This window comes from Pseudaquabacterium pictum (assembly GCF_005403045.1).
GTDB lineage: Bacteria > Pseudomonadota > Gammaproteobacteria > Burkholderiales > Burkholderiaceae_C > Pseudaquabacterium > Pseudaquabacterium pictum.
In genome coordinates this window covers 110,122-224,377 of the sequence record NZ_BJCL01000009.1, presented here as the reverse complement: position 1 = coordinate 224,377, position 114,256 = coordinate 110,122, and the positions used below count along the sequence as shown (strand labels likewise).

Below are 114,256 nucleotides of genomic sequence, written 5' to 3'. Positions count from 1 at the left end.
AGAGACCTTTTTCCTGGGATCGAGAAAATGTAGAAGAGTTCTGGGGCGATAGTACTTCGGACGTAAAGAAAGACTATTTCATCGGCGCCTTCGTCACATATAATATATCGAGCTCTTCCTACGGGATAGTCGACGGCCAACAGCGACTCACAACCATTACCATTACTCTCTGCGCCATTCGCGACAAGTACTTGGAACTTGGGCACACAGCAGCGGCAAAAGGCGTTCATCGACTAATCGAGACCAGAGACCTAAACGATCAAGCGCAATTCGTTCTTCGCGCTGAAACCTCATATCCGTTTTTGCAGGCAAAGATCCAAAGCTTCGAAAAGGAGGAGGAGGTTATTAATGCGGGCGATGAGGAGCGCGCAATCGGAGCGGCGTACGAGACAATAAATGGATTTATCAAGTCTGGAGTTGATCGCATAGCCAGCCTTGACGCAGCCAAAGCGAAGGCTGCAACAAAGAGGTGGTTGGATCAGATACGAGACAAGATTCTCGCATTGAAGGTAATATCAATCACGCTAGATAATCAAGATGACGCCTATACGATTTTCGAGACACTCAATACCCGGGGCAAAGACCTAACGGCAGCGGACTTGGCGAAGAACCACTTCCTACGTCTGCTCCCGGCCAAGGGAAAGGCAATCGATAGGCCGAAGGACCACTGGCTCGAAATGCAGACGGAACTGGAGCACGCGCAGAAGCCAATTCAACTAAGAACCTTTCTTCACCACTACTGGCTTTCAAAGCACCCGTTCACTACGGAGAAGCAACTTTTCCGAGCGATCCGAGACACTGTGAATGCGTTAAATGTCAAAGATATCGTTGCGGAACTGCGCTCGGACAGCACTCTCTACCGCGGAATATCGGAGCCAGAAGTACTAGATTTCTGGACTCGAACAACAGCAGATGTTAAGGACTCACTCTACTGCATTTCGAACATACTGAATATTCAAATTGCGAATCCACTGCTGCTGTCGGTACTGCGACTTTATAACGCCAAGAAGTTGAAGGACGGACAGGTCCGCGAAGTCTTTAGCCTAGTGGAGAGATACCACTACACCTACACAACTATTTGCGCTCTTCCCTCTTCAGGAGGCGTGAGTCTCATGTATGCCGCACACGCGAGAGATTTCGCGAATGCAGCAGATTCGAACGCGCTGGGAATCTGCATCACTGACTTCAAGAAAAAGGTCAAAGACAAAGTTCCCGCGAGAGACGTCTTCATAAGTAAGTTCAAGCAACTCAACTATCTAAACACTCGCCAACGAGATGTACTGAGGTACACGTTGTGGAACATTGATAAGTCACGAAACGCTGCTGTAGACATTGATCGGGCTTCAAGTTCCTTGGAGCATCTTTCACCGCAAGCAAATCACAACTATTGGACTCATTATATTGGCAACCTCCTCTTGGTACCAATAAAGTTCAATGGCGACAAGCTTGGGTCAAAATCGTTCGTCGACAAGAAGGTCCTGCTGACCGCTGGCGGTTACGCCCTTGACTCGCATGTTCTCGCTGCCACGGCATGGACACACGCAGAAGTTGAGAAACGTACGCAAGAACTCGCGGAGTACGCCTACGACACAGTGTGGGCCATCAAATAGCATGCATCCATTTCGAGCGAGCGATGACGAACCCCACACTCAGGCGGTGCGCCAACGGCAGGCGGATTTGCCGCGGTTTTCGAGGCGGGTCAAACTGATTGGAAGACGGGACCTTGGGCAAGTCGAGCGAATTGCCTTAAATCTCCTCGATGCTCGCTCGCCAGCTGCCCTGTCGCTGTGAGCATGCAGCGCACGATAGCCGCGAGTTTGCCGCCAGTATCAAGGCAGCCGGGGGCGGCTGGCACCGCGTAGCGCATAGTGCTTGCCGCGTAGTGTTAGGCCGAAAGCCAGCCTTACCTACATGGTCAGACGACGGTGCCTAGGTTACCGATTTCGCCGCCAGGTCGACGTGCCAGCAGCGTAGCCAGCAGGGCGCCCCGCGCGTCATGCTGCAGCAGGCGCAACTCGTCGGCAGTGTCTACGGTGGTCTGCCAAGTGCCGGCGCCGCTGCCGTGCCACTTCAGCGTGATCGGCAGCGCCGAGGTCTTGACACGGAGCAGCGGCATCGGCGGCGGGGCACCGTCCGGCAGCGGCAGTCCCAGGATATGCGCCGAGATGGCGGCGGCCTGCCGCGCAATAGGCTCGATGTACCGGCTGGCGCGCCCATCCACCACCGCGCAATCCCCCAGCGCATAGATGCCCGGCTGGCTGGTGGCGCCACTGCGGCCATCCACGGTGATGCCGCCGGCGGCCGTGTCGAAGGCCAGGCCGGCGCTGGCGGCCAGCCGGCCGGGTGTGCGCAGGCCGGTGGCGCACAGCACCTGGTCCACGCGCAGCACCTGGCCGGTCTGCAGCGGCTCGGCCTGGCCGGCCAGCGTCAGCTGCCAGCGCGGGCCGGGGCCGTCGGCGGCGGCCATGCCGGTCACCCGCGCGCCGCCGATGAACTGGATCGGCAGCCCGGCCCAGGCGGCCAGCAGGCGCTGGCCGGCGGCCGGTGGCAGCTGCGCCGCCAGCGGCTGGGCCTGCACATCCAGCAGGTGGATCTGGTGGCCGGCCAGCGCCAGGTCATTGGCCAGCTCGCAGCCCACCAGGCCGGCGCCGACGATGGCCAGGCGCTGCGGGCCGCCGTCCAGCGCGGCGCGCAGCCGGCGGTAGGCCGCCAGGTCGTTCACCCGCCACACCTGGGCGGCGGGCAGTTCGGGTGGCAGCGCCGGTGCCGCGCCGTGGGCCAGCACCAGGGCCTGCCAGCGCAGAGTGCCGCGGGTGGTGCGCAGGCGGCGGCCGGGCAGGTCCACCGCCACCGCATGGGTGTCGGCCAACAGGTGCACGCCCAGGCGCCGGGCGGCGGCGGCGGCCGTCTCACGCACCAGGCCGGCCAGCGGCAGCGCCCGGGCCATGGCCACGCTGAGCTGCGGCTTGTCGTACACATCGCCGCTGCAGGCGGCCACCATGCTGATGGGGGCGGTGCAGCCCTGCGCCCGCAGCGCCTGCACCACCTGCCAGCCGGCGCGGCCGGCGCCCACCACCACGATGCCGGCCTGGCGCGGGGCGATGGCCACCGCCGGCGCGCTGGCGGCACGGGCCATGGCCACGGGCTCGTGCGGCTCGAAATCCGCCTTGCCCACGCCGCAGATCGGGCAGGCCCAGTCGTCGGGGATGTCGTTGAAGCGGGTGCCGGCGGCCAGGCCGCTGTCGGCATCACCCAGCCGCTCGTCGTAGATCAATCCACACACGCGGCAGATGAACTGCCGCCACGGCAGGGCCTGCAGCGCGTCCGTCATGCCGGCATCTCCGCGGCCGACAAGCGCGCAATCTCCTTGCGCAGGTGCTTGATGGCCGGCGAGACGATGGCGACGAAGTGCGATTCCCGCACCCGGCGCTGCACGCCGTTGGACAGCAGGTAGCCCCGCGCGCCTGAATGCAGCAGGCTGGATTGCGCGGCGCGCAGCGCCAGCTCGCTGGCATGGGCGCGGGCGTCGAGCACGTTGATGAAGTAGTCGGTGCTGGTGTCGAAGGGCGTGGCGGCCAGGGTCTCCACCCGGGCCCACAGCGCGTCCAGCTCGGTCTGCAGGCTGTCGGGCCGGTCTTCCAGGAAGCAGTTCACATGGCCCAGCGCGGGCTCCACCTGCCACATCGCGTCGATGGCGCCCTGGGTCACGCCCAGGCCAAAGCCGCACTGCAGCAGGATGAAGCCGGCGCGGATGCGGCCGATCAGCGGCTTGGCCGGGTGGGCGATCACATCCGCATCGGGCACGAACAGGTCGGTGCAGCGCAGCGCCCAGGTGTTGGTGCCCTCCATCGCGCTGAAGCTGGGGCAGGTGCGCAGCTCCACGCCGGGCGCGTCGCAGCGCAGCAGGAACATCACCTCGGTGGGCGCGGCGCCCGCCTCGCCATCCACCCCCGCCAGCACGCCGGCATAGTGGTCGGGCCCCAGGTTGCTGACCCAGGGCAGGGTGCCGTTGATGCACCAGCCGCCGTCCACCCGGCGGGCCTTCAGCAGCAGCGGCTCGATGCCGGCATAGGCCTTCATCGGGTTGCTCATGCCGGTGCCGCCCAGGCGGGCGCCGGTGGCATGCAGCGGCAGCAGCTCACGCTGCAGCGTGGGGCTGGCGGCCTGCTGCAGATAGAAGCCGCAGACTTGCTGGCACCACACCATGAAGCCGGTGGCGCCGCACACCTGCGACACCGCCGCACTGGCGCGGATGGCGGCGGCAAAGTCGCCCGCCGCCATGCCCGGCCCCAGGTGGGCGCTGAAGGCCCCGGCCGCGCCCAGCGCCTGCAGGATGTGGCGCGGGTAGCTGCCGCGGTCGATGGCTTCGGCAGCGTCGGCCAGCGGGCCCTGCGCGATGACGCGCACGGCCTCCACCAGCGGCAGCGGCAGTTGTTCAGGCGCGCCCATGGTGCCGTCTCCCTGTCAGGCCAGGCCGATGTCGAAGGCGATCGGGTTGCGCATGCTGTTGGCCACCGGCGAATAGAAGTTGGCGTGCTTCACGATCTCGTCCAGCACCTCGCGCGGCGCGTCACCCTCGATCACCACCTTCACCCGGATGGCCTGGAAGCCCATCTGCGGCGGCAGCATCTCGGCACCACCCGCGCCCCAGGCCGCGGGGTTGCCGATGTCGCCTTCCAAGAACAGCTCCAGCTTCGACAGCGGCACCTGCTTCCAGGTGGCCACCGCGGTGATGCCCACCGCCAGGCAGCCGCCCAGCGCCGACAGCACGATCTCGCCGGGCGCGGGCGCGGTGTTCTCGCCGAACAGGTGCAGCGGCTCGTCCACCACCACCGGCGCGTGGTCGCCCACGTAGCTGAGTGAGCGGTACTGGCCTTCCATCACCGTCTTGACCTTGTTGGTGCCGCGCTTGGCGGGGTTGCCGCGGCCGGCGGCGGCAAAGGCCATCAGGCCGTCACGGTCGATGGGGCGCAGGTGGGTCTTCACGGTGGTGGGTTCGATCACGGCGGACATCAGGCAGGTCTCCAGGGGGTGTTGGAATGGATTGGGTGGCGGCTCAGGCGGCCTTCTTCAGCGCGCTGCCGGCCAGCGGCAGGCTGTCGTCGATCGGCAGCGCGGGGTCACGCGACCACTCGTTCCACGAGCCGAAGTACATGCGCACGTCGCTGAAGCCGGCCTGCTTCAGCGCCAGGAAGGTGTTGGACGCGCGGGCGCCCTTGAAGCAGTAGAGGTAGACGGTGTCAGTGGGCGCGATGCCGGCGGTGGCGCATTCGGCCTGCACCTCCAGCGGGCTCTTCATCACCGGGCCGGCGCCGGTGGGCTTCATGAAGCGGTACCACTCGATCCACTTGGCGCCCGGCAGGCGGCCCTTGCGCGGCGCAAAGTCCTTGCCGTAGGGGCTGCTGCTCTCGCCGGTCCATTCATCGATGTCGCGCACGTCGAGCAGGGTGATGTCGGGCCGGCCCAGGGCGGCCAGCATCTGGTCCTTGGTCAGCATCACGTCGGCGGTCGGCATGCTGGGGAACGTGGCGGCCACCGGCGTGGCGGGGGCCGTACTCACCTCGCCGCCCGCGGCCTTCCAGCCCGGGAAGCCGCCGGCCAGCACCTTGACCTTGGGGTAGCCCAGCCAGGTCAGCAGGTAGTAGCCGCGGCAGCTCTGGCCGTAGCCGGTGTTCAGCGCGTCTTCGTAGAACACCGCGGTCTCTGCGCCGCTCAGGCCGGCAGCGCCGAAGGCCTGGACGAAGCTGGACTTCAGCGCCTCCAGTCCCTCGGCGGTGCTGCTGGCCAGGAAGGTGAAGATCTCGCGCATGTTGACGGCGCCCGGCAGGTGGCCGGCGGCGTAGGTGTCGGCATCGCGGGTGTCGATGAGCACCGTGGGCTCGGCGGCCATCAGGCTCTGCAGGTCGGCGGGGCTGATCAGGACGGGAGAGGGGGTCATCGCAGCAAGCTCCTGGGTGGGGGTGGGTGCTTGATGCAGCGCAATGGCTGTGCCAGGGTGCAGCGGCGGGCTGGTGCGCAGCCAAGTGCTTGTCGTGGTTGGGGTTTTGGCGGAAGGCGGATACGACTGACGCCTGGATGGGCTTTCAGAATGTCAACAATCTGTCGATCAATGTCGACAAAGCTTGGCGGCTTGCGCGGCGGTGCGGGCCTTGCCTTGCGCGCCGGAGCATTGACGATTGGTGTCAATAGTGACACCATTTCAGCCATGGCGAACATCGTCAAGGTCCTCGCGCAGATGGAGTCGTCGCCGGGCGGTGTGCGCTTTGCTGACCTTGTCAGCGTGTGTGAACACTTCTTTGGCGCAGCCAGGCAGTCCGGCTCCAGCCACGCGGTCTTCAAGACACCATGGGCCGGCGACCCCCGGGTCAACATCCAGAACGACAAGGGGAAGGCCAAGGCCTACCAGGTGCGGCAAGTGCTGCAGGCGATCGCCAAGTTGAAAGGGCAAGGCAATGAACTCTGACCACTACACCTACCGCGTCACCTGGTCTGCCGAGGATGCCGAGCATGTGGGCCTGTGCGCCGAGTTCCCGTCGCTGTCCTGGCTGGCCGCCACACCCGCTGAAGCCCTGGCCGGCATTCGCAGCGTCGTGGCCGACTGCGTGCGCGACATGTCCGCCCATGGCGAGCCGGTGCCCGTGCCTTTGGCGGACCGCCGCTACAGCGGCGAGTTCAAGGTGCGCATCCCGCCGGAGCAGCACCGCCGCCTGGCCATCGAAGCCAGCGAGCAGGGCGTCAGCCTGAACCGCCTGGTCAGCGCCAAGCTCGCCAGTGGAGCTTGACCCTCTGTCCAACAGCCGCCCTGCCTGGCACTGCTTTGGCTCCGCGTCTCACAACCCCAGCTTGCGGCACCGGTAGCTGAACTGCCGCAGCGTCAGCCCCAGCGCCGCCGCAGCGCGGGTGCGGTTGCCGCCATGGCGGGCCAGGGCATCGGCCAGGGTGCGGGCCGTGTGGGAATCGGCCGGGCGGTAGTCGCGCACCAGCGGGATGGCCTCCACCGGCGCGGCACCCGCCGCAGCCAGCGGCAGGGCCTCTGGCGCGTCCGCAGCATCGTCGCCCTGCAGCAGCCGGGTGACGGCGGCCACGCCGGCCAGCGGCACCTCGCTCAGCAGCACCAGGCGCTCCACCAGGTTGCCCAGCTCGCGGATGTTGCCGGGCCAGGGGTGGGCGGCCAGCAGCGCCACCGCCTCGGGCGTGAGGATCACGTTGCGCTGGTGCGCCTGGTTGGCGCGGTGCAGGAAGTGCGCCACCAGCAGCGGGATGTCCTGCGGCCGCTCGCGCAGCGTGGGCAGGCGGATCGGGATCACATTGAGGCGGTAATACAGATCCCGGCGGAAGCGGCCGGCGGCCACCTCCTGCGCCAGCTCGCGGTGGGTGGCCACCACCAGGCGGGCATCCACCCGGCGTTCGCGCTTGGCGCCCAGGCGCAGCACCGTGCCCTCCTGCAGCGTGCGCAGCAGCTTGGTCTGCAGCGGCAGCGGCAGCTCGCCGATCTCGTCGAGGAAGATGGTGCCGCCATGCGCCAGCTCGAACCAGCCGGCACGCTCGGCCTGGGCGCCGGTGAAGGCGCCGCGCTCATGGCCGAACAGCTCGCTCTCGAACAGCGTTTCGGGGATGGCGGCGCAGTTCATCTTGATGAACGGCCCATCCCGCCGCGGGCTGGCCAGGTGCAGGGCGCGGGCGAACAGCTCCTTGCCGGTGCCCGATTCGCCCAGCAGCAGCACGCTGGCGCTGGCCGACGACACCCGCTCCAGCGCGCCGATGGCGCGCAGCAGTGGCGGCGCACTGCCCACGATGCCGTAGCGCGCCGCACTGCTGTGCAGCGCCTCGGTGAGCTGGGCGTTGCGCTCCTCCAGCCCGCGGGTGGTGGCGGCCACCAGCTGCTCCAGCTGCAGCAGCCGCCCGGCCAGTGACGCCAGAATGCCCAGCACCGCCACATCGTCGGCCAGCTGCCGGCCACGGCTGCGGATGCGGTGGCAGGCCAGCACGCCGATGGTCACCCGGTCCACCTCGATCGGCAGCGCGATGAAGGCGACCGTCTCGGGCGGCAGCCGCTCGCGCGGCACGCAGCGGAACAGGAAGGCCGGCTCTGCATCCACGTCCTGCACCAGCGCCGGCTGGCCGGTGCCCAGCACCCGGCCGGTGACACCTTCGCCCGGGCCGTAGGTGCCGCGGGCCACTTCCTCGCGTGTCAGCCCGTAGGCATGGCGGATGCGGCTGGCCACCGGCTGGCCGCGCGGCACCGCCTCGTCGGCCAGCACGATGCGGCCGCGGTTCAGGCCCAGCAGCTCGCTCATCAGGTGCAGCATCTCGCGCAGCACCGCCTGGCTGTCCACGCTGCGGCCTACACCCCGCATCACCTGGCTGAGCAGCAGCATCTCCTGGGCGCGCCAGTCCACCCGCTCTTCGCGCGGCGGGGTGGCGGGGGCGTGGTGGGTGGTGGTGGACATGGCGCTGGGGCAGGCAGCAAGAAGCCGGCCATCCGGTGCCACCCGCATCCCTTGTAGGGCCAGCCCTACACGCCGCCACGCCGGCCCCACAACAGAACCACCGGGCCCGCGATGGTGCGCATGCTTCCTGCTTCCTAGCATGGTCACCAGATCCAGGAGCCTGCCCATGCGCGACGACACCACCCCGCCCGCCACCGCTGCCAGCGCCTACGACCCCTACGACGCCGACCGCCCGCTGATGCTGCGCTGCAGCTGCGGCGCCGACCACGCGCCCACCGAGCACGGCGCCGCCACGCTGCCCGACACCGAGACCATGGGCCGCCAGTTCATGGAGGCCAGCCTGATCAAGGCCATCTTCCCGCAGGAGCCGGTGCGCCGTGCCTTCCTGAAGGCGGTGGGCCGCCGTAGCGCGATGGCCGCCATCGCCGCCGCCCTGCCTGCCGGTGCACTCACCAGCCTGCAGGCCATGGCCCAGGAGAAGGGCGCGCTGGAGAAGAAGGACCTGAAGATCGGCTTCATCCCCATCACCTGCGCCAGCCCGCTGATCATGGCCGACCCGCTGGGCTTCTACCGCCAGCAGGGGCTGACCGTGTCGCTGCAGAAGACGGCGGGCTGGGCGCTGATCCGCGACAAGATCATGAACAAGGAGTACGACGCCACGCACTTCCTGAGCCCGATGCCGGTGGCCATCAGCCTGGGTCTGGGCTCGGCCGCGATGCCGATGAATGTGGCGACGATCCAGAACATCAACGGCCAGGCCATCGTGCTGGCCAACAAGCACAAGACCAACCGGGATCCGAAGAACTGGAAGGGCTTCAAGTTCGCCATCCCGTTCGACTACAGCATCCACAACTTCCTGCTGCGCTACTACCTGGCCGAGGCCGGCATCAACCCCGACACCGATGTGCAGCTGCGGGTGACGCCGCCGGCCGAGATGGTGGCCAACCTGCGCGCCGGCAACATCGACGGCTTCCTCGGCCCCGATCCGTTCAACCAGCGCGCGGTGTTCGAGGAGGTGGGCTTCATCCACATCTTGAGCCGCGAGATCTGGGACGGCCACCCCTGCTGCGCCTTCGGCGTGCCCACCGCCTTCATCGAGCAGAACCCCAACACCTTCGCCGCGCTGTTCCGCAGCGTGCTCACCGCCGCGGCCATGGCCCGCGAGGCCAAGAACCGCGAGCTGATCGCCAAGGTGATCAGCCCGGCGCAGTACCTCAACCAGCCCGAGGCGGTGCTCACCCAGGTGCTGACCGGCAAGTTCGCCGACGGCCTGGGCAATGTGCGCAACGTGCCCGAGCGTGCCGATTTCGACCCCGTGCCCTGGCAGAGCATGGCCGTGTGGATGCTCACCCAGATGAAGCGCTGGGGCTACCTCAAGGGCGACGTCAACTACAAGCAGGTGGCCGAGAAGGTGTTCCTGCTGACCGACGCCAAGAAGCAGATGAAGGCCCTGGGCCAGGCGGTGCCCGACGGCGCCTACAAGAAGTTCAAGGTGATGGGCAAGGAGTTCGACCCGGCGCAGCCCGATGCCTACCTGAAGAGCTTCCCGATCAGCAAGGCGGCCTGACATGGCAGCCACCCGCGCCACCGGCCTGGGCGACCGGGCCAAGGCCAGCCTGCTGTCGCTGCTGATCCTGGGCCTGCTGCTGGGCATCTGGCACCTGGCCACGCTGCGTCCGGCGGCGGTGGCCGGCCCGGCCACCACGCTGACGCCCGAGCAGATCGAGTACGCCAAGCTGATGGGCAAGGACCCGACGGCCGGCGCCGCCCCAGCAGCCAGCAAGAGCGGCTTCCCCACGCTGGGCCAGATGGCCGACGCGGCGGTGGCCAACCTGTCGCGCCCGTTCTACGACAACGGCCCCAACGACAAGGGCCTGGGCGTGCAGCTGGCCCACAGCCTGGGCCGGGTGGGCCTGGGCTTCCTGCTCGCGATGGCGGTGGCCATCCCGCTGGGCTTCCTGATCGGCATGAGCCCGCTGGCCTACAAGGCGCTGGACCCGTTCATCCAGGTGCTGAAGCCCATCAGCCCGCTGGCCTGGATGCCGCTGGCGCTGTACACGATCAAGGACTCGGCCATCAGCGGCATCTTCGTGATCTTCATCTGCAGCGTGTGGCCGATGCTGATCAACACCGCCTTCGGCGTGGCCGGTGTGCGGCGCGAGTGGTTGAACGTGGCGCGCACCCTGGAGGTCAAGCCGATCCGCCGCGCCTTCGAGGTGATCCTGCCCGCCGCGGCGCCCACCATCCTGACCGGCATGCGCATCAGCATGGGCATCGCCTGGCTGGTGATCGTGGCCGCCGAGATGCTGGTGGGCGGCACCGGCATCGGCTACTTCGTGTGGAACGAGTGGAACAACCTGAGCCTGCCCAACGTGATCTTCGCGATCCTGGTGATCGGTGTGGTGGGCATGCTGCTGGACCTGATGTTCGCGCGGCTGCAGAAGGCGGTGACCTATGCGGACTGATGATGTCTTCCTGACCGTCGAAGGTCTCGCCAAGACCTACCCCGGCGCCAGCGAGCCGGTGTTCGACAGTGTCAACTTCGGCATGCACGAGGGCGAGTTCGTCTGCATCATCGGCCACAGCGGCTGCGGCAAGACCACCATCCTGAACGTGCTGGCCGGGCTGGAGACAGCCAGCGAAGGCCATGTGTTCATGGACCGCCGCGAGGTGGCCGGCCCCGGGCTGGAGCGCGGCGTGGTGTTCCAGGGCCATGCGCTGATGCCCTGGCTGACGGTGCGCAAGAACATCGCCTTCGCGGTGCGCAGCAAGTGGCCCGACTGGCCGGCCGACCGGGTGGATGCCCATGTCGAGAAGTACGTGGCCATGGTCGGGCTGCAAGGCGCCATCGACAAGAAGCCCAGCGCACTGAGCGGTGGCATGAAGCAGCGGGTGGGCATCGCCCGCGCCTTCGCCATCCAGCCGCGCATGCTGCTGCTGGACGAGCCCTTCGGCGCGCTGGATGCGCTCACGCGCGGCACCATCCAGGACGAGCTGCTGCGCATCTGCGCCGAGACGCGGCAGACGGTGTTCATGATCACCCACGACGTGGATGAATCCATCCTGCTGGCCGACCGCATCCTGCTGATGAGCAACGGCCCGCAGGCGCGCGTGGCCGAGATCGTGCGCAACACCATGCCGCGCGACCGCCAACGCGCCACGCTGCACCACGATCCGCAGTACTACCGCATCCGCAACCACCTGGTCGACTTCCTGGTGGCGCGCTCCAAGGACCTGAGCCACGGCCGCGCCCCGGCCCACCCGCCCGAGGTGTGCCCCGGCCTGGACGGCGCCACCGAGCCGCCCGACTTCTCCCCCACCGCACCCAACGTGCTGCCCATGCAACGAAAGGCCTGAACCATGTCCCGTCTCGACGTCACCGAAAAGATCATCACCACCAAGGTCGCCAAGGGCCTGAAGTGGTCCGACATCGCCGCCAAGGTCGGCCTCAGCAAGGAGTGGGTCACCGCCGGCTGCCTGGGCCAGATGACCTTCAATGCCGAGCAGGCCGGCGTGCTGGCCGAGATCTTCAGCCTGACCGACGACGAGAAGAAGTGGCTGATGGTGGTGCCCTACAAGGGCAGCCTGCCCACCAGCGTGCCCACCGATCCGCTGATCTACCGCTTCTACGAGCTGATCAGCGTCTACGGCACCACCTTCAAGGAACTGATCCATGAAGAGTTCGGCGACGGGATCATGAGCGCCATCGACTTCAAGATGGACCTGCAGCGCGAGGCCAACCCGATGGGCGACCGCGTGGCCATCACGATGAGCGGCAAGTTCCTGCCCTACAAGACGTACTGAGCCAGCGCCATGCACAACACCCGCCGCACTGCACTGAAGGCCGGCATCGCCGGTGCCGCCCTGGCCGCCCCGGCCATCGTCTCGGCCCAGACCACCTTCAACTGGAAGATGACCTCGGCCTATGGCAAGGGCTCGCCGTTCTACATGGATGGCCCCGGTTCGGCCACCGACCTGGCCAAGCGCATCCGCGAGATGTCCAACGGCCGGCTGAACATCCAGGTCTTCGGCGCGGGTGAGTTGATCCCCGCCTTCGAGGGCTTCGACGCGGTGCGTGCCGGCACGGTGGAGATGAACCATGCCAACAGCTACTTCTGGACCGGCAAGAGCGCGGCGGCGCAGTACTTCACCGCCGTGCCCTTCGGCCTGAACTTCCAGGGCATCAACGGCTGGCTGTACGACGGCGGCGGCCAGGAGCTGTGGAACGAGGTCTACGCGCCCTTCGGCATGGTGGCCATGGCCTGCGGCAACACCGGCGTGCAGATGACCGGCTGGTTCAAGAAGGAGATCAAGGATGTCGCCGATCTCAAGGGCCTGAAGATGCGCATCCCCGGCCTGGCCGGCAAGGTGTACGCCAGCCTGGGCGTGGACGTGAAGGTGCTGCCGGGCGGCGAGATCTTCCCGGCGCTGGAGCGCGGCGTGATCGACGCGGCCGAGTTCGTCGGCCCCTTCCAGGACCGGCGCCTGGGCCTGCACAAGGCGGCCAAGTACTACTACACCACCGGCTGGCACGAGTCGGCCACGGTGAGCGAGCTGCTGATCAACAAGGCCGCCTGGGACAAGCTGCCCGCCGACCTGAAGGCCATCGTGCAGAACGCCGCCGCGGCCTGCAACGTGATCGGCGAGGCCTGGTGCCAGAAGCACAACAGCGAGGCCATGGACGACCTGATCAAGAACCAGGGCGTGATCGCCCGGCCGCTGCCCGATTCGGTGATCAAGGCCCTGCGCACCGAGACCGACAAGGTGCTGGCCGAGGCCGCCGCCAAGGACCCGCTGACCAAGAAGGTGCACGACTCCTACATGGCCTTCAAGGCCAAGTACGACCGCTGGAGCGAGGTGAGCGAAGAGGCGTACCACATCAAGGTGCGCGGCTGAACCCGGCGGACTGTCCATGAACACCGCGGCTGCCGCCGTGGTCCGCCGCATCGAGGGTTTGATCGATGCGGTGGGCCGCGCCACCCTGTACCTCTGTCTGGCCATGATCGGCCTGGTGGCCGTCAACGTGCTGCTGCGCTACAGCCTGAGCTTCGGCTCGGTGTGGTCGCAGGAGCTGGAATGGCACCTGCTGGCCGCCGTCATCCTGCTGGGCATGAGCCATGCCATCCAGCGCGGCGACAACGTGCGGGTCGATGTGTTCTACGCCGACTTTTCACCGCGCGCCAAGTTCGTCGTCAACCTCGTGTCCCTGGGGCTGTTGCTGTTGATTGCGCTGCTGTTCATCAAGCTGTCGCTGGGTTACGTGGCGCAGTCGTACGCCATCAACGAGACATCGGCCGACCCTGGCGGCATCCCGTTCCGCTGGGCGGTGAAGGGCTTGATCCCGGTCGGCTTCGGCCTGCTGGCGCTGCAGACGGTGGGCGCCTTGCTGAAGCTGGTGCTGGTCGAGAAGCAGCGCCTGGGGGCGGGCCATGTTTGAGCCGCAGACCTACGCCATCCTGATGCTGGTCGGCTTCTTCGTGCTGCTGATGCTGGGGGTGCCGGTGGCCACCACGCTGGCCACGGTGGGCTTCCTGTTCGGCTATCTGGGCTTCGGCGACAGCCTGTTCAACCTGCTGCCTGCGCGCATCTACGGCGTGGTGGCGGGCTACCAGTGGATGGCCATCCCGCTGTTCGTCTTCATGGGCGTGATGCTGGAGAAATCCCGCCTGGCCGACGACCTGCTGGACGTGATGGGCCACATCGCCGGCGGCGTGCGCGGCGGCATGGGCGTGGGCATCATCCTGTTCGGCGTGCTGATGGGCGCCACCACCGGCATCGTCGGCGCCACCATCATCACCCTGGGCCTGCTGACCCTGCCCACGCTGATCCGCCGCGGCTACGACAAGTCCATCGCCTGCGGTGCGATCTGCGCCAGCGGCACGCTGGGCCAGATCATCCCGCCCAGCCTGATCCTGATCCTGCTGTCCGACATCATGCAGCTGTCGGTGGGGACGCTGTTCGCCGCCGCCGTCGGCCCAGGGCTGCTGCTGGCCGGTGTCTACATCATCTTCCTGCTGGTGCTGGGCATGCTCAAGCCCGACCTGATGCCGCCGCTGCCGCAGGCCGAGCGCGATGCCGTCAGCCGCAAGCAGCTGTGGGTGCGCTTCTGGAAGGTGGTGGTGCCGCCGATCATGCTGGTGGTGGCGGTGCTGGGCAGCATCGTGGGCGGCATCGCCGCGCCGACGGAAGCCGCGTCGATGGGCGCGGTGGGCGCCATCCTGATCACCATCGGCGCGGGCCGCTTCAAGTGGCAGGTGCTGAAGGAGGTGGCGCTGGAGACCAGCAAGATCACCGCCATCATGATGTTCATCCTGATGATGGCGCAGGTGTTTGCGCTGGCCTTCCGCGGCCTGCATGGCGAAGACCTGATCGTGCGGATGTTCGAGTGGCTGCCCGGCGGCGTGAACAGCGACATCTGGTTCATGATGGCGCTGATCTTCGTGCTCGGCTTCTTCATCGAGTGGATCGAGATCAGCTACATCGCGGTGCCGCTGTTCCTGCCGGTGCTGATCAACCAGGGCGTGGATCCGGTGTGGCTGGCGATGCTGATCACCGTCAACCTGCAGAGCAGCTTTCTCACGCCGCCGTTCGGCTGGGCGCTGTTCTACCTGAAGGGCGTGGCGCCGCCGGAGGTGACCATCCGCGACATCTACAAGGGCGTGGTGCCGTTCATCGCGATGCAGGCGCTGACGCTGGCCCTGGTGTTCTTCTACCCGCAGATCGCGCTGTGGCTGCCCAAGGCCATCGGCTGGTGACGGCGCCCGCGGTCAGATGAACGGCGCCTGCAGCCCCTCGGCCGCCCAGGTGCGCTGCACTTCGGGCCGCGCCAGCAGGCGCTGCAACCAGGGCGCCAGCCCCGGCCGGGTGCGCGCCGGCGGCGAGGCATCGCCTTGGAAGCCGCGGGTCCAGCGGCAGAGCATCAGGCCGTAGTAGTCGGGCACGGTGGGGCCGGCGCCAGGCAGCAGCCAGTCGCCGCCGTGGCGCGCCAGCTGCGCCTCGATCTGGCCCAGCAGCATGCCCACCTGCTGCTGCGCGTGGGCCGACACATGCGCGGTCACGTCGGGGTGGTCGGCCAGGTAGGCGTCGCCCAGCACCCGCGCCGGGTAGAAGTGGTGCATCAGGGTGGTCTGCAGCGTGGTGGCCATCCACACCAGCCACTTCACGGCCTCGCCGCGGGCGGCGGTGCCCGGCGCGGGCAGCAGGCCATGCCCGGGCCGCTGGTCGGCCAGGTGCAGGCAGATGGCCGCCGTCTCGTACAGCACCAGGTCGCCGTCCACCAGCACCGGGATCAGGCCGTTGGGGTTCAGTGCCAGGTAGGCCGGGCCCTTGTGGGCATCGCTGCCGCGGTCCACCAGCACCAGTCGGTGCGGCAGGTCCAGCGCGTGCAGCAGCATGTGGGGCGCCAGGTTGGCGTTGCCGGGGGCGTAGTGCAGGTCGAGCATCGGTCGTCCGGTTGGGTGGTGGATGCCCGCCATCATGCCGTGCGCCCCGGTCTGCCGCGGTGGATATGCAGGTGCATGCATATCGCGGCCCGTGCCGGTAGCGGCAAGAATCGCGGCCGGCCACCCGCACCCGAGCTTCCCTTCCTGATGAATGCGTTTTCCGACAGCTTCAGCGTTGCGCTGGGGCTCATCACCCAGGCCGACGCCACGCTGTGGCAGATCGTCGCCTTGTCGTTGCGTGTCAGCGCCACCGCCTGCGCCCTGGGCGCGGGCTTCGGCCTGCTGCTGGGGGCCTGGCTGGCGGTGGCCCGTTTCCCCGGCCATGCGGCGGTGGTGGGGGTGTTGAACACGCTGCTGGCGCTGCCGTCGGTGGTGGTCGGGCTGGTCGTCTACCTGCTGCTGTCGCGCTCGGGCCCGCTGGGCAGCTGGGGCATCCTGTTCACCCCCACCGCCATGGTCATCGCGCAGAGCATCCTGGTGGTGCCGCTGATCGCCGCGCTGGCCCGTCAGCTGGTGGCCGATGCGCTGCGCGAAGGCGGCGACGAACTGGCTGCCATGGGCGCCGGCAAGCTGCTGTCGGCCCTGCTGCTGCTGGCCCATGCGCGGCTGGCGGTGGGCACCGTGCTGCTGACCGCCTTCGGCCGTGCGGTGGCCGAGGTGGGCGCGGTGATGATCGTCGGCGGCAACATCGCCGGTGTCACCCGGGTGATGACCACCGCCATCGCGCTGGAGACCAGCAAGGGCGATCTGCCGCTGGCCCTGGCCCTGGGCCTGGTGCTGCTGGGCGTGGTGGCGGTGATCAACCTGGCCGCCGGGCTGCTGCAGCGGCGCGGCGCGGCGGCGCTGCCGGTGGCCGCCGGGGCGCCGGCGTGACCGGCCTGCCACCGCGCATGGCGCCGGGCCTGTCCGGCGCCGCCGCGCCAGCGCCTGCCGCTCCGCTGCTGCTGGCGCTGCGCCAGGCTGGCGTCTGCTTCGGTGCGCAGGTGGCCCTGCGCGACATCACGCTGCAGGTGCACCGCGGCGACCGCATCGCCCTGGTGGGCGCCAACGGCTCGGGCAAGACCACGCTGCTGCGCCTGCTCAACGGCCTGCTGCCGCCCAGCAGCGGGCAACGCCAGCTCGGCGATGGTGGCCGTGTCGGCGGGCGGCCGCCGGTCACCGCCATGCTGTTCCAGCGGCCCTTCCTGCTGCACTTCAGCGTGCGGCGCAACCTGCAGCTGGCGCTGTGGCTGGCCGGCGTGCCGGCGGCCGAGCGGGCGGCGCGGGTGGACGGCGCGCTGCAGCGCGTGGGCCTGCAGGCCAAAGCCGACCAGCCGGCGCGCAGCCTGTCGGGCGGCCAGCAGCAGCGCCTGGCGCTGGCGCGGGCCTGGGCGGTGCAGCCCGACATCCTGTTCCTCGACGAGCCCACCGCCAGCCTGGACCCGTCGGCCAAGCGCGAGGTGGAGCAGCTGATCGACGCCTTCGGCCAGGCCGGCATGGCCCTGGTGATGAGCACCCACAACCTGGGTCAGGCCAAGCGCCTGGCCAACCGCATGCTGTACCTGGACGCCGGCCGCCTGCTGGCCGACCTGCCGGTGGACGACTTCTTCCACCGCACCGATCTGCCGCCCGAGGCGGCGCAATTCCTCAAGGGAGAACTGCCATGGACCTGATGACCAACCCCGCCCGCCTGCTGCGCCGCACTGCCCTGGCCCTGCTGGTGAATGCCACGCTGGCCGCGCTGGCCGGCCCGGCGCTGGCGCAGGGCAACTTCATCGTGATGGCCTCGACCACCAGCACCGAGCAGTCGGGCCTGTTCGCCCACCTGCTGCCGGCCTTCAAGGCCGCCACTGGCACCGATGTGCGGGTGGTGGCCCTGGGCACCGGCCAGGCGCTGGACACCGCCCGCCGCGGCGATGCCGACATCGTCTTCGTGCACGACCAGGCCGCCGAGGAGAAGTTTGTCGCCGATGGCTTCGGCCTGAAGCGCCTGCCGGTGATGTACAACGATTTCGTGCTGATCGGCCCGGCCGCCGACCCGGCCAAGACGCGCGGCAAGGACATCACCGCCGCGCTGCAGAAGGTGGGCACCAGCGGCGCGGCGTTTGTCAGCCGTGGCGACAAGAGCGGCACCCACGCCGCCGAGCTGCGTTACTGGAAGGCTGCCGGCACCGACATCGCCGCCACCAAGCCCGCAGGCTACAAGGAATGCGGCTGCGGCATGGGCCCGGCGCTGAACATCGCCGCCTCCACCGGCGCCTATGTGCTGGCCGACCGCGGCACCTGGCTGAACTTCAAGAACCGCGCCGACCTGGCCATCCTGGTCGAGGGCGACACCCGGCTGTTCAACCAGTACGGTGTGATGGTGGTCAACCCGGCGAAGCACCCGCATGTGAAGCAGGCGCTGGCCCAGGGCTTTGCCGACTGGGTGGTGTCGCCGGCCGGCCAGGCCAGCATCGCCGGCTACAAGATCGGCGGCGAGCAGCTGTTCTTTCCCAACGCGGGCAAGTGACGGTTGATGGTTGACGGTTGACGGTTGACGCGTGGCGGGCCGGCGTATCCTGGGTCACCTGTCTGGAGACCTGCCATGCCCCAAGCCCGCTCCGCAAACGCTGTCCGCCTGGAGTTCGCGGCCGATTCCCTGGTGCAGTCCAACCTCTCCGGGGCGGCCTTCACCGGCGACTGGCTCTGGGTGGCCGGCGATGAAGCCTGCGGCCTGGACCGCCTGCGCCGGCTCGACCCCGTCGGCGCGGAAACACTGCGCTTCGGCGAGGTGCGCGACTTCCCGCTGCACGGTCTGCTGGACCTGCCGGGCGAGGACGGCGAGGAAGCCGATCTGGAAGGCATGGCCGTGGCCGACGGGTACCTGTGGGTGGTCGGCTCCCACGGGCTGAAGCGCAAGAACGCCAAGCCCGACCGCAGCCATGCCGACAACGCCAAGCGGCTGGCCAAGACAGCGCTGGACAGCAACCGCCGCCTGCTGGCCTGCCTGCCGATCGAGCTGGACGCCCAGGGCCAACCCTGCCTGGTGCGGCGCGCCCAGGACGGCCGCCAGGCGCTGCGCCTGGCGGGCGACGCCCGCCACAACCTGCTGACCCGCGCCCTGGCGGACGATCCCCACATCGGCCCCTACATGGCGATCCCGGGCAAGGACAACGGCTTCGACATCGAGGGCCTGGCCGTCGATGGCCGCCGGCTGCTGCTGGGCCTGCGCGGCCCGGTGCTGCGGGGCTGGTCCGCGGTGCTCGAGATCGAAGTCGAGGCGCATGACGGTGGCTTGCGCCTGGTGCCGCTGGACGGCAAGGGCACGCTGGTGCGCAAGCACTTCCTGCAGCTCGATGGCCTGGGCGTGCGTGACCTGCACTTTGCCGGCGACGACCTGTTCATCCTGGCCGGCCCGACGATGGTGCTCAACGGCGACATCCGGCTCTTCAAGTGGCCGGCCGCCCGGCAGGCCCTGGCCGCCAACCTCGAGCCGGTGCGCTTCGAGGACGCCCTGGTCACCTCGGTGCCCCTGCCGCACGGGCGCGGCACCAACCGGGCGGAAGCCATCTGCCAGCTGCCGCCCGGCCTGCCCGGCGGCAAGACGCAATGGCTGGTGCTCTACGACGCACCGGGCGCCGACCGCCGGGACGGCGCGCACGCCGTCTTCGGCGACCTGCTGCGGCGCGACTGAACGCTTCGGCTTTCCGGAAGTGTCCGTCTTGAAACGGCAGCTTCTTCCGATGGCGAGGCGGCGGCACAGTCGTTGGTTTTGCCGCCCTCCTCAACCCCTCGCCACCCGCACCCCACCATGCGCAGCTACCCCCGCAACAGCCCGGAAGCGGCCGCACGCATCGTCGCGCTGGTCCTCATCGCCGACGGCCAGATGTGCAGTGCCGAGGTCGCCGTGCTGCGGGCGCTGGGCGCCGAACGAGCCCTCGGGCTGGAGCCGCACCTGCTGCCGCACATCGTCTACACGCTGAGCGAGGAACTGCTGGCGGGCGGCGCGCAGGTCGGCGCCTACCTGGACCACATCGATGACGGCGCCCTGGCCCGGCTGATGGCGGAGGTCTCCGACCCCGCGCTCCAGCAGACGGTGTTGCGGCTGGCGCTGGCCACCGCACGTGCCGATGGCCGCCTGGCCGACGGCGAGACCCTGGTCATGCGTGCCGCGCGCCAGCACTGGAACCTGCCCGACGGCGAGGCGCCAGGCGCCCCGAAGCCGGCCCGCCGCCGCACGGGATGACGGTTCGCACAGGCCGCCCAGGCCGGCGAACGCAAACCATTCTCATCGCCACCGGTCGGACGTCTCAGGCTGGGACAGCCGGCCGGTTTTCCGCGGCTGAACTAGGGTTTCGCCCAGGTACCTGCCGCAGCCGGCTATGCAGATCATTGCATAAGCCGACGTCTGCGCATGGCGCGCGGGCGGGCGCCTCAACCTCCACCCAGCCCCTGCGGAGAAGAACACCATGCAGAAGAGCCTGCACATCAACCCGGAGAAATGCACCGGTTGCCTGCAATGCGAGATGGCCTGTTCCTACGAGAACTACGGCACCTACGCGCCGGCCAAGTCGCGCATCAAGGTGTTCGACTTCCACCACACCGGCCGCAAGGTGCCCTACACCTGCACCCAGTGCGACGAGGCCTGGTGCCTGCACGCCTGCCCGGTGGAGGCCATCACGGTCGACAAGGCCACCGGCGCCAAGGTGGTCAGTGAATCCACCTGCGTGGGCTGCAAGGTCTGCACCATCGCCTGCCCGTTCGGCACGGTGAACTATGTGCAGGAAACCGGCAAGGTGCAGAAGTGCGACCTCTGCGGCGGCGAGCCCGCCTGCGCCGAGGCCTGCCCCACCGGCGCCATCACCTACATCGACGCCAACTGGACCGGCCTGAACAAGATGGCCGCCTGGGCCGACAAGCTCGGCAACCAGCCCGGCGTCTGATCTTCAAGCTTCAAGGAGCACACACATGTCCTGGGCAGGAAAAATCCTCCGCGTCAACCTCAGCGCCGGCACCGTCACGTCCGAGCCGCTCAACATGACCTGGGCCAAGCAGTACCTCGGCTCGCGTGGTCTGGCCACCAAGTACCTGGTGGAAGAGATGGACGCCAAGACCGACCCGCTGTCGGCCGACAACAAGATCATCTGGGCCACCGGCCCGCTGACCGGCACCATGGCCTCCACCGGCGGCCGCTACACCGTCGTCACCAAGGGCCCGCTGACCGGGGCGATCGCCTGCAGCAACTCGGGCGGCTACTGGGGCGCCGAGCTGAAGATGGCCGGCTGGGACATGGTCATCTTCGAAGGCAAGTCGCCCAAGCCGGTCTACCTGAGCATCCAGGACGACCACGCCGAGCTGAAGGACGCCAGCCACCTGTGGGGCAAGAGCGTCTGGGAGACCGAAGAGATCCTGAAGAAGGCCGCGCAAGACCCGCAGGTGCGCGTCAGCTCCATCGGCCTGGCCGGTGAGAACCAGGTGCTGTACGCCGCCGTGGTGAACGACCTGCACCGCGCGGCCGGCCGCTCGGGCGTGGGCGCGGTGATGGGCAGCAAGAACCTGAAGGCCATCGCGGTGCGCGGCACCAAGGGCGTGGGCAACATCGCCAACCCCAAGGAGTTCATGAAGGTCACCTTCGAGAAGAAGAAGATCCTCGCCGACAACGCCGTCACCGGCCAGGGCCTGCCGACTTACGGCACCCAGGTGCTGATGAACGTGATCAACGAGATCGGCGCGCTGCCCACCCGCAACCACCGCGACAGCCAGTTCGAAGGCGCCAAGGACATCTCCGCCGAAGCCATGGCCACCCCGCGCGAGAGCGACGGCAAGAAGCAGCTGGTCACCAACCAGGCCTGCTTCGGCTGCACCATCGCCTGTGGCCGGATCTCCAAGATCGACCCCACGCACTTCAGCGTGGTCAACAAGCCGCAGTACTGGGGCGCCACCGGCGGCCTGGAATACGAGGCGGCCTGGGCCCTGGGTGCCGCCAACGGCGTCAACGACCTGGAAGCGCTGCAGTACGCCAACACCATCTGCAACGAGCAGGGCATGGACCCGATCACCTTCGGTGCCACCATCGGCGCGGTGATGGAGCTCTACGAGATGGGCGTGATCACCAAGGACATGCTGGGCTTGGACGCCCCGTTCGGCAGCGCCAAGGCGCTGTGCGAGCTGGCCGACATGACCGCCAACGGCGTGGGCTTCGGCAAGGAGATCGCCCAGGGCAGCAAGCGGCTGACCGCGAAGTACGGCCACCCCGACCTGAGCATGAGCGTCAAGGGCCAGGAATTTCCGGCCTACGACGGCCGTGGCATCCAGGGCATGGGCCTGGCCTACGCCACCAGCAACCGTGGCGCCTGCCACCTGCGCGGCTACACCGTCGCGTCTGAAGTGCTGGGCATCCCGGTCAAGACCGATCCGCTGGTGTCCGAAGGCAAGCCCGAGCTGGTGATGGCCTTCCAGGACGCCACCGCCGCGTTCGACTCCGCCGGCATCTGCATCTTCACCAGCTTCGCCTGGGGCCTGGCCGACGTGCAGCCGCAAGTGGCCGCCGCCTGCGGCGACGAGTTCACGCTGGAGAACCTGTCGCTGATCGGCGAGCGCATCTGGAACATGGAGCGCGACTTCAACAACCGCGCCGGCTTCACTGCCGCCGACGACAACCTGCCCAAGCGCCTGATGAACGAGGCGGTGAAGACCGGCCCGGCCAAGGGCCTGGTGAGCAAGCTGCCCGAGATGCTGCCCAAGTACTACGAGATCCGTGGCTGGGATGCCGGTGGCAACCTGAAGGCCGAGACCCGCGCCAAGCTCGGTCTCTGATCCAGCCCGGCTGGTGCTGACAGCAAGGCGGTTCTCGGACCGCCTTGTTCATTTCCGAAGAGAGTTTCCCCATGAAGCACGTGATCTTGGGCGCGGGCCCGGCCGGCGTGATCGCCGCCGAGACCCTGCGCAAGCATGCCCCGCACGACGACATCACCCTGATCGGTGACGAGCCCGAGGCGCCGTACTCCCGCATGGCCATCCCCTACCTGCTGATCGGCAAGGTGGGCGAGGAGGGCACCCACCTGCGCCACACGCCAGGCCATTTCGCGGCCCTGCGCATCGACGTGCGCCAGGCGCGGGCGCAGACGGTGGATGTGGACAAGCGCTGCGTGGTGCTGCAGGGCGGCGAGTCGGTGCCGTTCGACAAGCTGCTGATCGCCACCGGCTCCTCGCCCGCCTCGCCGCCGATCCCGGGCATCGACGGCCCGGGCGTGCATCCCTGCTGGACCCTGGCCGACGCCCGCGCCATCATGGCCCTGGCCAAGCCGGGCGCGAAGGTGCTGCAGATGGGCGCCGGCTTCATCGGCTGCATCATCATGGAAGCCCTGGCGATGCGCGGCGTGAAGCTCAGCGTGGTGGAGATGGGCGACCGCATGGTGCCGCGCATGATGGGCCCCACGGCCGGCGGCATGATCAAGGCTTGGTGCGAGCGCAAGGGCGTGGCGGTGTACACCGGCGCCCGGGTCGAGGCCATCGAGCGGCCCGCACCGGCACCGGCCGCGCCGCGGCCGTCGATGCGCCCGTCGCCCGAGCCGGCCGTCAAGCCCACGCTGCTGCAGAAGCTGGGCAATGCCATCGGCGTGGTGCACATCCCCGCGCCACCGCCGCCGGCGCCCTGGCCCAAGCCCGAACCCGCAACGCCTGCCGCCGGCCCGATGCAGGTGCGCCTGTCCACCGGCCAGGTGCTGGAGGCCGATCTGGTCATCAGCGCCACCGGCGTGCGGCCCAACATCGGCTTCCTCGAGCACTCCGGCGTGCGCTGCCTGGTCGGCGTGCTGACCGACGAGCACCTGCAGACCAACGTGCCCGGCATCTACGCGGCGGGCGACTGTGCCGAGGCCTTCGACAAGGTCAGCGGCCAGACCATCGTCAGCGCCATCCAGCCCAATGCGGCCGAGCAGGCGCGGGTGGCCGCCCTCAACATGGCGCACCGCGGCCCCACGCCGCTGGCCGAGCTGAAGGGCGTGACCCAGATCAACGTGCTCGACACCCTGGGCATGATCTCCGCCAGCTTCGGCAAGTGGGATGGCGTGCCTGGCGGCGAGCAGGTGGAGCTGACCGACCGCGAGGCCGGCAAGCTGCTGAGCCTGCAGTTCAGCGGCAACCAGCTGATCGGCTGCAACTCGGTCGGCTGGACCGAGCATGTGGGCGTGATGCGCGGTCTGGTCGAAGGCCAGGTGCAGCTGACCGACGAGTGGAAGCAGCGCCTGATGCACGACCCCACGCTGTTGATGGAGGCCTACCTGGCCAATGCCCAGGCGCAGGCCGACATGGCCCTGGTGCGCCAGCGCTGACCGGGCTGGTTGCCGCCGATGAAGATCACCTTCAAGCTCTACGCCAGCCTCACCGAGTACCTGCCGCCTGCGGCCCGGCGCGACAACCGCATCGAGATGGAGGTGGCGGCCGGCGCCACCATCGCCCAGATCATCGAGCCGCTGGGCATGCCGCCGAAGCTGGTGCACCTGGTGCTGGTCAACGGCGTCTACATCCCGCCGGAAGAACGGGCCACGCGCACCTTCGTCGATGGCGATGTGCTGGCCATCTGGCCGCCGATTGCCGGCGGGTGATGGCGTGCAGGGCCACTACCCGGCGGAGTTCCACCGTGAGCAGGGCTTCACCGAGGCCGACTGGCTGACCTGCCTGCCCGGGGCGGTGCGTGGCTGCCCGCTGGCCATCACCGGCCCCGGCCGGGCCACGGTGCAGATCGGCGCCGGCACGCTGCAACTGGCCTGGCAGGTGCGGCCGCCGCGGCAGATTGCGCTGATGCGCATGCCGGTGCTGGCCACCCACTACCGCTTCGACGGCGTGGCCGAGGCCGACCGCCAGGCCTTCATGAAGTTCTTCGACCTCTACACCCAGCGGGGCGGTGGGTGAGCCCGGACACCAACCGTCCCGAGGACGGTTGGTGCCTGGCGAACCGGCCGCGCTCAGTGAGGCCGTGGGGGCGGCGGGGTCAGACCCGCATGCGGCCAGCCCAGCAGTTCGGCCAGCCGCGTCACCACCCAGGTGGCCTCGGCCGCACTGAAGCCGCTGCCGTCGGCCGCCAGGCCGGCCTCGGTGCGTTCGAGCACCAGGTCCTCGCTCAGGCCCTGGTCATGCAGGCGGGCCTGGCAAGGCTCGACCAGCATCTGCGCCATGTCCTCGCACAGCTCGTAGCGGGCACGGAAGTCGTCGCGCGGCAGGGTGAGGCGGCCACGGGCATCGCGGTGCACCGCCTCGAAGGACGGCGGGATGTGGATCTGGGAGTCGTCGGACATGGGGTGGAAACACCGGCCTTGTGGCGCTGCGCAGACCCCATTGTCCGTGCCTGGCCGGCGCTGCCAGGGCTGCTGCAGAATCCGCCCCGTCTGCCGCAGCCCGCGGCACCGCGTCCGTGCTTGGGGAGCCCGGGATGACGCCATCGGAGTTGAGCGCCTGGCTCGCCGCCCACGGGGCTGCCCTGAGCTTCACGCCGCAGCACCTGCTGGCCTATGCCGCCGGCGGGCTGGCCGTGGCCTTTGCGGCGGCCGGCGCGCTGGTGCGCACCATGACTCCGCTGCGCTGGCTGGCGGTGGGCAGCAACCTGGGGTTCCTGGCCTTCGGCGCGCTGTTCCCGTCGCCCACCACGCTGGTGGTGGCGGCGGTGCTGCTGCCGATCAACCTGTACCGGCTGCGCGAGATCCTGCGCCTCACCCGCCAGGTGCAGGCCGCCACCAGCCGCAGCGACCTGGCCGGCCTGTGGCTGCGGCCGTACATGAAGCCGCGCAAGCTGGCCGCCGGCGCGGTGCTGTTCCGCCGCGGCGATGCCGCCACGCGGCTCTACCTGCTGGCCGACGGCCAGCTGCAGTTGCAGGAGATCGGCCAGGCGATCGCGCCGGGCCGGGTGTTCGGCGAGATCGCGCTGTTCTCGCCGTCCAAGCGACGCACCCACACCGCCGTCTGCCTGACCGCCTGCACCGTGCTGCAGATCCACGAGGACACGGTGCGCCAGCTGTACGTCGAGAACCCGGCCTTCGGCTTCCACCTGATCGGCCTGGTGGCCGCACGCTTGTCCGACGATGTCGGGCGTGCCGGGCCACCGCCCGGCTGAGCGCGCCTCAGGTGGCGCAGCCGGCTTCCACCGCGGCCTGCGGCTTCACCGGCACCGGCTCGGGCACGCGGTAGCCGTAGCGCACGGCCGTCAGCTCGGCCAGGATGCTGATGGCGATTTCCGGCGGGGTGCGTGCGCCGTTCTTCAGCCCCACCGGGCCGTGGATGCGCGCCAGCTGGTCGTCGGTGATGCCGAAGTGTTCCTTCAGCCGCGCCTTGCGCTTGGCCTGGTTGGCGCGCGAGCCGATGGCGCCGATGTAGAACGCCGGGCTGTTGACCGCCTCCATCAGCGCCAGGTCGTCCATCTTCGGGTCGTGCGTCAGCGCGATGATCGCGGTGTGGCCGTCGGGCTTCATCTCGACCACGGTGTCGTCGGGCATGCTGCGCAGCAGCGTGGCGCCGGGCACCTCGAAACCGGTGGCGTATTCCTCGCGCGGGTCGCAGACCAGCACCTGGTAGTCCAGCGCGGTGGCCATCTGCGCCAGGTACTGCGTCATCTGGCCGGCGCCGATCAGCAGCAGCCGCCAGCGCGGGCCGTGGTGGGTGACCAGGGTGGTGTCGTCGAGCGCCAGCTCGTCGGTGGTGTTGCCGGGCTGCAGGTCGACCTCGCCACTGGCAATGGTCAGCACCCGGCGCACCCGCTCGCCGCGGTCCAGCCTGGCCAGCAGGTCATCGAGCCGAGTGCGTGGCTGCACCGGCTCCAGCACCAGTTCGATCAGGCCGCCGCAGGGCAGGCCGAAGCGCTGGGCGGTGTCGGTGTCGATGCCGTAGCGCACCACCTGCGGCAGGCCGGTGGTCAGCGCGCCGGCGCGGGCCTTGTCGACCAGGTCGTCTTCGATGCAGCCGCCCGACACGCTGCCGGCCACCAGGCCGTCGTCGCGCAGCGCCACGCTGCTGCCTGGCGGGCGCGGGGCCGAGCCCCAGGTGCGGGTGATGGTGCCGAGCACCACTCGGTGCCCTTGGGCCAGCCAGGTGGTGGCCTGGCGCAGCACATTCAGATCGACGTTGTCCATGGTGGTCTGGCTTCAAGAGCGCGGGGGAGGCAGTGGAACCTAACGGCTGCCGGCCTGCCCGGCGATGCCGCGCATTCCCCTAGGAAGCGCACAGCATACGGCGTCGCCTGGCGCGGGGCCAACCCTTATGTCGGCGGCTTCATAAGGGAAACCGAATCGATGCGCCGCCATGCCGATCTGCCTAGCATCCGCCCGGCCTGCCGAGGCCCGCCCCGGGCGCCACGGCTTCAGACACCGCACACCAACCTCCAGGAGACGCTTCCATGGGCATGCAGATCACCCTCACCGTCAACGGCGAGTCCGTCACGCGGGAGGCCGAACCGAACCAGTTGCTGGTGCACTTCATCCGCGACACCCTGCGCCTGACCGGCACCCACGTGGGCTGCGACACCACCCAGTGCGGCGCCTGCACCGTGCATGTGGACGGCAAGGCGGTGAAGAGCTGCGGCATGCTGGCCGCCCAGGCCGCTGGCAAGGCCGTGACCACGATCGAGGGCCTGGCCGCCGCCGACGGCACGCTGCACCCGATGCAGGCCGCCTTCCGCAGCTGCCACGGCCTGCAGTGCGGTTTCTGCACGCCGGGCATGGTGATGAGCGCCATCGACCTGGTGCAGCACCACGGGTGTCACAACGAGCAACAGGTGCGCGAGGCGCTGGAAGGCAACATCTGCCGCTGCACCGGCTACCACAACATCGTCAAGGCCGTGCAGCAGGGTGCTGCCGCCATGCAAGCCTGAACCGGAGCGCAACACCATGAACGCACGCCAAGGTTTCATCGGCCAGTCGGTCGAGCGCCGCGAGGACAGCCGCTTCCTCACCGGCAAGGGCCAGTACACCGACGACATCAGCCTGCCCGGGCAGACCCACGCCTTCTTCCTGCGCAGCCCGTATGCGCATGCCCGCATCACGCGCATCGACACCAGCGCCGCCGCCAAGGCGCCGGGCGTGGTCGGCATCCTGACCGGTGACCACTTCAAGGCCGTGGGCGGCCTGCCCTGCGGCTGGCTGATCAACAGCCTGGACGGCCAGCCGATGAAGGAGCCCAAGCACCCGGTGCTGGCCGACGGCAAGGTGCGCTACGTGGGCGACCGCGTGGCCCTGGTGGTGGCCGAGACGCTGGACCAGGCCGCCGCCGCGGCCGAGCTGATCGAGGTCGACTATGAAGAGCTGACGCCGGTGGTGGACGCGCTGACCGCGCCGCAGATCGCGTCGTCGGTGCATGACGAGGCGCCCGACAACCGCGTCTACCAGTGGGGCATCGGCGACAAGGACGGCACCGCCGCCGCCATGGCCACGGCCGCGCATGTCACCACGCTGACCTACCGCAACAACCGGCTGATCCCGAACGCGATGGAGCCGCGCTGCGCCAACGCCAGCTACGACGTCAACGCCGACAACTACACGCTGTACGTCGCCAACCAGAACCCGCACGTCGAGCGGTTGCTGATGTGCGCCTTCGTGCTCGGCATCCCCGAGCACAAGATGCGCGTGGTGGCGCCCGACGTGGGCGGCGGCTTCGGCAGCAAGATCTTCCTGTACGGTGAAGAAACCGCCATCGTCTTCGCCAGCAAGCTGCTGAAGCGCCCGATCAAGTGGACCAGCAGCCGCAGCGAGGCCTTCCTGTCCGACGCCCACGGCCGCGACCATGCCACCACGGTGAGCCTGGGCCTGGACAAGGACGGCAAGTTCCTGGCGCTGCAGGTGCACACCACGGCCAACCTGGGCGCCTACCTGTCGACGTTTGCCAGCAGCGTGCCCACCATCCTGTACGCCACCCTGCTGGCCGGCCAGTACGCCACGCCCAAGATCTGGTGCGCGGTGGATGCGATGTTCACCAACACCGCGCCGGTCGATGCCTACCGCGGCGCCGGCCGGCCCGAGGCCACCTACGTGGTCGAGCGCATCGTGGAAACCGCCGCGCGGGAACTGGGCATCGACCCGGCCGAGCTGCGCCGCCGCAACTTCATCACCACCTTCCCCTACGCCACGCCCGTGGGCCTGACTTACGACACCGGCGACTACGAAGCCACCATGGCCCGCGCCATCGAGCTGGCTGACGTGGCCGGCTTCGAGGCCCGCAAGGCCGCATCGGCCGCCAAGGGCCTGAAGCGCGGCCTGGGCTACAGCGCCTACATCGAGGCCTGCGGCATCGCCCCCAGCAGCGTGGCCGGCGCCCTGGGCGCCCGCGCCGGCCTGTTCGAGGCCGGTGAGGTGCGGGTGCACCCCACCGGCAAGGTGACGATCTTCACCGGCAGCCACAGCCACGGCCAGGGCCACGAGACCACCTTTGCGCAGGTGGTGGCCGACAAGCTGGGCATCCCGATGGACGACATCTCCATCGAGCATGGCGACACCGCCAAGGTGCTGTTCGGCATGGGCACCTACGGCAGCCGCTCGCTGGCCGTGGGCGGCACGGCCATCGTCAAGGCGGTCGACAAGATCATCGCCAAGGGCAAGAAGATCGCCGCCCACCTGCTGGAAGCCGCCGACACCGACATCGTCTACGAGGGTGGCGAGTTCAAGGTGGCCGGCACCGACAAGAAGGTGCCGTTCGCCGCGGTGTCGTTGACGGCCTATGTGCCGCACAACTTCCCGCACGACAAGCTGGAGCCGGGCCTGAACGAGAACGCGTTCTACGACCCCAGCAACTTCACCTACCCCGCCGGCACCTACATCTGCGAGGTGGAAGTCGATCCCGCCACCGGCCACACCCGCATCGACCGCATGACGGCCTGCGACGACTTCGGCAACGTCATCAACCCGATGATCGTCGAAGGCCAGGTGCACGGCGGCCTGGCCCAGGGCATCGGCCAGGCGCTGCTGGAACACGGCGTCTACGACACCGAGACCGGCCAGTTGCTGACCGGCAGCTACATGGACTACGCCATGCCGCGTGCCGACGACCTGCCCAGCTTCAACGTCGAGACCGCCAAGGGCACGCCCTGCACCCACAACCCGCTGGGTGTGAAGGGCTGCGGCGAGGCCGGTGCCATCGGCTCGCCGCCGGCGGTGATCAATGCCATCTGCCATGCCCTGGGCATCAAGGATGTGCCAATGCCCGCCACGCCCTACACTGTGTGGAAGGCCGTGCAGGCTGCCCGCTGATCCGCCAGGAGACACAAGACCATGCAAGCTTTCGCCTACTCCAATCCCGCCTCGGTGGCCGATGCCGCCCGTGCCGGTGCCGCCGACGGCGCCAAGTTCATCGCCGGCGGCCAGACGCTGCTGTCGTCGATGAAGCTGGGCCTGGCCGCGCCCGAGGCGCTGGTCGACCTCGGCGCCATTGCCGACCTGAAGGGCATCACCGTGTCCGGTGGCACCGTCAAGATCGGCGCCATGACCACCCACGCCGCGGTGGCCGCCAGTGCCGACGTGCAGAAGGCCATCCCGGCGCTGGCCCACCTGGCCGGCAACATCGGTGATCGCCAGGTGCGCAACCGCGGCACCATCGGCGGCAGCCTGGCCAACAACGACCCGGCCGCCTGCTACCCGGCAGCGGTGCTGGGCCTGGGCGCCACGGTGCACACCAACACCCGCAGCATCGCCGCCGATGACTTCTTCACCGGCATGTTCTCCACCGCCCTGAACGAAGGCGAAGTCATCACCGCGGTGAGCTTCCCCATCCCCGAGAAGGCCGGCTGGCAGAAGTTCAAGCAGCCGGCATCGCGCTTCTCGATCGTGGGCGTGTTCGTCAGCAAGGGCCCGCAAGGCGTGCGCGTGGCGGTCACCGGTGCTGGTTCGGGTGTGTTCCGCGCGTCGGATCTGGAAACCAAGCTGGCCGCCAACTGGTCGGCCGCCGCGCTGAACGGCGCCACCGTCAGCGCCGAGGGCCTGAACAGCGACCTGCACGGCTCGGCAGAGTACCGGGCCGCGCTGATCCCGGTGCTGGCCGGCCGCGCTGTCGCCTGAGCCTTCCGTCCCGCCTGTGAAAACGCCGCACCCGGTGCGGCGTTTTTCTTGGAGCCTCGACTTGTCCGACACCGCCCTGCCCACCAGCATCGACGACACCCTGGCCCGCCTGTCGGCGCTGGACTATGTGGCCGACCGCCAGCTGGCCACGTGCGTCTACCTGGCGCTGAAGCTGCAGCGCCCGCTGTTCCTGGAGGGCGAGCCCGGCACCGGCAAGACCGAGATCGCGCGCACCCTGGCAACGATGCTGGGCCGGCCGCTGATCCGGCTGCAGTGTTACGAGGGGCTGGACCTGGCTGGCGCGGCGTACGAGTGGAACTATGGCCGCCAGATGATGGAAATCCGGCTCGCAGAGGCCACCGGTGGTGGCGCCAAGGAGAGCCGCGACGCCCTGGCCAACGAGCTGTTCAGTGAGCGCTTCCTCACCAAGCGCGCCTTGCTGCAGGCCATCGACCCGGCCAATCCGGTGCCGCCGGTGCTGCTGATCGACGAGCTCGACCGCGCCGACGAGCCCTTCGAGGCCTTCCTGCTGGAGGTGCTGGCCGACTACCAGATCACCATCCCCGAGCTGGGCACGGTGAAGGCCAGCCAGCCGCCGATCGTCATCCTCACCAGCAACCGCACGCGCGAGATCCATGACGCGGTCAAGCGCCGCTGCCTGTACCACTGGGTCGACTTCCCGGATGCCAAGCGCGAGCTGGACATCCTGCAGCGCCGCGTGCCCGGCATCGGCCCGGCGCTGGCGGCGCAGATCGTCGCCTTCATCCAGAAACTGCGCAGCCTGGAGCTGACCAAGCTGCCCGGCATCGCCGAGACCATCGAATGGACCCGTGCGCTGATGGAGCTGGATGCGATGGTGCTCGATCCCGAGGTGATCCAGCACACGCTGGGCGTGCTGCTGAAGTACCAGGACGACATCGCCCGCATGCAGGGCAGCGAGGCCGCCCGCCTGCTCGACCAGGTGCGAGAGGAAGCCCGCGTCGCCGGAGGCTGACCGGGGCTGACCTGCTGCCATGCTGTTCAGCAAGAACTCCCCCGGCCACCTGGCCGAGAACGTGATGCACTTTGCCCGCGTGCTGCGCACCGCCGGCATGCCGGTGGGCAGCGACCGGGTGCACACCGCGCTGGCGGCGCTGCAGGTGGCGGGGCTGGAGAGCAAGCGGGATTTCCACGCCGTGCTGTCGGCCTGCCTGATCGACCGCATCGAGCACCGCGAGCTGTTCGACCAGGCCTTCGTGCTGTTCTGGCGCGATCCGGACCTGATGGGCCGCATGCGCGCGCTGCTGCTGCCCAAGGTCAACCTGAAGGAGGGCGCCCAGCCGCCGCCGCCCGAGAACCGCCGCCTGGGCGATGCGCTGTTCCCGCACCAGCCCAACCGCCCGCCCGACGAGCCCGAGCAGGAGCAGGTGGAGATCCATGCCGAGCTGACCTGGAACGACCGCGAGGTGCTGCGCCAGGCCGATTTCGACACCATGACGGCCGACGAGTGGCGCGAGGCCCAGCGCCTGCTTCGGCAGCTGCAGCTGGTGTTCGAGCCGCTGCCCACCCGCCGCACCCGGCGCGCCACCCGCCCCGGCACCGCCGACTGGCGCGCCACGCTGGCGGCCATGGCCCGCCATGGCGGCGAGCTGTGGGACACCCGCTGGCGTGCGCCGCGCATCCAGCCCGCGCCGCTGCTGGTGCTGGCCGACATCAGTGGCTCGATGAGCCGCTACTCGCGCATGCTGCTGCACTTCGCCCATGCCCTCGGCCATGCCGATGCCAAGGTCGAGAGCTTCGTCTTCGGCACCCGGCTCACCCGCACCACCCGCCTGCTGAAGAGCCGCGACCCCGACATCGCCGTGGGCCAAGTGGTGCGCGCGGTGGCCGACTGGTCGGGCGGCACCCGCATCACCACCAGCCTGCATGATTTCAACCAGCACTGGGCGCGCCGGGTGCTGACCGGCCGCACCACGGTGCTGCTGATCTCCGACGGCCTGGAGCATGGCGACACGAAGCAGCTGTCTTTCGAGATGGAGCGCCTGCACAAGCGCTGCCGCCGCCTGGTGTGGCTGAACCCGCTGCTGCGCTTCGCCAAGTTCGAGCCGCGTGCCGCCGGCATCCAAGCCATGCTGCCGCACTGCGACAAGTTCCTGCCGGCACACAACCTGCAGAGCCTGGCCGATCTGGTGGGCGTGCTGTCCGCGCCTGACGCAACGCCCCGCCGCCCGCACTGAACCCTCTCATTTCTCCCCTTCCGGATCCACCATGGAACTCACCAGCCAACAGACATTGCCCGTTGCCCAGGCCCAGGCCTGGGAGGCGCTCAACGACATCAGCCTGCTCAAGGAATGCATTCCCGGCTGCGACGGCATCACCGCCACCGGCGAGAACCTGTACGAGGTGCTGATCACCGCCGCCATCGGCCCGGTGAAGGCCAAGTTCAAGGGCAAGCTGCAACTGGAGAACCTGCAGCCGCCCAACAGCTACACCCTGCGCTTCGAAGGCCAGGGTGGTGCGGCCGGCCACGGCAAGGGCACCGCCGAGGTCAGGCTCGAAAGCGCCGGCCCGCGCAGCACCGTGCTGCACTACACCGCCAAGGCCACCGTAGGCGGCAAGATCGCCCAGCTGGGCTCGCGCCTGGTCGACATGGCGGCGCAGAAGATGGCCACCGAGTTCTTCGACACCTTCAACACCAAGCTGCAGGCGCGCTACCAGGTGGCGCCCGAGCCGTTGCCGGCGGTGGTGGCACCAGCGCCGCAAGGTCTGGTTGCAAAGCTGCTGGCGTGGTTGAAGCGCCTGTTCGGCGGCTGACACGGCCCCGGCGCGGAGAATCACCGCCATGCAATCCCGCGGTGTCCATCTCCAGTACAGCTTCGAGTCCACCGGCCAGCGCGGCGCTGCGCTGCACAACCCGCTGTTCGAGTTACTGCAGGCCGTGCATGAGCACGGCTCGATCCAGCATGCGGCCAAGCACCTGGGCGCCAGCTACCGCCACATCTGGGGTGCGCTCAAGCGCTGGGAAGCCACGCTGGGCGAGCCGCTGGTCACCTGGTCCCAGGGCCAGCCGGCGCGGCTGACGCCCTTTGCCGACCGCCTGCTGTGGGCCGAAAAGCGGGCCCGCGCCCGCCTGACGCCGCACATCGAGGCGCTGCGCGCCGAGCTGGAGCGGGTGCTGGCCGAGGCGCTGGACGGCAGCCAGCATGTGCTGACCGTCTTCGCCAGCCACGACCTGGCGCTGCCGATGCTGCGCGACCTGGCCAACCGCGACCACGGTCTGCACATCGACCTGCGCTTTGCCGGCAGTGTGGATGCGCTGGCGGCCTTGTCGCAGGGCCGCTGCCGGGTGGCCGGCTTCCACGTGCCGGCGCTGCCGGGCGGCTCGCGCCAGTTCGCCGCGGCGATGAAGCCGCTGCTCAAGCCCGGCCTGCACAAGCTGATCGGCTGCGTGCGCCGCACCCAGGGCCTGATGGTGCAGCCCGGCAACCCGCTGGGCCTGCAGGGTCTGGCCGACCTGGTGCCGCGCAATGGCCGCACGCCGCGATTCCTCAACCGGCAGAGCGGCTCGGGCACGCGGCTGCTGATGGACCACCTGCTGGCCGAGCAGGGCCTGGCGCCCGAGGCCATCCCCGGCTGGTTCCAGCCGCCCGAGGACAGCCACCTGGCCGTCGCCGCCGCGCTGGCCAGCGGCGGGGCCGATGCCGGCCCGGGCATCGAGGCGGCGGCCCGGGCCTTCGGCCTGGGCTTCCTGCCGCTGATCGAGGAAGACTATTTCCTGGTGTGCCTGAAGGATGCACTCGAGCACCCCGCGGTGCTGAAGCTGCGCGAGGCGCTGGCCAGCACCGCCTGGCAGCAAGCGCTGCAGGCCCTGCCGGGCTACGCGCCGTCCAGCGGCGGCCAGGTGCTGTCGCTGACCCAGGCGCTGCCGTGGTGGAACTTCCGCCAGGCCAAGAAGCCGGCCGGCGACGGGCTGCAGCCGGCTTGAGGGCGGGCCGGCTCAGCAGGCCGCCGGATCCCCCTGCAGCCGCAGCAGATCGGCCAGGCTGCGGCCGGGCTCGTCGCGGAAGCGTTCGTCCAGCACGGTGATGGCGGCGATGCGGTCGACACGGAAGCTGCGGAAGTCCTGCCGGGTCTCGCACCAGGCGGCCAGCGTCCATACCTGGCCCCAGAAGAAGCTGCCCAGCGGCCGCACGGTGCGCGTGCTGGCCTGGCCCTTCAGGTCCAGGTAACGCAGCTGCAGCTTGCGGCGGGCCTCGGTGGCCAGGCGCAGCGTCTCCAGCCGGGCACGGGTGTCGGCATCGGGCCCCACCGGCGGCGCGTAGACGGCCAGGCTCTCGGCGGCGGCGCGGGTGGCCGGCGGCAGCACCGCCAGCATCTTCGACAGCGCGGCCTCGGCCTGGGCCGCCAGCGGCCCGTCCAGCCGCGGCTGGGCCAGGCGGATGGCAGCCACCAGGGCCTGGGCCTCGCCGGCGGTGAACATCAGCGGCGGCAGGTCGAAGCCGGCGCGCATGCGGTAGCCCACGCCGGCCTCGCCCTCGATCGGCACGCCCTGGCCCTGCAGGTCGGCCACGTCGCGGTAGACGGTGCGGGTGGACACCTGCAGCCGCCCGGCCAGCCACTGGGCGGTGCTGAGCCGCCGGCCGCGGATCAGCTGCACGGTCTGGAACAGGCGGTCGGCGCGGCGCATGTTGCAAGCCTACTCGCCGTCCCAGTAGTCGACCACCTGGCCGTTGCGCACCAGCACATGGTCGGTCTGCGGCGCGTCCCCCGGCGTGGTGCCGGGCCGGGCGTCGAACCAGCCGGTCTTGCCGCTGTCGGGGTAGTCGCAGATCTCGGGTGTGTGCTGGCTGCTGAAGGCCAGGTAGCGCAGCTCGGTGGATCCGGTGTTGGTGATGGCATGCGCCGTCTCCGGCCCGCCGGCGGGGCAACCCACCACATCGCCTTCGCGCAGCGGATGGCGGCGCCTGCCGTGGCGCAGCTCGCCGGTGCCGGCCAGCACCACGAACAGCTCGTCGTTGTGGCGGTGGCTGTGGAACGGGAAGGCCTGCCTGCCCGGCGGCACCGCCACCAGGCTGCAGCCCAGGTGGGTCAGCCCCAGCGTGCTGCCGATGCGGCCGGCGCGCATGGCGATGCGCTGCGCGATGGCGGGCGGTGGTGCCCAGTCGGCCGGGCGGGGCAGCAGGGGCACATCGGCCAGGTTCAGCAGGGGGGCGGGCATGGGCTGTCCTCGTCGTCGGGGTGGGTCCAGGCCTGGATGCTGCGCCGGGCCTGCTGACAACGGCATGGCAGCAGCCTGTCGCCGGTTTGCATCGGGTCGACCGAGGCCGGCCGGCGCAGCCGGCGCCTGCCGACAATGCGCCATGCGTGCCAACCAAGACTTCAAGGGCAACAAGCAGTCCCTGCCCAGCAAGCCCTGCACGGTGTGCGGCCGGGCGATGACCTGGCGCAAGGCCTGGGCCAAGAACTGGGCCGAGGTCAGGCACTGCTCCGACGCTTGCCGCCGCGGCACGCCGCGCGGGGGAGTGCAGCGTGCCTGAACCGTTGCGCCACCTGGTGCTGGTGCTGGGCGACCAGCTCGACCGCAGCAGCAGCGCCTTCGACGGCTTCGACGCCGCGCAGGACGCGGTGTGGATGGCCGAGGTGGCCGAGGAATCGACCCACATCCCGTCCTCCAAGCAGCGCACCGTGCTGTTCCTGTCGGCGATGCGGCACTTCGCGCACGACCTGCGCCGCGACGGCATCCCGCTGCACCACCGCCAGTTGGACGACCCCGCCAACCAGCACAGCCTGGCTGCCGAGCTGGACGCCGCCATCACCCGCCTGCGCCCCGCCGGGCTGGTGCTGACGGCCCCTGGCGACTGGCGGGTGCTGCAGGCGCTGCGCGGCGTGGCCCGCCAGCACGGCCTGCCGCTGGACCTGCGCGACGACCGCCACTTCTTCAGCACCGTGCGTGACTTCGCCGACCATGCCAGCGGCCGCAAGCAGCTGCGCATGGAGTACTTCTACCGGGCAATGCGCCAGCGCCACCGCATCCTGATGGATGGCGACCAGCCCTGCGGCGGGCAGTGGAACTTCGACGCCGACAACCGCCAGGCCTTCGGCCGCGACGGCCCCGGCCTGCTGCCGCCACCCACCCGCGTGGCGCCCGATGCCACCACCGAGGCGGTGATCACGCTGGTGGCGCAGCGCTTCGCCGGCCATCCCGGCCAGGCCCGGCCCTTCGGCTGGCCGGTCACCCGCGCCCAGGCCCTGCAGGCGCTGGACGACTTCATCACCCACCGCCTGCCGCACTTCGGCACCTGGCAGGACGCGATGTGGGCCGGCGAGCCCTGGCTGTACCACGCCCACCTCGGTGCGGCGCTCAACCTCAAGCTGCTCAACCCGCGCGAGGTGGTGGCCCGTGCCGAGGCCGCGTACCGTGCGGGCCAGGCGCCGCTGCCGGCGGTGGAGGGTTTCATCCGCCAGATCCTGGGCTGGCGCGAGTACGTGCGCGGCATCTACTGGACGATGATGCCTGGCTACGCCGAGCACAACGCGCTGGACGCACAGCAGCCGCTGCCGGCCTTCTTCTGGACGGGCGACACGCCGATGGCCTGCCTGCGCGACGCCATCGGCCAGACCTTGCAGCATGGCTATGCCCACCACATCCAGCGGCTGATGGTCACCGGCCTGTACACCCTGCTGCTGGGCGTGCAGCCGCAGCAGGTGCATGCCTGGTACCTGGGCGTCTACGTGGACGCGGTGGAATGGGTGGAGCTGCCCAACGTGCTGGGCATGGCGCTGTTCGCCGATGGCGGCGTGATGGCCAGCAAGCCCTACGCCGCCACCGGCAAGTACATCCAGCGCATGGGCAACCACTGCAGCGGCTGCCGCTTCGACCCGGCGCAATCCACCGGCGACAAGGCCTGCCCCTTCACCACGCTGTACTGGGACTTCCTGGGCCGGCATGAAGCGCGGCTGGCCGCCAACCCGCGCATGGCGCTGCAGGTGAAGAACCTGGCCCGGCTGTCGGCCGACCAGCGCAGCGCCATTGCCGCGCGGGCCGATGCCATCCGTGCCGGTGCCCTGGCCACCTGATGCCCATGCCCAGCGAGCTGTTCCCGCCCACCCTGGCCGCCGCGCAGCTGCGCATCGCCGCCATCGACCCCGCGGCCTATGCCCGCAGCCGCAACCACCTGGGCGGGGCCGTCACCCGGCTGTCGCCCTACCTGGCGCACGGCATCGTCAGCCTGACCCAGGTGGCCGCCGGCGTGGCCGAACGCCATGCCCTGCCGCTGACCCACAAGCTGGTGCAGGAGCTGGGCTGGCGCGCCTTCTTCCACCATGTGGCCCGGCACCGGGGCGAGGACATCCTGCAGAGCCTGCATGCCGGCCCGCGCCCCGAGGCCGACTACGACCCGGCGCTGCCCGACGATGTGCGCCAGGCCCGCACCGGCGTGCCGGCCATCGACCAGGCGGTGCGTGCGCTGTATGCCACCGGCTGGCTGCACAACCATGCGCGCATGTGGCTGGCCAGCTATGTGGTGCATGTGCGCGGTGTGCACTGGCGCGCCGGTGCCGACTGGATGCTGGCCCACCTGCTCGATGGCGACCGCGCCAGCAACCACCTCAGCTGGCAGTGGGTGGCCGGCACCGCCAGCCACAAGCCCTACCTGTTCAATGCCGAGAACGTGGCCCGCTACACCGCCGGCAGCCATGACGCCTGGGACAGCCGCGGCAGCATGATCGACACCGGCTACGACACGCTGGAGACCTGGGCCCGCGGCCAGGCGCCGCTGCCGCGCCACCGGCCCGCCGGTGGGGGCGTGACCGAGCCGGTGCTGTGGCAACAACTGCCGCCCGGCGTGCCAGCACCGGGTGAACTGCCGCCTGCCGATCTGGTGGCCGGCCGCCAGGTGCAGCTGGTGCACCCCTGGGCGCTGGCCGAGCCGCCCGCCGATGCCGACCCCGCCGTGCTGCGCCTGGGCGTGTGGCCGGCCGAGCACTTCAGCCGCTGGCCCTGGACGGCGCGGCGCTTCGCCTTCGTGGCCGCGCGCATGGCGGCGGTGTGCCCGCTGGTGGTGTGGGCCAACACCGCCGGCCTGCAGCGGGCGCTGCGGCCGGCCGCGCGGGTGCGCACCATCCAGCATCCCGAGCTGCCGGCCAGTTGGCCCACCGCCTGGCGCCAGCCGCCGACGCCCTTCCTGCCCGAGCCTGGCAGTGCCTGCAGCTCGTTCTCGCAGTACTGGCGCCAGGCCACGCGGCGCATCGCCACACTCGACGAACTGCCAGGCTGGCCGCTGCCGCAACAGGCCGGGCTGTTCTAGCGGACAGCCTGGGCGGCTGCAGCATCGGCGATGATGCCGGCGTCGCCGCTCCGACGCTGTTGCAGAAACCGCCCATGCCCCTGATGCCCAACCGCCGCCACACGCTGGCCTGGCTGGCTGCCGCCGGTCTGCCGGCCGGTGCCGCCGCGCAGGCCACGCCGCCGGTGCCTGCCCCGGCCACTGCTCCCACCGCCGCCCCGCCACGCCTGGGCATCGCGCTGCCGCCGCTGGCGCTGCGCCAGCGCACGCTGGCCAACGGCCTGCAGGTGGTCAGTCTGCCCACCGCCGGGCCGGACGCGGGCGGCACCGTCAGCGTGCAGGTCTGGTACCGGGTGGGTGGCAAGGACGATCCGGCCGGCCGCTCGGGCTTTGCGCATCTCTTCGAACACCTGATGTTCAAGCGCACCAAGCACATGCCCGACGAGATGTTCGACCGCCTGACCGAGGACGTGGGCGGCCAGAACAACGCCTTCACCGCCGAGGACATGACGGCCTACCAGAGCGAGGTGCCGTCCAACCACCTGGAACGCATCCTCTGGGCCGAGGCCGAACGCCTGGCCAACCTGCTGGTCGATCAGGCCGCCTTCGAGAGCGAACGCAAGGTGGTCATCGAAGAACTGCGCCAGCGCGTGCTGGCCGACCCCTACGGCCGGCTGTTCAATGCGCTGCCCGGCCTGGCCTTCGAGCGCCACCCCTACCGCCGGCCGGTGATCGGCAGCGAGGCCGACCTGAACGCTGCCACGCTGGACGACGTGCGCCGCTTCCACGCCACCTACTACCGGCCCGACAACGCGGTGCTGATCGTGGTGGGCGACTTCGACGTGCCGCAGCTCGATGCCTGGGTCGACCGCTACTTCGGCCCGCTGGCGCGGCCTGCGGCGCCGATCCCCCGGGTGACCGAGCGCGAGCCGCCGCGCATGCAGGACAGCCAGGCCCGCGTCACCGGCCCCAGCGTGCCGCTGCCGGCCGTGGCCCTGGTGTGGAAGGGCCCGCCGGTCACCCACCCCGATGCGCCGGCGCTGGAGCTGGTCCAGGCCCTGCTGTCGGCCGGTGAGTCATCGCGGCTGAACCAGGCCCTGGTCTACAGCGCCCGCACCGCCCAGGCGGCCGGCTTCAGCGCCGACCTGTATGCCGATGCCGGCTTGCTGGCCGCCTATGCGATTGCCGGCAGCGGCCAGAGCCTGCGCAAGCTGGAGACGGCGCTGCTCGACCAGCTCGTGCTGCTGGCCCGCGGCAAGGTGGGCTACGACGAGATCGACAAGGTGCGCACCCAGGTGCTGACCGGCGCACTGCTGCGCCGGCAGACGCCGCAGGGCCTGGCGCAGGACATCGGCATGGCCATGCTGCAGACCGGCGACGCCCGCGAGGCCGACGGCCGCATCGCCCGCCTGCAGGCGGTGCGGGTGGCCGATGTGCAGCGGGTGCTGCAGCAGCATGTGCTGAACGCCCGCCGCGTCACCATCGACTACACCCAGGGTCCGGCCGCATGACCATGTCCATTCCCCGCCGCCGTGCCCTTGCCAGCGCGCTCACCGGCGCCATCGCCCTGCCGGCCGCCATGCTGGCCACCCGTGCCGCGGCCGCGCCCGGCGTCGACGAGCCGCCGCTGCCGCAGCCGCCGCGGCCGCTGCAGCTGCCCGCCTTCAGCCAGCAGACCCTGGCCAACGGCCTGACCGTGGTGGTGGCGCCGCGGCCCGGCCTGCCGCTGCTGAGCCTGACGCTGGCGCTGCGCGCCGGCCCCGAGGCCGACCCCGCCGGCCGCCCCGGCGTGGCCGAGATGCTGGCCACGCTGTGGCCCAAGGGCGCCACCCGCGGCGGCCGCCGGGTCGGCGCGTCCGAGATCGCCCGCCAGGCCGAGGCCCTGGGCAGCGCGCTCGACGCCCGCAGCAGCTGGGGCGCCAGCACGCTGGCGATGACCGTCACCACCACCCGCGCCGAGGCGGCGCTGGCGCTGATGGCCGATGTGCTGCGCCGTCCGCTGCTGGCCGCGGATGAACTGGAGCGCGCCCGCGCCCAGGCGCTGGATGCGCTGCGCGTCACCCTGGGTGACCCCGGCGAGGTGGCGCGGCTGGTGCTGCGGCGCAGCTTCTGGGGCGATGTGCCGCATGGCCGCGTGGCGCCGCCGGCGGCGGTGCAGCGGCTGACACTGGCCGACGTGCAGGCCTTCCAGTCCACCTGGGTGCGGCCCGACCAGGTGGCCCTGGTGCTGGCCGGCGACACCACGCCCGAGGCCGGCCTGGCCCTGGCCCAGCGCCTGCTGGGCGACTGGCGTGCACCGGCCGCGCCGCCACCGGCACTGGCGCTGGCGGCGCCGCGCCCGCTGGACAAGCCGCTGGTGCTGGTCGACCTGCCCGGCGCCGGCCAGTCCGGCGTGGTGGTGGCCGCGCCCTTCGTTGCCCAGGCGGCGGCCGAGCGGCCGGTGGCGCTGGTGGCCAATGCGGTGCTGGGCGGCGGCTACTCGGCGCGGCTGAGCCAGGTGGTGCGCATCCAGCGCGGCCTCAGCTACGACGCCCGCAGCCTGGCCGAGAGCTTTGCCGGCGGCGGCATGGTGGTGGCCCAGAGCCAGACCAACCACCCCACCGCGGCCGAGGTGCTGGCCCTGCTGCGCGGCGAGCTCACCCGCCTGGCCGATGCACCGCCCACGGCCGACGAACTGGCCGCCCGCCAGGCCACGCTGGTGGGCGGCTTCGCCCGCCGGCTGGAGACCACCGCCGGGCTGTCGGCGGTGCTGGTGGGCCAGTGGGCCGCCGGCCGGCCGCTGGCCGACCTGGCCCGCCACGTGCCGGCCATCCTGGCCGTCACCCCGGCCCAGGTGCAGGCCTTCGCCCGCCAGCACTGGACGGCCGGCGCGCTGCGTGCGGTGGTGGTGGGCGACCTGGCTGCCGCCGGCGATGCGCTGGGCGCCCAGCAGCCCGGCACGCTGCGCCTGCGCCTGTCGGAACTCGATCTGGAACAGGCCGGCCTGCGCAAGCCGGGCTGATGATTGCCACCACCATGCCCAGCCGCCGCACCCCCCGCCCCGTCGCGCCGAAGGACAACCCCATCGCCCTGGCGCTGCAGGGCGGCGGCTCGCACGGCGCCTTCACCTGGGGCGTGCTCGACCGCCTGCTGGAAGACGAGACGCTGCCGATCGGCGGCATCTCCGGCACCAGCGCCGGCGCGCTGAACGCGGCGGTGCTGGCCTGCGGCTGGGTGGATGGCGGCCGGGCCGGCGCGCGGGCGGCGCTGCGGGCCTTCTGGCTGGACGTGGCCAGCCAGCAGTCGCCCTGGCGCGGCGGCTGCTTCGGCGGCCCGCGTGGGCTGGCGGCCTACAACCTCGACAACCACCCGCTCTATGCCTGGCAGCAGCAGTTCCTGCGGCTGTTCAGCCCCTACCAGTTCAACCCGCTGGGCGCCGACCCGCTGCGCGAGGTGCTGCAGCGCCATGTCAGCCGCGCGCGGCTGGAGGCCAGCCCGATCCCGCTGTTCATCATCGCCACCGCGGTGCGCACCGGCCAGCCGCGGGTGTTCGAGCGGGCCGATCTGGACATCGATCCGCTGCTGGCCTCGGCCTGCCTGCCGCAGCTGTTCCGTGCGGTGCAGATCGACGGCGAGCCGTACTGGGACGGCGGCTACAGCGGCAATCCGGCGCTGTGGCCGCTGGTCTACAACACGCCCTCGCTGGACCTGGTGCTGGTCAAGATCAACCCGCTGGTGCGCCCGGGCACGCCCGACACGCCGGCCGAGATCGCCGACCGCGTCAACGAGATCACCTTCAACCAGTCGCTGGTGGGCGAGATGCGGGCCATCGACTTCGTCAACCGGCTGCTGGCCGAGGGCAAGCTGAGCGCCGGCAGCTACAAGGGCCTGCGCCTGCACATGGTGGCCGACGATGCCGGCCTGGCGCCGCTGCAGGGCTCCAGCAAGGTCAACACCGACCGTGGCTTCCTGGAGGCGCTGCATGCGCTGGGCCGGGCGGCGGCCGAGCGCTGGCTGGCAGCCCACCGGGCCGATGTGGGCGTGCGGTCGTCGCTGGACCTGCGCGGCACCTTCCTCGCGCCGCGCACGGCACCGGGGCGCCTTGCACCGGGCTGAGCGTCAGCCCTGCCGCAGCCAGTAGCCGCGTGCCAGGTCCAGGGTGTACTCGGCGAACGGGCCCTCGGTCGCCAGGCATTGCGGCAGGTGATCCGCCGGCTTCAGGTAGGCCTGGGCCTCGCAGGGTTCGTCAGCGCTGTCGGCATCCAGCAGGCTGACCGGCCGGCGCACGTAGCCGGTCGGCCGGCCCACTTCCTCCAGCACGTCCATCGCCGCCAGCGTGGCGGCGTCCACCTCGTACACCTCGCCCCAGACCGGCAGGCCCTGGCCGGGCTGGTCGAGCAGCCAGGGCGCGCGGTCCTCCTGCGGCAGCCGCACCACCAGCAGCGGATACGCCAGCCGGGTGCGGAAGCGGCCGGGCAGCCGGCGGCCGGTGTTGATGCCGTGGTTGGGAAAGCCTTGCTTCAGCGTGCCGTAGACGAACAGGCGGATCGGCGGCGCTGGCATGGCGGCGTGGGTCGGCCCGGTCAGTAGCCGCGGGCCAGGTCCACCGCCGCGGCGGGCCGCTGTCCGGCGCGCACGGCGGCCAGGTTGTCCAGCGTCTGCCGCACCATCACCGCCGGATGGGTGCGGGTGGCGATGTGCGGCGTCACCGTGATCTGCGGATGGGTCCAGAACGGATGGCCGGCGGGCAGCGGCTCCTGCGCGAAGGTGTCCAGCGTGGCCGCGCCCAGCTGGCCGCTGGCCAGCGCGGTGAGCAGGTCGGCCTCCACCAGGTGCTCGCCGCGGCCCACGTTCACCAGGTGGGCGCCGCGCGGCAGCTGGGCGAACAGTGCCGCATCCAGCAGGCCGCGGGTGGCGTCGGTCAGCGGCAGCAGGTTGACCAGGGTGTCGCAGCCGGCCAGGAAACCGGCGCGCTGGTCGTCGCCGTGGAAGAGGGCCACGTCGTCGGGCAGCGCCTCGCCAGCCGCGGGCGCGCTGCGGCGCCAGCCGCGCACGCTGTAGCCCAGCGCCTGCAGCGCGCGGGCACAGGCCACGCCCAGCGTGCCCAGGCCGGCAATGCCCACCCGATGGTGGCCGGTGGGCTGCACCGGCTGCGTCTTCCACAGCTGCTGGCCGGCCTGGCGCAGCAGCTGGCCCAGGTGGCGCTGCTGGTGCACCACCGCCCACACCACGTAGGCGGCCATGCCGCTGGCCATTTCGGGGTCGACGATGCGGCACAGCGGCACACCGCGTGGCAGCGTGGGGTCGCTGCTGAGGTGGTCGATGCCGGCGGCCAGGGACTGCACCAGCCGCAGCCGCGGCAGCGTGGCCAGCACGCCGGGCGCCGGCTGCCAGCAGGCGGCGGCCTCGATGTCGTCCAGCGCGCCCAGATCGCTGCCCAGGCGCAACTGCACGCCAGGGCAGGCGGCCTCGAAGGCCGGCACCAGGAAGGCCAGGTCCACCGCGCGGCTGAGCAGGGCGATGACCGGCGGCGGCTGCAGCGGTGCGGGGGTTGGGGTGTCGGGCATGGCCGCATGCTGCCATGGCCGGCAGCGTCCACCGGACCAGGGGCCCTTGATTTGCGCCGCCGCCGGCCCATCTGCCACCGGGTGACTGCCGATCCCGCCACCGCTGCCGCCCTGGCCCCGGGCGCCTGGGCCATGCTCGCCGTGGCGGGTGCTGCGCTGGCCGGCGTGGCCGCGCTGCTGAGCCAGCCATGGCGGCAGGCGCGGCGCCGTGCGGCCATCGCGGCGCAGCCGTTCCCGCCGGCCTGGCGGCGCATCCTGCGCCGGCGGGTGCCGGCGGTGGCGCGGCTGCCGGCCGATCTGCAGCAGCGGCTGAAAGCACACATCCTGGTCTTCCTGGCCGAGAAGCCGTTCGTCGGCTGTGCCGGCCAGGTGGTCGACGACGAGGTGCGGCTGACCATCGCCGCCCAGGCCTGCCTGCTGCTGCTGGGCCAGGCCGGTGGGCCGCCCTACCCACGGCTGCGCCAGGTGCTGGTGTACCCGGGCGCCTTTGCGGTGCAGGCCGCGCAGGCGGCCGAGGGCGGCGTGGTGCAGGAGCAGCGCCAGGCCCTGGCCGGGCAGAGCTGGGCCCATGGCCAGGTGGTGCTGGGCTGGGCCGAGGTGCTGGCCGGCGCGGCCGATCCCGGCGACGGCCAGAACGTGGTGGTGCATGAGTTCGCCCACCAGATCGACCAGGACAGCGGCACCGCCGACGGCCGCCCCTGGTTGCCCGGCCGGGCGCGGCGGCGGCGCTGGGCCGCAGTGATGGACGCCGCCTACTGGCGCCTGCAGGAACAGCCCTCGGCGCTGATCGGCAGCTACGCCGCCACGGCACCGGCGGAGTTCTTCGCCGTGGTCAGCGAGCTGTTCTTCGAGCAGCCGCAGGCCCTGGCCGCGGCCGAGCCCGAGGTCTACCGCGAGCTGGCCCTGCTCTACCAGGTGCATCCGCTGGCCTGGTAGGCCAGGTGCCCCCGCTGGCCTGGTGAACAGGCACACTGGCTGCCTGCCGACCGCGCCCCGGAGACTGCCGTGATCCACCAGCTGCACCACAACGCCTACCGCTGCCGCGATTCGGAGCAGACACGCGCGTTCTACGAAGACTTCCTCGGCCTGCCGCTGGCCGGCACGCTGGAGATCACCCAGACCAAGAGCGGCCGCGACACCCATGTGCTGCACACCTTCTACCGGCTGGCCGAGGGCTCGTTCCTGGCCTTCTTCGAGGCGCCGGACATGCCCTTCGACTTCAAGCCCCAGCATGACTTCGACCTGCACATCGCGCTGCGGGTCGACCGGCCGGTGCTCGATGCGATGTTCGCCAAAGGCCGGGCACTGGGCATCGAGACCCGCGGCGTGTCCGACCACGGCTTCATCGACTCGATCTACTTCCGCGACCCGAACGGCTACGTCATCGAGCTGTGCACGCCCCGCCCCGGGCACGACCGGCTGATGGACCCGGCGCACAACGGCGCCCGCGACATCCTGGCGCGCTGGACGGCGGCCAAGGCTGCCGCCGGCTGAGCCGGCCGCCCATCGGGCCGGACCCGATGGCCGCGCCGCGCCGCGCGGGGTGTACTGGGTGTCTGTCCACCGAGGAGCTGCCGATGTCCCACCTGTTCTGGCGCGCCCTGGCCGCCCTGGCCCTGTGCCTGGCCACCGCGCTGCCCGCTGCCGCCCAGACTGCCACCGACGGCAGCTGGGTCATCCGCAACTTCCGCTTCAAGTCGGGCGAGGTGCTGCCCGAGCTGCGGCTGCACTACACCACCGTCGGCAACCCGCAGGGCGAGCCGGTGCTGCTGCTGCACGGCACCACTGGCAACGGCCGCGGCCTGCTGTCGCCGGCCTTCGGTGGTGAGCTGTTCGGCCCCGGCCAGCCGCTGGACGCGCAGAAGTACTTCATCGTGCTGCCCGATGCCATCGGCCACGGCAAGAGCAGCAAGCCGTCCGACGGCCTGCGCGCCGGCTTCCCGAAGTACGGCTACGAGGACATGGTGGTGGCTCACCACCGCCTGCTGACCGAGCACCTGGGCATCAAGCGCCTGCGCCTGGTGCTGGGCAATTCCATGGGCGGCATGGAGACCTGGCTGTTCGCCCAGATGTACCCCGGCTTCGCCGACATCGCCGTGCCCATGGCCAGCCTGCCGGTGGCCATGTCGGGCCGCAACTGGATGATGCGGCGGCTGATCGTCGACAGCATCCGCAACGATCCGGCCTGGCAGGGTGGCAACTACACCACGCAGCCGGCCAGCGCGCGGGTGGCCTCGGTGTTCTATGCGCTGGGCACCAACGGCGGCAACCAGGCGCTGTACAAGGCCGCGCCCTCGCGCGAGAAGGCCGACGCCCTGGTCGATGCCCGCCTGCAGGCGCCGTTCGCCGGCGACGCCAACGATGTGCTCTACCAGTGGGATTCGTCGCGCGACTACGACCCCTCGGCCGGGCTGGAGAAGATCCAGGGCGTGCTGCTGGCCATCAACTCGGCCGACGACGAGCGCAACCCGCCCGAGCTGGGTGTGCTCGACCGCGAGATCAAGCGGGTCAAGGGCGGCCGCATCCTGCTGATCCCCGGCAGCGAGGCCACCGCCGGCCACGGCACCACCGGCCAGGCCAGATGGTGGAAGGCCGAGCTCGACAACCTGCTGCGCACCGCGCCCCGCCTGGCGCCCTGACGGCGCAGCGCCCGCTCAGGCCCCCGGCAGCAGGTACGGCGCCAGCGCCGCGCGCGAGGCCTCGGGCAGCGCCGCGGGGCGGCGGCTGGCGTGGTCGATCGCCACCATCACCGAGGTGGCCTCGGCCAGGCAGTCGGCACCGTCGAAGACCATGCTGCGCACGGCCATCGACCGCTCGCCCACCCGCGACACGCCGGTGCCCAGCTGCCAGCCCGCCGGGATGGGCCGCCGCTGCAGCCAGCGCAGCGCCACATGGGCCACCATGAAGCCCACCGCGGCCTGCACCCGCTCGGCACCGAACACCCGGGTGAGGAACTGCACCCGGCCCTGCTCGACACAGCGGGCCAGCGTGTGGTCGCTGGTCTGGCCGCGCGGGTCGGCGTCGGCGAAGCGGGCGGTCATGCCCAGCTGCCAGGGCCAGGCATCGGGATGGGCCGGCATGCCGGTGGCCGGTGGGGCCGCGGCCACCGGCGTGGCGGCGCTGCCGTCGGCCAGCGCCGGCTGGGCCGCCAGCAGGGCCTGCAGCCGGGTGCGCAGATCGGCCGGCAGCGGCGCCGGCCGGCCGTCGGCCCAGACCGACAGCGTGGCCTGGTGCAGGCCGGCGCAGTGGCCATGCTGGAACAGCGCGGTGCCGATCTGGAAGCCGCCATCATCCACGCCCAGCAGCCGCGTGCCGGTGGCCAGCGGCGTGGGGTAGTGGGCCTCGGCCAGGAAGTCGGTGGCATTGGCCTGCATCGCCAGCAGCGGCTGGGTGCTGCGCCACAGGTCCGGGCCCAGGTGGGTCAGCAGCCAGTGCTGCAGCAGTTCGCCATGCAGGCCGATCTGCGCCACGTTGTTCATGTGCTGCCAGGCGTCCAGATCGGTCACGCGGGGCAGCAGCGTGCCGGCGTCCGGGTAGGCGGCGGGCTGGCGCCGCCAAGCTTGGGTTTTCATGGCCGCAGTCTAGAAGCGCCACCCCCTGTCCGGGTGTCGCCTCGGTGCGTCCCCCTTGCCGGTTGGACGACAGCGGCGGGGCGGATCGCCGCACTTTCCGGTCCGCCGTTGCTGGAGTTCCCATGCCCCCGTTCAAGTTGCTGGCCGTGTCTGCCCTGGTCTGCTCCGGTGCCGCCCAGGCCCTCACCCTGCCGCCGCCGCTGCTGGTGGCGCGTGATGACGTCTACCTGCTCGACAGCCTGACGCTGAACATCCCGGCGCCCGGCTTGCTCGAGAACGACAGCGGTACCCAGCTGCTGCTGAGCGGCGACTTCAACCCGGGTGCCGGCACGCTGAACCGTGTCGTCACCGACGGCGGTTTCGTCGACCGGCCGGCGGCCGATGTCAACGGCGTGGCCACGTTCCGCTGTGTCTCGGTGGACGAACCGGGCCGCTTCAGCGATGCCACGGTGACCATCAACGTCGGCGTGGTGCCCGAGCCGGCGGCCTGGCTGCTGCTGCTGGGCGGCCTGCCGCTGCTGGCGCACCGGGCGGCGCGGGCTACTTCAGCGCCCAGCCGCCGCTGACCGGGAACACCTGGCCGACGAAGCAGGCCGCTGCCGGGCTGCACAGGTAGGCGGCGAACAGCGCGTCCTCTTCGGCGCCGACCAGGCGGCCCAGCGGCACCTCGCGCGCCAGCCGTTCCTGGAAGCGCGGATTGGCCTGCACGCTGGGCGGAAAGTAGGTCGGGTTGGCGACGAAGTTCTGCGCGATGGCGTTGAACTGGATGTGGTGCGGCGCCAGCTCCAGCGCCACCGACTGCATGTAGGCCAGCTGCGCGCCGCGCGCGGCGCTGTAGCTGCCGGTGCGTTTCTGCCCGCGCAGCGCGGCGGCGCTGCCCATCAGCAGGATGCGGCCCGATTTGCGCGCCAGCATCTGCGGCAGCACGGCCGCCACCAGGCGTGGCATCGGGTCGACCATGTGGGCGAACACGCTGCGCCATTCGGCCTCGCCGATGTCCTGTGCCGCGGTGGCCGGCGCGGGCAGCGCCAGGTGCAGCAGCAGCACGTCGACGTGGCCGGCATCGGCCACCGCCGCGGCGGCGGCTGCAGGGTCGTCTGCCAGCGAACGGGTGTCGGCGATGACGGTGGCGCCCTGGGCGGTGAACACCTCGCTGAGCGTCGGGCCCATGAAGGTGTCGGCCTGGGTCAGCAGCACGCGCAGGCCGGTCAGGTCGGTGGCGGGGGTGGTGGCGAGGGTCATGGGCGCAGCATATTTCCCTGTGTTCTGGCCTGGGGATCGGGCATGCCCGGGGTGGGGCGGCTTCGGGCTCGTTGCGGAAGTTGCCGGTTCACCATCTTCAGCACGAGGGCGGACGCCTCGGTCGTGCCTGAGCGCAGGGCCTCCCGGCCCGGCGCGATCGCGCAGAACCCGAAGACCGGAATGAGCCCGCAGCCGCCCATCCATCCCAGCCGTCTCCCGCTTGACACCGGCCGCGCCGCGCGCTGCGGCACACTGATCCGCTCACATTCCACCGCAGGAGACAGCACACCATGGGCCCGTTGACCGGATTGCGCGTTGTTGAACTCGCCAGCATCGGCCCCGGCCCGCTGTGCGCCATGCTGCTGGCCGACCTGGGGGCCGAGGTCATCCGCATCGACCGCACCGAGCCCAGCGGCCTGGGCGTGCCGACCAAGACCCGCTTCGAGATCACCGGCCGCAACCGCCAGTCGGTGGCGCTGGACATCAAGCAGAAGGCCGGGCTGGATGCCGCGCTGCGCCTGATCGACAAGGCCGACGTGCTGATCGAAGGCTGGCGCCCTGGCGTGGCCGAGCGGCTGGGCATGGGCCCCGAGGTGTGCCACGCCCGCAACCCCGGCCTGGTGTTCGGCCGCATGACCGGCTTCGGCCAGACCGGCCCGCTGTCGCAGGCCGCCGGCCATGACCTGAACTACATCGCGCTGACCGGCGCCCTGCATGCCATCGGCGGCGGCAAGTCGGGCACCGACAAGCCCATCCCGCCGCTGAACCTGGTGGGCGACTACGGCGGCGGCGCGCTGTACCTGGCCTTCGGCATCCTGGCCGCCGTCTTCGAGCGCAGCCGCTCCGGCAAGGGCCAGGTGGTGGACGCGGCCATGGTCGACGGCGCGTCCAGCCTGATGAGCATCTTCTTCGGCATGATGGCCAGCGGCGCCTGGAACACCAAGGAGCGCGCGGCCAACATCCTCGACGGCGGCACGCCGTTCTACGACACCTATGCCACGTCCGATGGCCAGTGGGTGTCGATCGGCTCGCTGGAGCCCAAGTTCTTCGCCGAGATGGTCGAGCGCATCGGGCTCGATCCGTCCTACGTGAAGCGCCAGCACGACAAGAGCTGCTGGCCGCAGATGCGTGCCGACATGGTGGCGAAGATCGGCGCCAAGACGCGGGATGAATGGAGCCAGCTGCTGGAAGGCACCGATGTCTGCTTCGCGCCGGTGCTGCGCCTGGACGAGGTGGCCAACCACCCGCATGCCCAGGCCCGCAATGCCTACATCGACCTGGGCGGCGTGCTTCAGCCGGCGCCGGCCCCGCGCTTCTCGCGCAGCCAGCCGACCCTGCCCACCGCGCCGGTGGCCGCCGGTGCGCACACCGGCGCCGTGCTGGCAGCGGCCGGCTTCAGTGCCGACGAGATTGCAGCGCTGCGCGCATCCGGCGCGGCGATGGGTGATTGAGTCTCCCGAAAGCCCGCCATGACCACCGAGAACCGCCCCTACCTCGACCTGCCCGCGCCGAAGGAGCCGCCCAAGCCGCGTGCGGCTGCGTCGCTGATCGTGCTGCGCGACAGCCCCCGCGGGCTGGAGGTGCTGATGATCCGCCGCGCCGAGCGCCCCGGCGACCAGAACAGCGGCGCCACCGTCTTCCCCGGCGGCCTGCTCGACGCCAGCGACCGCGGCCACTACGAGCGCTGCAACGGCCTGGACGATGCCACCGCCAGCGCCCGCCTGGGCCTGCCCGCTGATGGCCTGCACTACTGGGTGGCGGCGGTGCGGGAATGCTTCGAGGAAGCCGGCCTGCTGTTCGCCACCGATGCCGACGGCCAGGCCGTCGACCTGGACGCCCTGCCGCAGGACGAGGTGGTGGCCCTGCGCCGCGCCCTGCATGCCAACCAGACCGGCATGGCCGAGGTCTGCGCCCGCTTCAACGTGCGCCTGGCCACCGACCGGCTGGCCTACTACAGCCACTGGATCACGCCCAAGGGCCTGCCCAAGATCTTCGACACCCGCTTCTTCGTCACCGAGGCGCCGGCCGGCCAGACCGCCGTGGCCGATGCCACCGAGACGGTGGACCTGCTGTGGATGACGCCGGCCGAGGTGCTGGACAAGAACAACGGCCTGCGGCTGATGAACGTCACCGAGATCACGCTCAAGCACATCGCCACCTTCAGCAAGGCCGCCGACGCGGTGGCCTGGGCGCGGGCGCAGACCACGGTGCCGCTGAACCGGCCGCGCATCGGCCTGTCGTCGAAGGGCCGCCGGCCGCTGAACCGTGGTGATTGGGCTTATGCCGAGCTGGGCCGGCTCGACCCCGAGGGCAACGGCACCGCCAGCATCGAGCTGGTGCCCGGCCAGGGCGTGTGGCTCAGCCCGCGGGTGCTGCGCGTCACTGCCGACAACGGCAGCATGATGACCGGCCCCGGCACCAACGCCTACTTCATCGGCGCGCCGGGCAGCGACAGCTGGGCGCTGCTCGACCCCGGGCCGGACGATGAGGCTCACGTGAAGGCGCTGCTGGCCGCCGCGCCCGGCAAGATCACCCGCATCCTCTGCACCCACACCCACAAGGACCACTCGCCCGCCGCCGCCGCCATCGCCGCGGCCACCGGCGCGCCCACCTTCGGCCGGGTGGCGGATCACATGGAATGGCAGGACGCCAGCTTCCAGCCGACCCATGTGCTGAACGACGGCGATGTGCTGAACCTGGGCGAGGGCGTCACCGTGCGCGCCATCCACACCCCCGGCCATGCCAGCAACCACCTGTGCTTCCTGCTGGAGGAAGAACAGCTGCTGTTCACCGGCGACCACCTGATGCAGGGCAGCACCGTGGTGATCAACCCGCCCGACGGCGACATGGCGGTCTACATCGCCAACCTGCGCCGGCTGCTCGACATCCCGCTGCAGTGGCTGGCACCGGGTCACGGCTTCCTGATCGACGAGCCGCACGCCGTCGTGCAGAAGACGATTGCCCACCGCCTGGGCCGCGAGGCCAAGGTGCTGGCCGGCCTGCAGAAGCTGGCCACCACCGCGCCGGTGGACGAGGCCGCGCTGGTGGTCGAGGTCTATGCCGACACGCCGAAGCAACTGCATGCCATGGCGCTGCGCTCGCTGCGCGCGCACCTGCACAAGCTGCAGGCCGAAGGCCGCGCACGACGGCAGGGCGACCAGTGGCAGGTGGCGGCGTGAGTGGCATCAGCGGCGCATTCGCGGCGGCACATGCGGTGCTGCAGGCCGAGGTCGATGCCGGCCGGCTGGCCGGTGTCTCCTGCGCCACCATGCGCCACGGCGAACTGATCGACAGCTTCTGCACCGGCTTCGCCGACCGCGAGGCGGGCGTGGCCATGCGGCCCGACACCATCCACCGTGCCTTCAGCAACACCAAGCTGTTCACCACCGTGCTGGTGCTGATGCTGGCCGAGCGCGGCCACTGGCAGCTCGACGACGCGGTGAAGCGCTGGATTCCCGGCTTCGGCGCACTGCGGGTGCTGCGGCCCGGCGCCACCACGCTGGACGACACCGAGCCGCTGCGGTCCGACATCACCATCCGCCAGCTGGTCACGCACACGTCGGGCCTGGCGCACGGCGTGTTCGACCCCGACGGCCTGCTCTACAAGGCCTACTTCGCCACCGGCGTGCGCGGCTACCAGACCACGCTGGCCGAGCAGATGGACCTGCTGGTGCAGCTGCCGCTGTCGTCGCAGCCCGGCACGCAGTGGGAGTACGCCCTGGGCATCGACGTGCTGGCGCGGCTGTGCGAGATCGCCACCGGCCTGTCGTTCGAGGCTGCGCTGCAGCAGCACATCTGCGGGCCGCTGGGCCTGGTGGACACCGGTTTCGTGCTGCGGCCCGATCAGGTGCCGCGCCTGGCTGCGCTGTACAAGGGCGACCTGCTCGATCCGATGAAGCCCGGCCTGGAGCGGCTGGACACCACGCCCTGGCCCGAGGCCTATCTGAAGCCGGTGCCGCGCCAGTCGGGCGCCGGCGGCCTGGTCAGCACCCAGGCCGACATGCTGGCGCTGCTGCGTGCGCTGATGCCCGGCCAGCCCTCGCCGCTGCTGCAGCCGGCCACGCTGGCGGCGATGGCGGTCGACCAGCTGCCCGGGGCGCAGTGCGTCAATTTCCCGGTGCCCGGGCCCATCCCCAGCCTGGGTTTCGGCCTGGGCGGAGCGGTGGTGCGGCGCGCGTCCAGCCTGGAGCCCCCCGGCGCGGTGGGCGAGCTGCAGTGGGGCGGCCTGGCCGGCACGCACTGGTTCATCAACCCGGTCAACGGCCTGGCCGGGGTGGTGATGTGCCAGCGCCACTTCGGCTTTTGGCACCCGTTCTGGTTCGCCTACAAGCGCCAGCTGTACGCCGCAGCCGGGCACTGACTGCCGGGCCGCCCGGCCCGCCGCCTACTTGTCGGCCGTCTTGATCAGCTCGGCCACCTCGGCCTGGCGCGGGAACTTGCTGCCCAGCGCGGCCAGGGTCGACAGCTCGCTGCGGGCATTGGCCTTGTCGCCGGCCTGCAGCATCAGCTTGGCCAGCTGCAGGCGGAAGTTGTGCGCCTGCGGCGTGGCGGCCACGGCCTGCTTCTGCACGTCCACCGCGCGCGGCAGCTGGTTCTCGGCCGCCAGGGCCAGCGCCAGGGTGTCCATCACCGCGCCCGATTTCGGCGCCCCCTTCAGCGCCTGCTCGGCCAGCGCCACGGCGCCCGGCTTCTTCTGCGTGGCCAGCACGAAGGCCAGGTTGTTCAGGGCCAGCACATGGCCCGGCTGCCGTTCGATCACCTGGCGGTAGTGGCCCTCGGCCTCGGCCAGCTTGTTGCCGGCCATGGCCTGGTCGCCGAGGTACAGCACGAAGCCCAGGTCATCGGGGTGCTTCTTGCGCCAGTCCTGCGCCACGGCGTCGGCCTCGGCGGCCTTGCCGCCAGCCTGCAGCGCCGCATGCAGCCGCTGCGGCGCGTTGCCGGGGCTGCTGCGGGCCAGGGCCTTGCGCAGCATCGCGGCGGCCGCGTCCCAGTTCTTGCGCCGCAGTTCCACTTCGGCTTCCATGTTGTAGCCGGCAGCCTGGTCGGGGCGCTGGGTCTGCACCTTGCGGGCGATGGCCAGGGCCTGGTCGAGCTTGTTCTCCTGCAGCGCCATCACCACCTGGGCCTGCTGCACGGCCGGCGTGTCCGGGGCCAGCTCGGCCGCGCGGCGCACCGCGGCGGCGGTGCCCGCGGCATTGCCGGCGGCGCTTTGGGCATCGGCCAGACGCAGCTGGGCCAGGGCCGAGCGCGGCGACACGCCGGCCAGCTTGCCGAAGGTGGTCACCGCCTGCTGGGCGTCGCCGTCGGCCAGCTGGGCGCGGCCCAGGCGGTCCAGCAGCTCGGCGTTGTCGGGCAGGGCCGCCAGGCCGGCCTGGGCCGCGGTCTGCGCTGCCTTGGCCTGGTTGCTGGCCAGCAGGTGGTCGGCCAGCAGCATGTGCGGTGTGGCGTCGCTGGGGTCGGCGGCCACGGCCTTGCGCAGCCAGTCGGCCACCTCGTCGGGCTTGCCGCCGGAGCGGGCGGTCAGCTCGGCCAGCGCCAGCATGGCCCCGGTGTTCTTCGGGTTGCGCTGCAGCACCGCCTCGAAGCGGGCCTTGGCCGCGGCGGGCTGCTTGTCGTTCATGTCCAGCGCGGCCAGGCCCGCCAGCGCGGGCAGGAAGTCGGCGTTCTTGGCGAGCGCCGCCTCGAAGTGCTTGCGCGCGCCCGGCAGGTCCTTGCCCTGCAGGGCGATGCGGCCGCGCAGCTGGTCGGGCAGGGCCTCGCCGGGCAGCTTGGCGGCCAGCCCGTCCACCGCCTTCAGCGCGCCGGGCAGGTCGTTGGTCCGCAGCAGCACGTTGACCAGCGCCATGTCGGCGGTGGTGCCCTTGTCGGCCGCAGCCAAGGTGCGCAGCTCGGCCACGCCGGCGGCGGCCTTGCCCTTGCCCACGTTGGACAGGGCCATGGCCATGCGCACCCGCGGGTCGTCGGGCTTGAGCTTGGCGGCGCGGGAGAACAGGGCGTCGGCAGCGGCGCTGTCGCCCTTCATCAGCTGGGCCTGGGCGGCCAGGCTGAGGCTCTCGACCGAGGCGGCGGGGCCATCCAGCAGCGGCGCCAGCACGGACAGGGCCTTGTCGGCCTGGCCGCTGCGCAGCTGCAGCTGGGCCAGCTGCAGCCGCGGGCCCGGCGCCTTGGGCAGCAGCTGCGCCGCCTTGGTGAAGTGCGCCTCGGCCTGGGCCAGCGCATTGAGCTTCATCTCCACCTGTCCGGCCAGCAGCAGCAGCTGCGGGCTCTCGGGCGTGACGCGCAGCAGCTGCTGGGTCACCTCGCGGGCATGCTTGTGGTCGCCGCGCTGCTCCGACAACAGGGCGTCGAAGAACATGGTCTGCGGATGCCGTGGCGCCACCTTCTGCAGCGCCGTCCACTGGGTGGCGGCGGCGGCCTTGTCGCCGGCCCCCAGGAACAGGGTGATCAGCGCGGTGTGCGCGGCCACGGCGTCGGGCTTGCGCTTGATGGCCTCCTGGTAGGCGGCGATGGCCTCGGTCTTGGGCTGCGCCGGCTGGCCGGCCGGCGCGCGCTGCAGCAGGTCGCCCTTCAGCAGCCAGGCGTCGGGCAGGTCGGGCTGGCTGGCCAGCAGCGACGTCACCTGGGCCAGGGCACCGGCCATGTCCCCTTTGCTGGCGGTCAGCTGGGCCCGCAGCGTCAAGGCAGGCGCGTGGGCGGGCTGCTCGCGCAGCACGCCGTCCAGCCGCGACATGGCGGCATCGGTGTTGCCCTGGCTGGCCTCGGCCATGGCCAGGGTGGTCTGCAGACGGGCCTGGGCAGCAGCATCGGCCAGCCGGGTGTTGCCGAACTGCTGCAGCAGCAGGCCGCCCTTGCCCTGGCCCAGCAGGCTGTTGGCCAGCAGCGGCAGGACCAGTTGCTCAGGGTGCTGCAGCTCGAGCGCGCGGCGCAGCTCCACCTCGGCGCCGGCCCCGTCGCCGGTGTCCAGCAGCAGCTGGCCCAGCAGGAAGCGGGCCTCGGCGTTGTCGGGCGACTTCTGCAGCGCACTCTTGAGCTGGATGCGCGCCGCCTCGGTGTCCTTCTTGGCGATGGCCGTGCGGGCCTGCTCCAGCAGCTTGCCGCTGTCGGGCCCGCCGCACCCGGCCAGGCCGGCTGCCAGCGCCAGTGCCACGGCACCCGCTGCGGCGCGGTGGCCCGTGCCCTTCCAGATCTTGCTGCGCAACTGCTGAACCATGCACCACTCCCGGCATCGTGGCCGCCGCGCACCGCGCCGGCGGCCTTCACAGGCCGGCAGTATCGCCGCCGGGGGCGAATGCGTGCTCGGGGCTTTCCGTGATGGATCACGGCCCGGCGGTGGCGGCGGTGCCTTCAGCCGGTTTCGGCCTCGCCTGTCAGCAGCGCGGCGTTGCCGCCGGCCGCGGCCGTGTTGATGGTGAGCGTCTGCTCTGCGCAGAACCGGTAGAGGTAGTGTGGCCCGCCGGCCTTGGGCCCGGTGCCGGACAGGCCCTCGCCGCCAAACGGCTGCACGCCCACCACGGCGCCGACCATGTTGCGGTTGATGTAGACATTGCCCACCCGGGCCTGCGCCGCGATCTGCAGGGCGCGGCTGTCGATGCGGGTCTGCACGCCCAGCGTCAGGCCGTAGCCCAGGCGGTTGATGCGGGCGACCAGCGCAGTCACATCGCCGCCCCAGCGCACGACATGCAGCACCGGGCCGAAGACTTCCTGCTGCAGGTCCTCCACCGCACCGATCTCGAAGGCCACCGGCGCGATGTGGGTGGCGGCCCAGCGCGCCTCCATCGGCGTGCGGCCCAGCAGCCGGGCGCTGGCTTCCAGCCGGGTCACCGCGCGGCTGAGGTGGGCATGGGCCTCGGCGTCGATCACCGGGCCCACATCGGTGGCCACGTCGCCGGCTGCGCCCAGGCGCAGTTCGGCCAGCGCGCCCTGCAGCATGGCGATCACCGGCTCGGCGATGCGCTCGTGCAGGCACAAGAGGCGCAGCGCCGAGCAGCGCTGGCCGGCCGAGCGGAAGGCGCTCTGCACCACCGCATCGACCACCTGCTCGGGCAGGGCGCTTGAATCGACCACCATCGCATTGAGCCCGCCGGTCTCGGCGATCAGCGGCACGATCGCGCCATCCCCCGCGGCCAGGCTGCGCTGGATCAGCTTGGCCACCTGGGTGCTGCCGGTGAAGCACACGCCGGCGGTGGCCGGGTGGGCCACCAGCTGCGCGCCCACCGTCTCGCCGGGGCCGTGCAGCAGGGCCAGGGCATCGGCGGGCACGCCGGCCTCGTGCAGCAGGGCGGTGAAGGCGGCGGCCACGCCGGGTGTCTGCTCGGCGGGCTTGGCGGCCACGGCATTGCCGGTCACCAGCGCGGCCACCACCTGGCCGGCGAAGATCGCCAGCGGGAAGTTCCACGGCGAGATGCAGACGAACACGCCGCGGCCATGCAGCCGCAGCGCGTTGCTTTCGCCGGTGGGACCGGGCAGGGCGATGGGCTGCAGCTTCTCGGCCGCCTGCTGGGCGTAGTAGCGGCAGAAGTCGACCGCCTCGCGCACCTCGGCCACCGCGTCGCCCAGGGTCTTGCCGGCCTCCGCCGCCAGCAGGCCGCAGAAGCGGGCCATCTGCGCCTCCAGCAGCTGGCCGGCGCGGGCCACGATGGCGGCGCGCTCGGTCACCGGCTGGGTGCTCCAGGCGTCGAAGCCGGCCTGCAGCCGGTCCATCGCCGCGGCCACATCGGCGGCACTGGCCTCGGCCACCGGCGGCACGGCGGCGCCGGCCACCGCGGCCAGCAGCGGTGCGCGCTGCTCGGGCACGGCCAGGTCCAGCCCGCGGCTGTTGGCGCGGCCCGGGCCGTACAGCGCCACCGGCGCCGGCTGGCCCGGCACCAGGGCCGGCTGCAGCGGGCTGCGCAGCAGCAGCTCGGTGCCCACCGCCGGATCGGCCAGTTGGTGCACGAAGGAGGAGTTGGCGCCGTTCTCCAGCAGCCGCCGCACCAGGTAGGCCAGCAGGTCCCGGTGCTCGCCCACCGGCGCGTAGATGCGCAGCGGCAGCATGGGCAGGGCGGCCATCACCTCGCGGTAGACACCTTCGCCCATGCCGTGCAGGCGCTGCATCTCGAAGCGCAGGCCGGGCCGCGGGTCGTCGGCGGCGCGCGGCCAGCCGGCGGCGCGGGCCATGCCCACGATGGCGGCGATGGTGCCGGCGTTGTGGGTGGCGAACTGCGGCAGGATGATCTCGGCATGGCCGATCAGCGCCTGGGCGCAGGCCAGGTAGCTGATGTCGGTGTGGTGCTTGTGGGTGAAGACGGGGTAGCCGTCCAGCCCCAGCTCCTGCGCGCGCTTGATCTCGCCGTCCCAGTAGGCGCCCTTGACCAGCCGCACCATGAAGCGCAGCCCGCGCGCCCGGCCGATGGCGGCCACCGCGTCGATCATCTCCCGCGCCCGGGTCTGGTAGCTCTGGATGGCCAGGCCGAAGCCGGTCCACTGCGGCGCGGTGGCGGCCACATGGTCGGCCAGGGCCTCGAAGACGGTCAGCGACAGCTCCAGCCGGTCGGTCTCTTCGGCGTCGATGGTCAGGTTGATGTCGGCGGCGGCAGCCAGGTCGATCAGCGTGGCCACCCGCGGCACCAGCTCGGTGAGCACGCGGTCGAGCTGGCTCTCTTCATAGCGCGGGTGCAGCGCGCTCAGCTTGATCGACAGGCCGTCGCGCTCGGCCGGGCCCTGGCCGGTGGCCTGCGCCGCGATGGCCCGCAGCGCCGCCTGGTAGGCCGCGCCGTAGCGCAGCGCATCGGCATCGGTGCGCGCGCCTTCGCCCAGCATGTCGAACGAGAAGCGCAGCTGCGGCGCGGCACGGCGGGCGCTGCGTGCCTCGCCCAGCGCGGCGTCGATGGTCTGGCCCAACACGAACTGCCGGCCCAGCAGGCCGATGGCCCGCACCGTGGCGGCCACCACCGTCTGCGCGCCCAGCCTGTCGAGCAGGCCCGGCTGGCCGCTGCCGGCCGGCAGCAGGCGCTTGGCCAGGCCCAGCGCGCTGGCCGACAGCCCGGCCAGCAGCTTGTGCGGCGAGCCCTCGGCGGCACCGGAAAAATCGGCCCGGCCCAGCTGGTCGGCCGTCAGCGCGATGGCGGTGGCGGCATCGGGCACCCGCAGCAGGGCCTCGGCCAGGCGCATCAGGGCCAGGCCCTCGGCGCTGCTGATCGGGTACTCGCGCAGCAGCGATTCCATCGCCCAGAACGGCGCCGGCTTGTCGCGCACCGCCGTCACCCAGGGCGTGGCGGTGGCCACCACCGCGCTCCAGTCGATCGGGCCATCACGCCGCAGGCCGGCCAGCAGGCCCTGCAGCACGGTGGCCTCGTCGCGGCAGGGGGGCGGCAGGCGTGAGGCGGTGGGCAGGGTGGTGGCGATGGGCAGCATGGCGGTCTCCGGGTGGATGTCGACAGACGCGCCAGCTTAGGGGCCGCCGGGCCGAATCTTTGTCTGGATTTCGGTGCAGCGGCCGAAGAAGCCTCGGCCGGCTGGCCGGCTACCCGCCCCCCTGACTGGGTGCCCGGGCACGTGCGCCTTGTGCGCGTCATTGGCTGCGTGAACCGGCAAGCGGCGTGCAGAGCGACCGCGCATGACCAGAAAGGGTTCCGACCATGTCTCTTCACCTCCGCCCCGTGGCCGTTGTCGCCGCCCTGGCCGCCGTGGCGGCCCTGCAGGCACTGCCGGCCCACGCCACGGTGTACGACGTCCACATCACCGGCACGCTGTCCGGTGCCTGGGACAACGCCGGCATCTTCGGGCCGGCCAGGACGCTGCTGAACGGCAAGGCCTTCGCCATCCGCTACCGGGTCGACGATGCCGTGCCCGGTGCCTACGTGTTCTCGAACACGCCGAGCGAGCGTTTCACCGTGGGCAGCGCCGCCACCAACCCGGTGCTGGGCTGGCTCACCGTCAATGGCATCACCCGCCAGGTGCAGCCCCTGCAGGGCAGCTTCTACGTCGCCAACAACCACGGCGCGACGCCGCGTGACGTGATGGGCATCGACGCGCGCAGCGACGACTTCGACGGCGGCACCTACTACGACGACTGGATCAGCTTCAGCGTCTTCGATGCCAGCCGCAGCCTGGTCGACGGCCTGTCCTTGCCGGCGGCGCTGACCGACAGCGTGCCTGGTGCGCTGAGCTTCAACGGCAACTTCCGCTTTCAGAACTCGCGGGCCGGCTACCTGGCCAGCGGCGAGTTCAACACCACCGGTTTCAGCATCACCGCCCAGGTGCCGCCGCCGGTGCCCGAGCCCACGACCGCGCTGCTGCTGGCCGGCGGACTGGCGGGCCTGGCCTGGCGCCGGCGCGCGCTGGCCGTTGTTCAGGCCTGACGGCGCGGCAGGCTGCCGGCCTGCGCGCCCACCTGCCACAGCAGGGCCGCCGTCATGCCCAGGCCCTGGCGCATCAGGCCGGGCAGCACATGCTCGTTGGGCGCATGCTGGCTGCAGGCCGGGTAGCTGTGCGGCACCCACACCGTGGGCAGGCCCAGGATGTCGGCGAACACGTCGTTGGGCAGGCTGCCGCCCAGGTTGGGCAGCAGCGCCGGCTTCACCCCGGTGCTGGCCTGCAGGCTTTGCATGGCCAGCCGCACCCAGGCGTTGTCGGGGTCCAGCCGGGTGGCGTGCATCAGCTCCGGCTGGCTGACGGTGATGCCGTGGAAGCCGTGGTCCTGCAGGTGCTGCTGCACATGCTCACGGATGCGGTGGGCCTCGGTGCCCACCACGAAGCGCAGCTGCAGCGTGGCCCGCGCCACCGGCGGGATGGCGTTGACCGGCTGCGCCGGGTTGCCGCAGCCGAAGGCCAGCACCTCCAGCGCGTTCCAGCCGAACACCCGCTCGGCCGGCGTCAGGCCGGGCTCGCCCCAGCCGGCGTCCACGGCGGGGTCGCCCGGGCCGCCGCCCACCTGGATGTCGGCCAATGCCGCGCGCACCGCAGCAGGGATCGGCGGCGGCCGCAGCCCCTGCACGCGGATGCCGCCGCGGGCATCGACCATGCTGGCGATGGCATTGGCCAGCACCGTGCCCGGGTTGCGCAGCAGGCCGCCCCAGTTGCCGGAATGGTGCCCGCCGTCCCGTTCCTTGAGCACCAGCTCGAAGTTGGTGACGCCGCGCGAGCCCAGGAAGACGGTGGGCCGGTCGGCGCGCAGGCGCGGGCCGTCGCTGGCGATCAGCACATCGGCGGCCAGCGCCGCACGCTGGGCAGTGCAGAAGTCGGCCAGGCCGGGCGAGCCGGTCTCCTCGCCCATCTCCACCAGCCACTTGGCGTTGAAGCCCAGGCGGCCGCCGCGGGCGGCCAGCACCGCGCCCAGTGCGGCGATGTTGATGCTGTGCTGGGCCTTGTTGTCGGCGGCGCCGCGGCCGTACCAGCGGGCGCCATGGGCGCCGTCGGCCTGCGTCAGCGTCCACGGGTCGCGGCCGTCGGCCCATTGGCCCTCGTGGCCGCGCACCACGTCGCCGTGGCCGTAGAACAGCACCGTGGGCAGGGCCGGATCTTCCAGCCGCTCGGCGATCAGGAAGGGCGGCGCGCCTGGCACCGGGTTGGGGTGGATCTGCGACGTGAAGCCCAGCGCGGCCAGCGCCGGCGCGATCTGCCCGCTCAGGTAGGCCGCCAGCTCGGCTGCACGCTCGGCGTTCTGGCTCTCGGTGCGGCAGGCCACCCGGTCGGCCAGGGTGCGGAAGAAGGCGCCGCTGTCGAACAGCGCCTCGGCATGGGCAACGGCAGCGGCTTCCGACATGGTGGCTCCTCAGGCGGGTTCAGGCGGACTTGGTGACGAGGCTGAAATGCTCGACATGCGGCGGCTGGGCGAAGAACGGCCCGATGATCGCCCGCCACTGCGGGAACAGCGGCCCTTCGCGGAAGCCCACGGTGTGGTCTTCCAGCGTGGCCCAGACGATCTGCAGCACATAGCGCTCCGGGCTTTCGACACCGCGTGTCACCGTCCAGCCCTGCACGCCCTGCGCTTGGCTGGCCACGGTGTCCAGCGCGCGGATGATGGCGGCTTCGAAGGCGGCGTTCTGGCCGGGCTGGATGCGGATGTCGGCGATCTCGAGAATCATGGTGGCTTCCTCGGCTGTTGTTGGTCGGGCAGTTTAGGGCGGCCCGGCCTGGGCTAAAGTGGCCCGGGCGCCTCCGCCCGCGACCACCCGCACCCGCCATGGCCCACCGCACCGAGCTGCTGATCATCGACGCGCAGAATGACTTCTGCGATCTGCCCGACAGCTGGTGCCCCAGCGACCCCGTCATCGGCCAGCGCCTGCAGCCGGCCCTGCCGGTGCCCGGCGCCCATGCCGACCTGCTGCGACTGGCCGGTTTCATCGCCGATGCGGGCGCGCGCATCGACAGCATCACCGTCACGCTGGATTCCCACCACCGCCATGACATCGCCCACCCGCCGTACTGGCGCCGGGCCGATGGTGCGGCGGTGGCGCCATTCACCCCCATCACCGCCGCCCAGGTGCGCGCCGGCGAGTTCACGCCCGCCGTGGCCGCCGAGCGGCCGCGCAGTCTGGCCTACCTGGACGCGCTGGAGGCCACCGGCCGCTACACCTTGATGGTCTGGCCGGTGCACTGCCAGCTGGGCAGCTGGGGCCATGGCCTGCATCCGGCGGTGCTGGCCGCCTGCAATGCCTGGGAGGAAGCCCACCACACCCCGGTGCGGGTGGTCGACAAGGGCAGCTACCCCTGGAGCGAGCACTACAGCGCCCTGCAGGCCGAGGTGCCCGATCCGGCCGAGCCCGCCACCCAGCTGAACCAGGCGCTGCTGCAGCGGCTGGACGCCGCCGACACCCTGCTGGTGGCCGGCCAGGCCAGCAGCCATTGCGTCAAGGCCACGGTCGAGCACCTGGTGCAGCACCTGCCCGGCGGCCGCCCGCAGCGGCTGGTGTTGCTGACCGACTGCATGAGCCCGGTGGCCGGTTTCGAACCACAGGCCCAGGGGTTTCTGGCCGCCATGCAGGCCTTGGGCGTACGCTGCCTGCCACAGGCCGAGGCGGCGCGCCTGGCCTGAAACGCCGCCCCCCACCGGCCCCGCGCCGTACCGGTGACCCGCACAGGTTGTCCCCACTCCAGCGAGATGCCCATGCCCCAAGATGCCATCCGGCGCCACCACATCACCCAGCGCGGCCAGGACCACCCGCCGATGGTCTTTGCCCACGGCTTCGGCTGCGACCAGCAGATGTGGCGCTTCGTCGCGCCGGCCTTCGAGGCCACCCACCGCGTGGTGCTGTTCGACCACATCGGCTGCGGCAAGTCCGACCTGTCGACCTACGATGCCGAGCGCCACAGCCGCCTGGAAGGCTACGCCCAGGATGTGGTGACCCTGCTCGACGCGCTGGACCTGCGCGACGTGGTCTTCGTCGGCCACTCGGTCAGCGCCATGATCGGCGTGCTGGCCTCGATCGCCCGGCCCGAGCGCTTCGCCCAGCTGGTGCTGGTGGGCCCGTCGCCCCGCTACCTGAACGACCCGGCCACCGGCTACGTGGGCGGCTTCGAGCGGTCCGACATCGATGGTCTGGTCGACATGATGGACAGCAACCTGCTGGGCTGGGCCGACTTCCTGGCGCCGGCGGTGATGGGCCCCGACAGCCCGCCGGTGCTGACCGACGAGCTCAAGTCCAGCTTCTGCGCGGCCGACCCGTACATCAACCGCCGCTTCGCGATGGCCACTTTCCTGGGGGACAACCGGGCCGACCTGCCCCGGGTGACCGTGCCGTCGCTGATCCTGCAGTGCGCCCACGACGCCATCGCCCCCTGCGCGGTGGGCGACTACATGCACGCCCACATGCCCGGCAGCCGCCTGCAGGTGCTGGATGTGTCCGGGCACTGCCCGCACCTCACCCATCCGCAGCTGACCATCGACGCGCTGCGGGCCGCGGTGGCCGGCTGACCGGCCCGCCATGACGACGGACCCGCCGGACCACGCCCGCGACCTGCCCAACGCCGACGCCCTGCCGTGCGCGCTGGCCAGCGTCGACAGCGACGGCCGGCTGCTCGCCGTCAACCCGGCGCTGGCCAGCCTGCTGGGCCGCGATGTGCAGGCGCTGTGCGGCGGGCCGTTCGACGCGCTGCTGTCCACCGCGGGCGCGGTCATCTACCAGAGCTACCTGATGCCGCTGCTGCGCCTGCACGGCCACCTGCAGGAGTTCTCGATCAGCCTGAAGACCGGCGACGGCCAGCCGCTGGAGGTGCTGCTGTACGCCAGCAGCCGCGGCAGCGGTGCGCAGCGGGTGCACGACATGGTGATGGTGCCGATCCGCCAGCGCCGCCGGGTCGAGGAGGAGATGCTGCGCGTCAAGCGCGCCGCGGACGAAGCGCCGGGCATGATCTTCCAGCTGCTGTGCCTGCCCGGCGGCGGCGGGCACTTCCCCTATGTCAGCGAGGCGGTGCGCGCGCTCTACGACAGCACGCCGCAGGCCGCCCGCGAGTCGGCCGACGTGGTCTTCGGCCGGGTGCTGGAGGACGACCGCGCCGCGCTGCTGCAGGCCCGCGATGCCGCTGCCGCCGCCAGCAGCCCCTGGCGTGCCAGCGCCCGCATCCGCCGTGCCGACGGCAGCGTGGCCTGGCATGAGTTCAACGCCTCGCCGCGGCTGCTGGCCAACGGCATCACCCTGTGGCATGGCCATGTGGCCGACGTGACCCAGCGCCGCGTGATGGAGCAGGCACTGGCCGACCGCGAGGCCGCGCGCCAGGCCAGCCTGGCCAAGAGCGAGTTCCTGGCGCGGGTCAGCCATGAGCTGCGCACGCCGCTCAACGGCATCCTGGGGTTTGCCCACCTGCTGCTCAGCCAGGAGGCCGACAACCTGCGTGCCGACCAGCGCCGCCGGCTGGCCATCCTGCAGACCGCCGGCCAGGGCCTGCTACACCTGATCAACGATGTGCTCGACATCACCAGCATCGAGATGGGCCAGCTCAGCCTGCACCCCACGCCGCTGCCGCTGGCGCCGGCGGTGGACGCGGCGCTGGCGGTGGTCGAGCCCCAGGCCCAGGCCGCCGGCGTGCGCCTGGCCCGCGCACCGATGACCGGCCTGGTGCTGCAGGCCGATGCCCGGCGGCTGCAGCAGGTGCTGGTGAACCTGTTGTCCAACGCCATCAAGTACAACCGGCCCGGCGGCCGGGTCGATGTGCGGGCCCATTCCGAGGCGCCGGCCGAGCCCGGCCTGGCGCTGGCCTGCATCGAGGTGGCCGACACCGGCTGCGGTCTCACCGAGGCGCAGCAGGCGCAGCTGTTCCAGCCCTTCAACCGCCTGGGCGCCGAGCGCGGCGCGGCCGAGGGCACCGGCCTGGGCCTGGTGATCAGCCGCCAGCTGGTGCAGCTGATGCAGGGCAGCATCGGCGTGCAGAGCACGCCCGGGCTGGGCAGCTGCTTCCTGGTGCGGCTGCCGCTGGCCGCCGGCGTGCCGGTGCCGCCGCCGGCGGTGCCCGGCCCTGGCGCGGACGGCGTGCCGTCGCCCACCCGCGGCCGGGTGCTGTACGTGGAGGACAACGCCGTCAACGTGTTGCTGATGGAGGCCATCGTCGGCCTGCGGCCGGGCGTGCAGATGCAGGTGTGCACCGATGGCGCTGCCGGCCTGGCCGCCGCGCTGGCCGATCCGCCCGACCTGCTGTTGCTGGACATGCAACTGCCCGACGGCGACGGCAGCGGGCTGCTGCAGCGCATGCGCACCCACCCGGCGCTGGCGGCGGTGCCGGCGGTGGCGGTGTCGGCGGCTGCGCGCAGCGACGACCTGCTGCGCGCCCGTGAGGTCGGCTTCACCGCCTACTGGACCAAGCCGCTGGTGGTCGACGAGGTGCTGGCCGGCTTCGACAGCCTGCTGGCGCGGGCGCGGCAGTCCCCGCGCTGACAGCGGCCGGTGCAGGCAGCGGCCTACACTGGGCCGATGCCTGCCGCCCCCTCCGCAGCCGCCGCCGCACCGGAAGAGTCGCGCCAGGCCTGGGTGGTGGTCTGGGCCTGCTTCACCGCGCTGGCGGTGATCTTCGGCGTGTCGTACTCCTTCGCCGCCTTCTTCGAATCCCTGACCACCGCCTTCAACGCCCGCCGGGCCGATGTGTCGCTGGTGTTCGGCCTCTGCGGCCTGGTGTACTTCACCGGCGGTGCTGCCGCCGGCCTGGCGGCCGACCGCTTCGGCCCGCGCCTGGTGTGCGGCGCCGGCATGCTGTGCATCGCCGCCGGCCTGGCGGTCAGCAGCCTGGCCACGCAGATGTGGATGGTCTACCTGGCCTACGGCGTGGGCATCGGCGTGGGCATCGCCCTGGTCTACACGCCGTCGATCGCTTGCGTGCAGCCCTGGTTCACCCGCCGGCGCGGCCTGGCAGCCGGCATCGCCAGTGCCGGCATCGGCGCCGGCACGGTGCTGGTGCCGCTGCTGGCCACCGCGCTGATCGCCGCGCTGCAGTGGCGCAGTGCCATGCTGTGGCTGGCGCTGGGTGTGGTGTTGCTCGGCGGTGGCGCCACGCTGCTGCTGCAGCGCGCGCCGGCGGCCAGCGGTGCCGGCGGCCGGGCGGTGGCCGGCCACACGCTGCGCCAGGCCATGGCCACGCCACACTTCCGCTGGTTCTATCTGATGACCTTCCTGGCCGGGCCGGTGATGTTCGTGCCCTTCGCCCATGTCTCGGCCGCCGCCCGCGACCTGGGCGTGGACGATGCCCGCGCCGTTGGCCTGGTCGGGCTGATCGGCATCGGCAGCCTGACCGGGCGCTTCGCCATCGGCGCGCTGGCCGACCGGGTGGGCCGGCCGCTGACGCTGGCCCTGGCCATGGCCTCGATGGGCCTGTGCTTCCTGGCCTGGTGGGCCGCCGGCGGCTGGGCGGCGATGGCGGTCTTTTCGCTGTGGATGGGGTTGAGCTACGGCGGCATCGTCTCGCTGATGCCGGCGATGTGCATGGACCTGTTCGGCGCCCGTGCGGTGTCGGCCATCATCGGCACGCTGTACACCGGCGCGGCCGCCGGCAACCTGCTGGGGCCCTGGGTGGCCGGCGCGGTGTTCGATGCCACCGGCAGCTACATGCCGGTGATCTGGGGCTGCCTGCTGCTGTCGGCGCTGGCCACGGCGGCCGCCTGGCGCCTGGTGGGCCCGCCACCGCCTGCGCCCGCTGCCGCATGAAGACGCTGTCCTGCGGCATCCTGGTGGTGAACGCGCGGCACGAACTGCTGCTGTGCCACGTCACCGGTGCCTGGCACTGGGACATTCCCAAGGGTGGGGTCAACCCCGGCGAGGCACCCCTGGCCGCCGCGCTGCGCGAGACCCGCGAGGAATGCGGACTCGACTTCACCGGCCAGCCGCTGCTCGACCTGGGCCAGATGCCCTACCGCCCGCGCAAGGACCTGCACTTGTATGCGGTGCTCAGCGATCGTTTTGATGCCGCCATCTGCCACTGCGACAGCCACTACAGCGACGGCTGGGGCCGCGACCGGCCCGAGATGGACGGCTTCGAGTGGACCCGCTTCGACCGCGTGCACCGCCGCTGCGCCCGCCACATGGCCGAGGTGCTGACGCAGACGCTGTCGCTGCCGGCCCTGCTGGCACGCCTGCAATCCGGCGCAGCCTAGACTGCAGGCCGTCCCCGCTTCCGGTCTGCCGCCATGAACCTGCTGCCCCGCTCTTCCCGCCGCCTGCTGGCCGCCGGCCTGCTGCTGTCGGCCCTGGCCTCCACCAGCCTGCTGGCGCCCGCCTGGGCCCAGGCGCTGCCGGCCGGGCTGCAGCAGGTCACCCAGGTCGAAGGCATCACCGAATACCGCTTGCCCAACGGCCTGCAGGTGCTGCTGGTGCCCGATGCCACCAAGCCCAGCACCACGGTGAACCTGACCTACCGCGTCGGATCCCGCCACGAGAACTACGGCGAGACCGGCATGGCCCACCTGCTGGAGCACCTGATCTTCAAGGGTACGCCCACGCAGAAGAACCTGATGGGCGAGTTCGGCCGCCGCGGCCTGCGCTTCAACGGCACCACCTGGTACGACCGCACCAACTACTTCGCCAGCTTCACCGCCAACGACGAGAACCTGCGCTGGTACCTGGCCTGGCAGGCCGATGCCATGGTCAACAGCCTGATCGCCCGCAGCGACCTCGACAGCGAGATGACTGTGGTGCGCAACGAGATGGAGGCCGGCGAGAACAACCCGGTGCGCGCCACGCTGCAGCAGACCATGGCCGCCATGTACCAGTGGCACAACTACGGCAAGTCGACGATCGGTGCGCGGGCCGATGTCGAGAACGTCGACATCGGCCGGCTGCAGGCCTTCTACCGCCTGCACTACCAGCCCGACAACGCCACCCTGGTGGTGGCCGGCCGCTTCGACCCGGCCCAGGTGCTGGGCTGGGTGGCGCAGAGCTTCGGCCCCATCCCCAAGCCTGCGCGCGTGCTGCCGCCCACCTACACGATTGACCCGGCGCAGAACGGCGAGCGCACGGTGGCGGTGCGGCGCCGCGGCGGTGCGCCCTTCCTGCTGGCGGCCTGGCACGGCGTGCCGGCGGCGCACCCCGACTATGCCGCCGTCGAGGCGGTGGTGGCGATGCTGGGCACGGCGCCGTCGGGCCGGCTGCACAAGCGGGTGGTCGAGCAGAAGCTGGCGGCCTCCAGCTTCGGCTTCAGCTTCGGCCTGGCCGAGCCGGGCCCGCTGCTGCTGGGCCTGCAGCTGGCGCCGGGGCAGGATGTCGACCAGGCCCGCCAGGCCATGCTGGCCACGGTGGACGGCCTGGCCACCGAGCCCTTCACGGCCGAGGAGCTGTCGCGGGCGCGCACCCAGTGGCTCAACGACTGGGCCCAGGGCTTCTCCGACCCCGAGCGGGTGGGCGTGGCGCTGAGCGAGGCCATCGGCAACGGCGACTGGCGGCTGTACTTCCTGGCCCGCGACCGCATGCGGGCGCTGCAGCTGGCCGATGTGAACCGCGTCGCCCAATCCCTGCTGGTGGCCGACAACCGCACCATCGGCACCTACCTGCCCACCGACAACCCCAAGCGCGCGCCCGACCCGGCGCTGGTGCAGGTGGCGCCGATGCTGCAGGGCTACAAGGGCGATGCCGCCGTGGCCCAGGCCGAGGCCTTCGACGCCACCCCCGCCAACCTGGACGCCCGCACCCAGCTCAGCACCCTGCCCAGCGGCCTGAAGGTGGCGCTGCTGCCCAAGGGCACCCGTGGCGCCACGGTGCAGGCGCGGCTGGTGCTGCGCTTCGGTGATGTCGACAGCCTGCGCGGCCGCGGCATGGCGGTGTCGATGGTGGGTGGCCTGATCGACAAGGGCGGCGCCGGCATGACGCGCGCGCAGATCAGCGACGCCTTCGACAAGCTGCAGGCCGAGGTGGCCTTCGGCGCCAGCGGCCAGACGCTGACCGTTGGCATCACCACCGTGCGCCAACACCTGCCGGCCGTGGTGTCCCTGGTGGGCAAGCTGCTGAAGGAGCCGGCCTTCCCGGCCGATGCGCTGGACGAGCAGCGCCGCCAGCTGCTGGCCGGCATCGCCGCGCAGCGGGCCGAGCCCGGTGCGGTGGCGTCCAACGCCGCCCAGCGGCATGGCAACCCGTACCCGCGTGGTGATCTGCGCCATGCGCCCAGCTTCGACGAGCTGGTGGTCGATGCCAACGCGCTGACCGTCGACACGGTGCGCGCGGCGCACCGGCGCTTCCTCAGCGCCGCCACCGGCGAGTTCGGCGCTGCCGGCGACATGGATGCCGAGGCGGTGCGCACCGCCCTGGCCCAGGCCTTCGGCGACTGGCGTGCGCCGGCCGACGGTCCGCTGGCCTATGTGCGGGCGCCACAACCGCTGGTGGTGCCACCGCCGCTGCGCCAGAAGCTGGCCACGCCCGACAAGCCCAACGCCAACCTCGTGCTGGTGCAGCCGGTGGCGCTGAACGACACCCATCCCGACTACCCGGCGCTGCTGGTGGCCAACCACCTGCTGGGCGGCTACACCGGCTCGCGCCTGTGGGTGCGGGTGCGCGAGCAGGGCGGCCTCAGCTACGACGTGCGCAGCGGCCTGCAGTGGAACAACCACGAGCTGGCCTCGCGCTGGCAGGCTTCGGCCATCTTCGCGCCGCAGAACCAGCCCAAGGTCGAGGCCGCGTTCCAGGAGGTGGTCACCGGCACGCTGAAGGACGGCTTCACCCAGAAGGAGCTGGACGAGGGCCGCACCGGCCTGCTCAACCAGCGCCGCCTCGGCCGCGCCCAGGATCCGGTGGTGGCCGGCGCCCTGGTCGGCAACCTGGACCTGGGCCGGCGCTTCGCGCTGCAGCAGGCCACCGACGATGCCATCGCCGCGCTGACGCTGGACCAGGTCAACGCCGCGCTGCGCCGGCACATCGACCCGGCGAAGTGGGTGGTGGTCTGGGCCGGTGACTTCAAGAACTGACAACACCCGAACGAGGAGACCCGCGATGAACACCGACACCCCCGTGAACGCCAGCCCCCTGGCCGCCGCCATCGAAGCCGCCGCCCAGGCCGTGCTGGACCGCGTGACCGCCTGGCGGCGCGACTTCCACGCCCACCCCGAGCTGGGCAACCGCGAGTTCCGCACCGCCGGCATCGTGGCCGAGCACCTGCGCGCGCTGGGTCTGGACGAGGTCAAGACCGGCGTCGCCCACACCGGCGTGGTGGGGCTGCTCAAGGGCGGCCTGCCCGGCCCGGTGGTGGCCCTGCGCGCCGACATGGACGGCCTGCCGGTGGCCGAGGAGGTCGACATCCCCTTCGCCAGCAAGACCAAGGCCGAATGGAACGGCGAGCAGGTGGGCGTGATGCATGCCTGCGGCCACGACACCCACACCGCCATCCTGATGGGCGTGGCCGAGGTGCTGGCCGGCCTGCGCGCGCAGCTGCCGGGCACGGTGAAGTTCCTGTTCCAGCCGGCCGAGGAGATGCCGCCCGAAGGTGAAGACGGCGGCGCCAAGATGATGGTGGCCGAGGGCGCGATGCAGAACCCCAAGCCCGATGCGGTGTTCGGCCTGCATGTCACCAGCCGGCTGCCGGTGGGCGTGATCGGCTACCGCCCCGGCCCCACCATGGCCAGCAGCGACAGCCTGAAGATCACCGTGCGCGGCAGCCAGACCCACGGCGCCATGCCCTGGTTCGGCGTCGACCCCATCGTCACCAGCGCCCAGGTGGTGATGGGCCTGCAGACGGTGGTCAGCCGCCAGATCGATCTGACGCAGGAGCCGGCGGTGGTCACCATCGGCACCATCCATGGCGGCCTGCGGCAGAACATCATCCCCGACGAGGTGGTGATGACCGGCACCATCCGAACCTTCGACGAAGCCATGCGCGACGATGTGCACGAGCGGGTGAAGTACCTGGGCGAGACCCTGGCCAAGGCCAACCGGGCCAACTGCCTGGTCTGCATCAACAAGCACTACCCGGTCACCGTCAACGACCCGGTGCTGACCGAGGCCATGCGCCCCAGCCTGGCCCGCAGCGTGGGCGAGGACAAGCTGATGCTGGTGCCCAAGGTGATGGGCTCGGAGGATTTCTCGTTCTTCCAGCGCGAGGCGCCCGGCCTGTTCTACTTCGTCGGCGTGGTGCCGCAGGGCGTCAACCCGCTGACGGTGGCGCCCAACCACTCACCGCGGTTCTATGTGGACGAAGGCTGCCTGATCGTCGGCGTGCGCAGCCTGGCCCACCTGGCGGCGGACTTCCTGCACCACGGCGCCACCGCCGGTTGAGGCTGCCGCCGGCGTCGGTCAGACGCTGGTCACGCCCCAGGTGTGGCGGTCGATCGCCCAGGCGCCCACCGAATCCGGCGTGCCGTGGCTGAAGAAATCCAGCCGCAGCGTGGCCGGGTCGGTGGTCAGAAGCGCGTAGTTCTGGCACTTCGAGCCCACGCCCACCAGCTTGCACACGGCGGCGCCTGACGATGTGGCGTCATGCAGCCAGCGGCCGTTGCCCAGGTTGATCGACTTGAAGCGGTTGGCATGGATGTCGCCGCTGAGCACCAGGATCTTGTAGGTGCGGGCCAGCCCGAGCAGCCAGTTGAAGTCGTCGAACAGCGCCCAACGGGCGTCGTCGTCGGCCTGCACCACCGATCCTGATGCGATCAGGTGCACCGCCGCTGGCGCCGCGGCCAGCTTGGCCTCGATCTGCGCGCGCTGGGCGGCGCCCAGCAGGTCTTTGCCGATGCGCCAGGAGCGGCCGTCGGTCAGGTGCAGGTGCAGGTCGGGTGCCAGCGCGCGGTGGCGGTAGCCGGGCGGCGGCTCGTTGGTCTGGTTGATGCTGGCATCGTTGTAGGCGCTGGGAAAGCTGCCCGGCGCCAGCCGCTCGTCCAGCGTGCGCCGGAAGGCATTGAACAGCGCCCGCGAGATGCGGATGTTCTCCTTGTAGATGATCTTGTCGATCGCGCCTTCGCCGTAGCTCTCGTCCCACAGGAAGTCGTGGTCATCCCAGACCGCGTCGGTGGGCACGGCCGACACCAGGGCGCGGAACTGCGGCTGGTCCAGCTGGGTGCGCCAGCGGCCCAGCACATGCTGCAGGAAGTCCACCGGCGCCAGCTGCTTGGGATGGGTGATGCCGATTGGGTAGGGCGGTGCGTCGATGTAGACCGAATCGCCCAGCAGCAGCACCCGGTCGGGCCGCTGTGCGGCGATCTGGTCCCACACCGGCTGCTGGGCGAACACGGTGAACGCCATGCACGATGTGAACGCGATCTTCATGGTCAAGGTCCTCGGGGATGCAGCATTGCAGATGACGCCGGCGTGGCGCTGGGGCAATGTAGCCCGATTGGCCGGACGCCGGCGCGGCTGGCCGTGGTCCGAACTGGGGATGCCGGCCTGCCGCTGACAGCCCGCCCCGCAGGCGCGGCGTGCACAAGCTGTTACCCGTTGGTGCCGGCGTGTCCCTTCATTGGTGCGCGGTTCTGCCGATCAAACAAGACAAGGTGTCAAGGGTGCCGTCCGGTGCCCGCCTTGGCGCTGTACCCACCCATGAAACGTTCCCTGGCCTCGATCGCCCGCAAGTCCCTGCACCAGGCGGCGCGCCTGGCGTTGTCCTTGCTGCCCAGCCGCTGGCGCTTTGCCTTCTTCCGCAGCCTGATCGACTGCGACGACCAGCCCGATCAGCGGCTGGAACTGAAGATCGCCGACACCCAGGACGAACTGGAGGCCTGCTTCCGCATCCTGCATGACGCCTACGTGGCCGCCGGCTTCATGCAGCCCGACCCCTCGGGCCTGCGGGTGACGATCTACCACGCCCTGCCCACCACCACCACGCTGTGCGCCAAGTGGGATGGGCAGGTGGTCGGCACGATCTCGATGATCCGCGAGGGGGTGTTCGGCTTCCCGCTGCAATCGGTCTTCAATTTGGGTCAGGTGCGCTCAAAAACCGGCAAGATCGCCGAAATCTCGGCCCTGGCGATTGATCCGCGGTTCCGCGCCACCGGCGGGCGCATCCTGTTTCCGCTGATGAAGTTCATGTACGAGTACTGCCGCGAGTACTTCGACACCCGCCACATCGTGATCGCGGTCAATCCGAACAAGATCGAGATGTACGAGTCGCTGCTGTTCTTCGAGCGCTTGCAGGCGCGGATGGTGGACAACTACGACTTCGCCAACGGCGCGCCGGCGGTGGGTGCCACGCTGGACCTGCTGCACGCGCCCGAGGTGTTCCGCCAGGCCTATGCCCACAAGCGGCCGCGCAAGAACCTGTTCCGCTATTTCGTGGAGACGCGGCTGGCCAACATCAAGGCGCCGAACCGGCGGTTCTTCACCACCAACGATCCGGTGCTGACGCCGGCGATGATGGACCACTTCTTCAACCGGCGCACCACGGTGTTCCAGTCGCTGAACGACCGCCAGCGCCTGCTGCTGCGCTCGATCTACGACCACGCCGACTACCGTGCGGTGCTGCCGGCGCCGTCCGAAGGCGCGGACGAACTGGTGTCGCTGCGGCAGCACCAGCGCTTCTCGATCCGCTGCCCGGCACGGCTGTCGGTGCGCTCCTACGACACCCGGCTGAGCTTTCCGCTGCAGGTGATCGAGCTGTCGCTGCACGGCTTCCAGGCCGAGTGCGCCTTGCCGCTGCCCGAAGGCACACGCGGCTGGGTCGAGATCGAACTGGGCGAGAACGAGACAGCGCTGGCCGAGGCCACTGCGGTGCGGCGCCACGAGGTCGGCGGCCAGGTGTTCTACGGCTTTGCGGTGCCGGCGCCGGATGCCGCATGGCAGCGCTGCGTGGTGGCGCTGCAGACCGGCAGCACCCATGCCGATCTGGACGCGGTCCAGCCCCCGGCGGCACCGCAGCCGCCGGTGCTGCGCCCGGTGGCTGCACCCGTGCGGCCGCTGTCGCTGGAGCTGGTGGCGCCGGACTGATCTTCCGCCGGGCCGGGTGTCCGCCGGTGCAACAATCCACTGCTGGCGTGAGATCGGTCGCAAGGCCCCCCGGCCAGCGGGATTGCCCCGACGGCAGCGTGGTGCTTACAGTCGGTCGATTCAAAGGCCTGCAGGCCGGTGCCCCGATCGGGCGCCCGTGCATGGCGTGCGTTTGCATGGGACACGGCGAAACCCGCGCCGGGCCCTGTCAGGAGAATTCCATGGTCAGGTTGTTCAACCATTACTTCCACGCGTGGACGTTGCGCAGGGTGTTCTTCGACTTCCTGCTGTCCTTGCTGGCGTTGGCGGGTGTGGTGCTGGCCCAGGCCGAGAGCGTGAAGCTGGCCATCCCGATGGCCGGCGCCCAGGTGGTGTCCCTCGCCGCCGGCCTGTTCGTCATCAACAGCGCCTCGGGCCTGTACCAGCGCGCCCAGGATTGGTCGGTGGTCGAATCCACGCTGCGCGCTGCGCTGGCCCTGGTGCTGGCGCTGCTGCTGACCTACCAGATCTTCCAGGTGCTGCCGGTGGGCTTCGGCAACCTGGACGCGATCCGGGCCTCCGCCATGCTGGTCATCGCCGCCCTGATCCTGCGCCGGGTGGTGATGGGCTACTGGGCCACCAAGTCGCGCGCCGGTGCCCGGGTGCTGATCTTTGGTTCCGGCCCGGCTGCCCAGATGGTGGGCAGCACCCTGCGTGCCGCCGATCCGCTGGCCACCATCGTCGGCTACTTTCCCGGCCCCAACGAGAAGCAGACCGCGGTGCCCGAGGCCGAGCGGCTGAGCGCCGAGCAATCCCTGACGCAGACGGCCCAGCGGCTGGGCGTCGACGAGATCATCGTCGCGCTGACCGAGCGCCGCTCCGGCAGCATGCCGCTGCGCGAACTGCTCGACTGCAAGCTGTCGGGCGTGCAGGTGTTCGACATCACCACCTACTTCGAGCGCATGCTCGGCCAGATCCGCATCGACTTCGTCAATGCCGGGTGGCTGATCTTCGGCGATGGCTTCAACCAGGGCTTCTACCGCACCGCGGTCAAGCGCATCTTCGACATCCTGTGTTCCGGCGTGCTGATCATCCTGGCCGCGCCGGTGATGCTGATCACCGCCATCGCCATCAAGCTGGAAAGCCAGGGCCCGGTGTTCTACCGCCAGGAGCGGGTGGGCTACAACGGCAAGCCGTTCCTGGTGACCAAGTTCCGCAGCATGCGCACCGACGCCGAGAAAGACGGCAAGCCGCGCTGGGCCACCGCCAACGACAGCCGCGTCACCCGCGTGGGCAACATCATCCGCCTGATCCGCGTGGATGAACTGCCCCAGTTGTTCAATGTGCTCACCGGCGACATGAGCCTGGTCGGCCCGCGCCCGGAGCGGCCGTTCTTCGTCGAGCAGCTCACCAACGAGATTCCCTACTACGCGGTGCGCCACAGCATCAAGCCCGGCGTCACCGGCTGGGCCCAGGTGCGCTACCAGTACGGGTCGACCGTGGAAGACTCGCAGGAGAAGCTGCAGTACGACCTGTACTACGTGAAGAACCACAGCCTGTTCCTCGATTTCGTCATCCTGATCGAGACGGTGGGCGTGGTGCTCACGGGCAAGGGCGCGCGCTGAGCGCGTTGAAACCTCGCTTGCTTCAAGCCCCCCGGGCCACCCTGCCCCGGCCGCGGCTGTGCGGCGCATCTGCGTGATGCCGTTGCCATGGACAGCTTCGACGATCTGCTGAACTTCGACGTGCAAAGCGCCAGCCTGCAGGCTGCCGGCTTTGCGCTGGTCGCGCTGTTGTACGGCGGTTATGCGTGGCACCTGCTGCGCACCGGCCTGCTGCACCGGCCGGTCAGCGGATCGGCGCGCGCTTTTTTCGCTGCCGTCGTCGCCACCCTGGTCTGGGGTCTCATCGGCCTGGCCGACCTGTTCAGCACCAAGCTGCTCACCTGGCATCTGGCGCTGCTGTTCGATCAGCTGCGGTACGCCGCCTTGGCCGCCTTCATGCTGATGCTGCTGCGGCCGATGTCGGTCCAGTTGCGCACCTGGCGCACCAGGCTCTGGCTGGGTGTGCCAGCCGCGCTGCTGGCAGCCAGCCTGGTCAGCAATCTGGCGCTGGGTCTGTCTGGCGACACCTGGCCGGTTGCCGGCCGAGCGCTGTTGGTGACGCAGCTGGGCTGGGCGGTGCTGGGCCTGCTGCTGGTGGAACAGGTGTTCCGCAACCAGACGGAGCAGAACCGCTGGGGCGCCAAGCCGCTGTGCCTGGGGCTGGGCGGCCTCTTCCTGTTCGACGTCTACCTGTACAGCCAGGCGCTGATGTTCGGTGCCTTCGACACCGACGCGCTCACCGCGCGCAGCCTGGTGCATGCGGTGGCCATGCCGCTGTTGCTGATGGCCAGCAGCCGCAGCCAGGGTTGGCTGTCCAAGGTGCAGGTGTCGAAGACCGCGGCGTTCTACTCGGCCTCGCTGCTGCTGATCGGGCTGTACCTGCTGTTCATCGCCGCGGTGGGCTACTACGTGCGCTTCTTCGGGGGCACCTGGGGCGGTGCGCTGCAGGTGGCGCTGCTGTTTGCGGCTGGTGTGCTGCTGTTGGTGCTGGTGTTCTCGGGGGCGATGCGCGCGCGGCTGCGCGTCTTCCTGGGCAAGAACTTCTTCAGCTACCGCTACGACTACCGGGTGGAGTGGCTGCGCTTCACCGCGATGCTGTCCACCAAGAGCAATCCGCAGGAAGTGGGTGCGCTGGTGGTGCGCGGCCTGGCCGACATGGTGGAGTGCGCGGCAGGTGCACTGTGGTTCAAGGCCTTGGGTGACGACCAGTTCGTGCAGTCCGCCACCTGGAACCTGCCCGAGCTGCCGGCCCGCGAACCGACCGACTCCCTGTTCTCTCGCTTCATCGCCGAACGCGAGTGGATCATCGACCTGCCGGCCGCCCATGCCCGCCGCAGCGCCGCCGACGAAGCCGAGGTGGTGCCTGGCTGGCTGGGTGCGCTGCCCGACGCCTGGCTGGTGGTGCCCCTGCTGGTGGGCGACGAGTTGCTGGGCTTCGTGGTGCTGGCCAGGCCGCGCACGCAGGTGACCCTGGACTGGGAGGTGCGGGATCTGTTGAAGACCGCTGCCCGCCAGGCCGCCGGCTTTCTGGCCCAAATGCATGCCACCGAGGCCCTGCTGGAGGCGCGCAAATTCGACGCCTTCAACAAGATGAGTGCGTTCGTGGTGCACGACCTGAAGAACATCATCACGCAGCTGTCGTTGATGATGAAGAACGCCGAGCGCCACCGCGACAACCCCGAGTTCCAGGCCGACATGTTGATGACGGTGGAGAGCAGCCTGGACAAGATGCGGCAGATGATGTTGCAGCTGCGCGAGGGCGCCAAGCCGACTGGCGTGGCATCGGGCGTGGACCTGGCACCGTTGTTGCAACGCATCGAGACAGCCGCACGCCAGCGCGGGCGCCAGCTCGAGGTGCTGGTGGACGACCGTGTGGCCACCCGCGGCCATGAAGAGCGGCTGGAGCGGGTCATCGGCCATGTTGTGCAGAATGCCCTGGACGCCACACCTAACTCGGGTAGGGTGTGGGTGCGGCTGTCCCAGGCGGCGGGCCGCGCCTGCCTGGAAGTGGGCGACACTGGTGCCGGCATGAGCGCGGAGTTCATCCAGCATCGCTTGTTCCGCCCCTTCAGTTCCACCAAGGGAAGCGGCATGGGCATCGGGTCTTATGAGAGTTTCCAGTACGTCAAGGAACTGGGCGGGAGCATCGACGTGAAGAGTGAACTGGGGCAGGGCACCTTGGTGACCGTGCTGTTGCCGTTGTTCGATGTGCGCACCGGCACCGACCTGCGCGCGCCGGGGCTGGTGCGATGAGCGCCGGCACGCCTTCGTCGCCGCTGCTGATCGTCGAAGACGATCTGGCGCTGCAGAAGCAGATCAAGTGGAGCCTGGACCGTTTCGACTGCGTGACCGCGAGCGACCGGGAGTCGGCGCTGATCGCATTCCGGCGTCACCAGCCGGCGGTGGTGACGATGGACCTGGGCTTGCCGCCCGATCCGGATGCGACCAGCGAAGGGTTCAAGTTGCTCGAGCAGTTGCTGAGCGCCGACCCGAACGTCAAGGTGATCGTGCTGACGGGGCAGAACGACCAGGCCAACGCACTGCGGGCGGTGGCCATGGGTGCCTATGACTTCTTCGCGAAGCCGTTCGAGCCGGAACTGCTGGGCTTGACGATCGATCGCGCGTTTCGGTTGGCGGAGTTGCAGGCGGAAAACCGGCGCTTGCAGGCGGTCAGTCAGCCGGATGCGCTCAGCGGCTTGATCACGCGAGATCCGGAAATGCTGCGGATTGGCCGGATGATCGAGCGGGTCGCGGCCAGTCAAGCCACCGTGCTCTTGCTTGGAGAAAGCGGAACGGGCAAAGAGGTGCTCGCGCAGGCACTGCACCAGGCCAGCAAGCGAGGCGGCAAGTTTGTCGCGATCAATTGCGCGGCCATACCGGAGGCGTTGCTGGAGAGCGAGCTCTTCGGGCACGAACGCGGAGCGTTCACAGGGGCGACCAAAACCACGCCTGGAAAAATCGAACTGGCCCATGGGGGTACGCTTTTCCTGGATGAGATCGGTGATTTGCCGCATCCATTGCAGGCGAAGCTGTTGCGTTTTCTGCAGGAGCGCAAGATCGAGCGGGTGGGTGGCCGCCAGGAGATCGCTGTTGATGTGCGGGTGGTCTGCGCAACCCATCAGAACTTGAAGGGGCAGATCGCAGAACAGAGATTTCGCGAAGACCTGTTCTACCGGCTCGCAGAGATCGTTGTGGACATTCCGCCGGTTCGCGCTCGCATTGGAGACGCCGTCCTCATGGCCCATGCGTTTCTTCGGCGGTTTGCGCTGGAGCAACGGCGTGGCACGTTGACATTTGGCGAGGACGCGATCCGTGCCATCGAGTCCAATGGTTGGCCGGGTAACGTGCGCGAGTTGCTCAGTGCTGTCCGACGTGCTGTCATCATGGCGGATGGCAACCGCATCTCGGCGGCTGATCTCGGTTTGTCGACGGCCAGCAATCGGCCCGTGGACGGCGATCACGTTGACGCCGAGGGTGGTGGCGATCTGGATTTGAGGACTGTGCGCGAACACGCGGAGCGCAGCGCCGTGCTGGCGGCGTTGTCTCGCACGGACAACAACATTGCGCGCGCTGCCGAACTGCTGGGTGTGAGCCGGCCGACGCTCTACGATTTGATGCGACGACTGTCCATTGCTTAATCGCTCCAATCTTCAAGGGCCAGATTCCATGCGGGTTCGTGTCCGTGGTTTGCGCATGCGCCTCTGGGCCGCCGGCGTCGTGATCCTGTTGTCCGCCTGTGGGGCGGACAGTCCGCAAGAACTCCTTGGCAAAGCAAAGGCCAAGACCGAAGCGGGCGATCTCCAGTCGGCTGCGGTCTTGCTGAAGCAGGCGATCCAGTCTCAGCCTGGACAGTGGGATTTGCGCAGTGCGCTCGGCGACTTGCTGTTGCGTGGCGGTGCAGCTGCGGAAGCGCAAATCGAGTTCGAGAAGGCCCTTGAACTCAACGGGCCCAAAGCCGAACTGGTGCCGAAGCTTGCGGACGCGATGATCGGCTCCGGCGCTGCGAAGGCGCTCATCGAGCGCTACGGCGCCACCGACCTCGGTGACGGGAAGTCGAACGCGCTTCTCAAGTCCTGGCTGGCAGAGGCCCAACTGGAAGTCGGAGACCTGGCAAAGGCTGCAGCCGCTGTTGAGGATGCGTTGAAGCTGGATGCCAACGCCAATCGGGCCAAATTGATCAAGGCCCGCATGCTGGTCGGAAAGCGCGATCTGGACGGCGGCTTGGCGTTGGTGAACGAGGCCATCGCAAGTGATCCGTCGCTGGCAAGCGCCAAACACCTCAAGGCTGAGTTGCTCTGGGTTGGCAAGAGCGATCCCGCGAGTGCAGAGACGTTGCTGAAGGAGGTTTTGGAGCAGCAACCCGAGTATCTGCCGGCGTATTCGACCTTGATGTCCATCTTGGCGCAGCAGACCCGTTTCGACGAGTATGCGACTGTCTTGGACAAATTGAAGGCGCGTTTTTCTCGCACACCATTGCGTTATTTCTTCGAGACCCGCCTCCACTTGGCGCGTCGGTCATTGGACAAGGCGTCTGCCAGTGCGCAAGAACTCTTGCGTGTCGCCCCCGATCATGCGTTGTCACTGCAGCTTGCTGGCGCCGTCGACTTTGAACGTGGCATGCAGCGCAGTGCGGAGGCCCATTTGGCCAAGGCCATTCAGATTCAGCCGGATCTTGTGGTCGCCAGGCAAATGCTGGCGCGCATCTACCTGTCGCGGGGGCAGCCCAGGGCAGCGCTCGATGTGTTGAAACCGAACCTCGCTGCGGCCGCGCCTGATGCCAGGTCACTTGCAGTTGCAGGCGAGGCCAGCATGCAGCTCGGAGAGCTCGACCAGGCTGCTGATTGGTTCGAGCGGGCGTCCAAGCTGGCGCCGGCTGACGCGTTGTCCAAGACCGCGCTGGCGGTCCTCGCCGCCAGGGATGGCAAGCCCGATACGAGTGTCGGTCAGTTGCAGGCGCTTGCCGAGAATGACAAGTCGGTCTTTGCTGATTTGGCATTGCTCAGCATCCGCCTTCGGCGCGGTCAGTCAGGTGAAGCGTTTGCCATCACTGACCGGTTGGCCGCCAAGTTGCCGGGCAGCCCCTTGCCTGCACTGTTGCGAGGCCGCATCCATTTGTCGCTGGGCGATGCGGGCAAGGCGCGGCGAGCGTTTGAAGACGCGTTGCGCGTGCGCGCTGACGATTTCCAGGCCAAGGCGGCCCTCGTCAATCTCGATCTCATGGAGCGGGCGTTTGCGCCTGCAGCCGAGCGCGTCGACAGCCTGTTGAAGGCCGATCCCGGCAATTACAGCGCGCACCTGCTTGCCGCCGCCGTGTTGCAGCGCTCAGGCGGGTCAGACGAAAAGATCATGGGCCACCTGCGGGAGGCCATCAGGCTCAGCACCGCCGATGCCTCACCCCGGGTGATGACCATCGAGTACTTGGCGTCCCTGCACAAGAACGAAGCTGCCAAGACGATGGCGCAAGAGGCTGCCGCAGCATTTCCGGATGACCTGCCGGTGATGCGCGCACTGGGGAATGTGCTGATTCGCAGCGGAGACCTGCAACAGGCCATCGTGGTGCTGACCCGCGCAGTCAAGCTGCGGCCGGACGACGCCGCCGTTCAGTTGACGTTGGCCGATGCCCATCTGGCGAAGCGCGACGAGCGTTCCGCCCTGTCCGTGTTGTTGGCTGCCGTGGAGGTGGTGCCCGAGTCGTCGGCTTTGCGGGCCCGGTTGATCGCACTGAGCCTGCGCCAGTCCCGCATGGCCGATGCGCAGCGCGCGGCCAAGGAACTGCAACGGCGCCTGCCCGATCAGGCAGCTGGTTGGGTTCTGGAGTCGGAGCTGGCGGAAGCCCGGCGAGATTTCCAGGCGGCCCTCGCACCCGCCCTGGTTGCGCTGAGGAAACAGGACGGCATTTCCATGGCGCCGAGGGTGCTCGGACTTCAATTCGCAGCCGGGAAGCCACAGGACGCGGAACGGTTCACGCAGGAGTGGTTGCGGGACCATCCAAAGGACACGCTGTTTCTCCGGTTCCTGGGTGAGCGTGCGATGCAAAAGCCGGACTACGCCGCCGCAGAAGATGCCTTTCGGCGCATCGTCGCCGTGAACCCGTCAGACGCGATTGCGTTGAACAACTTGGCGTGGTCCATGTTGAAGGCGGGCAAGGCCGATGCTGTCGCCTATGCGGACAAGGCGGTGGCGCTGATGCCGGGCAATCCGGCGCTGCTGGATACGCAGGCGGACGCACTGACTCTGGCTGGCCGGCCGGCTGACGCGGTCGCCGTCCTGCGTCGGGCGGCCGCCCTGGCGCCGAACAACCCGGTCGGCCGGCTGAAGCTGGCCAAGGCCCTCTCCGCGCAGGATGCCAAGGCGGATGCGAAGGCCGAGCTGGAGGCGCTGCTCGCGGCACACCCCAAGTTCGAAGGCCGCGCGAGCGCGGAGGCGATGTTGCGCGGCCTGCGCTGAAATCGTCCAGCCTCTTCCTGCGCCGCGGAACGCCTGCAAGCCGTCGAATTTTCTTACAGCGCGATTCCCGGCTGATCGGGCAGACCAGAAAAGTGCTGATGCGACAACGACTTGCAAAAAGTCCGAGAGCTGGCCCACCGATTGCTAGTATTTGGTCGTGGTGGACGTCTTCCCACCAACAACCCATCGGAGCGTCTCATGAAACTCAAGCAACTCGCAGCTGTCGCAGCCCTCGCTGGCGCCGCAGCTTTCGGCCCCGCCGCGCACGCCGTGGGCGTGCTGACCTTTGATCCGTCGGCCACCAACGTCGGTGCCACCAACGTGGGCGGCGGTGCCGCTGGCGCGCTGGGCACCAAGGCCGCGTTCGACCTGGACCAGGCCACGCTCACCTACGCTGGCAAGCTGGACGTGGCGCTGAGCCGCGCCAACTCCATTGGTGGTGGTTTCGGCGGTGGCTCGACCTGGGCTGAGTCTGCCAATATCAAGCTGACCCAGTTTTCGCTGGGCGGCGTCGAAATCGACCCGCTCGTCACCGGCCTGAACAAGTCGCTGGCCTCTGGCGAGTACGACCTGTACGCCACCTTCCTGGCGACGGGCACCGGCATCTGGCTGAGCAACTCGAACTTCACGGTGGCATCGATCACCAACATCACGGTGAAGTTCTATGCCTCGCCCATGGGCGCGACCCTGGAGACGCTGGGCGATCCGACGAACGGCACCGACGCCACTGGCGGCGTGACCATTCCTCTGGACAACGTCCTGCTGGGTGTGTCGACCTACGTCAATGATGGCACCGCCCTGGGTTCCGCTTCTGGCCTGGCTGGTGGCCGTGGGTCCACGAGCCTGACCGCGACGCTCGACTTCACCCCGAGCGCTGGCACCACTGGCGCGACCGGCTTCTTCCAAGGTCCGGATCCGTTCGTGATCGCGATCGGCTCGCAGGCCGGTGGTAACACCCTGAACACGTCGGTGTCGGCCAACGGCGCCGGTGTTCGCTGGACCACCCAGAACGCCAACCGTGGTGGTGGCAGCCTGACCTTCGCCGTGGTTCCGGAGCCGGGCGCCCTGGCCCTGGTGGGTCTGGCACTGGCCGCTGCCGGCATCGCGTCGCGTCGCAAGTCGAAGACTGCCTGAGCTTCACGCTTCGGTTGAAAAAGGGCTGCCTCGGCAGCCCTTTTCTTTTGGTGACGCTGCAACAAGCAGGTCATCGGAAGCTTCGGGTTTGCGGACAGTGGCGACCGTCCGCTGCACAACCCGGAGCGGCTCTGGTGGACTTCAGAAGTAGACGAAACCGATCACCTGCGTGACTTGACGGTACGGATAGGCGCCGTACTCCGTGGATGGCGCACCGGCAGTGCGCTGCCACTGCAGCGCCAAGTCAAACCTCGGCCAGTGGTAGCGCAACTCTGCCCAGACCACGCGACTGTTGTCCACCGCGTTCTGCCGCACAAACGCTGTCACGTCCAACTGCTTGAGCAGCACGCCCTTCTGCGTGGCATACAACATCCAGGCACGGCGCGCAGCCAGCTCCTGATCGGCCTGGGCCGTGCTGAACAGCGCAGCGACCGGGACGGGCCCTTGCGCGAACAGCTGTTGCCAACCGGCACGGGTCAGGCCCGCGCCGTTGTAGGCGGCTTCCGCGGTGATCGACAGCCCGCCGGGCAGGTTGTACGTCAGGCCCAGTGTGGCCTGGTGGTGGCGCAGGCGCGGTGCCGGGCCGCCCAATGCGGTGTCCAACAAGCGCGGGCTGCGCGCCATCGACCATTCGGCGTGCACCACGGCGGCATCCGTCACCAACCCGGTCATGTTCAGGCCCAGCCGCGGGCTGCGACCTTCCTCCACCATCCACAGGGCTTCGCCGCTCCAGCGATCAGAGGCCTTGGCCCCCACGGTCAGCACCACGCGGTCGGTGGCATTGGTGCCATCGAGGTCGAGCGAGAACGTGCTGTTCTCCCGTCCGCTGCGGGTGAGCTGCGGCGCCCAGGCGAGGCTGGCGCCGCCGCCATCCCACAATTGACTGGCGCGCACCATGAAGGTGCCGGTGCGGTTCTCACGCAGGGCGATCGGGTCGGCCGTCACCACCGAGCGGGTGGCGCCACGGCGGAAGAAGTCGGTCGGGTTGTAGCTGTAGGCCGGTCCATGGCGCTGGTTGATCCGGCCCAGGTCCACGCTGCGCTGCCCGCTCTCGGACTGCCAGCCCAGATAGGCTTCGCGCAGATGGTGGCGCGTGCTGCGCTGCCCGGGCAGCACGGGGTGGATGTCGTCCAGGCGGTTTGACAGGCCGAAGCGCCACGGCCCGGCCAGTTTGCCGGTCCAGCGCAGATCCACTGCGGCACGGTGCCCGCTGTCTGATCCGAGCGCCTGGCCACGGGCCTGCAGGGCGACCAGCTCCAGCGTCAGGCGCGGTCCGGTGGCAGCCTGGGTGGCAGCCGCTGGCGCCGGCTCAGCAGACTTCAGGTCGAGCGCGTCGTCGTCGTCAGCCGCGTTGGCCAGTCCGCTGGCCAGCGCCAGCGCGATCAACGCGGGCTTGAAGGGTGGTGTCATGGCATTACTCGGCTGAAAAGCGTGGCAGGTAGTCGCGCTGGAACCAACTGGTCGGCGCATTGCGCAGACCGTAGTCTGACAGCCGCACCAGGGTCACGGCCTGCGGGTCCAGTCCGTCGATGATGACAGTCTCTGTCGGTCGGTCCACCCCCAGCTGGGGCTGGAACTTGCGGTAGAACGCCGTCTTCAGCAGCCGGCCGGACTCTGCAAAGAACCGGGCCTTGATCGGGGCGCTGTTGCCGGCGTCCACCCACAGTTCGATGGCGCCGTAGGTGGCGTCGCTGCTGGCCGCTGCCAGCATCAGCTTGTAGGACTTGCGCGTCTGTTTCTCGCCGTCGCGCACGGCTTCTTCGGCAGCCACCGTGGCCTGGTAGTCGCGGGCGAAGTTGACCGTCACCACGTCGCCGTTGGCAGCCTGTCCCATCAGCCGCTGCTGGGGCGAGATGCGCACCGCCGACTTCGTGCCCGGGTCATAGAACCACAGGTCGCTGCCGTTCTTCAGCATGACCTTGCCGGCATCGCGCGCCGGCTGCACGAAGCGCACCAGGCTGGCGAACTGGCCACCGGCCTCCAGCGTGCGGGCCAGGCTGAGCAACGTGGTGGTGTTGACCTGAACGCCCTTCTCGAACTCGGTGAGTGTCACCGTCACCTTGAAGGGCTGGTTGGGATTGCGGATGGCGTCGCTCTGCGCCAGCAGGGCCTGGGCGTCCGGTGCGGCGCTTGCAGCGCCAGGCCAGGCCGATGCGCCGGCCAGCGCCAGCAGGGTGCCGGCGGCCTGCCGGCGGTTGAGAACATGCATCGGAGTCACAGGATGGCAGGGAATGTCAGGCATGGCGCAGGGCCTCCACGATCTTCAGTTGCGCCGCACGCCAGGCCGGCCACCAGGCCGACGCGGTGGCGATGGCCACCAGACCCAGCGCGGTGCCGGCGACGGTGCCAACATCACCCAGCACACGCAGTTGCAGCGGCAGGCGTTCCGAGCTGCCGGGCGGCAGCCAAGTCAGGCCCGACCGGTTCACGATTTCACCCAGCAGCACCGCCATCAGAATGCCGGTGACAGCGCCGGCGCAGCCGAGCATGAACCCTTCCAGCAGAAACAGCCGGCGGATGCCGCTCTGCCGCAGTCCGATGGCGCGCAGGGTACCGATCTCGACGGTGCGCTCGACCACCGCCGTGTTCATCGTGTTGCTCACGGTGAAGAGCACGATGCCGCCGATCAGCACGAAGATGAAGCCGAAGATGAAGTCGAACAGCTGTTCGCTCTGCGCATAGAACGGATTCAGCTCGACGAAGCTGCGCACCGCCAGTGCCTTGCCGCCAGGCAGTGCGTCGACGATCTGCTGCAGACGCTGCGTGGCGGCCTCCAGGTCGGCCGTGCGCGGCAACAGCACCATCACCGCGGTGGCCTGCGGTGGCGCCCGGCCAAACACCAGGCGCTGCGCATGACCCAGGTGCACCAGCACGGCCACCTCGTCCAGCTCCTTGAAGACCTGGTCCTCAGCGGCCACGACATTCAGCGCGGCCACGTTCGGCGCGCCGCGTGCACTGCTGGCCAGCAGTTCGAGCCGGGCGCCGGTGCCGGCCGGTGCGGCTTGCGACGCGTTCTCCGCCATCGCCAGATCGGCAATGTCGCTGGGCAGCGCCTTGGCCTTGCCGGGCGGCGCCTTGGGTGCGGCCTGCTCGGGCACTGGGCAATCGGCAATGCGCAACGGCGCGCACAGCTGCAGCACACGGGCCACGCCGACACCGACGATGGCCGAATCCGGCGCCGTGCCTTCCAGCGGGAACTTCGGCCGCGTCACCGGGATGGCGTACTCGTTCCACTGGCGCATCCGGCTCATGTCCTCGGCCACGTAGCCGGTGCCGATCACCGTGCGCGAGATGCCGGCCTCGAAGTTGCCGGCCAGTCCGCCGAACCGCATCATCGGCGTGGCCACCGACACCATCGGACCGAGCACGGTGTCGTTGCGGATGGCCTTGACGAGATCCTCGTAGCCCGCAATGCCATAGGCGCTGGGATTGCTGCCGCCGAACAGGAAGTAGTCGCGGTGCTGGATCTGCAGATGGCCGCCGGCCCGCACCACGGCCGTCAGCATGGTGGCGCCCAGGTTGGTCTGGAACCCGCTGAACAGCATGATCGACGCCAGCCCGATGGCCAGCGCCACCAAGGTCGAGACGGACCGCCGCCGGTTGCGCAGCAGGTTGCGGACGGCCAGCAGCAGGTCAGCCATGGTCCTCCAGCTGCCCGGGGGTGGTGCTTTCGTAGGCGGACTCTGTGGGCGTGTCCGCGGCCTTGCGGCGGATCGACTGGATCACGCCATCCTTCAGGCTGACCAGGTCGTCGGCGGCCTTCATCAGGCTGCGGTCATGCGACGAGAACAGGAACGAGATCTTGTAGCGGTCCTGCATGCGCCGCATCAGGTTGAGCACCGCTTCGCCGGTGCGGCTGTCGAGGTTGGCCGTGGGTTCGTCGGCGATCACCAGCTTGGGCCGGCGCGCCAGGGCGCGGGCGATCGCCACCCGCTGCCGTTGCCCGCCCGACAACTGGCCTGGCAGGTTGTTGCCGCGGTCGGCCAGGCCCACCGCCTCCAGCAGCCGGGTGACACGCTTGCGCCGACGCTCCGTGGCCATGCCGGCCAGGATCAGCGGGTACTCGACGTTCTCGAAGGCGGTCAGCACCGGGATCAGATTGAAGTTCTGGAAGATGAAGCCGATGTTGGCGGCCCGGAAGTCGGCCAGCGCGTCGTCAGACAGCGCATCGATGCGCTGCCCGGCCACGACCACGTCGCCGGCATCGGCCCGGTCGACACAGCCCACCAGGTTGAGCAAGGTGGTCTTGCCGCTGCCCGACGGTCCGAGCAGCACCGTGAACTGGCCGGGGCGGATCAGCAGATCGATCCCGCGCAGAACCGGGACCTCGACGGCGTCCATCTGGTAACTCTTGACGACGCCGCTGAGGATGGCGGCTGGTTCGGTGGACAAACACGCTCCCGTTCTGGTTGGATCGACAGCGAGGCCGGCAAGCCGGCAGCTGTTGCCCCTGGCACTCTAGCAGTGCGGGCGGCGGCTGAATCTGCCAGTGGACAGGCGATCCCGGTGCATTTGCATCAAGGTGGCGCCAGGATGTCCGAGGGCGGGGCCAGCACCAGCAGCTCGGCACCTGCGCCGCCCGGCTGGCGTGCAAGCTGCGCGTCCAGCCAGTCGATGCTGGCGGCGTGCCGCTGGGCGATGGCGTTGCGCCGCAACTTCAGGTTGGGGGTCAGTTCGCCATGGGCCATGCTGAAGGCCTGGGGCAGCACCAGCACACCGGCCGGCCGTTCATGCGGGTTCAGCCGCCCGGCGGCCAGGCGCAGGCCGAGTTGCAGGGCTGCCCAACGCGCCGGCTCCAGGGCGGCCGGTGCGCACGTGCACAGCGCCACCGGAAACTTGCGCCCCGCCCCCAACAGCACGGCCTGGTCCACGCCGTCGACGCTCTGCAGCACGGCTTCAACGCCCGCAGGCGCAATGCGGCGGCCGGTGGATGTCTTGATCAGGTCGCCCAGCCGGCCGGTCAGGCTGAGGAAGCCATCGGCGTCCAGGCTGCCGAGGTCGCCGGTGCTGTAGAAGCCGTCGGCATCCCGTCCACCGTCGCTGGCGTCGCCCAGGTAACCTGCAAACAGACCAGGGCCACGCACCTGCACCATGCCGTCGGCGCCGATGCGGATGTCGTTGCCAGCCAGCGGCCGGCCGACGGTGCCGGGCCGGCTCTCGCCCAGTCGGTTCATGGCCATCGGCAGCACGTTCTCGCTGAGGCCATAGGCTTCCAGCAACGGCCAACCGAGCGCCTCGAAGTCGTCGAGCAGGGGCCGTGGCATCGGTGCCGAGCCCGACACCAGGCAACGCAGCCGTCCGCCCATCACCAGGCGGATGCGCCGCAGCACCAGGCGTTCTGCCAGCCAGTGTTGCGCTGCCAGGGTTGCAGGCAGCGGTCGGCGCGCCCGTTGGCAGGCCAGCACGCGGCGCCCGGTCTCCCAGCCCCAGCGCACGGCGGCCTGCAGCGGGCCGGGCATGCCGCCGACGCGGGCGACCAGGCCCTCATGCAGCTTTTCATAAAAGCGTGGGACGCCGATGAACACATCCGGTGCCGTGTTGGCGACTTGCGCCATCACCTCGCGCGGGTCACCCAGCAGGTCGGTGCCAGCGCCATTCTGGACGGCCGCCAGATTCACCACCCGCTGGAACAGGTTCGACAGCGGCAGCCAGCACAGCAGGCGGCCATTGGTGCCCACGAACGAGAAGGCGGCGGCAATGGCGTCGATCGCCAGGCCCAGCTGCCCATGGCTGTAGGCGATCCCCTTCGGCGCCCCGGTGGTGCCTGAGGTGAAGATCACGGTGGCTTCGTCGGCTGTGGTGGGGCCAGGCGGCGGCGTGCGGCCCTGGCCTTGACGCGCCAAGGCGTCCAGCGTCGTCCACTGGGGCGGCGGCGCACCGTCGGCCACCGGACCGATGGCGATCCACAGGCGGGTGGCGGCGCGCCGCTCGGCCGACAGTCCGGCCAGCACGCCGGGGTCGACCACCGCGAAGGCGGTCACGTCGGCCAAGTCGGCCATGGCGGCCAACCGCTCCGGCAGGTCGTGGGCATCGAGCCCGACCACCGAGGCGCCGAGGCCCAGCGACGCATGGTGCAGCAGTTCCCAGCCCAGCGACACCGGGGCGACGAGCGCGAGCCGGTCACCCTGGCGCAGCCCGGCAGCGGCCAGACCGCACCGCAGCTGCTCGACCTGGCGGCTGAAATCCTGCCAGCTCAGTGTCTGCCATCGACCGTCGGCCGTCTGGTGGCGGAAGGCGATGGCGCCTGGGCTGGCCGCCACACGGCGTGCCAGCCGGGCGGGCACGGTGTCGTCTGACGGGAGGCCGGCCATCAGTGCCGTGCCGCTGCGCGTGCAGCCAGGTGCGCCAGATAGTGCTGCAGCACCGGTTGCAGATAGTCGGCAACGTCCGGCAGCGGCAGGCCGGCGTCCTGCAAGCGGCGCAGGCTGTCGGTGTTGCTGAAGCCCTGGTCTTCGGCCAGGTAGGCCAGCACGGGCGGCAGCCCGCGCAGCGCGCGCCGGGTGCGGGCGCCGGCCAGCGCGCCGATCACCGGCACCAGCCGCTCCAGCCAGCGCCGGTCCAGGGTGCGTAGCGTGGGCAGCGGGCGGCCGTGGCGTTGCCAGGTCTCGCGCACCACTTGCTGCAGCGTGGTGATCGGGATGGCGTGCGCGGGCCCGGAGCACAGGTGGAAGATCTGGCCTGCCGTCTGCGGATGGGCGCTGGCCCAGGCGATGGCGTCGGCCACCCAGTCCACCGGCACCGTGTCCAGCCGGGTGTGGCCCAAGGTGGGCATGATCCCGAAGGTGCGGCCGCCGCTGAGAAATTCGCAAAGGTGATAGAAAACCTGGAAGTGAATCACCCGGCCATCGCGCGAGTCGCCCACCACCATGCTGGGGCGGTGCACCGTGATCGGCAATCCGCGGCCTTCGGCCCAGATCACGCGTTCGGCCTCGGCTTTGGCGGCTTCGTAGGTGTTGTGGAAGTCGCTCACCTCGGGCAGCGGGCGTTCCGGCATCGTCCCGGGGCTGCGGCCCCAGACCCCGACGGTGCTCACCAGGTCCACCTTGCGCAGTTGGCCCTGGGTGGCGCAGTCACGCGCCAGCGCCAGCACGCTGCGCGTCGGCGTCACGGCGGTGGCGCGGGCTTCGCCCAGCGCCATGTTGAGCTTGACGCTGGCGGCGCAGTGGATGATGTGGGTGACCTGCTGCGCCAGGTCTGCGTGCTGCGCGCCTGACAGCCCGAGCTGCGGCTGCGCGATGTCGCCGCGCACGGCGTGCAGCCGCTGCAGCCGCGGGTCACCGTCGGCCAAGGTCCAGGCCGCGTGCAAGCCGGTCAGCCGGTTCCGCAGGTCTGCGCTGTCGCTGGCGCGCAGCAGCACGGTGACCTGCTGGTTCGGATCGGCCAGCAGTCTGGGCAGCAGGGCGCTGCCGATGGTGCCGCTGGCACCGGTCAGGAAGACATGGCTCATGGGCGATCAGCGGGCCGCAACGGCGTGCCGTAGCGGCCAGGGGCGATCAGGTTCTGCGGGTCGACGGCGGCCTTGATCGTCGCCAACAGGTCGCGCGCGACGGGATTGCTGTCCATGGCGCCGGGCATGCTCATGCTGGTGGCGCGGTATGGCGGATAGCCCTCGCGGATGTAGACCTCGCGGGCCTCGTCGTACCAGGCGCGTGCGCGCTCAGCCTCGACCGGATCATGGCGGTCGTAGAACACGCCGACGAGCAGGATCACCGCCCGCGCGCTTTCGACGATCACTTCGACGAAGAAGTCGAACTCGTGCTTGTCGAAGACCTGCTTGGTGACCGCCAGCGCACGCATCACATGCTCGGCATTGAAGGGCACCACTGGCCCGATCCAGACGAAACCGCAGCCGTCGCGCGCCGGGTCGATGTCGGTGGCGGGCTTTTCGGGATGCGACTTGAAATAGGCCTGACGCACGAAGTCGTCCGTCGGGATGCCGCGGAACAGGTTGATGGCCGGCACCATCACATCGGTGAACTCGGGCGACTTGCCCAGCCAGCGGTTGACCACTGGCGCCACCTTGCGCACCAGCTGGCCATACCAGTCATCCCGCACGGCCGCGCCGATGAACTGCACCATGCCGTAGCGGCCCAGCACCTTGCGCAGCATGCGCTTCTGGTAGCGCACTTCCTCCTTGCTGCCGTAGAGCCCGGCACCGAAGGTCCAGCTGGCAACGCCGTGCTCCTGCCGCCACCGGGCCGCCGCCTCCTCGCTGAGGTGCCGCCGTCCGCCCAGCAGATCCTTCGGGTACTGCGCCAGGATGCACATCATCGCGAAGCTGTTCGCCAGGTGCGGGTGCGAGCGCAGCGCGCGCGACATCACCAGCTCCCGCAGATCGTCGATGAACGCCCCCAGGCGCGACGGGTCGGCCTTGTACTCGAACGCCGCGAAGTCGAAGACCTCCGGCGCAGGCATCAGCCAGACGCCGGCGCGCACCACCACGCCCAGGTTGGACTGCACGAACAGGCCGTCCATGTACGGCCCGACACCCCACTTGTAGCCGTGGCGCACCGTGTTGTGGCCGGTCGGCCCGCCGCCGGTTTCCAGCAGCCGGCCGTCGGGCAGCACCACATCCATGCCGCACAGGCTGCCGAAGTGGTCCGCCATGGGCGTGAGGCCGCGGCCCTTGTCCAGCGCATTGCCGATCACGCTGGCGTACTGCGTGCTGCCAGCGCAGTCGGCCCACAGGCGCGACCCCGACTGCTTCAGGTGGTCATTGAGCTGCTTGTAGGTGACGCCAGGCTCGATGACGGCATAGCCCAGCTGTTCATCGACCTGCACGATCTGGTTCATCCGTTCGAGGATGACGGTGATCCCCCGGTCGTACGCGGCGGATCGCTCGCCATAGCCCCAGTTCTTGCCGGTGCTGACGGGCCAGAGCGGGACATCGGCGGCCGCCGCGGCCTGCACGACGGCCTGCACCTCGGACGTCGACCGGGGGTACACCACGGCGCTGGGCAGCGTGCGCATCGGCACGCAGGTGCGGGTGACCTGCTCGACGGCCGCCGGCTCGGACTTCACACCATCGGGTCCGACGATGGACTGCAACTGCTGGATCAGGGCGGCAGCGAGCTGGTCAGTCGGTAGGCGGGCATTCATGGGATGGGACTCCAGCAGGGGGTGGCGGCACGGCCTGCGCATTGGGTGGCGCCGTGCGGCATCGGCGTTGGGATTGTGCGCGTCCGGTGCCAATCCTGGACCAGCCGGATGTTGCCGCAGTGCGCCAAAGTGGTTCCGTCGAACTCCGCTGGAAGTCGGGTTCAGCCGTTCATTCGTCGTTGGCGGCGATGGATTTCGGGCTGGGTGACGATGAATCCGTGAAGTCTTGGGTGCGGGTGGCCGACGGGTCACCTGTCCGGTGTTCGCCACGCACAGACGCTATGCGATCATCTGCGTCCTGCGATTGCCGGTGGCAGGCTGCCATGCTGGCATGCGCCGCGCGCCGGCTCCGCCTGGTCGAATTCGCCTGGCGCGCACCGATCTGAACAAGGACCCGAAGATGAAGTTGATTCTGGACAGCCTGTCGCGCTGGATTGCCTGGGGTGCCCTCGGTGCGGCTGTGGTCGGGCTCACGGCCTGCGCGTCAGGGCCGACCCATCCGCCTGCGCCGGCCACGGCCGAGACGTCGGACGCCTACACCTACATCATCGGCGCAGGCGACAACCTCAACATCATCGTCTGGCGCAATCCGGAGCTGTCCATGTCGGTGCCCGTTCGGCCCGATGGCAAGGTGGCCGCGCCGCTGGTGGAGGAAATCGTCGCGCAGGGCAAGACATCGACCCAACTGGCGCGCGATGTCGAGGCGCAGCTGTCGAAGTACGTGCGCGATCCTGTGGTCACCGTGCTGGTGACCAGCTTCGTCGGCCCCTACAGCGAGCAGATCCGCGTGGTGGGCGAGGCCGCCAAGCCGCAGTTTCTGAACTACAAAAAGAACATGACGTTGCTGGACGTCATGATCGCCGTGGGCGGCCTCACCGACTTCGCGGCGGGCAACAGCGCCACCATCCTGCGCACCAGCGATGGCGGCAAGCAGTACGCGGTGCGCCTGAAGGACCTGATCAAGCGTGGTGACGTGTCGGCCAACGTCGAGATGCGGCCGGGTGACATCCTGGTCATTCCGCAAAGCCTCTTTTGAGACTTCGCCTGACGTCCCACGACCTGACCTGACCGGGCGACAAACATGGAAGAACTGATCGCACAGATTGGCGCGGTCGCGCGCGGCATGTGGCGTTTCCGCTGGGCCGGCCTGGTGGTGGCCTGGGTGGTGGGTGCTGTCGGCGCGGTCGTGGCGTTCAAGGTGCCCGACCGGTTCGAGGCCACTGCACGCATCTACGTCGACACCCAGTCGATCCTGAAGCCGCTGATGTCGGGGCTGGCCGTCCAGCCCAACGTGGATCAGCAGGTGGCGATGCTCAGCCGCACGCTGCTCAGCCGGCCGAACATCGAGAAGCTGGTGCGCATGGCCGATCTGGACCTCAAGAGCGAGTCCAAGGCGCAGCAGGAGGCGCTGATCGAACGGCTGATGAAGGAGGTCTCCATCAGGTCCACCGGCCGCGACAACCTGTACACCTTGAGCTACCAGGAGTCGGACAAGGACAAGTCCAAGCGGGTGATCCAGTCGATGGTGTCCATCTTCGTCGAGTCCAGCCTCGGCGCCAGCCGCAAGGACACGGATTCGGCCAAGGTGTTCCTGGACGAGCAGATCAAGACCTACGAGACCAAGCTGGAAGAGGCGGAAGGGCGCCTGAAGGATTTCCGGCTGCGCAACATCGACTTGCAGACGGGCGACGGCAAGGACTCCGCCAGCCGCCTGGCCGAGGCCTCGCAGGCGCTGGAGGCAGCAAAGCTGCAGCTGCGCGAAGCCGAGCAGTCGCGCGATGCGGCGAAGAAGCAGCTGGCTGCCGAAAGGGGTGGCAGCGCGGCCGATTCCGTCACGCAGAGCCTGTTGCAGGAGTCCTCGATCTCGGTTGCAACGCCTGAGATCGATGGGCGGTTGGAAGCGCAGCGTCGCAACCTGGACGGCCTGCTGCAGCGCTACACCGAACAGCATCCGGATGTCGCGAGCACGCGCCGCCTGATTGCCGACCTGGAACGGCAGAAGGCCAAGGAAGTTGCCGAGCTGCGCAAGGCTGCCCTGGCCATGCCGGCGTCCAACGGCGGGCCGAACGCCAGCCTGGCATCGCAGGAGCTGGCGCGGATGTTGGCCACATCCGAGGTGCAGGTCGCGGCCTTGCGCGCCCGCGTCTCGGAGTTCCAGGCCCGCTACGCACAGGCGAAGTCGCTCACCCGGACGTCGCCCCAGATCGAGGCGGAGGCGGCGCAGCTGAACCGCGACTACGCCATCGTCAAGAAGAACTACGAAGACCTGGTGGCGCGCAGGCAGTCCGCCGTGATGTCGGGCGACCTGGACATGGCCTCGGGCGTGGTGGACTTCCGGCTGATCGATCCGCCGCGGGTATCGCCCAAGCCGGTGTCGCCGAACCGCATGCTGTTGCTGCTGGTGGCGCTGGGCTTGTCGGTCGCCGCAGGATTGGGCGTGACCTTCGTGGCGTCCCAGGTGCGCCCGGTCTTCGACGACGTGCACCAGTTGCGCGCCAAGACCGGTCTGCCCTTGCTGGGCGTGGTCTCGATGATCCTGAGCGACGACGACCGCAAGCGTGAGCGCTCCGGGCGCATCCGGTTCCTGGCTGGCTCTGGCGGCCTGCTGGCGTCCTATCTGGTGGCGATCGTCACGGTCTCGATTCTTGCCGCGCGGCAAGTGGGTTGAATCGCATGAGCAGCTTGATTGAACAGGCGGCGGAACGGCTGGCCAAGATCCGGGCGGCAGGCATCGAGCTGGCGGATGATCCGGTACCCGCCGTGCCCGCTGGGGCGCCGGCCATCGCACCGCCGCAACCGGTGCCAGTCCCGGTCGAGGCGCCCGCTGCGGTCCTGTCCAAGCAGGTGCAGCTCGACTTGGTCGCATTGGCTGCCGCCGGCTATCTGGTGCCCGCGGCCCCGCGCTCGCACACCGCTGACCAGTACCGCGTGATCAAGCGGCCCTTGATCAAGAACGCCGTCGGGAAGGACGGTGCGCGGGTCAACCATGGCAACCTGATCATGATGACCAGTGCCATGCCGGGCGAGGGCAAGAGCTTCACGGCCATCAACCTGGCGATGAGCATCGCCTCGGAACTGGACCACACGGTGATGCTGGTCGACGCCGATGTGGCCCGGCCGTCCGTGCTGAAGAAGCTGGGGCTCACCGAGGCGCCCGGCTTGCTCGATCTGCTGGAAGGCAAGGCTGAGATGAGCGATGTGCTCATGCGCACCAACATCGACAAGCTGACCATCCTGCCGAGCGGTCGGCCGCATCCCAAGTCCACGGAATTGCTGGCCAGCGATGCGATGCGCCAGCTACTCAGCGACATGGCCTCCCGCTACCCCGACCGGATCATCATCTTTGATTCTCCGCCGTTGCTGCTGACGACCGAGGCACGGGTGCTGGCCACGCAGATGGGGCAGGTGGTGCTGGTCGTGCATGCCGGCAAGACCTTGCAGGCCGATGTGGAACATGCCCTGTCCACCATCGACCAGTGCCCGATCCGGATGATGTTGCTGAACAAGGCGCGCACGGACACGCAGGGCGCCTATGGCTACGGCTATGGCTACGGGTACGGCTACGGTGAGACTTATGGCTATGGCGATGCCGCGCCAGCGGAAGGCGGGGGGCTGCCCAATGCCGCGAAAGCCGGCTAGGCGAGCGTCCGCGCTGCCGCCGACTTCGCTGCGCGCGGGTGGTTGGCCCAGGGCTGTCGTGTCGGCCGCCGCCGGTGCGCTGGCCAGTGGCGTCGTGCTGGCCGCCGATCAGCCAGGGCTGGCACGCACCGTCGCCGTGACGCCGTTCATCTCCGTCACCCAGACGTTCACCGACAACCACCTGATGAGTGAACTGGGTCGCGGTGACGCCATCACGCGCTTGAATGCGGGGGTGGGCTTGCGCACACGTTCCAGCGCCGCGCAGGGCTTGCTGGACTACACACTCAGCGGTGATCTGCATGCGCGCCACAGTGGTCGCAACACGGTACAGAACGCGCTGAACGCCAGCTTGCTGGCCGACCTGCTGGAAAACCGGCTGCGGCTGAACGCCTCTGCCAGCATCGCGCAGAGTGCCGTGTCTGCCTTCGGCGTCCAGCCAGGTGGTGTCGCCAGCAACAACGTCAACAGCACCGAGGTGCGCACATTGCAGGTGGCGCCGACGCTGCGCGGCAATCTGGGGCCCGGGATGCGGTACACCGCGTCGGTGTCGCACGCCATCACCGATGCATCCGGCCGTGGCACCGGCGATTCGGTCACCACGTCGGCCAATGCCAAGTTCGAGCCGCGGACGGCCGCACGCGTCGGCTGGTCGGTCGAGGCGTCGCACCTGACCTCGGACTTCAAGCGCGGCCGTGTCACCCAGACCAACCGGCTGACCGCCGGACTGGGCAGCAACCTCGACGACATCGACCTGTCGGTCAACGTGCGTGCAGGTGTCGAGCAGTCCAACCTGACCAGCCTGGAGCGCCAGAGCGATGCCACCTGGGGCGTGGGTGCCGTCTGGGCGCCGTCGCCCAGAACGCGGGTCTCCGCCGATCTGGACCAGCGCGCGTTCGGGCGATCCCATTCGGTGACCGCGCAGCACCGCTTGGCCAGACTGAGCTTCAGCTACCGGAACAGCCGTTCGCTGTCGACGGCCGGCAATCTGGCGCAGGGCGGGCCGGATGTGATCTACCAGCTGGTGGCGTTGCAGTTCGCGTCGATCACCAACGCAGTGGAGCGCGACGCGGCCGTCCGGCGGCGGCTGGTCGAGCTGGGCCTCGACCCGACCCGCATCCCGTCGATCGGCTTTCTCTCGTCGGCGGTGACCATCCAGGAGGCGCAGGAGTTTTCCGTCGTCTGGAACGGCCGTCGCGACAGCGTGGCGGCGTCGATCAGCCGCAGCAACACGCAACGGGCCGACACGCTGTCGGCGGCGGCCGATGATCTGGGCCTGTCGGGCGCGGTCGCGCTGTCGAACCTGTCGGTCAGCTGGTCACACCAGCTCACCCCCGGCTCGTCGATGGCGCTGACGCTGACCGCCATGCGCGGCAACGGCGACACAGCGGTGCAGTCCAACCGGCAGACCCGTGTGGAACTGCTCTACAACACGAGCCTGACACCTGCCAGCTTCGCCACGGTCTCGGTGCGGCGCGGCGCCTACAGGACGGCCCTGAAACCTTACGACGAGAGCGCGATCGCCGCCTCGTACGGCATCCGGTTCTAGCCATGTATGAATCCTTCTACGGGCTGACCAACAAGCCCTTCCAGCTCAATCCCGATCCCAGCTTCTACTTCGGCAGCAAGCAGCATCGGCGCGCCAAGGCCTACCTGGACTATGGTGTCTCGCGCAACGAAGGCTTCATCGTCATCACCGGCGAGATCGGTGCCGGCAAGACCACGCTGCTGCGGGCCTTGATCGACGGCCTGCACGGCACCAACGTGGTGGTGGGCCACCTGGTCACCACCCAGCTGGGCGCCGAGGACACCTTGCGCATGGTCGGTGCGTCCTTCGGCTTCAAGGTCAAGGATGTGCCCAAGAGCGAGCTGCTGATCACGCTCGAGGCCTTCCTGATCAGCCAGACCAGCAAGGGCAAGCGTTGCCTGCTGATCGTCGACGAGGCGCAGAACCTCACGCCGCGTGCGGTGGAAGAGTTGCGCATGCTGTCGAACTTCCAGTTCGGCAACCAGGCGCTGATGCAGAGCTTCCTGGTCGGCCAGCCCGAGTTCCGGGAGATCCTGCAGCGGCCCGAGATGGAGCAGTTCCGCCAGCGCGTGGCGGCCACCTGCCACATCGGTCCCATGGACCTGGACGAGACGCAGCACTACATCGAGCACCGGCTGAAGTGCGCCGGCTCCACCGGCAAGCCCAGTTTCAGTGCCGACGCCTACGAGGCCATCTACAAGGCCAGCGGTGGTGTGCCGCGGCGCATCAACTCGGTGTGCGACCGGGTGCTGCTGGCCGGCTTCCTGGCCGACAAGACCCACCTGGAGGCGGTCGACGTCGACGACGTGGTCAAGGAGTTCGCCCAGGAGGCCGCCGTGCCGCAGCGCCGCCCGGTGGTGGCCGACAGCATGAACAGCGAGCTGTCCGCCGCTGCCGGCCCGGTCACCGGCGCTGCTGCGCTGGATGTCGACCTGGGCCAGCTGCAACTCGATCCGGCGGCCGCCGACACGATGTCGCGCCAGCTGGTGCGGCTGTCGGCCGACCAGCGCGGCGACCAGATCCAGCGCCTGGAGCGCGGACTGCTGCGCCTGGAGCGCAGCAATCTGCAGGTGCTCGCGATGCTGCAGCAGCTGGTCGCCGCCGTGAAGAAGCCCAGTGACGAAGGACCCAAATGACGACCCGAGAGCAGGTGGCCACGGCAGCACCCCGGACTGGCCCGGTGATGTGCGTGGTGGGGGCCCGCCCCAATTTCATGAAGATGGCGCCGATCCTGCGCGCCCTGGCAACCCACCAGCCTCCGTTGCCGGCGCTGCTGGTGCACACCGGCCAGCACTACGACCAGGGCATGAGCCACCAGCTGTTCGATGACCTGGGCCTGCCCCGGCCCGACCTGAACCTGGAGGTGGGCTCTGGTTCCCATGCGGTGCAGACGGCCGAAGTGATGAAGCGCTTCGAGCCCGCGCTCGATGCCCACCAGCCCAGCTGCGTGCTGGTGGTCGGCGACGTCAATTCGACCCTGGCCTGCACCCTGGTCGCGGTGAAGAAGAGCGTGCCGGTGGTGCATGTGGAGGCCGGGCTGCGCAGCTGGGACCGCAAGATGCCCGAGGAGATCAACCGGGTGTTGACCGACCAGGTGGCCGACCGCCTGTACACCACCGAGCGCAGCGCGCTGGACAACCTGCTGCGTGAAGGCATCGACGAGGCGCGTGTCTGCTTCGCGGGCAACGTGATGATCGACTCCCTGGTCGCCAACAAGCCCAAGGCCCGGCCCGCGGCCGAGACCTTGCAGGCCCACGGCTTTGATCCATCGCTGGTCCGCCAGGCGGGTGGTTACGGCGTCGTCACGCTGCACCGGCCCTCCAATGTCGATGACGCCGACACCCTGCGCGCACTGCTGTCGGTGCTGGGCGAGGTGGCGGCGCAGCTGCCGCTGGTGTTCGCGCTGCACCCCCGTACCCGCAACAACATCGAGCGCTTCGGCCTGGCCGGCCTGATCGACACGCAGCGCACGGCCTTGTTGCCGCCCCAGGGTTACCTGGAGATGCTGGGCCTGATGCGGGACGCCACCCTGGTGCTGACCGACTCGGGTGGCCTGCAGGAAGAGACCACGGCACTCGGTGTGCCCTGCCTGACGCTGCGCGAGAACACCGAGCGCCCGATCACCGCCGAGCAGGGCACCAACACCCTGGTGGGCCGGGACCGCAATGCCATCCTGGCCGGCGCGGCCGAGATCCTGCGCGGCGACGGCAAGCGGGGGCGGGTGCCGGAGTTCTGGGACGGCCATGCCGCCGACCGGATCGCCGCCGACCTGCACCGCTGGCTGCTGGCTGGTGCCCCCTGAGTCCGCCGACCATGCCCGCGCCTGTTCCGATCACCAACGCGCTGACCATCGACGTCGAGGACTACTTCCAGGTCTCGGCGATGGCGCCGTACATCCGCCGCAGCGAGTGGGACACCCGCGAATGCCGGGTCGAGGCCAATGTCGAGCGCATCCTCGCGTTGCTGGCCCGGCACGACACCCGAGCCACCTTCTTCACCCTGGGCTGGGTGGCCGAGCGCTACCCGCAACTGGTGCGGCGCATCGTCGCCGGTGGCCACGAGCTGGCCAGCCACGGCCATGGCCATGAGCGCGCCAGCGATCTCAGCCGCGAGGCCTTCACCCAGGACATCGTGCGTGCCAAGCGTCTGCTGGAAGACGTGGGCGGCGTGGCAGTGCAGGGCTACCGTGCGCCGAGCTTCTCCATCGGCCATGGCAACCTGTGGGCCTTCGACTGCCTGCTGGAGACCGGCCACCGCTACAGCAGCAGCATCTATCCGATCCAGCATGACCACTACGGCATGCCCGACGCGCCGCGCTTTGCCCATGCGGTGCGCGACGGCCTGCTCGAGGTGCCGGTGACCACCGTGCGCCTGGGCGAGCGCAACCTGCCGTCGTCGGGCGGTGGCTGGTTCCGGCTGTTCCCCTACGCGCTGACGCGCTGGATGATCCAGCGGGTGAACCGGGAGGACCAAGCGCCGGCGATCTTCTATTTCCATCCCTGGGAAATCGATCACGGCCAACCCCGCATCCCGGGCATCAACCTGAAGACGCGGTTCCGCCACTATGTGAACATCGGTCGGACCGAGCAACGGCTGGACGCCCTGTTGCGCGATTTCCGCTGGGGTCGCATGGACGACATCTTCCTGCCACATGCTTCGCCAGGCCGGCTTGCGGCCGCGAACTGAACCGCCAACCCCGTGATCGAGATCAAGCGACTGTCTGTCGCGGACGCCGCCGTGGCTGCCCGCTGGGACGCCTTCGTGATGGCCTGTCCGCAGGCCAGCTTCTTCCACCGTGCCGGCTGGGCGCGGGCGCTCGACCGTGTCTTCCACCATCCGCTGTACCTGCTGTATGCCGAGCGCGACGGGCGCATCGAAGGCGTGCTGCCGCTGGCCCAGGTCAAGAGCATGCTGTTCGGCCATGCGGTGGTGAGCCTGCCGTTTGCGGTGTACGGCGGCGTGGCCGCCGACACGCCCGAAGCCGCCGCCGCGCTGGAGGCCGAGGCCGCCCGCCTGACTCGGCAGCTGGGCGCCCAGCACCTGGAGCTGCGCCATGTCGAGCGACGCCATGACGACTGGCCGCTGCAGGACCTGTACGTCACCTTCCGCAAGCCCATCCTGCCCGACGAGGAGGCCAACATGCTGGCCATCCCGCGCAAGCAGCGGGCGATGGTGCGCAAGGGCATCAAGAACGGGCTGGTCAGCCGCATCGACGGCAGCGTCGACCGCTTCTTCGCGCTGTATGCCGACAACGTGCACCGCCACGGCACGCCTGCGCTGCCCAAGCGCTGGTTCCAGGCGCTGCGCGACGAGTTCGGCGCCGATTGCGACGTGCTGACCGTCGAGTCGGCCGACGGCAAGCCGCTGTCGTCGGTGCTCAGTTTCTACTTTCGCGGCGAGCTGCTGGCCTACTACGCCGGCGACGATGAGTCTGCCCGCGATCTGGCCTGCAACGACTTCAAGTACTGGGAGCTGATGCGCCACGGCCTGGCCCGCGGCTGCACCGTGTTCGACTACGGCCGCAGCAAGCTGGGCACCGGGCCCTATGCCTTCAAGAAGAACTGGGGCTTCGAGCCCACGCCGCTGCACTACGAGTACCAGCTCTACAAGCGGGATGCCGTGCCCCAGAACAACCCCAACAACCCCAAGTACAAGCTGCTGATCGAGACTTGGCGGCGCATGCCCATCGGCCTGGCCAACGCGCTGGGGCCGATGCTGGTGCGCAGCCTGGGCTGATGGTGCACACGAACCGACGCAGTTGGATACCGCGATGACATCGTTGACCATGAACACGGCACGGGTGGATGGGGCTTGGCGGGCACCCATCGTGTCGGTCCTGCTGGTGTTGGCCGCGGTGATCCTGCTGTACTGGGACACCGGCGCGGCGATGGTCGGCATCTGGCTCCGCTCGGAGACCTTCACCCATGCGTTCGTCGTGCCGCCCATGGTTGCCTGGCTGATCTGGCGCAAGCGCGGTGAACTGGCGCCGCTGCAGCCCAGTCCGTCCGCCTGGGCCCTGGTGCCGATGGCCGGTGCGGCCATGCTGTGGTGGCTGGGCGATCTGGTGAACGTGGCCGCGGCGACCCAGGTCGCGCTGGTGGCGATGATCGTGGCGAGTGTGCCGCTGGTGCTGGGATGGCGGGTGGCCGCGACGCTGGCCTTTCCGCTGGCCTTCCTGTTCTTCGCCGTGCCGATCGGCGAGTTCATGACGCCCACGCTGATGCACTGGACTGCCGAGGTGCTGGTCGGCTCGTTGCGGCTCACCGGCATCCCGGTGTACCAGGAGGGCCAGCACCTGGTGATCCCGTCAGGACGCTGGGCCGTGGTCGAGGCCTGCAGCGGCATCCGCTACCTGATGGCGACGTTCATGGTCGGTAGCCTGTTCGCCTACCTGAACTACCAGACCACCCGCAAGCGGCTGATCTTCGTGGCGATCTCTCTGGTGCTTCCGGTGGTGGCGAACTGGGTGCGGGCCTACATCATCGTGATGCTGGGGCATCTGTCGAACAACCAGATCGCCACCGGCGTGGACCATCTGGTCTATGGCTGGGTCTTCTTCGGCGTCGTCATCCTGGCGCTGTTCTTCATCGGTGCACGGTGGGCGGATCCGGATGATGCCGATGCGCTGGAAGCAGCCGCCGTCCGGCAGGCGGCCATGCGCGCTGAAGCCCCCGTCGCACCTTGGCGCCCTGCGCTGGTGGCCTTGATGGCACTGGTCGTGTTGGCGATGCCGAATCTGGGCCGGCTTCAAGACCAGGCGGGTGGTGCGCAGGCGACAGTCCGGCTTCAACTGCCGAGCGCCATGGGCCAGTGGCAAGCGGCGCCGCAGGTCTCCGGGCGCTGGGCCCCCCACTTTCCCAAGGCGACGCAGAGCCAGGCGCGCAGCTACAACGGCCCGGACGGCGAGGTCACGGTCCACCTGGCCTACTACCGTGGGCAACGGGCGGATGTGAAGCTGGTTAGTTCTGTCAATGGCTTCGTCGTCGGTGACCGTCCATGGCATGTCGTGCGACAAGGTGCTGTCTCCACGGTCGTGAATGGTCGGCCTGTGGTCTGGCGCAAGGCGGTGCTGGCCAACACCGACGTGCTGTCCAATTCAGGCCGGGGGACGCTGACGGTCTGGCGTCTCTACTGGCTGGGGGGGCGACTGGCGCACGGTGATGTCGAGGCCAAGATGGCCCAGGCCTGGCAGGCCGTCATGGGCGAGCCGGACGATGGTGCCGCCATCCACCTCGCTTCCAACCTCACGGACGAAACCGAGGCCGCTCGGCAACTGACTTCCTTCGTGAATGAGAATTTCGCCATGCTGGAACGCGCCCTGGCCGCTGCCAGGGCGAGCCGCTGATCCTGGCTGATGGACAATCGCCCGCTTTTGCGGACTGAAGGACGACGCGCATCATGACAACCGTGGCAGTGATCGGGCTGGGCTATGTGGGCCTGCCCCTGGTGGTGGAATTCGGCAAGCAGGTGCGCACCATCGGCTTCGACATCGCGCTCAACAAGGTGGCGGCCTGCCAACGCGGCACCGACCCATCCCGCGAACTGCCCGACGAAGCCCTGGCGGCCGCCACGCATGCGGTCTACACCGCCGATGGCGCCATGCTGGCCGAGGCCGACATCGTCATCGTGGCGGTGCCCACGCCCGTGGACGAGGCGCACATCCCTGACTTCAGGCCGCTCATCGGCGCCTCCATCAGTGCCGGCCGCAATCTGAAGAAGGGTGCCATCGTCGTCTACGAGAGCACCGTCTACCCCGGTGCCACCGAAGAGGTGTGCATCCCGGTGCTCGAGCGTGAGTCGGGCCTGAAGTGGAAGCAGGACTTCTTCGTCGGCTACAGCCCCGAGCGCATCAACCCGGGCGACAAGGAGCACACGCTCACCAAGATCCTGAAGATCGTCTCCGGCGACACGCCCGACACGCTGGACAAGGTGGCCAAGCTCTATGAAATGATCGTCGAGCCCGGCGTGCACCGCGCCAGCAGCATCAAGGCTGCCGAAGCGGCCAAGGTGATCGAGAACACCCAGCGCGACCTGAACATCGCGCTGATGAACGAGCTGGCGATCATCTTCGACAAGATGGGCATCGACACCAGCGAGGTGCTGGAAGCCGCCGGCACCAAGTGGAACTTCCTGAAGTTCAAGCCCGGCCTGGTGGGCGGCCATTGCATCGGCGTCGACCCGTACTACCTGACGCACAAGGCCGACATGCTGGGCTACCACCCGCAGGTCATCCTGGCGGGCCGGCGCATCAACGACGGCATGGGCAAGTTCATCGCCGAGCAGACCATCAAGCACATGATCGCCGCGGGCAGCACCATCAAGGGCGCCAAGGTGAACGTGCTGGGCCTGACCTTCAAGGAAGACTGCGGCGACCTGCGCAACAGCAAGGTCGTCGACATCATCCGTGAGTTGCAGAGCTACGGCGTGGAAGTGCATGTCACCGACCCGACCGCCGATCCGGAAGAGGCGGTGCACGAGTACGGCGTGACGCTGCAGCGCTTCGAGGACCTGCCGCTTGCCGATGCGGTGGTGGCCGCGGTGGCCCACCGTGAGTACAAGGGCCTGTCGATCGAGGACCTGGGCCGCAAGCTGGTCCAGGGTGGCGCCTTCATCGATGTGAAGGCGTCGTTCGATGCCGCTTCCATCACCGGAGCCGGCTACAAGCTCTGGCGGTTGTGATGCCTGGGCGCAACCCGCGCCCTTTGATCGCCCACATCCTCCACCGCTTCGACACCGGTGGCCTGGAGAACGGCGTCGTCAACCTGATCAACCATCTGCCGGCTGCCGCGTTCAGGCATGTGGTGATCGCGCTGACCGAGGTCACCGACTTCCGCCAGCGGCTGCGTTCGCCTGAAGTCGAGTGCATTGCGCTGCACAAGCCGCCGGGCCAGGGGGCCAGGATCTATCCGCAGGTCTGGCGCCTGCTGCGGCGCCTGCAGCCGGCCATCGTGCACAGCCGCAACCTGGCGGCGCTGGAGATGCAGCCGGCCGCGTGGGCCGCACGGGTGCCGGTGCGCATCCACGGCGAGCATGGCCGGGACATCGAAGACCTGGACGGCAGCAGCCTGCGGCACCAGCGCATCCGCCGCCTCTACGCCCCCTTCGTGCAGCGCCATGTCGCGCTGTCGCAGGACCTGGCCGGGTACCTGACCGACCGTGTCGGCATCGCCCCCGGCCGCGTGCGGCAGATCTACAACGGCGTCGACGCGCAACGCTTCCACCCGTCGGGCGACGGGCCGGATCCCATCCCGGGCTGCCCGTTTGCGGCCCCGGCCCACTGGCTGGTGGGCAGCGTGGGTCGCATGCAGACGGTCAAGCACCAGACGCTGCTGGCCCGCGCCTTTGTCCTGGCGCTGCAGCAGCAGCCAGCCCTGCGCGCGCGCCTGCGGCTGGTGCTGGTGGGCGATGGGCCGCTGCGGGCGCAGGCCCAGGCCGTGCTGGCCGACGCCGGCGTGGCCGATCTGGCCTGGCTGCCGGGGGAGCGCGTCGATGTGCCGGCCATCATGCGCGGGCTGCATGCCTTCGCGCTGCCTTCACTCGCCGAAGGCGTGTCCAACACCATCCTCGAGGCCATGGCGACCGGCCTGCCGGTTCTGGCCACCGACGTGGGCGGCAATGCCGAGCTGGTGCAGCATGGGCACACCGGACTGGTGGTGCCCAGTGACGATGCGCCCGCCATGGCCCAGGCCCTGTGCCAGCTGGCGCAGCAGCCGCAGCGTTCCGCCGGCATGGGCGCGGCCGGGCGGTCTGCGGTGGACGCGCGTTTCAGCCTGCAGGCCATGGTGGCCGCTTACCATGCGCTGTATGCGGAGCACCTGCAGCGGGCCGGCTGGCCGGTGGGTCGGCCAGGATGACCCTGGCCCAGGCCGGTTGTGCGCGTGGCAGATGTCATGCCGTTGCGGCCCCACCGGTGGCCGTCGGCGCCGCAGCGGCCGCGGCCTGACCTACCATCCCCACCTTGCCCGGTCCATGCCGGGCCAGCTCTTCCAGCGCAAGCGCAAAGGTCCATCCCCCCATGTGCGGCATCACCGGCATCTTCGATCTGCGTGCGGCGCGCGAGGTTTCGCGCACCGTGCTGCAGCGCATGAACGACAGCCAGCACCACCGCGGGCCCGATGAAGGCAGCCTGCACACCGAGCCCGGCCTGGGCTTCGGCCACCGGCGCCTGTCCATCATCGACATCGCCACCGGCCAGCAGCCGCTGCACAGCGCCTGCGGATCGGTGGTCATCGTCTTCAATGGCGAGATCTACAACTACCAAGAGCTGATCCCCGAGCTGCAGGCCCTGGGGCTGACCTTCCGCACCAAGAGCGACACCGAGGTCATCGTCAACGCCTGGCTGGCGTGGGGCGAAGCCTGTGTGCAGCGGCTGCGTGGCATGTTCGCCTTCGCGCTGTGGGACCGCAAGCGCGAGACCTTCTTCATGGCGCGTGACCGCCTGGGCGTCAAGCCGATGTACTACGCCATGCTGGACGACGGCTGGCTGGTCTTCGGCAGCGAGCTCAAGAGTGTGCTGGCCTACAACGGTGGCCAGGGCGGCCTGCGGCGCGACATCGATCCGCATGCCGTGGAGGAGTATTTCGCCCTGGGCTACGTGGCCGAGCCGCGCACCATCTTCAAGCAGGCGCTGAAGCTGTCGCCCGGCCACCAGCTGCGCATCCGCCGCGGCCAGCCGGTGGCGGCCCCGCAGGAATACTGGCAACTGCGCTTCACGCTGGACAACCCGATCAGCACCGACGATGCCTGCGACGAGCTGCGGGCGCGGTTGAGCGAGTCGGTGCGCCTGCGCATGATCGCCGAGGTGCCGTTGGGCGCCTTCCTGTCGGGCGGTGTCGACAGCAGTGCCGTGGTCGCCTCGATGGCCGGCCTCAGCGATGCACCGGTCAACACCTGCTCCATCGCCTTCGACGACCCGAAGTTCAATGAATCGGCCTTTGCCCAGATGGTGGCCGACCGCTACCGCACCGACCATTTCGTGCAGACGGTCAAGAGCGACGACTTCGACCTGATCGACACCCTGGCGCGGCTGTACGACGAGCCCTATGCGGACAGCAGCGCCATCCCCACCTACCGCGTGTGCCAGCTGGCGCGCCAGCGGGTGACGGTGGCGCTGTCGGGCGATGGCGGTGACGAGAGCTTCGGCGGCTACCGGCGCTACCGCATGCACCTGATGGAAGAGCGGCTGCGCAGCGCGCTGCCGGCCGGCATCCGCCAGCCGCTGTTCGGCGCGCTGGGCCGGCTCTACCCCAAGGCCGACTGGGCGCCGCGCATGTTCCGCGCCAAGACCACCTTCGAGGGCATGGCACGCAGCGCGGTGGAGGCCTATTTCCACAGCGTCAGCATCCTGCGCGGGCCGATGCGCAAGCAGCTGTTCAGCCCGGCGTTCCGGCAGGCGCTGGGCGGCTACGGCGCGCACGAGGTCTTCGACCGGCACGCGGCGGACCATGCCCGCCTTGCGGCCAGCGACGATCCGCTGGCGCTGATCCAGTACCTGGACACCAAGACCTACCTGGTGGGCGACATCAACACGAAGGTGGACCGTGCCAGCATGGCCCACAGCCTGGAGGTGCGCGAGCCGCTGATGGACCACGAACTGGTGGAGTGGCTGGCGACGCTGCCATCGAGCCTGAAGATCCGCGGTCAGGAGGGCAAGTACCTGCTCAAGAAGGCGATGGAGCCGCTGCTGCCCGACGATGTGCTGTACCGGCCGAAGATGGGGTTCGCCGTGCCGTTGGCCCAGTGGTTCCGCGGCCCGCTGAAACAGCGGGTGCGCGATGCCGTGCTGGGCGAGCGGCTGGCCGGCACCGGCTGGTTCCAGCGGCCTTACCTGGAACACCTGGTGAACGCCCACCAGTCCGGCGCCAGCGACTACAGCGCGCCGCTGTGGACCCTGCTGATGTTCGAGGCCTTCCTGCGCAATGTCGTCGACGCCGATGGCAGCGGATCCGGCCACACCTTGCCGGCGGAGGCTTGTGCGTGATGCCGCTGCGCATCCTCCACGTTCTTGACCATTCGGCGCCACTGCACAGCGGGTACGCCTTCCGGACGCTGTCCATCCTGCGCGAGCAGCGCCGGCTGGGCTGGCACACCGAGCACCTCACGTCACCGAAGCAGGGGCCCGGAACCGCGCTGGTCGAAGAGGCCGATGGCTGGACGTTCCACCGCACCCCGAGCGCCGAGGGCACCGGCCTTGTCGGGCAGATGCGGTCCACGGCAGCCCGGCTCGACGAACTGGTGCGCCAGCTCCAGCCGGACCTGATCCACGCACACTCGCCGGTGCTCAACGCGCTGCCGGCGATCTGGGTGGGCCGCCGGCTTGGCGTACCGGTGGTCTATGAAATGCGGGCGTCCTGGGAGGACGCCGCGGTCGACCACGGCACCACCACCGAGGGCAGCCTGCGCTACCGTGTCTCGCGCGGGCTGGAGTCGGTGGCGCTGCACCTGGCCGACCAGGTCACGACGATCTGCGAAGGCCTGCGTGGCGACATCGCGCAGCGGGGCGTTTCGCGGGACAAGATCACGGTGATCCCGAATGCTGTCGATGTCACGGCCTTCACCTTCGATGCGCCGCCCGATGAGGCCTTGCGCAGCCGCCTGGGTCTGCAGGGTGCCACCGTGCTCGGCTTTGCCGGCTCGTTCTACGGCTATGAAGGCCTGAGCCTGCTCATCGATGCCGCGCAGCGCATGTTGCCGCGGCATCCGGATCTGCGGGTGTTGATGGTGGGCGGCGGACCGCAGGATGGCGCACTGCGGGCGCAGGCGGCCGCCGCCGGCCTGGCCGACCGTGTGCTGTTCACCGGCCGCGTGCCGCATGCCGAGGTGCAGCGCTACTACGAGCTGATCGACGTGCTGGCCTACCCGCGGCTGCCGATCCGGCTGACCGAACTGGTCACGCCGCTCAAGCCCCTGGAGGCCATGGCCCAGGGACGGATGTTCGTGGCATCCGATGTGGGCGGCCACCGGGAGCTGGTGCAGCACGGCGAGACCGGTTTTCTCTTCCGGGCCGGTGATGCCGGTGCGTTGGCGCAGGCGCTCGAGGACGTGCTGGCGCAGCGCCCGCAGTGGCAGCGCATCCGCGAGCAGGCGCGCCGGTTCGTCGAGGTCGAGCGCACCTGGACCACCAGCGTCGCCCGTTATGCCGAGGTGTACCGGCGCGCCCTGGCGCGCCGGGGCCGGCGGCTGCCCGAACCGATCTGAACAAGGGCTTCCACCGTGTGCGGTATCCATGGCATCTACCACCTCGACGGCCAGCCGGTGCAGCCGTCGCTCCTCAGCGCGATGGGCGACGTCACCCGCCATCGCGGCCCCGACGACGAGGGCCAGCACATCGACGGCGCCTGTGGCATCGCGATGCGCCGGCTGTCGATCATCGACCTGGCCGGCGGCCACCAGCCGATCAGCAATGCCGATGGTTCGCTGGTGCTGGTGTGCAACGGCGAGATCTACAACTTCCGTGAACTGCGCGCCGAACTGCAGGCCAAGGGCTACCGGTTCAAGACCGGTTCGGACAGCGAGGTGCTGCTGCATCTGTACGACGCCGAAGGCGACGACTGCGTGCACCGGCTCAACGGCATGTTCGACTTTGCGCTGTGGGATGCGCGGCGCCAACGCCTGCTGATCGGGCGCGACCGCCTCGGTGTCAAGCCGCTGTATGTGCTGCAGGATGGCCGCCGGGTGGCTTTCGCGACCGAGGCCAAGGCGCTGCTGGCGCTGCCGGGCGTGAGGGCCGAACTGAACCGCGACGCGGTCGCCGACTACCTGCACCTGGGTTATGTCGCTGCGCCCGCCAGCATGTTCAAGGGCATCCGCAAGCTGCCGCCGGCCACCCTCCTGTCGGTTGAGAACGGCCAGGTGCGCCAGTGGCGCTACTGGCGGCTGCCGACGGCCATCGAGCGCCGCTGGACAGCCAGCGAATGGCTGGACCGCACGCGTGACCAGCTCGAGAAATCGGTGCGGATGCAGATGGTCAGCGATGTGCCGATCGGTGCGTTTCTGTCGGGCGGCGTCGATTCGAGTGCGGTTGTCGGCTACATGGCCCGCCACTCGGACCAGCCGATCCGCACCTACGCCATCGGCTTCGAGGGTGGCGAGGCCGAGACGCTCTACAACGAGTTGCCCTACGCCCGGCAGGTGGCCGGGATGTTCGGGACGCAGCACCGGGAGATCGTCGTCAAGCCCGATGTGGTCGGGCTGCTGCCGCGCCTGCTGTGGCACATGGACGAGCCGGTGGCCGACACGGCCTTCATCACGACCTACCTGGTCTCGGAATTCGCCCGGCAGGATGTCAAGGTGATCCTGTCCGGCGTTGGTGGTGACGAGCTGTTCGGCGGCTACCGCCGGTATCTGGGCGGCCACTATGCCGCGCGGTTCAACCGTCTGCCGGGCCCGCTGCGCCAGCTGGTGGCCGCCGTGGCCGCCCGCCTGCCGGCAGACCGGCACTCCGGGCTGCTCAACAAGCTCCGGCTGGTCAAGGGCTTCGTCGCCAGCGCCGGCATGCACCCGGACGACCGCTACCGCAGCTACCTGCAGGTGATCGGGCGGGCCGAGGTGGCGCAACTGCTGGTGGGCGGCAGCCCGCCCGGCGACGATGCCCTGGCCCGGGCCTTTGCAGGCGCCGGGGATGCGGATGCGCTCAACCGCATGTTTGCCGTGGACGCGGAAACCCAGCTCCCGGACGACCTGCTGATGCTGACCGACAAGATGAGCATGGCCGTGTCGCTCGAATGCCGCGTGCCGCTGCTCGACCATGAGCTCGTCGAACTGGCGGCGGCCATGCCCGAGCACATCAAGGTGCCGGGTGGCCAGCTGAAGCACCTGATGAAATCGGCACTGGGCGATCTGCTGCCCCAGAACATCCTGCACCGGCCCAAGCGCGGTTTCGGCACCCCGATGGGCGCCTGGCTGAAGCGTGAACTGGCGCCGGTGCTGCGCGGGCTGCTGGCGCCTGCGGTGCTGGAGCGGCGCGGCCTGTTCCATGCGCCGGTGGTGCAGCGCCTGGTGTCGGACCATGAGGCCAACCGCATCGACGGCACCGACGTGCTGCTGGCGATGATGAACCTGGAGATCTGGAGCCTGCTCTACCTCGATCGACGCGATCCGGCCGACATCGCCGAAGAGCTCAAGCGCCTCGTCACGGCATGAACATCCTGTACGTCTGCCACCGTTTCCCGTACCCGCCGAAGCGCGGCGGCAAGATCCGCCCGTTCAACATGATCCGCCACCTCACGGCCCAGGGCCACCAGGTGACGGTGTGCTCGCTGGTGCGGTCGCCCGAGGAGGCCGAGGAGGGCCGTGGCATCGCCGCGCATTGCGCGGCGTTCGAGATGGGCGCCGTGCGCGAACCGGTGCAGTTCGCCCGCATGGTGGCCAACCTGCCGCGGCGCACGCCGTCGTCGATGGGCTACTTCTACAGCGCCGACCTGCAGCGGCGCATCCGCGAATTGCTGTCCAGCCAGCGCTTCGACCTGATCTTCGTCCATTGCTCGTCGGTGGCGCAATATGTCGAGCATGTCCAGGGCATCCCGAAGATCCTCGACTTCGGCGACATGGACTCGCAGAAGTGGCTGGAGTACGCCAACTACAAGCCCTGGCCGCTGTCCTGGGGCTACACCCTGGAAGGCACCAAGGTGCTGTGGGCGGAGAAGCGCCTGGCGCGCAAGTTCGACCTCTGCACCGCCACCACCCGGGCCGAACGCGAGACCCTGGACAGCTACGGCACCGGGGCGCCGACCGACTGGTTCCCGAACGGTGTGGACGCGCAGTTCTTCGCACCCACCGACGAGCCTTATGACGCCGACACGATCAGCTTCATCGGCCGCATGGACTACTACCCCAACCAGGAGTGCATGCAGCGCTTCTGCGACCAGGTCTGGCCACTGCTGCAGGCGCGGCGGCCCGGCATGAAGCTGCTGATCGTCGGCGCCGACCCCTCGCCCGAGATGCGCCGTCTGGGCGAGCGTCCTGGTGTCACCGTCACCGGCTCGGTTCCCGATGTGCGGCCGTTCGTGCGCCGCTCGGCCGCGATGGTCGCCCCGCTGGCCATCGCGCGCGGCACGCAGAACAAGATCCTCGAGGCGATGGCCATGGGGGTACCGGTCATCACCAGTTCGATTGCCGCCGGTGGCGTGGATGCCGTGCCGGGCGAGCATTTGCGTGTGGCCGATTCTCCCGAGGAGCTGGCAGCCGCCGTGCTCGAGGTGGTGCAAGATCCGCTGGAACGGCAGCGCTTGTCCGGGAACGGCCGGCAGCGGGTGCTGTCCAACCATGACTGGGCGCAATCGATGAAGCGGATGGATGCCATCATCGCGCAATGCCGCGCCCGCTTGTCCCGAACGACATCGACGCCACAGTGAGCGCGCGCACCTCCCAAGACCAGGAATCCCGAGCCATGCATCGCTTGCTGTTGACGGTGTTGATGACGGCCAGCGTGCCGCTGGCAGCGCTGGCGCAGCCCGCCGAGGAGCCGGTCTTTGCCGGGGCCAGTGTCTGCGGCGGCTTTCCGCCGATCGACAACGGCCCGCACGACTACCGCTCCATCCGCGACAACCGGCTTGGCAAGGTCGAGCGCTACCACTTCACGCCCAATGTGGAGCGGCTCGTCAAGGGCGAGAGCACCTCGGTCATCGGCGCGGACATCTCCTTCACCTTGCGGCACTTCCCCAACCACCACCGGGCGTTGGTGTCGATGTCCAGGCTGGCTGAGCGGGAGAAGACCGTCCAGGTGAACGGATCGGAGTTTTCGGTGGACTGCTGGTTCGACAGGGCGCTGCGGTTTGCACGGGACGACACGGTCTCCCGGCTGCTTTTTGCTGACCACCTGCACCGCACCAAGCGCCCGATCGCCGCCGCGGCGCAGGTCGACCACGCGGTGACCCTGGCTGGAGACAACCCGCTCGCGCACTACAACGCCGGGCTGATCTATCTGGATCTGAAGAAGTACGACCAGGCCCGTCAGCAGGCCTACCGTGCCGAAGAACTCGGCGTGAAGCGGACCGGCTTGCGGGATCGCTTGCGCCAGGCCGGGCAGTGGCGGGAGCCAGCATCCCCGGCACCGTCGACAGCGGCATCTGGCAGCCTGCCAGTCCCGGCGGCAATCGCCTCACCAGCACCTGCTGCCTCCAGGTAGCCTCGGAAGGCGCCGCCCTGAACAGGTCAGGGCGGCATCCTCGGGCGTTCACTGCCAGGAGATGACCAGCTTCGGACGCAGCGATGGGTCCGCAGACTCGCTGGCGTGGAACAGCTTCAGGGCAGACGCATACCCGGAGACGCCGCGCAACACCCAGCCGAGGTTGGGATCCAGGGCGTTCTGCGACATCTGCTGCACACCGGCGGTCACATTGAACGTCACCCAGCCCGGATTGAAGCTGGTTGACGCAGTGCCATCGGCGGTGGCGGCATAGTCGGTTCCGGCACCAGCGGCACCTGCGACCGTCCATGGGACGCCCGGCAAGCGCTGGTTCCAGGTGGCCGATGTCTCCGACCACTCCTTCAGCACCCGGTGCAGGCCGTACTGCATGTCATACGACGAGTACTTG

General features: G+C 69.8%; 98 protein-coding genes (2 of these 98 running past the window's edge). 71 read left to right on the top strand and 27 right to left on the bottom strand.

Translation table 11 applies throughout. The features are described from left to right. On the top strand, positions 1–1,610 hold the 3' portion of the coding sequence (locus FFT10_RS17905) for a DUF262 domain-containing protein (RefSeq protein ID WP_137734218.1). The gene continues 73 nt to the left of window position 1, outside the view; only the last 1,610 of its 1,683 coding nucleotides appear in the window; its start codon lies off the left edge, out of view; the stop codon is at positions 1,608–1,610. A 305-nt stretch (positions 1,611–1,915) separates the two neighbouring features. Here FFT10_RS17905 and FFT10_RS17900 read toward each other — a convergent pair whose 3' ends face one another. Genes FFT10_RS17900 through FFT10_RS17885 form a run of 4 tightly spaced genes read right to left on the bottom strand, consistent with a single transcriptional unit; the run spans position 1,916 to position 5,938 of the window. Continuing rightward, positions 1,916–3,331, bottom strand: coding sequence for an FAD-dependent oxidoreductase (locus FFT10_RS17900; protein WP_137734217.1), 1,416 nt, complete (start codon positions 3,329–3,331; stop codon positions 1,916–1,918). After that, the gene (locus FFT10_RS17895; RefSeq protein WP_137734216.1) at positions 3,328–4,449 is read right to left on the bottom strand and encodes an acyl-CoA dehydrogenase family protein; all 1,122 of its coding nucleotides are present in this window, start codon (positions 4,447–4,449) and stop codon (positions 3,328–3,330) included. Before FFT10_RS17895 ends, FFT10_RS17900 begins: the two co-directional genes overlap by 4 nt. A 15-nt stretch (positions 4,450–4,464) precedes the next feature. Continuing rightward, on the bottom strand, positions 4,465–5,013 hold the full coding sequence (locus FFT10_RS17890; protein WP_137734215.1) for an OsmC family protein: 549 nt from the start codon (positions 5,011–5,013) through the stop codon (positions 4,465–4,467). 43 nt (positions 5,014–5,056) lie between these two features. Next, on the bottom strand, positions 5,057–5,938 hold the full coding sequence (locus tag FFT10_RS17885; RefSeq protein WP_137734214.1) for a sulfurtransferase: 882 nt from the start codon (positions 5,936–5,938) through the stop codon (positions 5,057–5,059). 171 nt (positions 5,939–6,109) lie between these two features. On the opposite strand from FFT10_RS17885, the gene FFT10_RS17880 reads away from it, so the two are divergent. Continuing rightward, positions 6,110–6,463 (top strand): toxin HicA, encoded by a 354-nt coding sequence (locus tag FFT10_RS17880; protein WP_228027165.1) that lies wholly within the window; start codon positions 6,110–6,112, stop codon positions 6,461–6,463. Then, positions 6,453–6,782 carry a type II toxin-antitoxin system HicB family antitoxin gene (locus FFT10_RS17875; protein WP_137734213.1) on the top strand — a complete coding sequence of 110 codons (330 nt, stop codon included), beginning with the start codon at positions 6,453–6,455 and terminating at the stop codon, positions 6,780–6,782. Before FFT10_RS17880 ends, FFT10_RS17875 begins: the two co-directional genes overlap by 11 nt. Positions 6,783–6,830: 48 nt before the next feature. Here FFT10_RS17875 and FFT10_RS17870 read toward each other — a convergent pair whose 3' ends face one another. Continuing rightward, positions 6,831–8,450, bottom strand: coding sequence for a sigma-54-dependent Fis family transcriptional regulator (locus tag FFT10_RS17870; protein ID WP_137734212.1), 1,620 nt, complete (start codon positions 8,448–8,450; stop codon positions 6,831–6,833). A 166-nt stretch (positions 8,451–8,616) separates the two neighbouring features. On the opposite strand from FFT10_RS17870, the gene FFT10_RS17865 reads away from it, so the two are divergent. Genes FFT10_RS17865 through FFT10_RS17835 form a run of 7 tightly spaced genes read left to right on the top strand, consistent with a single transcriptional unit; the run spans position 8,617 to position 15,205 of the window. Continuing rightward, positions 8,617–10,017 (top strand): CmpA/NrtA family ABC transporter substrate-binding protein, encoded by a 1,401-nt coding sequence (locus FFT10_RS17865; protein ID WP_137734211.1) that lies wholly within the window; start codon positions 8,617–8,619, stop codon positions 10,015–10,017. A 1-nt stretch (position 10,018) separates the two neighbouring features. Continuing rightward, the gene (gene ntrB / locus FFT10_RS17860) at positions 10,019–10,915 is read left to right on the top strand and encodes a nitrate ABC transporter permease (RefSeq protein WP_137734210.1); all 897 of its coding nucleotides are present in this window, start codon (positions 10,019–10,021) and stop codon (positions 10,913–10,915) included. Further along, on the top strand, positions 10,905–11,807 hold the full coding sequence (locus FFT10_RS17855; RefSeq protein WP_137734209.1) for an ABC transporter ATP-binding protein: 903 nt from the start codon (positions 10,905–10,907) through the stop codon (positions 11,805–11,807). The genes ntrB and FFT10_RS17855 overlap by 11 nt, the downstream gene beginning before the upstream one ends. Positions 11,808–11,810: 3 nt before the next feature. After that, positions 11,811–12,254, top strand: a complete 444-nt coding sequence (gene cynS, locus FFT10_RS17850) for a cyanase (protein ID WP_137734208.1) — start codon at positions 11,811–11,813, stop codon at positions 12,252–12,254. Positions 12,255–12,263: 9 nt separating this feature from the next. After that, positions 12,264–13,346, top strand: coding sequence for a TRAP transporter substrate-binding protein (locus tag FFT10_RS17845; RefSeq protein ID WP_137734207.1), 1,083 nt, complete (start codon positions 12,264–12,266; stop codon positions 13,344–13,346). A gap of 16 nt (positions 13,347–13,362) precedes the next feature. Further along, a complete protein-coding gene (locus tag FFT10_RS17840) occupies positions 13,363–13,887 on the top strand; it encodes a TRAP transporter small permease subunit (protein WP_137734206.1) in 525 nt (174 codons plus the stop codon). Further along, positions 13,880–15,205 (top strand): TRAP transporter large permease, encoded by a 1,326-nt coding sequence (locus FFT10_RS17835; RefSeq protein ID WP_137734205.1) that lies wholly within the window; start codon positions 13,880–13,882, stop codon positions 15,203–15,205. The genes FFT10_RS17840 and FFT10_RS17835 overlap by 8 nt, the downstream gene beginning before the upstream one ends. Before the next feature lie 12 nt (positions 15,206–15,217). On the opposite strand, the gene FFT10_RS17830 is transcribed toward FFT10_RS17835, so the two are convergent. Beyond that, the gene (locus tag FFT10_RS17830; RefSeq protein ID WP_137734204.1) at positions 15,218–15,892 is read right to left on the bottom strand and encodes a glutathione S-transferase family protein; all 675 of its coding nucleotides are present in this window, start codon (positions 15,890–15,892) and stop codon (positions 15,218–15,220) included. 147 nt (positions 15,893–16,039) lie between these two features. On the opposite strand from FFT10_RS17830, the gene FFT10_RS17825 reads away from it, so the two are divergent. The 10 genes from FFT10_RS17825 to FFT10_RS17780 all read left to right on the top strand — a co-directional run bounded on the left by FFT10_RS17825 (position 16,040) and on the right by FFT10_RS17780 (position 24,766). Next, complete coding sequence (locus tag FFT10_RS17825; RefSeq protein WP_137734203.1) at positions 16,040–16,765, top strand: ABC transporter permease; 726 nt, start codon at positions 16,040–16,042, stop codon at positions 16,763–16,765. Then, complete coding sequence (locus tag FFT10_RS17820; protein ID WP_306446576.1) at positions 16,762–17,544, top strand: ATP-binding cassette domain-containing protein; 783 nt, start codon at positions 16,762–16,764, stop codon at positions 17,542–17,544. The genes FFT10_RS17825 and FFT10_RS17820 overlap by 4 nt, the downstream gene beginning before the upstream one ends. Continuing rightward, a complete protein-coding gene (locus tag FFT10_RS17815; protein ID WP_137734202.1) occupies positions 17,535–18,383 on the top strand; it encodes an ABC transporter substrate-binding protein in 849 nt (282 codons plus the stop codon). Before FFT10_RS17820 ends, FFT10_RS17815 begins: the two co-directional genes overlap by 10 nt. 75 nt (positions 18,384–18,458) lie before the next feature. Then, the gene (locus FFT10_RS17810; RefSeq protein ID WP_137734201.1) at positions 18,459–19,547 is read left to right on the top strand and encodes a DUF3616 domain-containing protein; all 1,089 of its coding nucleotides are present in this window, start codon (positions 18,459–18,461) and stop codon (positions 19,545–19,547) included. A gap of 117 nt (positions 19,548–19,664) precedes the next feature. Continuing rightward, entirely contained in the window at positions 19,665–20,099 is a 435-nt protein-coding gene (locus FFT10_RS17805; RefSeq protein WP_137734200.1) for a tellurite resistance TerB family protein, read from the top strand. Between the two features lie 223 nt (positions 20,100–20,322). Next, a complete protein-coding gene (locus FFT10_RS17800) occupies positions 20,323–20,796 on the top strand; it encodes a 4Fe-4S dicluster domain-containing protein (protein ID WP_137734199.1) in 474 nt (157 codons plus the stop codon). A 25-nt stretch (positions 20,797–20,821) separates the two neighbouring features. Beyond that, the gene (locus FFT10_RS17795; protein ID WP_137734198.1) at positions 20,822–22,669 is read left to right on the top strand and encodes an aldehyde ferredoxin oxidoreductase family protein; all 1,848 of its coding nucleotides are present in this window, start codon (positions 20,822–20,824) and stop codon (positions 22,667–22,669) included. Between the two features lie 71 nt (positions 22,670–22,740). Then, entirely contained in the window at positions 22,741–24,186 is a 1,446-nt protein-coding gene (locus FFT10_RS17790; protein WP_137734197.1) for an NAD(P)/FAD-dependent oxidoreductase, read from the top strand. A gap of 18 nt (positions 24,187–24,204) precedes the next feature. After that, a complete protein-coding gene (gene thiS, locus FFT10_RS17785; protein ID WP_137734196.1) occupies positions 24,205–24,459 on the top strand; it encodes a sulfur carrier protein ThiS in 255 nt (84 codons plus the stop codon). After that, positions 24,446–24,766 carry a hypothetical protein gene (locus FFT10_RS17780; RefSeq protein ID WP_228027164.1) on the top strand — a complete coding sequence of 107 codons (321 nt, stop codon included), beginning with the start codon at positions 24,446–24,448 and terminating at the stop codon, positions 24,764–24,766. Before thiS ends, FFT10_RS17780 begins: the two co-directional genes overlap by 14 nt. A gap of 53 nt (positions 24,767–24,819) precedes the next feature. Here FFT10_RS17780 and FFT10_RS27675 read toward each other — a convergent pair whose 3' ends face one another. Next, positions 24,820–25,149, bottom strand: coding sequence for a hypothetical protein (locus FFT10_RS27675; RefSeq protein WP_154694091.1), 330 nt, complete (start codon positions 25,147–25,149; stop codon positions 24,820–24,822). Between the two features lie 134 nt (positions 25,150–25,283). On the opposite strand from FFT10_RS27675, the gene FFT10_RS17770 reads away from it, so the two are divergent. After that, complete coding sequence (locus tag FFT10_RS17770) at positions 25,284–25,961, top strand: Crp/Fnr family transcriptional regulator (protein ID WP_137734194.1); 678 nt, start codon at positions 25,284–25,286, stop codon at positions 25,959–25,961. Positions 25,962–25,968: 7 nt separating this feature from the next. Here the strand turns inward: FFT10_RS17770 and FFT10_RS17765 are convergent, their stop codons facing one another. Continuing rightward, positions 25,969–26,973, bottom strand: a complete 1,005-nt coding sequence (locus tag FFT10_RS17765; protein ID WP_137734193.1) for an XdhC family protein — start codon at positions 26,971–26,973, stop codon at positions 25,969–25,971. A 269-nt stretch (positions 26,974–27,242) separates the two neighbouring features. Between FFT10_RS17765 and FFT10_RS17760 the strand changes: the two genes are divergently transcribed. From FFT10_RS17760 to FFT10_RS17730, 7 genes are all read left to right on the top strand, one after another. After that, positions 27,243–27,710, top strand: a complete 468-nt coding sequence (locus tag FFT10_RS17760; protein WP_137734256.1) for a (2Fe-2S)-binding protein — start codon at positions 27,243–27,245, stop codon at positions 27,708–27,710. Positions 27,711–27,726: 16 nt separating this feature from the next. Continuing rightward, a complete protein-coding gene (locus FFT10_RS17755) occupies positions 27,727–30,078 on the top strand; it encodes a xanthine dehydrogenase family protein molybdopterin-binding subunit (protein WP_137734192.1) in 2,352 nt (783 codons plus the stop codon). Positions 30,079–30,099: 21 nt separating this feature from the next. Continuing rightward, positions 30,100–30,882 (top strand): FAD binding domain-containing protein, encoded by a 783-nt coding sequence (locus tag FFT10_RS17750; RefSeq protein WP_137734191.1) that lies wholly within the window; start codon positions 30,100–30,102, stop codon positions 30,880–30,882. A gap of 61 nt (positions 30,883–30,943) precedes the next feature. After that, entirely contained in the window at positions 30,944–31,876 is a 933-nt protein-coding gene (locus FFT10_RS17745; protein WP_137734190.1) for an AAA family ATPase, read from the top strand. Positions 31,877–31,895: 19 nt separating this feature from the next. Beyond that, positions 31,896–33,098 (top strand): vWA domain-containing protein, encoded by a 1,203-nt coding sequence (locus FFT10_RS17740; protein WP_162854863.1) that lies wholly within the window; start codon positions 31,896–31,898, stop codon positions 33,096–33,098. Between the two features lie 31 nt (positions 33,099–33,129). Next, on the top strand, positions 33,130–33,675 hold the full coding sequence (locus tag FFT10_RS17735; protein ID WP_137734189.1) for an SRPBCC family protein: 546 nt from the start codon (positions 33,130–33,132) through the stop codon (positions 33,673–33,675). 28 nt (positions 33,676–33,703) lie between these two features. Then, the gene (locus FFT10_RS17730; RefSeq protein WP_137734188.1) at positions 33,704–34,846 is read left to right on the top strand and encodes a substrate-binding domain-containing protein; all 1,143 of its coding nucleotides are present in this window, start codon (positions 33,704–33,706) and stop codon (positions 34,844–34,846) included. A gap of 12 nt (positions 34,847–34,858) precedes the next feature. Here FFT10_RS17730 and FFT10_RS17725 read toward each other — a convergent pair whose 3' ends face one another. After that, positions 34,859–35,548 (bottom strand): helix-turn-helix transcriptional regulator, encoded by a 690-nt coding sequence (locus tag FFT10_RS17725; RefSeq protein ID WP_137734187.1) that lies wholly within the window; start codon positions 35,546–35,548, stop codon positions 34,859–34,861. A 9-nt stretch (positions 35,549–35,557) separates the two neighbouring features. Further along, complete coding sequence (locus tag FFT10_RS17720; protein ID WP_162520834.1) at positions 35,558–36,079, bottom strand: cupin domain-containing protein; 522 nt, start codon at positions 36,077–36,079, stop codon at positions 35,558–35,560. Between the two features lie 142 nt (positions 36,080–36,221). Here FFT10_RS17720 and FFT10_RS17715 point away from each other — a divergent pair, with 142 nt between their 5' ends. The 6 genes from FFT10_RS17715 to FFT10_RS17690 all read left to right on the top strand — a co-directional run bounded on the left by FFT10_RS17715 (position 36,222) and on the right by FFT10_RS17690 (position 43,241). After that, positions 36,222–36,398 (top strand): DUF2256 domain-containing protein, encoded by a 177-nt coding sequence (locus FFT10_RS17715; RefSeq protein WP_137734185.1) that lies wholly within the window; start codon positions 36,222–36,224, stop codon positions 36,396–36,398. Next, complete coding sequence (locus tag FFT10_RS17710; RefSeq protein WP_228027163.1) at positions 36,391–37,938, top strand: cryptochrome/photolyase family protein; 1,548 nt, start codon at positions 36,391–36,393, stop codon at positions 37,936–37,938. Before FFT10_RS17715 ends, FFT10_RS17710 begins: the two co-directional genes overlap by 8 nt. 5 nt (positions 37,939–37,943) lie before the next feature. Continuing rightward, positions 37,944–39,167, top strand: coding sequence for an FAD-binding domain-containing protein (locus FFT10_RS17705; RefSeq protein ID WP_137734184.1), 1,224 nt, complete (start codon positions 37,944–37,946; stop codon positions 39,165–39,167). A 74-nt stretch (positions 39,168–39,241) separates the two neighbouring features. Continuing rightward, entirely contained in the window at positions 39,242–40,657 is a 1,416-nt protein-coding gene (locus FFT10_RS17700) for a M16 family metallopeptidase (RefSeq protein WP_228027162.1), read from the top strand. Positions 40,658–40,659: 2 nt separating this feature from the next. Beyond that, the gene (locus FFT10_RS17695; RefSeq protein ID WP_162520833.1) at positions 40,660–42,147 is read left to right on the top strand and encodes a M16 family metallopeptidase; all 1,488 of its coding nucleotides are present in this window, start codon (positions 40,660–40,662) and stop codon (positions 42,145–42,147) included. Positions 42,148–42,161: 14 nt separating this feature from the next. Next, positions 42,162–43,241 (top strand): patatin-like phospholipase family protein, encoded by a 1,080-nt coding sequence (locus tag FFT10_RS17690; protein ID WP_137734182.1) that lies wholly within the window; start codon positions 42,162–42,164, stop codon positions 43,239–43,241. Positions 43,242–43,244: 3 nt separating this feature from the next. Here the strand turns inward: FFT10_RS17690 and FFT10_RS17685 are convergent, their stop codons facing one another. Both FFT10_RS17685 and FFT10_RS17680 read right to left on the bottom strand, forming a co-directional pair. Then, positions 43,245–43,688, bottom strand: coding sequence for a gamma-glutamylcyclotransferase family protein (locus tag FFT10_RS17685; RefSeq protein WP_137734181.1), 444 nt, complete (start codon positions 43,686–43,688; stop codon positions 43,245–43,247). 20 nt (positions 43,689–43,708) lie between these two features. Then, positions 43,709–44,692, bottom strand: a complete 984-nt coding sequence (locus FFT10_RS17680) for a 2-hydroxyacid dehydrogenase (RefSeq protein WP_137734180.1) — start codon at positions 44,690–44,692, stop codon at positions 43,709–43,711. A gap of 81 nt (positions 44,693–44,773) precedes the next feature. Between FFT10_RS17680 and FFT10_RS17675 the strand changes: the two genes are divergently transcribed. The 3 genes from FFT10_RS17675 (at position 44,774) to FFT10_RS17665 (ending at position 47,331) form a co-directional block, all read left to right on the top strand. Next, the gene (locus FFT10_RS17675; RefSeq protein ID WP_228027161.1) at positions 44,774–45,628 is read left to right on the top strand and encodes a M90 family metallopeptidase; all 855 of its coding nucleotides are present in this window, start codon (positions 44,774–44,776) and stop codon (positions 45,626–45,628) included. Positions 45,629–45,697: 69 nt separating this feature from the next. After that, positions 45,698–46,186 carry a VOC family protein gene (locus FFT10_RS17670; protein WP_137734179.1) on the top strand — a complete coding sequence of 163 codons (489 nt, stop codon included), beginning with the start codon at positions 45,698–45,700 and terminating at the stop codon, positions 46,184–46,186. Between the two features lie 83 nt (positions 46,187–46,269). Continuing rightward, positions 46,270–47,331 carry an alpha/beta fold hydrolase gene (locus FFT10_RS17665; RefSeq protein WP_137734178.1) on the top strand — a complete coding sequence of 354 codons (1,062 nt, stop codon included), beginning with the start codon at positions 46,270–46,272 and terminating at the stop codon, positions 47,329–47,331. A gap of 15 nt (positions 47,332–47,346) precedes the next feature. Here the strand turns inward: FFT10_RS17665 and FFT10_RS17660 are convergent, their stop codons facing one another. Further along, the gene (locus FFT10_RS17660; RefSeq protein ID WP_137734177.1) at positions 47,347–48,264 is read right to left on the bottom strand and encodes a thioesterase family protein; all 918 of its coding nucleotides are present in this window, start codon (positions 48,262–48,264) and stop codon (positions 47,347–47,349) included. Between the two features lie 122 nt (positions 48,265–48,386). On the opposite strand from FFT10_RS17660, the gene FFT10_RS17655 reads away from it, so the two are divergent. Next, positions 48,387–48,830, top strand: coding sequence for a hypothetical protein (locus tag FFT10_RS17655; RefSeq protein ID WP_137734176.1), 444 nt, complete (start codon positions 48,387–48,389; stop codon positions 48,828–48,830). Here FFT10_RS17655 and FFT10_RS17650 read toward each other — a convergent pair. Further along, on the bottom strand, positions 48,805–49,506 hold the full coding sequence (locus tag FFT10_RS17650; RefSeq protein WP_137734175.1) for an SDR family NAD(P)-dependent oxidoreductase: 702 nt from the start codon (positions 49,504–49,506) through the stop codon (positions 48,805–48,807). The two genes, FFT10_RS17655 and FFT10_RS17650, sit on opposite strands and share 26 nt — an antisense overlap. Before the next feature lie 290 nt (positions 49,507–49,796). Here FFT10_RS17650 and FFT10_RS17645 point away from each other — a divergent pair, with 290 nt between their 5' ends. The 3 genes from FFT10_RS17645 to FFT10_RS17635 are packed head-to-tail and all read left to right on the top strand — an operon-like array spanning position 49,797 to position 53,866. Beyond that, positions 49,797–50,957, top strand: coding sequence for a CaiB/BaiF CoA transferase family protein (locus FFT10_RS17645; protein ID WP_137734174.1), 1,161 nt, complete (start codon positions 49,797–49,799; stop codon positions 50,955–50,957). Between the two features lie 18 nt (positions 50,958–50,975). After that, the gene (locus FFT10_RS17640) at positions 50,976–52,685 is read left to right on the top strand and encodes an MBL fold metallo-hydrolase (RefSeq protein ID WP_137734173.1); all 1,710 of its coding nucleotides are present in this window, start codon (positions 50,976–50,978) and stop codon (positions 52,683–52,685) included. Then, the gene (locus FFT10_RS17635; protein ID WP_174246127.1) at positions 52,682–53,866 is read left to right on the top strand and encodes a serine hydrolase domain-containing protein; all 1,185 of its coding nucleotides are present in this window, start codon (positions 52,682–52,684) and stop codon (positions 53,864–53,866) included. The genes FFT10_RS17640 and FFT10_RS17635 overlap by 4 nt, the downstream gene beginning before the upstream one ends. Positions 53,867–53,890: 24 nt before the next feature. On the opposite strand, the gene prsT (FFT10_RS17630) is transcribed toward FFT10_RS17635, so the two are convergent. After that, positions 53,891–56,716: an XrtA/PEP-CTERM system TPR-repeat protein PrsT gene (prsT, locus tag FFT10_RS17630; RefSeq protein WP_137734172.1), complete on the bottom strand. Its 2,826-nt coding sequence runs from the start codon at positions 56,714–56,716 to the stop codon at positions 53,891–53,893. A gap of 134 nt (positions 56,717–56,850) precedes the next feature. Continuing rightward, a complete protein-coding gene (locus FFT10_RS17625; RefSeq protein ID WP_137734171.1) occupies positions 56,851–59,898 on the bottom strand; it encodes an L-glutamate gamma-semialdehyde dehydrogenase in 3,048 nt (1,015 codons plus the stop codon). 224 nt (positions 59,899–60,122) lie between these two features. On the opposite strand from FFT10_RS17625, the gene FFT10_RS17620 reads away from it, so the two are divergent. Next, positions 60,123–60,845, top strand: coding sequence for a PEP-CTERM sorting domain-containing protein (locus FFT10_RS17620; protein WP_137734170.1), 723 nt, complete (start codon positions 60,123–60,125; stop codon positions 60,843–60,845). Here the strand turns inward: FFT10_RS17620 and FFT10_RS17615 are convergent. Then, positions 60,836–62,248, bottom strand: coding sequence for a M20 family metallopeptidase (locus FFT10_RS17615; RefSeq protein WP_137734169.1), 1,413 nt, complete (start codon positions 62,246–62,248; stop codon positions 60,836–60,838). The two genes, FFT10_RS17620 and FFT10_RS17615, sit on opposite strands and share 10 nt — an antisense overlap. A gap of 19 nt (positions 62,249–62,267) precedes the next feature. Then, a complete protein-coding gene (locus FFT10_RS17610) occupies positions 62,268–62,570 on the bottom strand; it encodes an antibiotic biosynthesis monooxygenase family protein (RefSeq protein ID WP_137734168.1) in 303 nt (100 codons plus the stop codon). Between the two features lie 98 nt (positions 62,571–62,668). Here FFT10_RS17610 and FFT10_RS17605 point away from each other — a divergent pair, with 98 nt between their 5' ends. The 7 genes from FFT10_RS17605 (at position 62,669) to FFT10_RS17575 (ending at position 72,158) form a co-directional block, all read left to right on the top strand. Further along, complete coding sequence (locus tag FFT10_RS17605; protein WP_137734167.1) at positions 62,669–63,520, top strand: cysteine hydrolase family protein; 852 nt, start codon at positions 62,669–62,671, stop codon at positions 63,518–63,520. A 72-nt stretch (positions 63,521–63,592) separates the two neighbouring features. Further along, on the top strand, positions 63,593–64,399 hold the full coding sequence (locus FFT10_RS17600; RefSeq protein ID WP_137734166.1) for an alpha/beta fold hydrolase: 807 nt from the start codon (positions 63,593–63,595) through the stop codon (positions 64,397–64,399). Between the two features lie 10 nt (positions 64,400–64,409). Further along, a complete protein-coding gene (locus FFT10_RS17595; RefSeq protein WP_137734165.1) occupies positions 64,410–66,353 on the top strand; it encodes a PAS domain-containing hybrid sensor histidine kinase/response regulator in 1,944 nt (647 codons plus the stop codon). 36 nt (positions 66,354–66,389) lie between these two features. Further along, a complete protein-coding gene (locus FFT10_RS17590; protein ID WP_137734164.1) occupies positions 66,390–67,613 on the top strand; it encodes an MFS transporter in 1,224 nt (407 codons plus the stop codon). Further along, positions 67,610–68,059, top strand: a complete 450-nt coding sequence (locus tag FFT10_RS17585; protein ID WP_137734163.1) for an NUDIX domain-containing protein — start codon at positions 67,610–67,612, stop codon at positions 68,057–68,059. Before FFT10_RS17590 ends, FFT10_RS17585 begins: the two co-directional genes overlap by 4 nt. 33 nt (positions 68,060–68,092) lie before the next feature. Continuing rightward, a complete protein-coding gene (locus tag FFT10_RS17580) occupies positions 68,093–70,855 on the top strand; it encodes a M16 family metallopeptidase (RefSeq protein WP_137734162.1) in 2,763 nt (920 codons plus the stop codon). A gap of 25 nt (positions 70,856–70,880) precedes the next feature. After that, positions 70,881–72,158 (top strand): amidohydrolase, encoded by a 1,278-nt coding sequence (locus FFT10_RS17575; RefSeq protein ID WP_137734161.1) that lies wholly within the window; start codon positions 70,881–70,883, stop codon positions 72,156–72,158. 18 nt (positions 72,159–72,176) lie between these two features. Here FFT10_RS17575 and FFT10_RS17570 read toward each other — a convergent pair whose 3' ends face one another. Then, positions 72,177–73,142 carry an alkaline phosphatase D family protein gene (locus FFT10_RS17570; protein WP_137734160.1) on the bottom strand — a complete coding sequence of 322 codons (966 nt, stop codon included), beginning with the start codon at positions 73,140–73,142 and terminating at the stop codon, positions 72,177–72,179. A gap of 270 nt (positions 73,143–73,412) precedes the next feature. On the opposite strand from FFT10_RS17570, the gene FFT10_RS17565 reads away from it, so the two are divergent. From FFT10_RS17565 to pepA, 6 genes are all read left to right on the top strand, one after another. After that, positions 73,413–74,795 carry a GNAT family N-acetyltransferase gene (locus FFT10_RS17565; protein WP_137734159.1) on the top strand — a complete coding sequence of 461 codons (1,383 nt, stop codon included), beginning with the start codon at positions 73,413–73,415 and terminating at the stop codon, positions 74,793–74,795. Positions 74,796–75,016: 221 nt separating this feature from the next. Further along, a complete protein-coding gene (locus FFT10_RS17560; RefSeq protein WP_137734158.1) occupies positions 75,017–76,399 on the top strand; it encodes a TIGR03013 family XrtA/PEP-CTERM system glycosyltransferase in 1,383 nt (460 codons plus the stop codon). A gap of 87 nt (positions 76,400–76,486) precedes the next feature. Further along, complete coding sequence (gene prsK, locus FFT10_RS17555; RefSeq protein WP_137734157.1) at positions 76,487–78,631, top strand: XrtA/PEP-CTERM system histidine kinase PrsK; 2,145 nt, start codon at positions 76,487–76,489, stop codon at positions 78,629–78,631. Further along, entirely contained in the window at positions 78,628–80,016 is a 1,389-nt protein-coding gene (prsR, locus tag FFT10_RS17550) for a PEP-CTERM-box response regulator transcription factor (RefSeq protein WP_137734156.1), read from the top strand. Before prsK ends, prsR begins: the two co-directional genes overlap by 4 nt. A gap of 55 nt (positions 80,017–80,071) precedes the next feature. Further along, positions 80,072–82,825, top strand: coding sequence for an XrtA/PEP-CTERM system TPR-repeat protein PrsT (gene prsT / locus FFT10_RS17545; protein ID WP_162520832.1), 2,754 nt, complete (start codon positions 80,072–80,074; stop codon positions 82,823–82,825). A 198-nt stretch (positions 82,826–83,023) separates the two neighbouring features. After that, positions 83,024–83,959, top strand: coding sequence for a flocculation-associated PEP-CTERM protein PepA (pepA, locus tag FFT10_RS17540; protein WP_137734154.1), 936 nt, complete (start codon positions 83,024–83,026; stop codon positions 83,957–83,959). 141 nt (positions 83,960–84,100) lie between these two features. Here the strand turns inward: pepA and FFT10_RS17535 are convergent, their stop codons facing one another. From FFT10_RS17535 to FFT10_RS17505, 7 genes are all read right to left on the bottom strand, one after another. After that, a complete protein-coding gene (locus tag FFT10_RS17535) occupies positions 84,101–85,369 on the bottom strand; it encodes a hypothetical protein (RefSeq protein WP_137734153.1) in 1,269 nt (422 codons plus the stop codon). 4 nt (positions 85,370–85,373) lie between these two features. Continuing rightward, positions 85,374–86,168, bottom strand: coding sequence for an outer membrane lipoprotein-sorting protein (locus FFT10_RS17530; RefSeq protein ID WP_137734152.1), 795 nt, complete (start codon positions 86,166–86,168; stop codon positions 85,374–85,376). 25 nt (positions 86,169–86,193) lie between these two features. After that, positions 86,194–87,600 (bottom strand): ABC transporter permease, encoded by a 1,407-nt coding sequence (locus tag FFT10_RS17525; RefSeq protein WP_137734151.1) that lies wholly within the window; start codon positions 87,598–87,600, stop codon positions 86,194–86,196. Next, the gene (locus FFT10_RS17520) at positions 87,593–88,300 is read right to left on the bottom strand and encodes an ABC transporter ATP-binding protein (RefSeq protein WP_137734250.1); all 708 of its coding nucleotides are present in this window, start codon (positions 88,298–88,300) and stop codon (positions 87,593–87,595) included. Before FFT10_RS17520 ends, FFT10_RS17525 begins: the two co-directional genes overlap by 8 nt. A gap of 176 nt (positions 88,301–88,476) precedes the next feature. Further along, positions 88,477–90,270, bottom strand: coding sequence for an AMP-dependent synthetase/ligase (locus FFT10_RS17515; protein WP_137734150.1), 1,794 nt, complete (start codon positions 90,268–90,270; stop codon positions 88,477–88,479). Further along, on the bottom strand, positions 90,270–91,406 hold the full coding sequence (locus FFT10_RS17510) for an SDR family oxidoreductase (RefSeq protein WP_137734149.1): 1,137 nt from the start codon (positions 91,404–91,406) through the stop codon (positions 90,270–90,272). Before FFT10_RS17510 ends, FFT10_RS17515 begins: the two co-directional genes overlap by 1 nt. Then, positions 91,403–93,058 (bottom strand): FAD-binding oxidoreductase, encoded by a 1,656-nt coding sequence (locus FFT10_RS17505; protein WP_162520831.1) that lies wholly within the window; start codon positions 93,056–93,058, stop codon positions 91,403–91,405. The genes FFT10_RS17510 and FFT10_RS17505 overlap by 4 nt, the downstream gene beginning before the upstream one ends. A 400-nt stretch (positions 93,059–93,458) precedes the next feature. Between FFT10_RS17505 and FFT10_RS17500 the strand changes: the two genes are divergently transcribed. The 16 genes from FFT10_RS17500 (at position 93,459) to FFT10_RS17425 (ending at position 113,847) form a co-directional block, all read left to right on the top strand. Then, the gene (locus FFT10_RS17500; RefSeq protein WP_137734249.1) at positions 93,459–94,094 is read left to right on the top strand and encodes an XrtA/PEP-CTERM system exopolysaccharide export protein; all 636 of its coding nucleotides are present in this window, start codon (positions 93,459–93,461) and stop codon (positions 94,092–94,094) included. Positions 94,095–94,139: 45 nt separating this feature from the next. After that, entirely contained in the window at positions 94,140–95,726 is a 1,587-nt protein-coding gene (locus FFT10_RS17495) for an XrtA system polysaccharide chain length determinant (RefSeq protein ID WP_137734147.1), read from the top strand. A gap of 5 nt (positions 95,727–95,731) precedes the next feature. Next, positions 95,732–96,697, top strand: a complete 966-nt coding sequence (locus tag FFT10_RS17490) for an XrtA-associated tyrosine autokinase (RefSeq protein WP_137734146.1) — start codon at positions 95,732–95,734, stop codon at positions 96,695–96,697. Positions 96,698–96,755: 58 nt separating this feature from the next. Beyond that, positions 96,756–98,243, top strand: coding sequence for a TIGR03016 family PEP-CTERM system-associated outer membrane protein (locus FFT10_RS17485; protein ID WP_162520830.1), 1,488 nt, complete (start codon positions 96,756–96,758; stop codon positions 98,241–98,243). Between the two features lie 2 nt (positions 98,244–98,245). Beyond that, positions 98,246–99,358 (top strand): XrtA/PEP-CTERM system-associated ATPase, encoded by a 1,113-nt coding sequence (locus FFT10_RS17480; protein WP_137734144.1) that lies wholly within the window; start codon positions 98,246–98,248, stop codon positions 99,356–99,358. Further along, on the top strand, positions 99,355–100,524 hold the full coding sequence (gene wecB / locus FFT10_RS17475) for a non-hydrolyzing UDP-N-acetylglucosamine 2-epimerase (protein WP_137734143.1): 1,170 nt from the start codon (positions 99,355–99,357) through the stop codon (positions 100,522–100,524). The genes FFT10_RS17480 and wecB overlap by 4 nt, the downstream gene beginning before the upstream one ends. Before the next feature lie 11 nt (positions 100,525–100,535). After that, positions 100,536–101,408, top strand: coding sequence for an XrtA system polysaccharide deacetylase (locus FFT10_RS17470; RefSeq protein WP_137734142.1), 873 nt, complete (start codon positions 100,536–100,538; stop codon positions 101,406–101,408). Between the two features lie 12 nt (positions 101,409–101,420). Beyond that, positions 101,421–102,458 carry a FemAB family XrtA/PEP-CTERM system-associated protein gene (locus FFT10_RS17465; protein WP_137734141.1) on the top strand — a complete coding sequence of 346 codons (1,038 nt, stop codon included), beginning with the start codon at positions 101,421–101,423 and terminating at the stop codon, positions 102,456–102,458. A gap of 34 nt (positions 102,459–102,492) precedes the next feature. After that, positions 102,493–104,067, top strand: a complete 1,575-nt coding sequence (gene xrtA, locus FFT10_RS17460) for an exosortase A (RefSeq protein WP_137734140.1) — start codon at positions 102,493–102,495, stop codon at positions 104,065–104,067. 53 nt (positions 104,068–104,120) lie between these two features. Continuing rightward, positions 104,121–105,401 carry a nucleotide sugar dehydrogenase gene (locus FFT10_RS17455; RefSeq protein WP_137734139.1) on the top strand — a complete coding sequence of 427 codons (1,281 nt, stop codon included), beginning with the start codon at positions 104,121–104,123 and terminating at the stop codon, positions 105,399–105,401. Then, positions 105,401–106,576 carry a TIGR03088 family PEP-CTERM/XrtA system glycosyltransferase gene (locus FFT10_RS17450; RefSeq protein ID WP_137734138.1) on the top strand — a complete coding sequence of 392 codons (1,176 nt, stop codon included), beginning with the start codon at positions 105,401–105,403 and terminating at the stop codon, positions 106,574–106,576. The genes FFT10_RS17455 and FFT10_RS17450 overlap by 1 nt, the downstream gene beginning before the upstream one ends. A gap of 161 nt (positions 106,577–106,737) precedes the next feature. Then, positions 106,738–108,702 (top strand): XrtA/PEP-CTERM system amidotransferase, encoded by a 1,965-nt coding sequence (locus tag FFT10_RS17445; protein ID WP_137734137.1) that lies wholly within the window; start codon positions 106,738–106,740, stop codon positions 108,700–108,702. A gap of 5 nt (positions 108,703–108,707) precedes the next feature. Continuing rightward, the gene (locus FFT10_RS17440) at positions 108,708–109,919 is read left to right on the top strand and encodes a TIGR04063 family PEP-CTERM/XrtA system glycosyltransferase (RefSeq protein ID WP_137734248.1); all 1,212 of its coding nucleotides are present in this window, start codon (positions 108,708–108,710) and stop codon (positions 109,917–109,919) included. Positions 109,920–109,934: 15 nt separating this feature from the next. Next, complete coding sequence (gene asnB, locus FFT10_RS17435; protein WP_137734136.1) at positions 109,935–111,863, top strand: asparagine synthase (glutamine-hydrolyzing); 1,929 nt, start codon at positions 109,935–109,937, stop codon at positions 111,861–111,863. Beyond that, entirely contained in the window at positions 111,860–113,074 is a 1,215-nt protein-coding gene (locus FFT10_RS17430) for a TIGR03087 family PEP-CTERM/XrtA system glycosyltransferase (RefSeq protein ID WP_137734135.1), read from the top strand. Before asnB ends, FFT10_RS17430 begins: the two co-directional genes overlap by 4 nt. Before the next feature lie 35 nt (positions 113,075–113,109). Next, positions 113,110–113,847: an ABC transporter permease gene (locus tag FFT10_RS17425; RefSeq protein ID WP_137734134.1), complete on the top strand. Its 738-nt coding sequence runs from the start codon at positions 113,110–113,112 to the stop codon at positions 113,845–113,847. 48 nt (positions 113,848–113,895) lie between these two features. Here the strand turns inward: FFT10_RS17425 and FFT10_RS17420 are convergent, their stop codons facing one another. Then, positions 113,896–114,256: the 3' end of an Ig-like domain-containing protein gene (locus tag FFT10_RS17420; RefSeq protein ID WP_137734133.1), read on the bottom strand. 3,029 nt of this gene lie beyond the right edge of the window; only the last 361 of its 3,390 coding nucleotides appear in the window; its start codon lies off the right edge, out of view; it ends in the stop codon at positions 113,896–113,898.

Excerpts from the sequence above, each read along its gene's own strand:
- FFT10_RS17900 (WP_137734217.1), bottom strand. The coding sequence starts at position 3,331 with ATGACGGACGCGCTGCAGGCCCTGCCGTGGCGGCAGTTCATCTGCCGC.
- FFT10_RS17895 (WP_137734216.1), bottom strand. The coding sequence starts at position 4,449 with ATGGGCGCGCCTGAACAACTGCCGCTGCCGCTGGTGGAGGCCGTGCGC.
- FFT10_RS17890 (WP_137734215.1), bottom strand. The coding sequence starts at position 5,013 with ATGTCCGCCGTGATCGAACCCACCACCGTGAAGACCCACCTGCGCCCC.
- FFT10_RS17885 (WP_137734214.1), bottom strand. The coding sequence starts at position 5,938 with ATGACCCCCTCTCCCGTCCTGATCAGCCCCGCCGACCTGCAGAGCCTG.
- FFT10_RS17880 (WP_228027165.1), top strand. The coding sequence starts at position 6,110 with ATGTCGACAAAGCTTGGCGGCTTGCGCGGCGGTGCGGGCCTTGCCTTG.
- FFT10_RS17875 (WP_137734213.1), top strand. The coding sequence starts at position 6,453 with ATGAACTCTGACCACTACACCTACCGCGTCACCTGGTCTGCCGAGGAT.
- FFT10_RS17870 (WP_137734212.1), bottom strand. The coding sequence starts at position 8,450 with ATGTCCACCACCACCCACCACGCCCCCGCCACCCCGCCGCGCGAAGAG.
- FFT10_RS17865 (WP_137734211.1), top strand. The coding sequence starts at position 8,617 with ATGCGCGACGACACCACCCCGCCCGCCACCGCTGCCAGCGCCTACGAC.
- ntrB (WP_137734210.1), top strand. The coding sequence starts at position 10,019 with ATGGCAGCCACCCGCGCCACCGGCCTGGGCGACCGGGCCAAGGCCAGC.
- FFT10_RS17855 (WP_137734209.1), top strand. The coding sequence starts at position 10,905 with ATGCGGACTGATGATGTCTTCCTGACCGTCGAAGGTCTCGCCAAGACC.
- cynS (WP_137734208.1), top strand. The coding sequence starts at position 11,811 with ATGTCCCGTCTCGACGTCACCGAAAAGATCATCACCACCAAGGTCGCC.
- FFT10_RS17845 (WP_137734207.1), top strand. The coding sequence starts at position 12,264 with ATGCACAACACCCGCCGCACTGCACTGAAGGCCGGCATCGCCGGTGCC.
- FFT10_RS17840 (WP_137734206.1), top strand. The coding sequence starts at position 13,363 with ATGAACACCGCGGCTGCCGCCGTGGTCCGCCGCATCGAGGGTTTGATC.
- FFT10_RS17835 (WP_137734205.1), top strand. The coding sequence starts at position 13,880 with ATGTTTGAGCCGCAGACCTACGCCATCCTGATGCTGGTCGGCTTCTTC.
- FFT10_RS17830 (WP_137734204.1), bottom strand. The coding sequence starts at position 15,892 with ATGCTCGACCTGCACTACGCCCCCGGCAACGCCAACCTGGCGCCCCAC.
- FFT10_RS17825 (WP_137734203.1), top strand. The coding sequence starts at position 16,040 with ATGAATGCGTTTTCCGACAGCTTCAGCGTTGCGCTGGGGCTCATCACC.
- FFT10_RS17815 (WP_137734202.1), top strand. The coding sequence starts at position 17,535 with ATGGACCTGATGACCAACCCCGCCCGCCTGCTGCGCCGCACTGCCCTG.
- FFT10_RS17810 (WP_137734201.1), top strand. The coding sequence starts at position 18,459 with ATGCCCCAAGCCCGCTCCGCAAACGCTGTCCGCCTGGAGTTCGCGGCC.
- FFT10_RS17805 (WP_137734200.1), top strand. The coding sequence starts at position 19,665 with ATGCGCAGCTACCCCCGCAACAGCCCGGAAGCGGCCGCACGCATCGTC.
- FFT10_RS17800 (WP_137734199.1), top strand. The coding sequence starts at position 20,323 with ATGCAGAAGAGCCTGCACATCAACCCGGAGAAATGCACCGGTTGCCTG.
- FFT10_RS17795 (WP_137734198.1), top strand. The coding sequence starts at position 20,822 with ATGTCCTGGGCAGGAAAAATCCTCCGCGTCAACCTCAGCGCCGGCACC.
- FFT10_RS17790 (WP_137734197.1), top strand. The coding sequence starts at position 22,741 with ATGAAGCACGTGATCTTGGGCGCGGGCCCGGCCGGCGTGATCGCCGCC.
- thiS (WP_137734196.1), top strand. The coding sequence starts at position 24,205 with ATGAAGATCACCTTCAAGCTCTACGCCAGCCTCACCGAGTACCTGCCG.
- FFT10_RS27675 (WP_154694091.1), bottom strand. The coding sequence starts at position 25,149 with ATGTCCGACGACTCCCAGATCCACATCCCGCCGTCCTTCGAGGCGGTG.
- FFT10_RS17770 (WP_137734194.1), top strand. The coding sequence starts at position 25,284 with ATGACGCCATCGGAGTTGAGCGCCTGGCTCGCCGCCCACGGGGCTGCC.
- FFT10_RS17765 (WP_137734193.1), bottom strand. The coding sequence starts at position 26,973 with ATGGACAACGTCGATCTGAATGTGCTGCGCCAGGCCACCACCTGGCTG.
- FFT10_RS17760 (WP_137734256.1), top strand. The coding sequence starts at position 27,243 with ATGCAGATCACCCTCACCGTCAACGGCGAGTCCGTCACGCGGGAGGCC.
- FFT10_RS17755 (WP_137734192.1), top strand. The coding sequence starts at position 27,727 with ATGAACGCACGCCAAGGTTTCATCGGCCAGTCGGTCGAGCGCCGCGAG.
- FFT10_RS17750 (WP_137734191.1), top strand. The coding sequence starts at position 30,100 with ATGCAAGCTTTCGCCTACTCCAATCCCGCCTCGGTGGCCGATGCCGCC.
- FFT10_RS17740 (WP_162854863.1), top strand. The coding sequence starts at position 31,896 with ATGCTGTTCAGCAAGAACTCCCCCGGCCACCTGGCCGAGAACGTGATG.
- FFT10_RS17735 (WP_137734189.1), top strand. The coding sequence starts at position 33,130 with ATGGAACTCACCAGCCAACAGACATTGCCCGTTGCCCAGGCCCAGGCC.
- FFT10_RS17730 (WP_137734188.1), top strand. The coding sequence starts at position 33,704 with ATGCAATCCCGCGGTGTCCATCTCCAGTACAGCTTCGAGTCCACCGGC.
- FFT10_RS17725 (WP_137734187.1), bottom strand. The coding sequence starts at position 35,548 with ATGCGCCGCGCCGACCGCCTGTTCCAGACCGTGCAGCTGATCCGCGGC.
- FFT10_RS17720 (WP_162520834.1), bottom strand. The coding sequence starts at position 36,079 with ATGCCCGCCCCCCTGCTGAACCTGGCCGATGTGCCCCTGCTGCCCCGC.
- FFT10_RS17715 (WP_137734185.1), top strand. The coding sequence starts at position 36,222 with ATGCGTGCCAACCAAGACTTCAAGGGCAACAAGCAGTCCCTGCCCAGC.
- FFT10_RS17705 (WP_137734184.1), top strand. The coding sequence starts at position 37,944 with ATGCCCAGCGAGCTGTTCCCGCCCACCCTGGCCGCCGCGCAGCTGCGC.
- FFT10_RS17700 (WP_228027162.1), top strand. The coding sequence starts at position 39,242 with ATGCCCCTGATGCCCAACCGCCGCCACACGCTGGCCTGGCTGGCTGCC.
- FFT10_RS17695 (WP_162520833.1), top strand. The coding sequence starts at position 40,660 with ATGTCCATTCCCCGCCGCCGTGCCCTTGCCAGCGCGCTCACCGGCGCC.
- FFT10_RS17690 (WP_137734182.1), top strand. The coding sequence starts at position 42,162 with ATGCCCAGCCGCCGCACCCCCCGCCCCGTCGCGCCGAAGGACAACCCC.
- FFT10_RS17685 (WP_137734181.1), bottom strand. The coding sequence starts at position 43,688 with ATGCCAGCGCCGCCGATCCGCCTGTTCGTCTACGGCACGCTGAAGCAA.
- FFT10_RS17680 (WP_137734180.1), bottom strand. The coding sequence starts at position 44,692 with ATGCCCGACACCCCAACCCCCGCACCGCTGCAGCCGCCGCCGGTCATC.
- FFT10_RS17665 (WP_137734178.1), top strand. The coding sequence starts at position 46,270 with ATGTCCCACCTGTTCTGGCGCGCCCTGGCCGCCCTGGCCCTGTGCCTG.
- FFT10_RS17660 (WP_137734177.1), bottom strand. The coding sequence starts at position 48,264 with ATGAAAACCCAAGCTTGGCGGCGCCAGCCCGCCGCCTACCCGGACGCC.
- FFT10_RS17655 (WP_137734176.1), top strand. The coding sequence starts at position 48,387 with ATGCCCCCGTTCAAGTTGCTGGCCGTGTCTGCCCTGGTCTGCTCCGGT.
- FFT10_RS17650 (WP_137734175.1), bottom strand. The coding sequence starts at position 49,506 with ATGACCCTCGCCACCACCCCCGCCACCGACCTGACCGGCCTGCGCGTG.
- FFT10_RS17645 (WP_137734174.1), top strand. The coding sequence starts at position 49,797 with ATGGGCCCGTTGACCGGATTGCGCGTTGTTGAACTCGCCAGCATCGGC.
- FFT10_RS17640 (WP_137734173.1), top strand. The coding sequence starts at position 50,976 with ATGACCACCGAGAACCGCCCCTACCTCGACCTGCCCGCGCCGAAGGAG.
- prsT (WP_137734172.1), bottom strand. The coding sequence starts at position 56,716 with ATGGTTCAGCAGTTGCGCAGCAAGATCTGGAAGGGCACGGGCCACCGC.
- FFT10_RS17625 (WP_137734171.1), bottom strand. The coding sequence starts at position 59,898 with ATGCTGCCCATCGCCACCACCCTGCCCACCGCCTCACGCCTGCCGCCC.
- FFT10_RS17620 (WP_137734170.1), top strand. The coding sequence starts at position 60,123 with ATGTCTCTTCACCTCCGCCCCGTGGCCGTTGTCGCCGCCCTGGCCGCC.
- FFT10_RS17615 (WP_137734169.1), bottom strand. The coding sequence starts at position 62,248 with ATGTCGGAAGCCGCTGCCGTTGCCCATGCCGAGGCGCTGTTCGACAGC.
- FFT10_RS17610 (WP_137734168.1), bottom strand. The coding sequence starts at position 62,570 with ATGATTCTCGAGATCGCCGACATCCGCATCCAGCCCGGCCAGAACGCC.
- FFT10_RS17605 (WP_137734167.1), top strand. The coding sequence starts at position 62,669 with ATGGCCCACCGCACCGAGCTGCTGATCATCGACGCGCAGAATGACTTC.
- FFT10_RS17600 (WP_137734166.1), top strand. The coding sequence starts at position 63,593 with ATGCCCCAAGATGCCATCCGGCGCCACCACATCACCCAGCGCGGCCAG.
- FFT10_RS17595 (WP_137734165.1), top strand. The coding sequence starts at position 64,410 with ATGACGACGGACCCGCCGGACCACGCCCGCGACCTGCCCAACGCCGAC.
- FFT10_RS17590 (WP_137734164.1), top strand. The coding sequence starts at position 66,390 with ATGCCTGCCGCCCCCTCCGCAGCCGCCGCCGCACCGGAAGAGTCGCGC.
- FFT10_RS17585 (WP_137734163.1), top strand. The coding sequence starts at position 67,610 with ATGAAGACGCTGTCCTGCGGCATCCTGGTGGTGAACGCGCGGCACGAA.
- FFT10_RS17580 (WP_137734162.1), top strand. The coding sequence starts at position 68,093 with ATGAACCTGCTGCCCCGCTCTTCCCGCCGCCTGCTGGCCGCCGGCCTG.
- FFT10_RS17575 (WP_137734161.1), top strand. The coding sequence starts at position 70,881 with ATGAACACCGACACCCCCGTGAACGCCAGCCCCCTGGCCGCCGCCATC.
- FFT10_RS17570 (WP_137734160.1), bottom strand. The coding sequence starts at position 73,142 with ATGAAGATCGCGTTCACATCGTGCATGGCGTTCACCGTGTTCGCCCAG.
- FFT10_RS17565 (WP_137734159.1), top strand. The coding sequence starts at position 73,413 with ATGAAACGTTCCCTGGCCTCGATCGCCCGCAAGTCCCTGCACCAGGCG.
- FFT10_RS17560 (WP_137734158.1), top strand. The coding sequence starts at position 75,017 with ATGGTCAGGTTGTTCAACCATTACTTCCACGCGTGGACGTTGCGCAGG.
- prsK (WP_137734157.1), top strand. The coding sequence starts at position 76,487 with ATGGACAGCTTCGACGATCTGCTGAACTTCGACGTGCAAAGCGCCAGC.
- prsR (WP_137734156.1), top strand. The coding sequence starts at position 78,628 with ATGAGCGCCGGCACGCCTTCGTCGCCGCTGCTGATCGTCGAAGACGAT.
- prsT (WP_162520832.1), top strand. The coding sequence starts at position 80,072 with ATGCGCCTCTGGGCCGCCGGCGTCGTGATCCTGTTGTCCGCCTGTGGG.
- pepA (WP_137734154.1), top strand. The coding sequence starts at position 83,024 with ATGAAACTCAAGCAACTCGCAGCTGTCGCAGCCCTCGCTGGCGCCGCA.
- FFT10_RS17535 (WP_137734153.1), bottom strand. The coding sequence starts at position 85,369 with ATGACACCACCCTTCAAGCCCGCGTTGATCGCGCTGGCGCTGGCCAGC.
- FFT10_RS17530 (WP_137734152.1), bottom strand. The coding sequence starts at position 86,168 with ATGCATGTTCTCAACCGCCGGCAGGCCGCCGGCACCCTGCTGGCGCTG.
- FFT10_RS17525 (WP_137734151.1), bottom strand. The coding sequence starts at position 87,600 with ATGGCTGACCTGCTGCTGGCCGTCCGCAACCTGCTGCGCAACCGGCGG.
- FFT10_RS17520 (WP_137734250.1), bottom strand. The coding sequence starts at position 88,300 with ATGGACGCCGTCGAGGTCCCGGTTCTGCGCGGGATCGATCTGCTGATC.
- FFT10_RS17515 (WP_137734150.1), bottom strand. The coding sequence starts at position 90,270 with ATGGCCGGCCTCCCGTCAGACGACACCGTGCCCGCCCGGCTGGCACGC.
- FFT10_RS17510 (WP_137734149.1), bottom strand. The coding sequence starts at position 91,406 with ATGAGCCATGTCTTCCTGACCGGTGCCAGCGGCACCATCGGCAGCGCC.
- FFT10_RS17505 (WP_162520831.1), bottom strand. The coding sequence starts at position 93,058 with ATGAATGCCCGCCTACCGACTGACCAGCTCGCTGCCGCCCTGATCCAG.
- FFT10_RS17500 (WP_137734249.1), top strand. The coding sequence starts at position 93,459 with ATGAAGTTGATTCTGGACAGCCTGTCGCGCTGGATTGCCTGGGGTGCC.
- FFT10_RS17495 (WP_137734147.1), top strand. The coding sequence starts at position 94,140 with ATGGAAGAACTGATCGCACAGATTGGCGCGGTCGCGCGCGGCATGTGG.
- FFT10_RS17490 (WP_137734146.1), top strand. The coding sequence starts at position 95,732 with ATGAGCAGCTTGATTGAACAGGCGGCGGAACGGCTGGCCAAGATCCGG.
- FFT10_RS17480 (WP_137734144.1), top strand. The coding sequence starts at position 98,246 with ATGTATGAATCCTTCTACGGGCTGACCAACAAGCCCTTCCAGCTCAAT.
- wecB (WP_137734143.1), top strand. The coding sequence starts at position 99,355 with ATGACGACCCGAGAGCAGGTGGCCACGGCAGCACCCCGGACTGGCCCG.
- FFT10_RS17470 (WP_137734142.1), top strand. The coding sequence starts at position 100,536 with ATGCCCGCGCCTGTTCCGATCACCAACGCGCTGACCATCGACGTCGAG.
- xrtA (WP_137734140.1), top strand. The coding sequence starts at position 102,493 with ATGACATCGTTGACCATGAACACGGCACGGGTGGATGGGGCTTGGCGG.
- FFT10_RS17455 (WP_137734139.1), top strand. The coding sequence starts at position 104,121 with ATGACAACCGTGGCAGTGATCGGGCTGGGCTATGTGGGCCTGCCCCTG.
- FFT10_RS17450 (WP_137734138.1), top strand. The coding sequence starts at position 105,401 with ATGCCTGGGCGCAACCCGCGCCCTTTGATCGCCCACATCCTCCACCGC.
- FFT10_RS17445 (WP_137734137.1), top strand. The coding sequence starts at position 106,738 with ATGTGCGGCATCACCGGCATCTTCGATCTGCGTGCGGCGCGCGAGGTT.
- FFT10_RS17430 (WP_137734135.1), top strand. The coding sequence starts at position 111,860 with ATGAACATCCTGTACGTCTGCCACCGTTTCCCGTACCCGCCGAAGCGC.
- FFT10_RS17425 (WP_137734134.1), top strand. The coding sequence starts at position 113,110 with ATGCATCGCTTGCTGTTGACGGTGTTGATGACGGCCAGCGTGCCGCTG.